Annotated in this window: 101 protein-coding genes and 3 tRNA genes (1 of these 104 cut by a window edge); 53 read left to right on the top strand and 51 right to left on the bottom strand. The window is 69.7% G+C overall.

What is annotated here, in order from left to right; genetic code table 11:
* Positions 1-560, top strand: partial view of a TetR/AcrR family transcriptional regulator gene (locus tag H4281_RS28735; protein ID WP_182894029.1) — the 3' portion only. The gene continues 13 nt to the left of window position 1, outside the view; 560 of the gene's 573 nt are visible here — the last part of the coding sequence; its start codon lies off the left edge, out of view; it ends in the stop codon at positions 558-560.
* On the opposite strand, the gene H4281_RS28730 is transcribed toward H4281_RS28735, so the two are convergent.
* On the bottom strand, positions 527-1,198 hold the full coding sequence (locus H4281_RS28730) for a TetR/AcrR family transcriptional regulator C-terminal domain-containing protein (protein ID WP_182894028.1): 672 nt from the start codon (positions 1,196-1,198) through the stop codon (positions 527-529). The two genes, H4281_RS28735 and H4281_RS28730, sit on opposite strands and share 34 nt — an antisense overlap.
* A 67-nt stretch (positions 1,199-1,265) precedes the next feature.
* Between H4281_RS28730 and H4281_RS28725 the strand changes: the two genes are divergently transcribed.
* Genes H4281_RS28725 through H4281_RS28715 form a run of 3 tightly spaced genes read left to right on the top strand, consistent with a single transcriptional unit; the run spans position 1,266 to position 3,823 of the window.
* Positions 1,266-2,225: a PDR/VanB family oxidoreductase gene (locus tag H4281_RS28725; RefSeq protein WP_182894027.1), complete on the top strand. Its 960-nt coding sequence runs from the start codon at positions 1,266-1,268 to the stop codon at positions 2,223-2,225.
* A gap of 11 nt (positions 2,226-2,236) precedes the next feature.
* Positions 2,237-2,899, top strand: a complete 663-nt coding sequence (locus H4281_RS28720; RefSeq protein WP_182894026.1) for an MSMEG_1061 family FMN-dependent PPOX-type flavoprotein — start codon at positions 2,237-2,239, stop codon at positions 2,897-2,899.
* A 45-nt stretch (positions 2,900-2,944) separates the two neighbouring features.
* Positions 2,945-3,823, top strand: a complete 879-nt coding sequence (locus tag H4281_RS28715) for an aminoglycoside phosphotransferase family protein (RefSeq protein ID WP_182894025.1) — start codon at positions 2,945-2,947, stop codon at positions 3,821-3,823.
* A 16-nt stretch (positions 3,824-3,839) separates the two neighbouring features.
* On the opposite strand, the gene H4281_RS28710 is transcribed toward H4281_RS28715, so the two are convergent.
* Complete coding sequence (locus tag H4281_RS28710) at positions 3,840-4,982, bottom strand: FAD-dependent monooxygenase (protein WP_182894024.1); 1,143 nt, start codon at positions 4,980-4,982, stop codon at positions 3,840-3,842.
* A gap of 150 nt (positions 4,983-5,132) precedes the next feature.
* Here H4281_RS28710 and H4281_RS28705 point away from each other — a divergent pair, with 150 nt between their 5' ends.
* Positions 5,133-5,453, top strand: a complete 321-nt coding sequence (locus H4281_RS28705) for an ArsR/SmtB family transcription factor (protein WP_182894023.1) — start codon at positions 5,133-5,135, stop codon at positions 5,451-5,453.
* Here the strand turns inward: H4281_RS28705 and H4281_RS28700 are convergent.
* Both H4281_RS28700 and H4281_RS28695 read right to left on the bottom strand, forming a co-directional pair.
* Positions 5,446-6,003, bottom strand: coding sequence for a hypothetical protein (locus H4281_RS28700; protein WP_182894022.1), 558 nt, complete (start codon positions 6,001-6,003; stop codon positions 5,446-5,448). The two genes, H4281_RS28705 and H4281_RS28700, sit on opposite strands and share 8 nt — an antisense overlap.
* A gap of 26 nt (positions 6,004-6,029) precedes the next feature.
* The gene (locus H4281_RS28695) at positions 6,030-7,037 is read right to left on the bottom strand and encodes a 4,5-dihydroxyphthalate decarboxylase (RefSeq protein WP_182894021.1); all 1,008 of its coding nucleotides are present in this window, start codon (positions 7,035-7,037) and stop codon (positions 6,030-6,032) included.
* A 73-nt stretch (positions 7,038-7,110) separates the two neighbouring features.
* Here H4281_RS28695 and H4281_RS28690 point away from each other — a divergent pair, with 73 nt between their 5' ends.
* Positions 7,111-7,578: a MarR family winged helix-turn-helix transcriptional regulator gene (locus tag H4281_RS28690; RefSeq protein ID WP_182894020.1), complete on the top strand. Its 468-nt coding sequence runs from the start codon at positions 7,111-7,113 to the stop codon at positions 7,576-7,578.
* A 55-nt stretch (positions 7,579-7,633) separates the two neighbouring features.
* Positions 7,634-8,494: an alpha/beta fold hydrolase gene (locus tag H4281_RS28685; protein ID WP_182894019.1), complete on the top strand. Its 861-nt coding sequence runs from the start codon at positions 7,634-7,636 to the stop codon at positions 8,492-8,494.
* Between the two features lie 2 nt (positions 8,495-8,496).
* Here the strand turns inward: H4281_RS28685 and H4281_RS28680 are convergent, their stop codons facing one another.
* Together H4281_RS28680 and H4281_RS28675 are read right to left on the bottom strand one after the other, a co-directional pair.
* The gene (locus H4281_RS28680) at positions 8,497-8,937 is read right to left on the bottom strand and encodes a nuclear transport factor 2 family protein (RefSeq protein ID WP_182894018.1); all 441 of its coding nucleotides are present in this window, start codon (positions 8,935-8,937) and stop codon (positions 8,497-8,499) included.
* Position 8,938: 1 nt separating this feature from the next.
* Entirely contained in the window at positions 8,939-9,814 is an 876-nt protein-coding gene (locus H4281_RS28675) for a TIGR03619 family F420-dependent LLM class oxidoreductase (protein ID WP_182894017.1), read from the bottom strand.
* Positions 9,815-9,956: 142 nt separating this feature from the next.
* Between H4281_RS28675 and H4281_RS28670 the strand changes: the two genes are divergently transcribed.
* Positions 9,957-10,760, top strand: a complete 804-nt coding sequence (locus tag H4281_RS28670; RefSeq protein ID WP_182894016.1) for a hypothetical protein — start codon at positions 9,957-9,959, stop codon at positions 10,758-10,760.
* A gap of 152 nt (positions 10,761-10,912) precedes the next feature.
* Here H4281_RS28670 and H4281_RS28665 read toward each other — a convergent pair whose 3' ends face one another.
* Both H4281_RS28665 and H4281_RS28660 read right to left on the bottom strand, forming a co-directional pair.
* Positions 10,913-11,722 carry an Fpg/Nei family DNA glycosylase gene (locus H4281_RS28665; RefSeq protein ID WP_182894015.1) on the bottom strand — a complete coding sequence of 270 codons (810 nt, stop codon included), beginning with the start codon at positions 11,720-11,722 and terminating at the stop codon, positions 10,913-10,915.
* Positions 11,722-12,195: a ribose-5-phosphate isomerase gene (locus H4281_RS28660; protein ID WP_037814042.1), complete on the bottom strand. Its 474-nt coding sequence runs from the start codon at positions 12,193-12,195 to the stop codon at positions 11,722-11,724. Before H4281_RS28660 ends, H4281_RS28665 begins: the two co-directional genes overlap by 1 nt.
* Positions 12,196-12,239: 44 nt before the next feature.
* On the opposite strand from H4281_RS28660, the gene H4281_RS28655 reads away from it, so the two are divergent.
* Positions 12,240-12,977 (top strand): 2-phosphosulfolactate phosphatase, encoded by a 738-nt coding sequence (locus H4281_RS28655; protein WP_182894014.1) that lies wholly within the window; start codon positions 12,240-12,242, stop codon positions 12,975-12,977.
* On the top strand, positions 12,974-13,765 hold the full coding sequence (locus tag H4281_RS28650; protein ID WP_182894013.1) for an MBL fold metallo-hydrolase: 792 nt from the start codon (positions 12,974-12,976) through the stop codon (positions 13,763-13,765). The genes H4281_RS28655 and H4281_RS28650 overlap by 4 nt, the downstream gene beginning before the upstream one ends.
* 43 nt (positions 13,766-13,808) lie before the next feature.
* On the opposite strand, the gene H4281_RS28645 is transcribed toward H4281_RS28650, so the two are convergent.
* Complete coding sequence (locus H4281_RS28645; protein ID WP_182894012.1) at positions 13,809-14,429, bottom strand: mycothiol-dependent nitroreductase Rv2466c family protein; 621 nt, start codon at positions 14,427-14,429, stop codon at positions 13,809-13,811.
* Positions 14,430-14,606: 177 nt separating this feature from the next.
* On the opposite strand from H4281_RS28645, the gene pepN reads away from it, so the two are divergent.
* Positions 14,607-17,174 (top strand): aminopeptidase N, encoded by a 2,568-nt coding sequence (pepN, locus tag H4281_RS28640; protein ID WP_182894011.1) that lies wholly within the window; start codon positions 14,607-14,609, stop codon positions 17,172-17,174.
* A gap of 491 nt (positions 17,175-17,665) precedes the next feature.
* Here pepN and H4281_RS28635 read toward each other — a convergent pair whose 3' ends face one another.
* From H4281_RS28635 to H4281_RS45765, 3 genes are all read right to left on the bottom strand, one after another.
* Positions 17,666-18,148 (bottom strand): DUF5130 family protein, encoded by a 483-nt coding sequence (locus tag H4281_RS28635; protein ID WP_182894010.1) that lies wholly within the window; start codon positions 18,146-18,148, stop codon positions 17,666-17,668.
* Positions 18,135-18,389 (bottom strand): aa3-type cytochrome oxidase subunit CtaJ, encoded by a 255-nt coding sequence (gene ctaJ, locus H4281_RS28630; RefSeq protein WP_182894009.1) that lies wholly within the window; start codon positions 18,387-18,389, stop codon positions 18,135-18,137. The genes H4281_RS28635 and ctaJ overlap by 14 nt, the downstream gene beginning before the upstream one ends.
* A gap of 309 nt (positions 18,390-18,698) precedes the next feature.
* Positions 18,699-18,854: a hypothetical protein gene (locus H4281_RS45765; protein WP_199785999.1), complete on the bottom strand. Its 156-nt coding sequence runs from the start codon at positions 18,852-18,854 to the stop codon at positions 18,699-18,701.
* A gap of 1 nt (position 18,855) precedes the next feature.
* Here H4281_RS45765 and H4281_RS45760 point away from each other — a divergent pair, with 1 nt between their 5' ends.
* Positions 18,856-19,155, top strand: a complete 300-nt coding sequence (locus H4281_RS45760) for a hypothetical protein (RefSeq protein WP_237600780.1) — start codon at positions 18,856-18,858, stop codon at positions 19,153-19,155.
* A gap of 79 nt (positions 19,156-19,234) precedes the next feature.
* On the opposite strand, the gene H4281_RS46815 is transcribed toward H4281_RS45760, so the two are convergent.
* Positions 19,235-19,726: an HNH endonuclease gene (locus tag H4281_RS46815; protein WP_009081297.1), complete on the bottom strand. Its 492-nt coding sequence runs from the start codon at positions 19,724-19,726 to the stop codon at positions 19,235-19,237.
* 372 nt (positions 19,727-20,098) lie between these two features.
* Between H4281_RS46815 and H4281_RS28615 the strand changes: the two genes are divergently transcribed.
* Genes H4281_RS28615 through H4281_RS28605 form a run of 3 tightly spaced genes read left to right on the top strand, consistent with a single transcriptional unit; the run spans position 20,099 to position 23,107 of the window.
* Positions 20,099-21,100 (top strand): mechanosensitive ion channel family protein, encoded by a 1,002-nt coding sequence (locus H4281_RS28615; protein WP_182894007.1) that lies wholly within the window; start codon positions 20,099-20,101, stop codon positions 21,098-21,100.
* Between the two features lie 28 nt (positions 21,101-21,128).
* The gene (locus H4281_RS28610; RefSeq protein WP_369806064.1) at positions 21,129-21,518 is read left to right on the top strand and encodes a globin; all 390 of its coding nucleotides are present in this window, start codon (positions 21,129-21,131) and stop codon (positions 21,516-21,518) included.
* Positions 21,518-23,107: a glycoside hydrolase family 13 protein gene (locus H4281_RS28605; protein WP_182894006.1), complete on the top strand. Its 1,590-nt coding sequence runs from the start codon at positions 21,518-21,520 to the stop codon at positions 23,105-23,107. The genes H4281_RS28610 and H4281_RS28605 overlap by 1 nt, the downstream gene beginning before the upstream one ends.
* Positions 23,108-23,174: 67 nt before the next feature.
* Here H4281_RS28605 and H4281_RS28600 read toward each other — a convergent pair whose 3' ends face one another.
* Positions 23,175-23,363, bottom strand: coding sequence for a hypothetical protein (locus H4281_RS28600; RefSeq protein ID WP_182894005.1), 189 nt, complete (start codon positions 23,361-23,363; stop codon positions 23,175-23,177).
* Positions 23,364-23,752: 389 nt separating this feature from the next.
* On the opposite strand from H4281_RS28600, the gene H4281_RS28595 reads away from it, so the two are divergent.
* Together H4281_RS28595 and H4281_RS28590 are read left to right on the top strand one after the other, a co-directional pair.
* Complete coding sequence (locus tag H4281_RS28595) at positions 23,753-23,956, top strand: cold-shock protein (RefSeq protein ID WP_037814060.1); 204 nt, start codon at positions 23,753-23,755, stop codon at positions 23,954-23,956.
* A gap of 390 nt (positions 23,957-24,346) precedes the next feature.
* The gene (locus tag H4281_RS28590; protein WP_182894004.1) at positions 24,347-25,243 is read left to right on the top strand and encodes an acyl-CoA desaturase; all 897 of its coding nucleotides are present in this window, start codon (positions 24,347-24,349) and stop codon (positions 25,241-25,243) included.
* A 94-nt stretch (positions 25,244-25,337) separates the two neighbouring features.
* Here H4281_RS28590 and H4281_RS28585 read toward each other — a convergent pair whose 3' ends face one another.
* The 8 genes from H4281_RS28585 to H4281_RS28550 all read right to left on the bottom strand — a co-directional run bounded on the left by H4281_RS28585 (position 25,338) and on the right by H4281_RS28550 (position 39,742).
* A complete protein-coding gene (locus tag H4281_RS28585) occupies positions 25,338-25,784 on the bottom strand; it encodes a DUF6292 family protein (RefSeq protein ID WP_246412393.1) in 447 nt (148 codons plus the stop codon).
* 291 nt (positions 25,785-26,075) lie between these two features.
* Positions 26,076-26,333 (bottom strand): hypothetical protein, encoded by a 258-nt coding sequence (locus H4281_RS28580; protein ID WP_182894003.1) that lies wholly within the window; start codon positions 26,331-26,333, stop codon positions 26,076-26,078.
* 45 nt (positions 26,334-26,378) lie between these two features.
* A complete protein-coding gene (locus tag H4281_RS28575) occupies positions 26,379-27,014 on the bottom strand; it encodes a DUF8010 domain-containing protein (RefSeq protein WP_134663134.1) in 636 nt (211 codons plus the stop codon).
* Complete coding sequence (locus tag H4281_RS28570; protein WP_037814068.1) at positions 27,007-27,429, bottom strand: acyl-CoA thioesterase; 423 nt, start codon at positions 27,427-27,429, stop codon at positions 27,007-27,009. Before H4281_RS28570 ends, H4281_RS28575 begins: the two co-directional genes overlap by 8 nt.
* Entirely contained in the window at positions 27,426-32,408 is a 4,983-nt protein-coding gene (locus H4281_RS28565; protein ID WP_182894002.1) for an NAD-glutamate dehydrogenase, read from the bottom strand. Before H4281_RS28565 ends, H4281_RS28570 begins: the two co-directional genes overlap by 4 nt.
* 932 nt (positions 32,409-33,340) lie before the next feature.
* A complete protein-coding gene (locus H4281_RS28560; protein WP_182894001.1) occupies positions 33,341-35,926 on the bottom strand; it encodes a hypothetical protein in 2,586 nt (861 codons plus the stop codon).
* An 18-nt stretch (positions 35,927-35,944) separates the two neighbouring features.
* The gene (gene ettA, locus H4281_RS28555) at positions 35,945-37,621 is read right to left on the bottom strand and encodes an energy-dependent translational throttle protein EttA (RefSeq protein WP_182894000.1); all 1,677 of its coding nucleotides are present in this window, start codon (positions 37,619-37,621) and stop codon (positions 35,945-35,947) included.
* 102 nt (positions 37,622-37,723) lie between these two features.
* Entirely contained in the window at positions 37,724-39,742 is a 2,019-nt protein-coding gene (locus H4281_RS28550; protein WP_182893999.1) for a bifunctional copper resistance protein CopD/cytochrome c oxidase assembly protein, read from the bottom strand.
* Between the two features lie 155 nt (positions 39,743-39,897).
* On the opposite strand from H4281_RS28550, the gene H4281_RS28545 reads away from it, so the two are divergent.
* From H4281_RS28545 to H4281_RS28535, 3 genes are all read left to right on the top strand, one after another.
* Entirely contained in the window at positions 39,898-40,944 is a 1,047-nt protein-coding gene (locus tag H4281_RS28545) for a LacI family DNA-binding transcriptional regulator (RefSeq protein ID WP_182893998.1), read from the top strand.
* A 189-nt stretch (positions 40,945-41,133) separates the two neighbouring features.
* The gene (locus H4281_RS28540) at positions 41,134-41,565 is read left to right on the top strand and encodes a peptidase inhibitor family I36 protein (RefSeq protein WP_220507991.1); all 432 of its coding nucleotides are present in this window, start codon (positions 41,134-41,136) and stop codon (positions 41,563-41,565) included.
* Between the two features lie 834 nt (positions 41,566-42,399).
* Positions 42,400-42,473, top strand: a tRNA-Arg gene (locus H4281_RS28535).
* A gap of 1,512 nt (positions 42,474-43,985) precedes the next feature.
* On the opposite strand, the gene H4281_RS28530 is transcribed toward H4281_RS28535, so the two are convergent.
* Positions 43,986-44,600 carry a DUF3558 domain-containing protein gene (locus tag H4281_RS28530; RefSeq protein ID WP_182893997.1) on the bottom strand — a complete coding sequence of 205 codons (615 nt, stop codon included), beginning with the start codon at positions 44,598-44,600 and terminating at the stop codon, positions 43,986-43,988.
* 375 nt (positions 44,601-44,975) lie between these two features.
* Between H4281_RS28530 and H4281_RS28525 the strand changes: the two genes are divergently transcribed.
* The 3 genes from H4281_RS28525 to H4281_RS28515 are packed head-to-tail and all read left to right on the top strand — an operon-like array spanning position 44,976 to position 47,660.
* A complete protein-coding gene (locus H4281_RS28525) occupies positions 44,976-45,200 on the top strand; it encodes a DUF3311 domain-containing protein (RefSeq protein ID WP_182893996.1) in 225 nt (74 codons plus the stop codon).
* A complete protein-coding gene (locus H4281_RS28520; RefSeq protein WP_182893995.1) occupies positions 45,197-46,678 on the top strand; it encodes a sodium:solute symporter family protein in 1,482 nt (493 codons plus the stop codon). The genes H4281_RS28525 and H4281_RS28520 overlap by 4 nt, the downstream gene beginning before the upstream one ends.
* Before the next feature lie 13 nt (positions 46,679-46,691).
* Positions 46,692-47,660: an ornithine cyclodeaminase family protein gene (locus H4281_RS28515; protein ID WP_220507990.1), complete on the top strand. Its 969-nt coding sequence runs from the start codon at positions 46,692-46,694 to the stop codon at positions 47,658-47,660.
* Positions 47,661-47,693: 33 nt separating this feature from the next.
* Here H4281_RS28515 and H4281_RS28510 read toward each other — a convergent pair whose 3' ends face one another.
* The 3 genes from H4281_RS28510 to H4281_RS28500 are packed head-to-tail and all read right to left on the bottom strand — an operon-like array spanning position 47,694 to position 50,156.
* Entirely contained in the window at positions 47,694-48,179 is a 486-nt protein-coding gene (locus H4281_RS28510; protein WP_182893993.1) for a hypothetical protein, read from the bottom strand.
* Positions 48,172-49,452, bottom strand: a complete 1,281-nt coding sequence (locus H4281_RS28505) for an exonuclease domain-containing protein (protein ID WP_182893992.1) — start codon at positions 49,450-49,452, stop codon at positions 48,172-48,174. The genes H4281_RS28510 and H4281_RS28505 overlap by 8 nt, the downstream gene beginning before the upstream one ends.
* The gene (locus H4281_RS28500) at positions 49,449-50,156 is read right to left on the bottom strand and encodes a DUF6218 family protein (RefSeq protein ID WP_182893991.1); all 708 of its coding nucleotides are present in this window, start codon (positions 50,154-50,156) and stop codon (positions 49,449-49,451) included. Before H4281_RS28500 ends, H4281_RS28505 begins: the two co-directional genes overlap by 4 nt.
* Before the next feature lie 139 nt (positions 50,157-50,295).
* On the opposite strand from H4281_RS28500, the gene H4281_RS28495 reads away from it, so the two are divergent.
* The 3 genes from H4281_RS28495 (at position 50,296) to H4281_RS28485 (ending at position 53,075) form a co-directional block, all read left to right on the top strand.
* Positions 50,296-50,970, top strand: coding sequence for a DUF4291 domain-containing protein (locus H4281_RS28495; protein WP_446680391.1), 675 nt, complete (start codon positions 50,296-50,298; stop codon positions 50,968-50,970).
* Between the two features lie 183 nt (positions 50,971-51,153).
* Entirely contained in the window at positions 51,154-51,960 is an 807-nt protein-coding gene (locus tag H4281_RS28490) for a hypothetical protein (protein WP_182893990.1), read from the top strand.
* Positions 51,957-53,075 carry an ImmA/IrrE family metallo-endopeptidase gene (locus tag H4281_RS28485; protein ID WP_182893989.1) on the top strand — a complete coding sequence of 373 codons (1,119 nt, stop codon included), beginning with the start codon at positions 51,957-51,959 and terminating at the stop codon, positions 53,073-53,075. The genes H4281_RS28490 and H4281_RS28485 overlap by 4 nt, the downstream gene beginning before the upstream one ends.
* A 62-nt stretch (positions 53,076-53,137) precedes the next feature.
* Here H4281_RS28485 and H4281_RS28480 read toward each other — a convergent pair whose 3' ends face one another.
* The 3 genes from H4281_RS28480 to H4281_RS28470 form a co-directional block, all read right to left on the bottom strand.
* On the bottom strand, positions 53,138-53,929 hold the full coding sequence (locus tag H4281_RS28480) for a GNAT family N-acetyltransferase (protein ID WP_182893988.1): 792 nt from the start codon (positions 53,927-53,929) through the stop codon (positions 53,138-53,140).
* A 162-nt stretch (positions 53,930-54,091) separates the two neighbouring features.
* Positions 54,092-54,709 carry a LysE family translocator gene (locus H4281_RS28475; RefSeq protein WP_182893987.1) on the bottom strand — a complete coding sequence of 206 codons (618 nt, stop codon included), beginning with the start codon at positions 54,707-54,709 and terminating at the stop codon, positions 54,092-54,094.
* Between the two features lie 187 nt (positions 54,710-54,896).
* Complete coding sequence (locus tag H4281_RS28470) at positions 54,897-55,277, bottom strand: hypothetical protein (protein ID WP_182893986.1); 381 nt, start codon at positions 55,275-55,277, stop codon at positions 54,897-54,899.
* 96 nt (positions 55,278-55,373) lie between these two features.
* Here H4281_RS28470 and H4281_RS28465 point away from each other — a divergent pair, with 96 nt between their 5' ends.
* Together H4281_RS28465 and H4281_RS28460 are read left to right on the top strand one after the other, a co-directional pair.
* Positions 55,374-57,278, top strand: coding sequence for a hypothetical protein (locus tag H4281_RS28465; protein ID WP_246412392.1), 1,905 nt, complete (start codon positions 55,374-55,376; stop codon positions 57,276-57,278).
* Positions 57,279-57,426: 148 nt separating this feature from the next.
* Entirely contained in the window at positions 57,427-58,272 is an 846-nt protein-coding gene (locus H4281_RS28460) for a G1 family glutamic endopeptidase (RefSeq protein WP_182893984.1), read from the top strand.
* Positions 58,273-58,346: 74 nt separating this feature from the next.
* Here H4281_RS28460 and H4281_RS28455 read toward each other — a convergent pair whose 3' ends face one another.
* Entirely contained in the window at positions 58,347-59,240 is an 894-nt protein-coding gene (locus H4281_RS28455; protein WP_182893983.1) for an NADP-dependent oxidoreductase, read from the bottom strand.
* Positions 59,241-59,327: 87 nt separating this feature from the next.
* Here H4281_RS28455 and H4281_RS28450 point away from each other — a divergent pair, with 87 nt between their 5' ends.
* Positions 59,328-61,025 carry a CocE/NonD family hydrolase gene (locus H4281_RS28450; RefSeq protein WP_182893982.1) on the top strand — a complete coding sequence of 566 codons (1,698 nt, stop codon included), beginning with the start codon at positions 59,328-59,330 and terminating at the stop codon, positions 61,023-61,025.
* 17 nt (positions 61,026-61,042) lie between these two features.
* The gene (locus tag H4281_RS28445; protein ID WP_182893981.1) at positions 61,043-61,384 is read left to right on the top strand and encodes a putative quinol monooxygenase; all 342 of its coding nucleotides are present in this window, start codon (positions 61,043-61,045) and stop codon (positions 61,382-61,384) included.
* Between the two features lie 65 nt (positions 61,385-61,449).
* On the opposite strand, the gene H4281_RS28440 is transcribed toward H4281_RS28445, so the two are convergent.
* From H4281_RS28440 to H4281_RS45755, 4 genes are read right to left on the bottom strand one after another with little or no spacing between them, the layout of a single operon-like run.
* A complete protein-coding gene (locus H4281_RS28440) occupies positions 61,450-62,535 on the bottom strand; it encodes an alpha/beta hydrolase (RefSeq protein ID WP_182893980.1) in 1,086 nt (361 codons plus the stop codon).
* A gap of 23 nt (positions 62,536-62,558) precedes the next feature.
* Positions 62,559-63,410 (bottom strand): hypothetical protein, encoded by an 852-nt coding sequence (locus H4281_RS28435; protein WP_182893979.1) that lies wholly within the window; start codon positions 63,408-63,410, stop codon positions 62,559-62,561.
* Positions 63,411-63,433: 23 nt separating this feature from the next.
* On the bottom strand, positions 63,434-64,594 hold the full coding sequence (locus H4281_RS28430; protein ID WP_182893978.1) for a serine hydrolase domain-containing protein: 1,161 nt from the start codon (positions 64,592-64,594) through the stop codon (positions 63,434-63,436).
* 32 nt (positions 64,595-64,626) lie between these two features.
* Positions 64,627-64,866: a hypothetical protein gene (locus tag H4281_RS45755; protein WP_237600797.1), complete on the bottom strand. Its 240-nt coding sequence runs from the start codon at positions 64,864-64,866 to the stop codon at positions 64,627-64,629.
* 144 nt (positions 64,867-65,010) lie between these two features.
* On the opposite strand from H4281_RS45755, the gene H4281_RS28420 reads away from it, so the two are divergent.
* Both H4281_RS28420 and H4281_RS28415 read left to right on the top strand, forming a co-directional pair.
* Positions 65,011-67,260 (top strand): helix-turn-helix domain-containing protein, encoded by a 2,250-nt coding sequence (locus tag H4281_RS28420; protein WP_182893976.1) that lies wholly within the window; start codon positions 65,011-65,013, stop codon positions 67,258-67,260.
* 18 nt (positions 67,261-67,278) lie between these two features.
* On the top strand, positions 67,279-68,205 hold the full coding sequence (locus H4281_RS28415) for an ankyrin repeat domain-containing protein (protein WP_220507988.1): 927 nt from the start codon (positions 67,279-67,281) through the stop codon (positions 68,203-68,205).
* On the opposite strand, the gene H4281_RS28410 is transcribed toward H4281_RS28415, so the two are convergent.
* Positions 68,202-69,122, bottom strand: a complete 921-nt coding sequence (locus H4281_RS28410; protein WP_182893974.1) for a DMT family transporter — start codon at positions 69,120-69,122, stop codon at positions 68,202-68,204. The two genes, H4281_RS28415 and H4281_RS28410, sit on opposite strands and share 4 nt — an antisense overlap.
* On the opposite strand from H4281_RS28410, the gene H4281_RS28405 reads away from it, so the two are divergent.
* The gene (locus tag H4281_RS28405; protein ID WP_182893973.1) at positions 69,121-70,530 is read left to right on the top strand and encodes an aminotransferase-like domain-containing protein; all 1,410 of its coding nucleotides are present in this window, start codon (positions 69,121-69,123) and stop codon (positions 70,528-70,530) included. The two genes, H4281_RS28410 and H4281_RS28405, sit on opposite strands and share 2 nt — an antisense overlap.
* Before the next feature lie 103 nt (positions 70,531-70,633).
* Here the strand turns inward: H4281_RS28405 and H4281_RS28400 are convergent, their stop codons facing one another.
* Entirely contained in the window at positions 70,634-72,136 is a 1,503-nt protein-coding gene (locus H4281_RS28400) for a class I adenylate-forming enzyme family protein (RefSeq protein ID WP_182893972.1), read from the bottom strand.
* 157 nt (positions 72,137-72,293) lie between these two features.
* Positions 72,294-74,111: an NAD(P)/FAD-dependent oxidoreductase gene (locus H4281_RS28395; protein ID WP_182893971.1), complete on the bottom strand. Its 1,818-nt coding sequence runs from the start codon at positions 74,109-74,111 to the stop codon at positions 72,294-72,296.
* A gap of 161 nt (positions 74,112-74,272) precedes the next feature.
* On the opposite strand from H4281_RS28395, the gene H4281_RS28390 reads away from it, so the two are divergent.
* The 3 genes from H4281_RS28390 to H4281_RS28380 all read left to right on the top strand — a co-directional run bounded on the left by H4281_RS28390 (position 74,273) and on the right by H4281_RS28380 (position 75,718).
* Positions 74,273-75,457 (top strand): sigma-54-dependent transcriptional regulator family protein, encoded by a 1,185-nt coding sequence (locus tag H4281_RS28390; RefSeq protein ID WP_182894326.1) that lies wholly within the window; start codon positions 74,273-74,275, stop codon positions 75,455-75,457.
* Positions 75,458-75,540: 83 nt separating this feature from the next.
* Positions 75,541-75,612: transfer RNA gene (locus tag H4281_RS28385), tRNA-Val, on the top strand.
* A gap of 34 nt (positions 75,613-75,646) precedes the next feature.
* Positions 75,647-75,718: transfer RNA gene (locus H4281_RS28380), tRNA-Val, on the top strand.
* Between the two features lie 197 nt (positions 75,719-75,915).
* Here H4281_RS28380 and H4281_RS28375 read toward each other — a convergent pair.
* The 5 genes from H4281_RS28375 to H4281_RS28355 all read right to left on the bottom strand — a co-directional run bounded on the left by H4281_RS28375 (position 75,916) and on the right by H4281_RS28355 (position 83,005).
* Complete coding sequence (locus H4281_RS28375; RefSeq protein ID WP_182894325.1) at positions 75,916-76,458, bottom strand: hypothetical protein; 543 nt, start codon at positions 76,456-76,458, stop codon at positions 75,916-75,918.
* 596 nt (positions 76,459-77,054) lie between these two features.
* Positions 77,055-77,654 carry a hypothetical protein gene (locus H4281_RS28370; protein ID WP_220507987.1) on the bottom strand — a complete coding sequence of 200 codons (600 nt, stop codon included), beginning with the start codon at positions 77,652-77,654 and terminating at the stop codon, positions 77,055-77,057.
* Positions 77,651-82,135, bottom strand: a complete 4,485-nt coding sequence (locus tag H4281_RS28365; protein WP_182893970.1) for a DUF6531 domain-containing protein — start codon at positions 82,133-82,135, stop codon at positions 77,651-77,653. Before H4281_RS28365 ends, H4281_RS28370 begins: the two co-directional genes overlap by 4 nt.
* Positions 82,132-82,464 (bottom strand): type VII secretion target, encoded by a 333-nt coding sequence (locus H4281_RS28360; protein WP_037814125.1) that lies wholly within the window; start codon positions 82,462-82,464, stop codon positions 82,132-82,134. The genes H4281_RS28365 and H4281_RS28360 overlap by 4 nt, the downstream gene beginning before the upstream one ends.
* 4 nt (positions 82,465-82,468) lie before the next feature.
* Positions 82,469-83,005, bottom strand: a complete 537-nt coding sequence (locus H4281_RS28355) for a YbaB/EbfC family nucleoid-associated protein (RefSeq protein WP_182893969.1) — start codon at positions 83,003-83,005, stop codon at positions 82,469-82,471.
* A 335-nt stretch (positions 83,006-83,340) separates the two neighbouring features.
* Between H4281_RS28355 and H4281_RS28350 the strand changes: the two genes are divergently transcribed.
* From H4281_RS28350 to H4281_RS28335, 4 genes are all read left to right on the top strand, one after another.
* On the top strand, positions 83,341-85,476 hold the full coding sequence (locus H4281_RS28350) for a phosphocholine-specific phospholipase C (RefSeq protein WP_182893968.1): 2,136 nt from the start codon (positions 83,341-83,343) through the stop codon (positions 85,474-85,476).
* Positions 85,477-85,620: 144 nt separating this feature from the next.
* Complete coding sequence (gene pdxR, locus H4281_RS28345; RefSeq protein WP_182893967.1) at positions 85,621-87,006, top strand: MocR-like pyridoxine biosynthesis transcription factor PdxR; 1,386 nt, start codon at positions 85,621-85,623, stop codon at positions 87,004-87,006.
* Positions 87,007-87,054: 48 nt separating this feature from the next.
* The gene (locus H4281_RS28340; protein WP_182893966.1) at positions 87,055-87,531 is read left to right on the top strand and encodes a carboxymuconolactone decarboxylase family protein; all 477 of its coding nucleotides are present in this window, start codon (positions 87,055-87,057) and stop codon (positions 87,529-87,531) included.
* The gene (locus H4281_RS28335) at positions 87,528-88,718 is read left to right on the top strand and encodes an MFS transporter (RefSeq protein WP_182893965.1); all 1,191 of its coding nucleotides are present in this window, start codon (positions 87,528-87,530) and stop codon (positions 88,716-88,718) included. The genes H4281_RS28340 and H4281_RS28335 overlap by 4 nt, the downstream gene beginning before the upstream one ends.
* On the opposite strand, the gene H4281_RS28330 is transcribed toward H4281_RS28335, so the two are convergent.
* Together H4281_RS28330 and H4281_RS28325 are read right to left on the bottom strand one after the other, a co-directional pair.
* Positions 88,685-89,875 carry an acyl-CoA dehydrogenase family protein gene (locus H4281_RS28330; protein WP_182893964.1) on the bottom strand — a complete coding sequence of 397 codons (1,191 nt, stop codon included), beginning with the start codon at positions 89,873-89,875 and terminating at the stop codon, positions 88,685-88,687. The two genes, H4281_RS28335 and H4281_RS28330, sit on opposite strands and share 34 nt — an antisense overlap.
* On the bottom strand, positions 89,872-90,993 hold the full coding sequence (locus tag H4281_RS28325) for a CaiB/BaiF CoA transferase family protein (protein ID WP_220508015.1): 1,122 nt from the start codon (positions 90,991-90,993) through the stop codon (positions 89,872-89,874). Before H4281_RS28325 ends, H4281_RS28330 begins: the two co-directional genes overlap by 4 nt.
* Positions 90,994-91,099: 106 nt before the next feature.
* Between H4281_RS28325 and H4281_RS28320 the strand changes: the two genes are divergently transcribed.
* Positions 91,100-91,846, top strand: a complete 747-nt coding sequence (locus H4281_RS28320) for a helix-turn-helix domain-containing protein (protein WP_182893962.1) — start codon at positions 91,100-91,102, stop codon at positions 91,844-91,846.
* A 56-nt stretch (positions 91,847-91,902) separates the two neighbouring features.
* Here H4281_RS28320 and H4281_RS28315 read toward each other — a convergent pair whose 3' ends face one another.
* The gene (locus tag H4281_RS28315; RefSeq protein ID WP_220507986.1) at positions 91,903-92,310 is read right to left on the bottom strand and encodes a MarR family winged helix-turn-helix transcriptional regulator; all 408 of its coding nucleotides are present in this window, start codon (positions 92,308-92,310) and stop codon (positions 91,903-91,905) included.
* A gap of 95 nt (positions 92,311-92,405) precedes the next feature.
* Here H4281_RS28315 and H4281_RS28310 point away from each other — a divergent pair, with 95 nt between their 5' ends.
* From H4281_RS28310 to H4281_RS28280, 7 genes are all read left to right on the top strand, one after another.
* Positions 92,406-93,476, top strand: a complete 1,071-nt coding sequence (locus H4281_RS28310; RefSeq protein ID WP_182893960.1) for a substrate-binding domain-containing protein — start codon at positions 92,406-92,408, stop codon at positions 93,474-93,476.
* Between the two features lie 88 nt (positions 93,477-93,564).
* Positions 93,565-94,191 (top strand): AmiS/UreI family transporter, encoded by a 627-nt coding sequence (locus H4281_RS28305; RefSeq protein WP_182893959.1) that lies wholly within the window; start codon positions 93,565-93,567, stop codon positions 94,189-94,191.
* Positions 94,192-94,215: 24 nt separating this feature from the next.
* On the top strand, positions 94,216-95,253 hold the full coding sequence (locus tag H4281_RS28300) for an aliphatic amidase (protein WP_182893958.1): 1,038 nt from the start codon (positions 94,216-94,218) through the stop codon (positions 95,251-95,253).
* A gap of 48 nt (positions 95,254-95,301) precedes the next feature.
* A complete protein-coding gene (locus H4281_RS28295) occupies positions 95,302-96,348 on the top strand; it encodes an AAA family ATPase (protein WP_182893957.1) in 1,047 nt (348 codons plus the stop codon).
* Between the two features lie 79 nt (positions 96,349-96,427).
* The gene (locus tag H4281_RS28290; protein WP_182893956.1) at positions 96,428-97,588 is read left to right on the top strand and encodes a sialidase family protein; all 1,161 of its coding nucleotides are present in this window, start codon (positions 96,428-96,430) and stop codon (positions 97,586-97,588) included.
* A gap of 26 nt (positions 97,589-97,614) precedes the next feature.
* Entirely contained in the window at positions 97,615-98,349 is a 735-nt protein-coding gene (locus H4281_RS28285) for a thioesterase II family protein (RefSeq protein WP_182893955.1), read from the top strand.
* A gap of 720 nt (positions 98,350-99,069) precedes the next feature.
* The gene (locus tag H4281_RS28280) at positions 99,070-99,549 is read left to right on the top strand and encodes a nitroreductase family deazaflavin-dependent oxidoreductase (RefSeq protein WP_182893954.1); all 480 of its coding nucleotides are present in this window, start codon (positions 99,070-99,072) and stop codon (positions 99,547-99,549) included.
* A gap of 296 nt (positions 99,550-99,845) precedes the next feature.
* Here the strand turns inward: H4281_RS28280 and H4281_RS28275 are convergent, their stop codons facing one another.
* The 3 genes from H4281_RS28275 to H4281_RS28265 are packed head-to-tail and all read right to left on the bottom strand — an operon-like array spanning position 99,846 to position 102,492.
* Entirely contained in the window at positions 99,846-101,090 is a 1,245-nt protein-coding gene (locus tag H4281_RS28275; protein ID WP_182893953.1) for an RNA polymerase sigma factor, read from the bottom strand.
* Positions 101,090-101,473, bottom strand: a complete 384-nt coding sequence (locus H4281_RS28270) for a YciI family protein (protein ID WP_182893952.1) — start codon at positions 101,471-101,473, stop codon at positions 101,090-101,092. Before H4281_RS28270 ends, H4281_RS28275 begins: the two co-directional genes overlap by 1 nt.
* 35 nt (positions 101,474-101,508) lie before the next feature.
* A complete protein-coding gene (locus H4281_RS28265) occupies positions 101,509-102,492 on the bottom strand; it encodes a TetR/AcrR family transcriptional regulator (protein WP_182893951.1) in 984 nt (327 codons plus the stop codon).
* A 44-nt stretch (positions 102,493-102,536) separates the two neighbouring features.
* Here H4281_RS28265 and H4281_RS28260 point away from each other — a divergent pair, with 44 nt between their 5' ends.
* Positions 102,537-104,135: an FAD-dependent monooxygenase gene (locus tag H4281_RS28260; protein WP_246412391.1), complete on the top strand. Its 1,599-nt coding sequence runs from the start codon at positions 102,537-102,539 to the stop codon at positions 104,133-104,135.
* An 848-nt stretch (positions 104,136-104,983) separates the two neighbouring features.
* On the opposite strand, the gene H4281_RS28255 is transcribed toward H4281_RS28260, so the two are convergent.
* Positions 104,984-105,604: an L-threonylcarbamoyladenylate synthase gene (locus H4281_RS28255; protein WP_037814148.1), complete on the bottom strand. Its 621-nt coding sequence runs from the start codon at positions 105,602-105,604 to the stop codon at positions 104,984-104,986.
* Positions 105,605-105,687: 83 nt separating this feature from the next.
* Here H4281_RS28255 and H4281_RS28250 point away from each other — a divergent pair, with 83 nt between their 5' ends.
* The 3 genes from H4281_RS28250 to H4281_RS28240 all read left to right on the top strand — a co-directional run bounded on the left by H4281_RS28250 (position 105,688) and on the right by H4281_RS28240 (position 108,156).
* Entirely contained in the window at positions 105,688-106,407 is a 720-nt protein-coding gene (locus H4281_RS28250) for an MgtC/SapB family protein (protein ID WP_134663171.1), read from the top strand.
* A gap of 118 nt (positions 106,408-106,525) precedes the next feature.
* Positions 106,526-107,344, top strand: a complete 819-nt coding sequence (locus H4281_RS28245) for a DivIVA domain-containing protein (RefSeq protein ID WP_182893950.1) — start codon at positions 106,526-106,528, stop codon at positions 107,342-107,344.
* A 530-nt stretch (positions 107,345-107,874) separates the two neighbouring features.
* Positions 107,875-108,156: a metal-sensitive transcriptional regulator gene (locus tag H4281_RS28240; protein ID WP_009081418.1), complete on the top strand. Its 282-nt coding sequence runs from the start codon at positions 107,875-107,877 to the stop codon at positions 108,154-108,156.
* An 817-nt stretch (positions 108,157-108,973) separates the two neighbouring features.
* Here H4281_RS28240 and H4281_RS28235 read toward each other — a convergent pair.
* Complete coding sequence (locus H4281_RS28235) at positions 108,974-111,205, bottom strand: heavy metal translocating P-type ATPase (RefSeq protein WP_182893949.1); 2,232 nt, start codon at positions 111,203-111,205, stop codon at positions 108,974-108,976.
* Between the two features lie 11 nt (positions 111,206-111,216).
* Positions 111,217-111,423 carry a heavy-metal-associated domain-containing protein gene (locus H4281_RS28230; protein ID WP_182893948.1) on the bottom strand — a complete coding sequence of 69 codons (207 nt, stop codon included), beginning with the start codon at positions 111,421-111,423 and terminating at the stop codon, positions 111,217-111,219.
* Between the two features lie 114 nt (positions 111,424-111,537).
* Between H4281_RS28230 and cobF the strand changes: the two genes are divergently transcribed.
* Positions 111,538-112,299: a precorrin-6A synthase (deacetylating) gene (gene cobF / locus H4281_RS28225; RefSeq protein ID WP_182893947.1), complete on the top strand. Its 762-nt coding sequence runs from the start codon at positions 111,538-111,540 to the stop codon at positions 112,297-112,299.
* Positions 112,300-112,411 lie beyond the last annotated feature (112 nt).

Genomic DNA, 112,411 nt, shown 5'->3' with positions numbered 1-112,411 from the left:
CCCGGCTGCGCGCCGACGCCAGGCGCAATTCCGAGCAGATCCGCTCCGCCGCGATCGGCGCCTTCCAGGGCCGCGGCCTGACGGTTCCGCTGGAGGAGGTCGCGCGAGCGGCGGGGGTCAGCAAGGCCACGATCTTCAACCGGTTCGGCGGCCGGATCGGACTCATCGAGGCCGTGATCGAAGAGGTCGTCGCGACGGAACTGTTCGCCGTCATCGACCGCATGCGGACCATCGACGACGTCGGCGAGCAGGTCGCGTACTACCTCGCCGCGCTGCGCGACCTCCAGTACCGCCAACCCGCCGTCAACGACGTCCTGCTGCAGATCTATCCGGATTCGCCGCAGCTCATGGAGATCTGCCGCGTCGGCGGCGAAGCCAACGAAGAACTCGTCGCGGCAGCGCGGACCGCGGGCGTGGTGCGGCCCGAGTTCACGGCAGACGACCTCCATGCGCTCGTCGTCGACAACGCCCTCGCCCTCAAACACGGGGAACTGCCCGCCCGGGACGCCTACGACCGCCGCACCGCCTACCTCCTGGACGGAATCCGCGCTCTGGACTGAGGCCGCCCAGCCCAAGCGTCGATCCCGGCGAGCAGCAACTCCAGCCCGAACTGGAACCGCTCCTCGAAATCGAGCATGGACTCCACCGGCCCCGCCTCCAGGTGCACGTACTTCCGCGCCCCCAGCACGCCCTTCAGCACCTCGACCTCGTCCCCGGTCGCGCCCTGCTCCTCGAGCGTTTCGCCGAGCACGTAGCAAAAAACCGCGCTCGTCGCCCAGATCGCCCGCTTCCGCGGCAACCCGGACGCCAGCAGACCCCCGAGCAGACTGTCCACAAAGGTCAGATTGCTGCGCTTCGCCGCGTAGTTCCCGCCGACGATCCGCGCCCCGTCCCGGTGCGCGAGCAGCGCCGTGCGCAATCCGGCGGCCATGCTCCGCACGCGGCCCTTCCAATCGCCGTCCTCCGCGGGCAGCTTCGCGACCGCGCCGGCGAGGATCGCCTCGGCCATCTCGTCGATCAGCGCGTCCTTGCCGTCGAACAGGCGGTAGATCGCGGGCAGGTGCAGCCCCATCCGGTCGGCCAGCTGGCGCATGGTGAGCGCCTCCAGCCCGCCCGCGTCGACCAGGTCCAGCGCCTCGGCCACCGCCCGCTCGGCGCGCGTCGCCGCGATTCCCGCCCGTTTCGTGCCGGTTGACATGTTAACGATGTTACCAATACTCTCGCCGAGGCGGCAAGTAACAACGTTAACAAAGGAAGGGAAGCCGATGCCCCCGAATGCCGGAACCGCCGGGCAGCTGGACGTCTTCGTCCGGCAGCTGCGCTGGGAAGCCGACGGCGTCGTCTCGCTCGACCTGGCGGCCACCGCCGGGAAACCGCTGCCGAGCTGGGAGCCCGGCGCGCACATCGATCTCGTGCTGCCGAACGGCGTCGAGCGGCAGTACTCGCTCTGCGGTCCGCCCGGCGAACGCTCGTACTACCGGATCGGCGTCCGCCGGGAACGCGCGAGCCGCGGCGGTTCGGAATACGTGCACGCGTTTCTCCGCCCCGGCCAGCGTCTCGCGATCAAAGGCCCGCGGAACAATTTCGGTTTCCACCCCGCCCAGTCGTACGTCTTCGTGGCGGGCGGCATCGGCATCACCCCGATCCTTCCGATGGTCCGCGTCGCGGCCTCCCAGGGAGCCGACTGGCAGCTGTACTTCGGCGGCCGCACCAGCACGTCGATGCCGTTCCTCGGCGAACTCCGCGGCTACGGCGAGCGCGTGCACTGCCACCCGTCGGACACCATCGGCCGGATTTCGTTGTCCGCATTGGAAAAGCCCGTCGAAGCGGGCGCGAAGGTCTACGCCTGCGGCCCGGCTTCCCTGCTGTCCGATTTGGACACCGCAGCGGAGAACTGGCCCGCCGAAGCACTGCGCTTGGAACGCTTCAAAGCCCCGCAGGCCGCCCCCGCGGAGAACAAGCCGATCGAAGTCGAATGCGCGGCCTCGAAGAAGACCGTGTCCGTCGGCGCCGGCGAAAGCATCGTGAGCGCACTCGAAAAGGCCGGCATCCGCCCGGCGACCTCATGCCGGTCCGGAATCTGCGGCTCGTGCGAGACCAAGGTGCTCGACGGCGTCCCCGACCACCGCGACGGCATCCTTTCCGCGAGCGAACAAGCGGCGGGCGACCGGATGTTCGTCTGCGTGTCCCGCGCCCGCACCCCACGCCTCGTCCTCTACCTGTGACGGGAGAGATCATGACCACCGCGGCCGACGCCTACACCCCGATCACCATGGCGCGCATCCGGGAGATCATCGGGTTCCCGGACCAGTTCATCGCGGAGAAGAAGGAACCGCGGCTCGGCGAGTTCGCCATGCGGTTCATCGCGCACAGCCCGTTCTTCTGCGCCGCCACCTTCGGCGCGGACGGCCTGATGGACGTCAGCCCGAAGGGCGACCCGCCCGGTTCGGTGCGGATCCTCGACCCGTGGACGCTCGCCATCCCCGACCGGCCCGGCAACAAACTCGCCGACACCTTCGAAAACGTCACCGCGACTTCGTCGATCGGGCTCGTCTTCTTCGTGCCCGGCCTGCGCGAGGTGATCCGGGTCAACGGCGACGCCTTCGTCACCGACGACCCGGAACTGCTGGGCATGCTCAGTGCGGACAGCAAACCCGCGGTGCTCGCGACGGTCGTCCGGGTGCGCGAAGTGTTCGGGCAATGCGGAAAAGCCGTCATCCGGGCGAAACTGTGGGAGGGCGACACGCGCGGGCTCGCCGAAGCGGCGACCCTCGGCGGCGATTTCTACACGCTCTCCATCGCCGAACAGGCGCAGAAAATCAACAACAGCCTCGGCGATCTCGTCAACGGCGGCCTCTACGACGTGGTCGAGGAAAACTACCGGACCGAGCTGTTCTAGAAACTCCGTTGCTCCCGCCACGAAGCTCTGCCTAGTATCCGTTTTGTGCGATCTCGCCCCTCTTTCCTCACCGACGAAACCATCATCCGCGCACTCGCCGAGCATTGGCAGCCCGTCTCCGAGATCGCTTACCTGCCTTGGGGTTTCGGCGCGCACCACTGGCGCGCCGGCTCCCTGTTCGTCACGCTGGACCAGCTCGAACCCCGGCACACCGCGGCGTCGCTGGAAAGCACTTACGCGAGCACCGCCGAACTGGCCGCCGCCGGGCTGGCGTTCGTCTGCGCCCCGGTGCCGACACGTTCCGGCCGGTTCACCGTCGGCACCGGAGTCGGCGCGCTCAGCGTCACCCCGATGCTGGACGGCCGCAGCCCCGCGGAAGACGAAGTCGACAAACCGGCAATCCTCGCCGCGCTCGACGCCCTGCACCGCACCCCGCCGCCCGCCGGACTGCGCGAGTGGGCACCGCAGGCCGGCCCCGGCTTCGCCGACGAGCTGCGCGCCCGCACCGCCGTGCCATGGACATCCGGCCCGCTGGCCGAAGATGCCCGCACCGCCCTCGCTTCCCGCGGCGACGCGATCAAACGCTGGAACGACCGCTACCTCGAGCTGGCCGCGCTAGCCGCCTCCCGGCGCGGCTCCTGGGTCCCGACCCACGGCGAACCCCACAACGACAACCAGGTCGTCACGCCCGACGGCCTGCGCCTGGTCGACTGGGAAACCCTCGCCGTCGCCCCGCGCGAACGCGATTACGCCGACCTGCCCGGCACCCCGGGCCTGGACCCGGAAATGACCGAACTGTTCGCCCTCGACTGGCGGCTCTCCGAACTGCGCGAGTACGCGGACTGGTTTTCCGCGCCGCACACCGGGAACGAGGACGACGTCATCGCACTCGAAGGCCTGCGCGAGGAACTAGGGCTCGGCTGACAGCGGCCTCAGCCGCTCAGACCAGGCTGTTCTCCTTGGCAGGCAAGGTGTTCCGAGTGGCGAGGCCAACAGCTCGGCCGACGGTATTGCGCAGCGCCAGCCCGTACCGAGTTCGCGGAACAAGCAGCGTGGCGACGAGGCTGACACGCCGACGCCTCGGATCCACCTGCCGCCGTTGTTTCGCCTCGTAGACCTGAAAAGCTCGCGCATGATCGCCAGGATGCGCTGCGAGCGCTTCGGCCAGCGTGTGCGCGCCTGCCATCGCCATGCTCGACCCGTCGCCGAGCAGCGCTACCGCGGACGCCGCGTCGCCGAGCAACGCCACGCGGCCGCGCCACCACTGGTCCATCCGCACGTTGGCGAGCGGATCGAAGAACGGTGTGGGGTGCTTCTGGTACGCCTCGACCAGTTCGGGGCTTCGCCAGCCGATTCCCGCGTACGCCTCGGCCACCATGCGCTTGTGCAGCGCGATGTCGTGACGGTCGTAGCCGGGCACTCGCCCGCTGCGGAAGGTGAACATCGCGAGCGGTTTTCCCTGGGACGGACGGAGGGTGAGCATCCGGCCGGGCGCAGTGAACATCACCGCCGTCTCCGGGTCGTCGAGGGCACTGGGCTCCACCGGCACCGTCGCGCTGTACAGGCCCAGGCTGGTCGTGAACTGCTCCGCAGGGCCGAAAACCATGCGGCGTACCGGGGAATGGATGCCGTCCGTGCCGACGACCAGGTCGAAACGGCGCGGCGGCGACCGGCGGAAGGTGACCGCGACGCCCGACCGGTCCTGCCGGAGGCTGGTGATCGTTTCGGCGAAGAGGAACTCCGCGTCGTCCCGCGCTGCCCGGTGCAGCACCGCGGACAGGTCAGCCCGGGTTACCTCGATCGACTGCGGAGAAGCCGTCGGGACCCGGAGAAGCTGCCGCCCGTCCGGACCGAGCAGCGAAAGGGCGCTCGCCCCGGTAGCGACCTCGCGCAACCGCGGGAGGATGCCCATGCTCCTCGCGACGGTCAACGCCGGCTGCTTGACGACGACGGCGCTCCCGCCGGACCGCAGCTCTTTGGCCTGCTCGACGACCGTCGGCCGATACCCGTGCCGGGCCAGCCAATACGCGAGAGCCGGACCGGCGATGCCGGCACCGTGGATCAGGACGCGCGAAGGCGCCATAGCCGCAACCTTTCCGAAGAGGGAAGCGACGAGCGCCGCGAGCAGGCTTCGAAGCCCGGGCGCGGGTTCTCAGGTACGCCACTCGTCGTACCTGCAAGTCAAACACGCCCTTCAGGTACGATGCAAGACGTACCTGAAAGAGGTGAGGCGATGAGCGAGTCACATCCGGCCGGAGACGCCGACCTGGGCACGGTGTTCCGCGCGCTCGCCGACGAGCACCGCCGCACCGTGATCGCCGAACTGGCGGCGGACGAGGGCGACAGCGAGCGCACCTGCAACTCGTTCGATCTCCCGGTGTCCAAGCAGACACAGACGCACCACTTCCGGGTGCTGCGCGAGGCCGGGCTGATCCACGAGATCAACTACGGCAACCGCAAGGGAATCCGGTTGCGCCGGGCCGAGATCGACCGCCGCCTCCCCGGACTGCTCGCCCTGCTGACCGCGGAACGCCGCGCCGCCAAGCTCACCTGACCCGAACTACGGCGTCCGGCTGCCGGAATCCCCGGGCGTCGACCCAGCGCCCGCCGTCGAGGCGGCCGGTGGCGGCCACCCGGTCAAGCTGGCCAGGCGAACAGAACCTGCCCCCGCCCCCGACGATCTTCCCGGTGTCCGCGAACAGATAGACGTACCGCGTGAGCGTCCATTCGCAACGCACGACCGGGCGCCGCAGAACGGCCTCGAACCAGTCCGCCGCCCGGGCCGCCAGTTCTTCCGGATCGCCGGTCGCCGCGAACGCGAGGCCGGTGGGCTCGTCCGGGAGCGTGAACAACTGGTCGTGCACCACCTGGTCGCCGCGCAGAGTCCGGCCGTCCAGATGCACCCCGAGGGTCAAGAGAACGCATCCGGCGACGGGATCGGACAGGTCCAGGGAAGCTACCAGCGGAAGCTCCGCGCCGGGCGGGTCAGCTCGGCTGTCGAGCGGACTTGCGCGCCACTGAGCCGCGCGAATCCGCAGCGCCTCGACAAAGCGGCGTTCGGTCTCGCCGAGGTCCCCGCCGTACTCGAACCATTCGTCCGCCACAGTCAGGAAGCATGCCAGCGGAACGGCTAAGTGCCCAGCAATTCCGGCACGAAAAGATCTTCCGCCTTCATCGGCCTCTTCGACAATCCCTGCTCGAAATGCCACCGCAAGAACGCTTCCAGCGACAACCGGTTCCGCTCAATCCCGTACGGCCACCAATCCTCCCCGAACAACCGGCGGTTCTCGTCGTACAGCGCACTGAACCACGGCACCATCCCGGCGTCGCCCATGTGATTGACGACGCGGCCACGCCGGTAATCCGCCATCGCGACTTCCTTCGCCTCGACGAACCCCCGATACAGCCGCTCCGCCAACCCGGGCTGCTCCGCCAGCAGATCCCGCCGGACCACCACTGTGTGCATGATCGGCCGGATCCCGGTGCGCCGGTAATACTCGCGCTCCACCTGCACGTAATCCGGGAACAACTGTGCCACCTCGGGCGAATCCTCCCGGATCCCGCGCGGCGGATCCGCGGTGATCAACGCGTCGATCTCCCCGCTTTCCAGCATCGGCCCGAGCGCTTTCCCCGCCGGGGCCTGCCGCGCCTCCACTTCCGCGGGATGCAGGCGCGGAACGAAATCGAACCACTCCATCGGCCAGTCGAATCCGCCGATCACCCACCGGCTTTGCTCCGGCCGCACGCCGTATTCGTCCGACAGCACGCCTTTCGCGACCACGCCCGCGTCGTGCCCGTAAGTCGCGAACTCGCCGATCGTCTTGCCGATCAAGTCGCGCGGCGCCCGGATCCCGCTGCGGGCGTTGACGTAGATCGCCGAATGCCGGAACTGCCGGTTCGGGAACACCGGCAGGGCGACGAACGGCGGATCCGGCAGGTCAAGGGTGCGCAGGTAGAACGTGAGCCCGAGCTCGGCGACAGCGAACTCCCTGCCCCGCACCATCCGCTCGAACAGGTCCGAGACGACGTCGGCGGTGTGCAGGGTCGCCTCGACGCCTTCGAAGCGGACCCGGCCGTCGAACAGCGGGCGGGTGTTGTCGTAGCGGTACAGGCCGACGTCCAGCCGCAGGTCAGTCATCACATGCCCCTCTCCGTCCCTTCTAATACTAAACGCGTTTACTATCTGCGGGCAACCGCTACGATGCCTCCCGATGGACAAGGACGCACTCGCCGAACTCTTCGCCACCGCCTCGCTCGGCGCCCCCGAGAACGCGGTGGGGTTCGTGATGTGGCGCGTCGTGCACCGCTACGTCCGCGAGGTCGACCAGGCCCTCGCCCCGCTCGACCTGACGCACCTGCAGTTCCAGACGCTCGCGCTCGCCGGCTGGCTGAACCGCACCGGCGGCCCGGTGACCCAATCCGGTCTCGCGACGTCCGGCGACATCCATCCGATGCAAGTGTCGCAGATCCTCAAAACGCTGGAGCGCAAGGGATTCGTCGCCCGCGCCCGCAGTGCCGACGACGTGCGCGCCAAACGCGTCGAGGTCACCGACTCCGGCGGAGCCGCCCTGCGCGCCGCGATGCCGCTCGTGATCGAGGTGCAGCACCGGATCTTCGGCGACGAGGGGCTGCCGGGCGGAAGCCTGCTGAACACCTTGCTGCGCCTGGACAATTCCTGACCAGGCCGCTCGCCGGGCTGCTACGGTGGAAGCGCACCTGTCTCGGGGAGGGACGATGCCGGGAGCTTTCACCGACCGCAAAGCACAAGAACGCTACTTCGCCGTCTACGCGGAAGTCCTGCGAAAGTGGCCGGTTCCGGCCGAGGAACTGGACATTCCCACGAAGTTCGGCCCCACGCGCGTCCGGCGCAGCGGCCCCGGACACGGCACGCCGATCGTGTTGCTGCACGGCATCATGGGCTCGTCGCTGTCCTGGTACCCGCACCTCGCCGAACTCGCCGCCCGGCACCCGGTCTACGCCGTCGATTCGATCGGCGAACCGGGCCACTCGGTCGAGACCGAGCCCGCGAGCACCGACGACGACCTCGCCGAATGGCTTTCCGAAGTCCTCGCCGCCCTCGACCAGGAGAAGGCGTACCTGGCCGGGGTTTCGCGCGGCGGCTACCTGGCGCTCAACCTCGCGACCCGTTCCACCGACCGGATCGCGGGCGTCATCGGGCTGGAACCGGCCGGATTCGCGGAGCTCAGCGTCCCGAAATTCATCCTTTGGAGCATGAAAGAGATCTTCCCCTGGCTGCTGCCCGCCGCGATCCAGCGCCGGATCATCGACGGCGACCCGGCCGTGCGGCGCACCCTGCGGCCCCTGCTGTTCGCCACCTTCAAGTACAAAGCACAGCTGCCGCCGCAGCGCGTCTTCGCCGACGACGAACTCCGCGCGATCGACGTCCCCGTCCAGTTGGTCCTCGGCGCACGCAGCCACATCCACCGCGCGCGCGAAGTCGCCGCCCGGGTCGCGAAGCTGAATCCCCGTATCCGCACGGAAATCGTACCGAGAACAACGCACGCGCTAACGCTTCAGCAACCCGAACTCGTCACCACGCACGTTCTCGACTTCGTCGAAGCAGACCGGACCTGACGTCAAACCTGCCGCGCGGTCGCCATCGCCCGCTCCGTCTCCCAGAACGCACGCATCGAAACGACCAGCCCGTCCTCGTTCACCCGGTACACGAACACCCCGTCGGTGTCGACGCGGTAGCCGCCGGGCAGGTACGTCGTGATGGTGCCGACGTTCGCGACCTCCGAGCCCGCCGCGTGCGAATCGCGGATCACGAACTCGAACTTCTCGACGTTCCCGATCGTCTTGTCCCAGAAGGCGGAAAGACCGTCGCGGCCGTGGTGGCCCTTGCCCTCCTCGTCGAACATCGACGGGCCGACCGGGTCCTCGACGACCGCGTCCGGGGCGAACAGCGCGAGCCAGCCGTCCTTGTCCCCCGCGGTCGCCGCCGTCATCGACTTGAACGCCGCTTCCCGCGCGGGCGGCTGCTTCGCCGCGGGGTCCCAGCAGACCTCGACTCCCATGTCACTCCTCGATTTTCGCGATGATCTCGTCGCCGAACTTGCGGATCGCGTCGACCTTCGGGCCGAGGTCCGCGTCGAATCCGTGGCCCTCGAACACCCACGGCATGGTGATCGCGTCGGTGACGCCCGCCTCGGCCTGTTCGCGGAACCCGTCGAGCCCGAACCGGTCGACGCACACCGCCTGGAACTCGAACGGGTCCTCAGCGCGCCCGCGCTCGGCGAGCAGGCCCTTCAGCTTGCCGATGGTCTCGCGCAGCTGGTCGAGCGTCATCATCGCCGACGACCAGCCGTCCGCCACGCGCGCGGCCCGGCGCAGCGCGACGTCGGTGTGCCCGCCGATGTAGAACGGCACCCGCGACGGCGGCGCCGGGCTCATCTTGAGCTTGTCGAAGTCGAAGAACTCGCCGTGGAACTCGACCATGTCGCCGCCGAGGATCAGCCGCAGCACCTCGATCGCCTCGTCGAACCGCTTGCCGCGGCGCGCGTACGGCGCGCCGCACCATTCGAATTCCTCCGGCGACCAGCCGATCCCCAGCCCTAGGCCGAAGCGCCCGCCGGTCAGCGCGGCGACCGAGTTGACCTGCCGGGCGAGCAGCACCGGATTGCGCGAACCGAGTTTCAGCACCGAGGTGTAGAACCGGATCCGCTCGGTCACCGCGCCCATCGAAGCGGTCGCGACCAGCGGATCGGCCCAGGGCGTGTTCTCGTCCCAGAACCGGCTGCCGTCGGGGGTGTAGGGATAGTCGGCGGACACTTTCTCGGAGTAGAAGAGCGAATCGGGCAGCACGATCGAGGAGAACCCGGCCTCCTCGGCGGCGCGGGCCAGACCGGTCAGCTGGTCGAGCGGGCTCATCGCGATCGACAAGGAGAACTTCATGCCGCGGACTATAACGTGTTCTAGTTTTGTCGGCCACCGCCCGATCGGCGGCGCCGCCGGGAACTCTCCGCGCACGGTCCGCGTTGTCCGTTTCAGGGACGGCTGCCCGGCCGTCGCGTCAGATCGAGACACGGAGTGACCCATGGGCACCGCGATCCTCCTGATCGTGCTGGTCGTCGTCATCGTCGGAGGCGGGTTGTACCTGGCCAGGAAGCAGGCCGCGACCAGGCAGAGCCAGCTCGACGACGCGAAGGCCGACGCGCGCCGCCTCGTCGAGCGCCTCGGCGGCCAGGTCCTCAACATCACCGGCACCGACACCGCCTCCCAGCAGGCGATGGCCGACGCGAGCGAGCGCTACAACGCCGCCGGTTCGCAACTGGAGCAGGCCAAGACCGTCGAACAGGCCCGGCTGGTGAAGGAAACCGCCATCGAAGGCCTGTACTACGTCCGCGCCGCGCGCACGGCGATGGGCATGGACCCCGGCCCCGCACTGCCGGACGAGGCCGAGCGCGAACGCGCGGGCAAGGTCACCGAACACCGCGAGGTGGACGTCGAAGGCCAGCGCTACGCCGCCTCGCCCGACCCCGGCCAGGACACGCCGTACTACTACCCCGGCGGCCGCGTCGCGGGACGCCCGGTGCCGCAGGGCTGGTACAGCGAACCGTGGTGGAAGCCCGCGCTCGTGGCGGGCGCGTGGGGCCTCGGCTCGATGTTCCTGTTCAGCGCCATGTTCTCCGGCATGAGCGGCATCGCCAGCGCCTCGGCCTGGGAATCCGGCTACGACGCGGGCCAGGCGGACGCCCTGGACGCCGGCGGCATGGACGGCGGCTTCGACGGCGGAGGCTTTGACGGCGGCGGTTTCGACGGAAGCCAGGACTTCGGCGGAGGTTTCGACGGAGGCGGCTTCGACGGCGGCGGGTTTGACGGCGGAGGCTTCGACTTCTGACCCGGTGATCCGGCTGAAGGCCCCGCGGCAGATTTGCCGCGGGGCCTTCGTCGTCTCCCTGTCCCGCGGCTAGAGGCTGCTGCGCGGCTGGTCATGGTTGACCGGGCAGCGCCGCGGCGTCCCGCAGCCAGCACACCGCGTCGGAAATCGCCTCAAGCGGGCTGGCAGGTGGGACACCAATAAAGATTCCGCGCAGCCAATTCCTTCTGCGCCACCGGCGTCCCGCAGATCAAACACGGCATCCCGGCCCGCCGGTACACGTAAACCTCGCCCCCGTGCCGATCCTCCCGGGGAGCGCGCCCCATCGCCGCGGGCAGATGCTCCGGCGCGACCGTGTCGATCCGCCCGACGCGGACCCCGGCGCGCATCAGCGTCACCAGATCCGCCCACATGCCCTCCCACTGCGCGCGGTCCAGCGAACGGCCCGGGATCATCGGCGAAATCCCGTGCCGGAACAGCACTTCCGCGCGATAAACGTTTCCGACCCCGGCCAGTACAGCCTGGTCCATCAGCAACGCGGCGATCGTCGTACGAGACCGGGAAATCCGCTCCCACGCGCGATCCGGCTTGGCGTCGCGGCGCAGCGGGTCCGGGCCGAGCCTGGCCTTGATCGCGTCGACCTGCGCCGGATCCAGCAGTTCGCACCGGGTCGGGCCGCGCAAATCGGTCCAGTGAGTGCGGCCGACCAGCCGCATCCGCACCTGGCCGACCGGCGCGGTCTCCGGCAACGGCGTCTCGGCAAAAGTGCCGTACAGACCTAAGTGGACATGGACTGTCCCCAACGGACCGTAGTTGTGGAACAGGTGCTTCCCGTACGCCTCGGCGGAAACGAGCACCTGCCCGTCGAGTTTCCCCGCCTCCGCGGCGAACCGGCCCTGCGGACTGCTGAGGCCGACCGGTCCGCCGGCGTAGCGGCGTTTGTGGAGACGGGCCAGCCGATGGAGCGTGTGCCCCTCGGGCATCAGGCCTCCGGCAGGGCGGGCGGAGTGCCGGTGCGCTCGTAGTCGAGCAGCTGCTGCACGCGCCGCGTGTGGCGCTCGGCCGGGTCCACCGGCGTGGCGAGGAACGCGTCGACGATCTCGGTCGCCTGCTCCTCGGTGTGCATCCGGGCGCCGACGCCCAGCACCTGGGCGTGGTTGTGCTGCCGGGTCAGCTGCGCGGTTTCGACGCTCCAGCCCAGCCCGGCGCGGATGCCCGGCACCTTGTTCGCGGCGATCTGCTCGCCGTTGCCGGACCCGCCGATGACGATCCCGAGGCTGCCCTCGTCGGCGGCCACGCGGCGCGCGGTTTCGACGCAGAACGCCGGGTAGTCGTCCGCCGCGTCGTAGACGAACGGACCGATGTCGGTCACCTCGTGCCCCTGTTCGCCGAGGTGGCGGACAAGGTGGTTCTTCAGCTCGAAACCGGCATGGTCGGATCCCAAGTAGACACGCACAGCGGGAGTGTGCCATCTCGCCGCCTGCCCGGCATGCTCCGGGGGTGGACATCGCAGCGCAGCGCGGCACGGACGTCCGGCTCGAATGGGGCGGCGAAGGCGTCGCCGTCCTCGGCCGGGAATGCGCCGTGCTGATCATCGTGGACGTGCTTTCCTTCAGCACCACAACGGATCTCGTCGTCAGCCGCGGCGGCCGCGTGCTGCCGGTGCGATGGCGCGACGAACGCGGGGTCGCCGAGGCGCGCGGAGCGGGAGCGGTGGTCGCCGGAGAAGAGGAATGGACGCTCCGGCCGTCTTCTGTGACGGAGATCCCGTCCGGCACGCTGCTCGCGCTCCCCTCCCCCAATGGTGCGACGCTCTGTGCGGCCGCGGCGAAAACCGGCGCGCACGTATTGGCCGGTTGCCTGCGGAATGCGTCGGCGACCGCGGCGAAAGCCAGGGAAATCGCCGGCGGGCGGCCGATCGGCGTCATTCCCGCCGGGGAACGGTGGGGCGTCGACCTGTTCGGGGAAGGAGCGGAATCCGGTCCGCTGCGGCCGTGCGTCGAGGACCAGCTGGGCGCGGGCGCGATCGTCAGCGCGCTGCCCGGCTCGTGGTCCGCCGAAGCCGCGCTCGCCGCCGCTGCCTACGCGGGCACCGACGTGCCAGCCGCGCTGCGCGCCTGCAGCTCCGGCCGGGAACTCGCCGCGACCGGCCACGGCAACGACGTCGTCCTCGCGGCCCAGCAGGACGTCAGCGCTAGCGTGGCGAGCCTGGCACACGGAATCCTGGAGGGGCGATGAGCTGGACCGAGGTGGCCGACCGGGTTTTCGCCCGCCGGTACGACGAACTGGACCTGACGACCGGCCTCGTGCTCGGCCAGGAGCGATGCCTGGTGATCGACACCCGCGGCGACGTCGACCAGGGCGCCGAATTCGCCGCCGCGATCCGGGAGCTGACCGAACTGCCGTGGTCGGTCGTCTACACGCACGCGCATTTCGACCACGCCTTCGGCACCACGCCGTTCCTGCCGTGCGACGTCTGGGCCCACCCCGGGTGCCTGCGAGCCATGCTGGAAAACGGCGAAGCTGACAAACAAACCTGGGCCGCGCACTACCGCGAAGAGGGCAAGCCGGAGATCGCCGACGCCATCGAACGAACCGGGCTCATGCCGCCGGACCGCCTCGTGCCCGACCGCGCCGAACTCGACCTCGGCGGCCGCACAGCCGCGCTCGTGCACCCCGGCCCCGCGCACACCGACCACGACCTGCTGGTCCACGTGCCGGACGCGGACGTCGTCTTCGCCGGAGACGTCGTGGAACACGGCCCGCACGGCTTCACCGCGTACTCGTTCGGGCCGGACGACCAACTCGACGCGTGGGCCGCAGCGATGGACGCGCTGCTCGCGCTCGAACCTCGCGTCGTCGTGCCTGGGCACGGCGACCCGGTGGATGCGGCGTTCGTGCGGACGCATCGCGACGGGCTGCTGCGGCTGCACGAACTGAAGGCGACCAAGGCGTCGCGCGAAGAGGCGCTGAAGGGCTCGCCGTATCCGGAGGACGTCACCAAGGCGGCGCTCGGGTTCTCGTGAGTGTTTATGCCGGTTAGAACCGGCATAAACACTCACGACGGCGTCAGTCGAAGTTCAGGTCCCCGGTCCGGGTGCGCTTCAGTTCGAAGAAGTCCGGGTAGCTGGCCAGCGCGACCGCGCCGTCGAACACCTTCAGCGCGTCCTCGCCCCGCGGGATCGACGACAGCACCGGGCCGAAGAACGCGCTCCCGTTGACGTGGATGGTCGGCGTGCCGACATCCATGCCGACCGGGTCCATGCCCTCGTGGTGGCTCTTGCGCAGCGCCTCGTCGTATTCGGTCGATTCGCCCGCCTCGGCGAGTTCGGCCGGGGCGCCGATCGCGGCCAGCGCCTCCTTGATGACGAGCTTGCGGTCCTCGTTGTGCTGGTTGTGGTAGCGGGTGCCGAACTCGGTGTAGAAGTCGCGCACGGCCTGCTGGCCCTGGGTCTGCGCCAGCGCGGTCGCGACGCGGACCGGGGCCCAGCCCTCGCTCAGCAGTTCCTTGTACCGCTCGGGCAGGTCTTCGCGGCCTTCGTTCAGCACCGAAAGGCTCATCACCCGGAAGGTCAGGTCCAGCTCGCGGTGCTTCTCGACTTCGAGGATCCACCGCGACGAGATCCACGCGAACGGGCAGATCGGGTCGAAGTAGAAGTCCACCGTGGTGGGCTGGGACGAGTCAGTCATTTTTTCACGGGCTCCTCGGCGAGGCTGCTCCCCGGCGCTCGCCGAGGGCGGGGCGAACCCCCGCACTGCGAGGCAACGCGGCGGCCCCTCCGCATTGTTCCCTGGTCGCCCCTTCCGGGCGCGTCATGATTGGATGCTGAACGTCGTGCCCACCGGATCCGAAGACCAGAGGTGCCCGTGCCCGCCCCCAACCTGACGCGTGACGAAGCCAAGCAGCGCTCCGGCCTGCTGGACGTGTCGTCCTACGACATCGAGCTGGACCTCACCGACGGCAACGGCCGTCCCGGGGAGAAGACCTTCCGCTCCACCACCACGGTGCGGTTCTCCAGCAGCCGTCCCGGCGAAGCGTCGTGGATCGACCTCGTCGCCGAAGGCGTCCGCTCCGCCGTGCTGAACGGCACCGAGCTCGATGTCAGCGGCTACGCCGAGGAAAAGGGCATCGCGCTGCCCGGCCTTGCCGCGGAGAACGAACTCGTCGTCACCGCGGACTGCCGCTACATGAACACCGGCGAGGGCCTGCACCGGTTCGTCGACCCGGTCGACGACGGCGTCTACCTCTACACCCAGTTCGAGACCGCCGACGCGAAGCGCATGTTCGCCTGCTTCGACCAGCCGGACCTCAAGTCCGTCTACCGGCTCGCGGTGCACGCCCCGCGCGCCTGGAAGGTCGTGTCCAACGCGCTGGTCGAAAGCGCCGAAGACACCGAGGACGGCGCGCGCCGCACGCAGTTCGCCGAATCCGAGCGCATTTCCACCTATCTGGTGGCGCTCGTCGCCGGCCCGTACGCGGAGTGGACCGACGAGTTCCGCGACGAGCACCGCACCATCCCGCTCGGCATCTACTGCCGCGCGTCGCTCGCCGAGCACATGGACGCCGAGCGGCTGTTCGTCGAAACCAAACAGGGTTTCGCCTTCTACCACGAGAAATTCGGCACCCCGTACCCGTTCTCCAAGTACGACCAGCTGTTCGTGCCGGAGTTCAACGCGGGCGCGATGGAGAACGCCGGCGCGGTCACCTTCCTCGAGGACTACGTCTTCCGCAGCCGCGTCACCCGCTACGCCTACGAGCGGCGCGCCGAGACGCTGCTGCACGAGATGGCGCACATGTGGTTCGGCGACCTGGTCACCATGCGCTGGTGGGACGACCTGTGGCTGAACGAGTCGTTCGCGACCTTCGCCAGCGTGTTCGCCCAGGCCGAGGCGACCGAGTACAAGAACGCCTGGACCAGCTTCGCGAACATCGAGAAGTCCTGGGCCTACCGCCAGGACCAGCTGCCCTCGACGCACCCGATCGCGGCCGACATCGTCGACCTGCACGCGGTCGAGGTCAACTTCGACGGCATCACCTACGCCAAGGGCGCGAGCGTGCTGAAGCAGCTGGTGTCCTACGTGGGCATCGAGCACTTCCTCGACGGCCTCAAGGTGTATTTCGGCAAGCACGCGTGGGGCAACGCCACCCTCGCCGACCTGCTGGCGGCGCTGGAAGAAGCGTCCGGCCGCGATCTGTCGTGGTGGAGCGCGGAATGGCTGGAGACCACCGGCCTCAACTCGCTCAGCCCGCGCTATGAGATCGCCGCCGACGGCACCTTCGCGTCCTTCGCCGTCGTGCAGACCGGCGCGAAGCCGGGCGCCGGCGAACTGCGCACGCATCGCGTCGCGGTCGGCGTCTACGACGAGGACCGCGACGGCAAGATCGTCCGCACCCGCCGCGTCGAACTGGACGTCACCGGCGAGCGCACCGAGGTCCCGGACCTCGTCGGCCAGGCGGCGGGCAAGCTCGTGCTGGTCAACGACGACGACCTGACCTACTGCCGGATGCGCCTCGACCCGGCGTCGCTGACCACGCTGATCGACCGGATCGGCGACATCACCGAATCGCTGCCGCGCACGCTGTGCTGGTCGGCTGCTTGGGAGATGACGCGCGAGGCCGAGTTGAAGGCTCGCGACTTCGTGACGCTCGTGGCGCGCGGGATTCACGCCGAGAGCGAGGTCGGCGTGGTGCAGCGGTTGCTGTTGCAGGCGCAGACGGCGTTGAACTCTTACGCGGACCAGAAGTGGGCTGCCGCGGAGGGGTGGCCTGCGTTGAGCGGACGGCTGCTGGAGCTGGCCCGTACCGCGGAGGCTGGGTCGGATCACCAGCTGGCGTTTGTGAATTCGCTGGCCGGGGGTGTGTTGAGCGAGGAGATCCTGTCCGCGATCGCTGGCTGGCTCGACGGCTCCGCGCCGCTGCCGGGCCTCACTGTGGACACGGATCTTCGGTGGCGGTTGCTGCAGGCGTTGGTCGCGCACGGGAAGGCCGGCGCGGACGAGATCAATGCCGAGCAGGAGCGGGATGACACCGCTGCTGGCCGGCGGCACGCTGAGCGGTCGCGGGCGTTGCAGCCTACGGCTGAGGCCAAGGCTGATACTTGGCAGCGGGCGATCTACGACGACGAGATTCCGAACGCGGTGAGTGATGCGTTGATTTCCGGGTTCTCGCACCCGGGGCAGAAGCATCTGCTCGGGGAGTACATCGAGCGGTACTTCGAGGTTATCGACGATGTGTGGGCTCGGCGGTCCAGTGAGCGGGCTCAGCCGACGGCGATCGGGTTGTATCCGTCTTGGGCGGTTGAGCCTGCGACGGTGAATGCTTCGGACGAGTGGCTCGAAGGGGATCATCCGGCGGCGTTGCGGCGGCTGGTTTCCGAGGGGCGGGCTGGGATTGTCCGGGCGTTGGCTGCTCGGGACTTTGACAGTCAGGCCTGAGGCTGTTCGGCTGTTCGGCTCGTCGCCTGGCGGCGACATTGCGCCCGGTCTTGGGTTGCGTGGGGCACCCCGAAGGTTGATTGTGCTGACGGTTCGGGGGTGCTTGTCAAGGCGGGAAAGATGCCTTGACAAGCACCCCCGAACCGCAGGGAGGCTTCGTATCGGGGTTGGGGAGGGGCTGGGTGCCTCGATGGTCGGGTGCACCGGCTGCGGTGTCGTAGGCGGCGGGGCTAGCGCCCCAATGTGGCATTGGGTGCGTCCCACGCACCCAATGTGGCGTTCGGTGCGTCGCATGCACCCAATGCGGCGTTGGGGCGCAACCCTCGCGGCGGCGGGTGAGCCGTGAAAGGCCCCTCGAGGACCAGCGGCTGGTCGTGAGGGGAACCCTGACGGAATCAGGGTCAATGAGGGTGGCCCGCACGAACGGCGGTGGCAGAACGTAAAAGAGCCGTCCCGCTGGGTGCGGGACGGCTCTGGCGTTTGCGGGAGTATCAGTGCTTCGGGGCGGGGCCTGCCTGGTCGCTCAGCATGCGCAGGGCGTTGACCAAGCCGCCGGTCAGGTCGCCTTCCTTGAAGGAGGCCACCATGCTCGCCACGGCCAGGTTCGCGCCTCGGTCGGGCAGGCGGGAGTGGGCGCGCTCGCCGGTGACGATCTCGATGGCGCGCTGGGCGGGGGAAACGCCGAGCAGCACCGCGTTCGAGGGGTCGTCGGTGGCGGCGTGCAGCTTTTCCGCGCCGGCGCGGGTGTCTTCGCCGAGGTCGCCCAGGTAGATGCTGAAGCCGAGACCGGTTTCGCGCGTCGCGAAGGTCAGGGCCTCGTCGAGGCGGGCCAGCTGCTGCACCGTGAACGGGCTCGTCGGCGCGGCGGGCTCGTACATTTTCGCCGCGGACAGCCTGCCGCTGTTGGTGATGACCTCGCCGAAGGCCAGGTCCTTTTCCGCGACCGCGGTCTGGGTCACTTCACCACTTGCCACGAGCGCCTCCTGCGGCCGTCGAAGCGCCCGCGGGCGCCGCATTCACGTCAACCGCCGGGCCGTGGGCGGCTCCCACGCCGTCCGGGTTGGCGGTCCACCACATCGCGGGGTATTCCCACGGCTGCCCCGGCCGGTACCGCGGCGTCCCCGAGAACTTCTTCCGCAAGGTCGCGGCGCCGACCACGAAGTAAATGGCCCCGGGGATGACCGCGTAGACCAGGATCGTCTCGACAACGTTCACGCCGGTGAGCGTATCGGATGCCTCCCGGAGCCACCGCGCGACACCGGCGTCCGGGGGCGACCGTTCGTCGCCGCTGAGGCGCCGTCCGCCGCTTGGCCCGCCCCCGCTGGAACGTTGGGGCGAAGGGCTGCGGGCCGAAAGATGGCAACTCGCCGTACAGGCGGCCGTACCGGGCGATACCGGCTTGTCCGAACCTTGAAATCCTCGTAGCTTTTTCACCTGTACGGGCCTTGCGCCCGCCTCCCCAGCCCCAGCCCGTCACGCACCGGTCCCAGGAGGACACCTCATGCAGAGCGTCCAGACCCCCGCTCAGGCGATCACCGAGACCATTTCGTCACCCAGCGAGACCGGATTCGTGCCCGGAACGCGGGTCACGTCCGGCACCAGGGTTACGCGGGGCACTCGGGTCACCCGCGGAACCCGGGTCACCGCGGGCACGCGCGTGACGATGGGTACCCGGGTCACCATGGGAACTCGAGTCACCAGGGGAACCCGCGTTACCCGCGGGACCCGCGTCACGATGGGCACCCGCGTCACGCGCGGCACCCGGGTCACGGCAGGCACCCGCGTCACCTGCGGCACGCGGGTCACGATGGGCACGCGGGTCACGATGGGCACGCGCGTCACCCGCGGCACCAGGGTCACCGCCGGAACCCGCGTCACGATGGGCACCCGTGTCACCCGCGGCACGCGCGTCACGCGCGGCACCCGGGTCACGATGGGCACGCGCGTCACCTGCCAGGCCGACTACAGCCTCGCCGCCTGAGCGAAAGCGCCACGTCGAGCAGGTCCACCGGCTCGCCCCGGCCGCCGTACTGGCAGCCGGGGCGCCGACGTGTGCGGGGCTAGGCCGCCGACCCGAGATACGGCCGCCACAGCGGATCGGCCTCTTTGGAATGCGCCAGCAGCCGCCAGTGCGGGCCGTGCGGGGCGCGGGGCACCACGCGCAGCCTCCAGCCGATCTCCGACAGGAGCCGGTCGGCCTTGCGGTGGTTGCACTTCGCGCAGCAGGCGACGCAATTGGTCCAGCTGTGCGGACCGCCCTTGCTGCGCGGGACGACGTGGTCGATGGTTTCCGCGCGCCCGCCGCAGTACGCGCAGCGGTGCCGGTCGCGGTGCATCAGCCCGGCCCTGGTCAACGGCACCTGCGCCCGGTAGGGCACCCGCACGTACGTGCTGAGCCGGATCACCGAGGGCACGGGCAGCGACACCGTCGCGGCGTGCAGTTCGACGCCGCCCGGATCGCCGTGGACGACCTCCGCCTTGCCGCACATGACGAGCACCACCGCGCGCCGCATGGGCACCGCGGTCAGCGGCTCGAAAGTGGCGTTGAGCAGGAGGACCCGGCGCCGCCCCCACGCCGGGGCGACCGGATCGCGGGCTCTACGCTGTCCGGGCGGACGGGATGCTCCCCCTGGACGGGTCCCCGGCCCGGACGGGACGGAGCCGCCGGATGCGGACCCTCCCGGGCAGGCACGCAGGATCGCCTCCGGCGGCAGCTCGGCCATGGCTTGGCCGGCGCCGCCGAGGGGGACGGGTTGTCGGTCTGGCACTCGACCACCTCCACCGGTGCAGGCATAGTCGACCACACATCAGGGCCCCCGCGCACGCGTGTTCTGTGACGTGTCACATACCCGCGACCCGGCGGCCACCCCGCGGCCGCTTGCGCGTCGCGGGGCCAGCAAAGCGAGAAGGGACTTTCCCAGCCAGTGAATGCCGTGCTCAGCGCTCCGCCCAGCTGCATCTCCGAGACCGGGTCGTGGTGCGCCCAGGTCTACTCGGTCACGCACAACGAGTGGCTCGCCGCGTCGGCGGGCTGGCTCGTCACCAAGCCGCTGAAGATCATCATGATCCTCGTCATCGCGTTCGTGGTGCGCTATCTCACCAAGCGGCTGATCGAGCGGGTCACCACGCTCCCGGCCTCGGGCAGCAACGGCAAGATCCCGTCGCTGTTGAGACCGCTGCGCGAACGCGCGCCGGAGATGCTCGGCAGCGCCGTGGTGGAACGCCGCAGGCAGCGCGCCAAGACGATCGGCTCGGTGCTGAAGTCGATGGCGACGTTCCTGATCTACGGCCTCGCGTTCATCCTCGTGCTGGGCGAACTGGGCATCGACCTGGCCCCGATCATCGCCTCGGCCGGGATCGTCGGCGTCGCGCTCGGGTTCGGCGCGCAGAATCTGGTCAAGGACTTCCTTTCCGGGATGTTCATGATGATCGAGGACCAGTACGGCGTCGGCGACGTCGTGGACATCGGCGAGGCCACCGGGACCGTCGAGGCGGTCGGCCTGCGCATCACCACGCTGCGCGACCTGAAGGGCACCGTCTGGTACGTCCGCAACGGCGAGGTGCTGCGCGTCGGCAACTCGAGCCAGGGCTTCGCCTACGCCGTGGTGGACGTCCCGCTGAGCTACTCCGCGGACGTCGACAAGGCCACCGAGGTGCTCAGCGGCGCGGCCACGAAGGCGGTCGAAACGGACGCGCTCTCGGCGAACGTGCTGGAGCCGCCGGAAATGCTCGGCGTCGAACAGGTCACGCCGGAGGGCATCGTGTTGCGCCTGACGGTCAAGGTGCGACCGGGCAAGCAGTGGGCGGTGCAGCGGAAGCTGCGCGGGCAGCTGCTCGGCGCGCTCGAGGAGGCCGGTTTCGAACCGCCGCTCGGCCGGTTGCTGTCGTCCATGCAGGACAAGCAGTCGGGCGCGCAGCGCAGCTGAGGCAGGGCAAGATGGAGGTGTGTCGACTGTGAGCGAGCCGGAACCGGCGAACCTGTACGAGGCGGTGGGCGGCGAACCGACCTTCCGCCGGATCATCAAGCGGTTCTACGAGGAAGTGGCCCGCGACGAGGTGCTGCGCCCGCTCTACCCGGAGGAGGACCTCGGCCCGGCGGAGGAGCGGTTCCGGCTGTTTCTCATCCAGTACTGGGGCGGTCCGCACACCTACTCCGACCAGCGCGGCCACCCCCGGCTGCGGATGCGGCACGCGCCGTTCAAGATCGGCCCGATCGAACGCGACGCGTGGCTGCGCTGCATCCGGATCGCGATCGACGAGGAGAACCTGCCCGAGCCGTACCTCAGCCAGCTGTGGGCGTACCTGGAAATGGCCGCGCACAGCATGATGAACAGCTTCGTCTGATGAGACGCAGGGCCGGCCGGCGGCGGCCGGACCGCCTTCCGCGGCCGTCGTGGTGGTCGGACGCGGTGTTCTACGAGATCTACGTGCGGTCCTTCGCCGATTCGGGCGAGGACGGCATCGGCGATCTGGAGGGCATCCGCAGCAAGCTCGGCTACCTGGAGCTGCTGGGCGTCGACGCGCTGTGGCTGACGCCGTTCTACCCGTCGCCGATGGCCGACCACGGCTACGACGTCGCGGATCCGCGCGGCGTCGACCCGATGTTCGGCACCCTCGGCGACTTCGACGTGCTGCTCACCGAGGCGCACCGGCGCGGCATCCGGGTCACCGTGGACGTCGTGCCGAACCACACGAGCAACCGGCACGCGTGGTTCAAGTCCGCGCTGGCCGCCGGGCCGGGCAGCCCGGAACGGGAGCGCTACCACTTCCGCGACGGCCGCGGCCCGGGCGGAGCGGAGCCGCCCAACAACTGGGTCAGCGTGTTCGGCGGCCCGGCGTGGACGCGGGTGCCGGACGGGCAGTGGTACCTGCACCTGTTCGCGCCGCAGCAGCCGGACCTGAACTGGGCCAATCCGGACGTCCGCGCCGATCTCGAGCGCACCCTGCGGTTCTGGCTCGACCGGGGCGTGGACGGCTTCCGGATCGACGTCGCGCACGGAATGGCCAAACCCGCCGGGCTGCCCGACATGGACCCGGACACGCCCGCGCACGGCGGCGGCGCGCCCGGCGATCCGCGCTTCGACGACGACGGCGTGCACGAGGTGCACCAGTTGATCCGCAAGGTGCTCGACGAGTACCCGGACGCGATGGCCGTCGGCGAGATCTGGGTGCAGGACGAGGAGCGGCTGGCCCGCTACCTGCGGCCGGACGAACTTCATCTGGCGTTCAACTTCCGACTGGTGCTCACCCATTTCGACGCGGACGCGATGCGCACGTCGATCGAGCGTTCGCTGGCCGTGCCGCGTTCGGCGGCCGCTCCGGCGGCCTGGACGCTGTCCAACCACGACGTCTGGCGCGCGGCGAGCCGCTACGGCGGCGGCGAGACCGGGGTCCGCCGGGCACGCGCGATGGCGCTGGTGGAGCTCGCCCTGCCCGGCGCGGTCTACCTGTACCAGGGCGAAGAGCTGGGCCTGCCGAACGCCGACCTGCCGCTTGAGGCGATGACCGACCCGCGCGCCCGTTCGCAGGGCCCGGAGTTCAGCCGCGACGGCGAGCGCGTGCCGCTGCCCTGGGAGGGCACGCTCCCGCCGTACGGGTTTTCGCGCACCGCGCAGACCTGGCTGCCGATGCCCGCGGACTGGGCGTCGCTGACCGTGGAGCGGCAGCTTGAGGAGCCGGAATCGACGCTGTCGCTGTACCGGCGCGCGATAGAGCTGCGGAAACAGCATCCGGCGTTCCGCGGCGGCGACGAGTTGCAGTGGTTCGGCGCGCCCGCGGGCTGCTTCGCGTTCCGCCGCGGCCGGGGCGGCCTGATCTGCGCGCTGAACACCTCGGCCAGCTCGATCGCCCTGCCGCCGGGAGAGGTGCTGCTCACCAGCAGCCCGCTGGTGGACGGCAGGCTCGCCCCGGACTCGGCCGCCTGGCTCGGGTAGCGCATTCGCGGCCTGCCTGAGCGAGCCGGGCCGTCAGCGCCGAGGCCGGCGGCCCGGCCCGGCCGGGTCAGACGCGGGCACCCGCCTCCAGCCCGAGCATCGCGAGCAGTCCCCGCAGGTCATCGGCGTCGCGCGCGTGCTCGGCGACGGTGCGGGCGGCATGCTCCTGCTGGACGCGCAGGTCTTGTTCGGCGGACACCCGGGCACGGGCGAATTCACTGGTTTCGGCGGACAGCGGACGTCGTTCCGAGCGCATGTCGCTCCTCGTCGAGGTGGAAGGGGCCACCGGCGGCTCCCGCATGAGGCAGACCCGCCGGGGACGACGCCGGCTCGAGCGCCGGCGCACGATGGGACTTCTCGACGGTGCTGACGCTACTCCCCGCCCCCGACCTGCCCGCTCGCGCGTCCCGCCGTGCGCGTCGCGGCGTCCACAGTGGACCGTTCGGGCGGCAGCCCTGGTGAGACCGGCCCGGGCGTGCTTTACTGACGACGGTCGTGTTTTGTGTTCGTGCGGTGGGTACGTCCCGCAGCCACGCTCGCAAGATGTAGCGGGCGTGGTGTTTCTCTTTTCGGAAGGCACACCGTCGGTTGCCAGGCCCGGATGCCGAGGTGGCATCTGTTGTGAGTCCGATGGAGATCGTTTTTATGACGCAAGGCACCGTGAAGTGGTTCAACGCCGAAAAGGGCTTCGGGTTCATCAGCCCGGACGACGGCAGCGCCGACGTCTTCGTGCACTACTCCGAGATCCAGGGCAACGGGTTCCGCAGCCTTGAGGAGAACGCGCGCGTCGAGTTCGAGGTCGGCCAGGGCCAGAAGGGCCCGCAGGCCACCGGCGTTCGCGCCATCTGAGTTTCCCCGGTGTTTCCCCTGGTGCGAAAAGCTTTTCGCACCAGGGGACCCGCGCCGAAGCGGACTTTTCCGCCCACGGCAGCCGAAACGGCTCGGCACCCCGGTGCGGCCCGGTGAATTTTCCCGGCCGCACAAGGTCTTCCGCGTCCCGGGAACCCGGACGCGAGATCACCCGTTGACCAGAGCAGGTCGCGACTGGCCTTGAGGCCCTCCCCTGCCTGGCCAGTACGCAACGCACGGCGCATCCCCCGAGGCGGCCCCCTCCGCCTTGCCCGCGCCGCGGCATCGGCCTCGGCCCCGCAGAGCGCGGCGGCCGGACCAGCTCGAGTAGGAGCGTTACCCATCGACACCCAGAGCACCGTCCAGCGTCCCCCGAAATCGCCGCAGCCCATGCTCGCCGGCCGCAAGACCGGCACCGAGGCCTTCCTGGTGAAGCTCTTCGCCGTCGTCCCCCTCCTCGCGGTCGCCGTCGCGGTGCCGCTGGCCTGGGGCTGGGGCCTGAGCTGGCTGGACGTCGGCCTCGCCGCCGCGTTCTACTGCGTCAGCGGCCTCGGCATCACCGTCGGCTTCCACCGGTACTTCACCCACGGCGCCTTCCGCGCCCGCCGCGGGCTGCGGATCGCGCTCGCCGTCGCGGGCAGCATGGCCATGCAGGGACCGGTGATCGACTGGGTCGCCGACCACCGCCGCCACCACGCGTACTCCGACCGCGACGGCGACCCGCATTCGCCGTGGCGCTTCGGCACGTCGCCCGCCGCGCTCGCGAAGGGTTTCTGGCACGCGCACATGGGCTGGCTGTTCGGCCGCGACCGCACCAACCCGCGCCGGTTCGCCCCCGACCTGCTCGACGACGCCGACCTGAAGCGGATCGACCGGCTCTTCCCGGTGCTGACCCTCGTGACGCTGCTCGGTCCCGCGCTGCTGGGCGGGCTCATCACGATGACCTGGTGGGGTGCGCTGACCGCGTTCTTCTGGGCCGGGCTGGTCCGGGTCGCCGCGCTGCACCACGTGACCTGGTCGGTCAACTCGCTGTGCCACCTGATCGGCGAGCGCCCGTTCGAGGCGCGCGACCGTTCGGCGAACTTCTGGCCGCTGGCGATCGCGTCGTTCGGCGAGTCCTGGCACAACTCGCACCACGCCGACCCGACCGGAGCCCGGCACGGCGTCGGCCGCGGCCAGCTCGACATCTCCGCGCGGCTGATCTGGATGTTCGAGAAGTTCCGCTGGGCCTCGCACGTGCGCTGGCCCCGGCCGGAACGCCTCGCCCGCAAGCTCAAGGCCGCCTGAGCCCCGTTCGCCGTCCGTGAGGGCCACCTTGAGGGACTCTGCGTCCCTCAAGGTGGCCCTCACGGGCGTCAAGACCGGGTCAGCCGGCGACGCCTCAGGCTCTGCGGACCCGCTCCTCGAGCCGGGTCCGCAGGTCGCCGTGGCTGGACACCGCCAGCACCGGCCCCGGGTTCGCGGCCGTCTCGGCCGAACTCACGACGTCCGCGACGAACCGCCGCACCCGTTCCGGCGCGGGCGTCACGTCGCCGCCCAGCTGGGCCACCGGCTGCGGGGATTCGGCGGGCGTCGTCTCCACCGCCACCGACCAGCCCTGCCGCATGGTCCACAACAGCATCAGATCCCGGCCGGGAAACCGCGGGGACCGGCCGCTCAGCGCGACGTACGCGGTGATCGTGTCGGTGACCTCGCACGACGTGCACTCCACCGACACCCCGACCGCGGCGGCGACCTCGCGCACGTACGCGGCCAGCGCCTGCCGCAGCACCTGCGGATCGTCGGCGGTGGGCAGGGACATCGGGCGTTCCGGACCGGACAGGAGCATGGGTCTCCTCTTCCGCCGCCGCGTCCGCTTCGCGCGGAAACCGGGGTCGTCGAGGCACGCGAAGGCCGGCGGTCGCGATGATCGGGGTCGCACCGGATCGGGCATCCGGCAGCTGGACCGGACTCCGACTCTACCCGCTGGGACAAGCCCGCAGCCGAGATCAACCCGTCTGGCCGCCGCCGAAATCGCTCGATCGGCCGCCTCCGTCAGCGAAATCGGCGCTCGACGTGCCGATCCGCCCGGCAAAGAATCCTATGAGGACAGCCGCGGAAACCGCAGCCGGCACCACGCTCACCCCGATTGGCCGCCGAAATCGCCACCGTCCCCCGACTCCGCGATCGACGTCGCCACCCACGCGGCGAACAACCCCGCCTGCACATACGGCGCGGCCTCGCCCACCGCACGCACCACCGACCGCGCGCGTCCCGGGGCGGGTTCGGCTTCCGGAGCGGGTTCGGCGTCCGCGGGCCGGTCGGTGCGCCACGGCGTCTCCTCGGCCCGGACCTCGGCGAGGAAGTCCGCGGTCGGGTCGCCGTCGGGTTCGGTCATCCGTTCACGATGACACCAGCGGAGCGCTCCCGCCAGCAGATCGGCTCAGAACAGCAGCGGCAGCAACGCTTGGCGCCGCTTCAGCACCGCGCCGTAACGGGCGTCGAGGCGCAGCCACGAATCGGTGGCGGTCACGCGCACCACGTCGCCGTCGATCGACGAGTCGAACAACCCCATCCCGGACAGCGCGAACAGGCACCGCATCTGGACCTTGACCTCGAGGTCTCCCCCGGTGACGGTCAGCACCGCCTGGTCCATCAGCGAGGCGGGCGGCGTGCCGTGCGGCCCGGCGTTGTCGCGGGCGAGCGCGACGCCGCGGTCAGCGAGATCCGACACCACGCCGACCGGCAGCTCGTCGACCTTCTGCCACCGGTCGGACACCGGCAGCTCGGCGTGCCACAGCAGATCGCGCGCCGGACCCGGGTCCATCACCTCGCCGCCCGCGACGGCGAGCGCCGCGAGCAGTTCGTTGCCGGACACCGTGACGTCCGCCGGGGTCACCGTCCCCGCGACCGCGCGGGTCGCGAGGACCTCGAACGGCGTGGCCGTCCACGCCTCGACGACGTCGTCGCCCCGGCGGCGCAGCCGGACGGCGGTCGTGCCGTCCAGCCGCACCGCGCGGGCCACGAACGCGCTGAGCGTCTCCCGGTCGCCCGGATCGGGAATCCGCAGCTCAGGCATCGGCCAGCACCCGCTTGAGGAATTCGGATTCCTCGTCGCTGAGCCGGCGCGGCCGGAGGTTGGCCGTGTCGTACGGGGCCAGCACGGTCTCGGCGGTGACCGCGACCGGATCGGTCGCGTCCGGACCGGTCCGCACGACGTACCCGAGCGTCACCGTCGAGGCCTTCAGCTCGGTGAGCGTGATCTCCACGCGCACCGAGCGGCCGGGCGCCGCGACGATCGGCGCGCGGTAATGCACGCCGAGCTTCACGACCACGACGCCTTTCGGCAGCTCGGTGAGCCCCGCGCGCTCGGCTTCGCCGAACAGCACGGGCACTCGGGCCTCTTCGAGCAGCGTCACCACGTTCGCGTGGTTGACGTGCCCGTACACGTCCATGTCCGACCATCGCGGCTGGACGTGGGAAACGAATGTCACCGCACCGTGCTCCGGATCTGGCGCGCGGCCACGGACAGCGTCGCGAGGTCGAGCCGCCCGGAACGGGTGATCTCGTCCAGCGCCACGCGCGCCCGCGAAAGCCGCGACGCGTTGGCCTTCTCCCATTGCTCGATCTGCTCGTCGACGGACAGGTCCTGGTCGCTGTGCCGCAGTGCGTCGAGCGCGATCGCGCGCAGGGAACCGTACACGTCGTCGCGCAGCGAGAGCCGGGCGAGGGCGTGCCAGCGGTTGCCGCGTTCCAGCGCGCTGATCTCGGTGAGCATCTTGTCGATGTCCAGGTGGTCCGACAGCGCGTAGTACAGCTCGGCGGTGTCGGCCGGGGTGTGCGTCGCGTCGAGCCCGACCTGCTGCTCGGCCAGCTCCGCCACCTCGACCACGTCGAGCAGGCCGTAGCTGTGCAGCAGCAGCGCCACCTGGCGGGCGAGTTCGGCGGGCACGCCTTCCTCGACCATCCCGGCCGCGTCCTGCTCCACCGACTCCAGTTCGCGTCCGCGCAGCAGCTCGCCCAGCTTCGGGCCGAGTTCCGCGAGCACCGGGCCGAACCGGTTGATCTCGGCCAGCGGCGCGAGCGGCTGCGGGCGGTTGGTGAGGAACCAGCGCGCGGCCCGGTCGAGCAGCCGGCGCGTCTCCAGCACCATCCGGTCCGCGACCGCGGTCGGCACCACGTTGTCCAGCGCGTCGATCTCGGCCCACAGCTTCGGCAGGTCGTAGACGTGCGTGACCACCGCGTACGCGCGCACCGCGTCGGTGGCGGTCGCGTTCATCTCCTCCATCAGGCGGTAGACGAACGAGATGCCGCCGCCGTCGACCAGCTCGTTGGTGATGAGCGTGGTGATGATCTGACGGCGCAGCGGGTGCTGCGCGATCGCCGCGGCGAAGCGCTCCCGCAACGGGGCCGGGAAGTACTCCGGCAGCCTCCGGGTGAACACCTCGGACTCGGGCAGGTCGGAGGCGAGCAGCTCGTCCTTGAGGTCGAGCTTCACGTGCGCGAGCAGCGTCGCCAGCTCCGGCGAGGTCAGGCCCTCGCCCGCCTTCTCCAGCGCGCGGAACTGCGACGGGGTCGGCAGCGCCTCCAGCTTGCGGTCGAACGCGCCCTTCGCGACCAGCGCGGACACCTGCCGCGCGTGCACCGACACCATCGGCCCGGCGTGCGCCCGGCTGACGCCGAGCACCGCGTTCTGCCGGTAGTTGTCCGCGAGCACGAGCGAGCCGACCTCGTCGGTCATCTCGCCGAGCAGCTCGTTGCGCCGCGCGTGCTCCAGTTCGCCGCCGGCCACCAGGTGATCCAGCAGGATCTTGATGTTGACCTCGTGGTCGGAGCAGTCGACGCCCGCGGAGTTGTCGAGCGCGTCGGTGTTGATCTTGCCGCCGGCGCGGGCGAATTCGATGCGGCCGAGCTGGGTCAGGCCCAGGTTGCCGCCCTCGCCGACGACCTTCACGCGCAGCTGGTTGCCGTTGACGCGGATCGCGTCGTTGGCCTTGTCGCCCGCCGCGGCCTGGCTTTCGCTCTCGGCCTTGACGTAGGTGCCGATGCCGCCGTTCCACAGCAGTTCGACCGGGGCCAGCAGGATCGCCTGGATCAGGTCCATCGGCGCGAGCTTCGTGACGCCCTCTTCGAGGCCGAGCGCCTCGCGGACCTGCGGGGTGATCGGGATGGTCTTGGCCGAGCGCGGGTAGATCCCGCCGCCCTCGCTGATCAGCGAACGGTCGTAGTCGTCCCACGAGCTGCGCGGCAGGTCGAACAGCCGCCGCCGTTCCGCGTACGACGACGCGGCGTCCGGGTTCGGGTCGAGGAAGACGTGCATGTGGTTGAACGCCGCGACCAGCCGGATGTGCTCGGACAGCAGCATGCCGTTGCCGAAGACGTCGCCCATCATGTCGCCGATGCCGACGACGGTGAAGTCCTCGGTCTGGGTGTCCTTGCCCAGCTCGCGGAAGTGCCGCTTCACGCTCTCCCAGGCGCCCTTGGCGGTGATGCCCATGGCCTTGTGGTCGTAGCCGACCGAACCGCCGGAGGCGAACGCGTCGCCGAGCCAGAAGCCGTACTGCGCCGAGACTTCGTTGGCGATGTCGGAGAACTTCGCGGTGCCCTTGTCCGCCGCGACGACCAGGTAGCTGTCGTCGGCGTCGTGGCGCACCACGTTCGGCGCGGGCACGGTTTCGCCCTCGACGCGGTTGTCGGTGAGGTCCAGCAGGCCGGAGATGAACATCCGGTAGCAGGAAATGCCTTCGGTGAGCTGGGCGTCGCGGTCGACCCCGGCGTCGCCGGTGGGCGCCGGCGGACGCTTCACCACGAAGCCGCCCTTCGCGCCGACCGGCACGATCACCGCGTTCTTCACCGCCTGCGCCTTGACCAGGCCCAGGATCTCGGTGCGGAAGTCCTCCCGCCGGTCCGACCAGCGCAGGCCGCCTCGGGCGACCTCGCCGAACCGCAGGTGCACGCCCTCCACCCGCGGCGAGTACACGAAGATCTCGTACTTCGGGTGCGGCTCGGGCAGCTCCGGCACGCCGCTCGGGTCGAGTTTGAGCGCCAGGTACGGCCGCGGGTTCCCGTCGGCGTCGCGCACGTGGTAGTTCGTGCGCAGGGTCGCGTTGATGACCGCGAGCAGCCTGCGCAGGATCCGGTCCTCGTCGAGGCTGGTGACCTCGTCGACCATCGAGGAGATCTCGGCGGTCAGCGATTCCGCGTGCGTCTTGCGGTCCACATCGGACAGTTGCGGATCGCAGCGGGTTTCGAAGAGCCGCACCAGTTTCGTCGCGACCTCGGTGTGCTTGACGACCGTGTTCTGGATGTAGGACTGGGAGAACGGGCTGCGCGCCTGCTGCAGGTAGCGCGAGTAGGCCCGCAGCACGGCGGCCTGGCGCCAGGTGAGCCCGGCGCGCAGGACGAGCCCGTTGAGGCCGTCGACCTCCGCGTCGCCGTGCCACGCCGCGTGGAAGGCGTCCTGGAACCGCTCGCGCACCTCGACCGCCGCGGCCTCGTCGGCTTCTTCGAGGCCCTTCTTGTCGACGCGCAGGCCGAAGTCGTAGATCCAGCTGGCCCCGCCGTCCTCGCGGAACAGCTCGTACGGCCGCTCGTCCACCACCTCGACGCCCATCGCCTGCAGCACCGGCAGCACCTTGGACAGGGTGACGCCCTCGCCGCGCAGGTAGAGCTTGAACCGCCGCTCGCCGGGTTCGGCGTCGGCGGGCAGGTAGAACGACAGCGCGAGGTCGCCCTCGTCCGCGAGGGTGTCGAGCTTGGCCAGGTCGGCCAGCGCGTCCTCGGCGGTGAAGTCCTCTTTGTAGGCCTCGGGGAACACCGCGCCGAAGCGCTGTCCCCGGTCGACCACGGACTCCTCGCCCATCATGCCGATCGGACCGCCGTCGCCGACGCGCTCGCGGCGTTCGGCGATGATCGCCTCGACAAGCCGGTCGTCCCAGCTGCGCACGACAGTGTTCAGGCGTTCCTGGATCCGCAGCGTGTCCGGTTCGACCGCGTTCGACGGGTCGGTGTGCACCATGAAGTGCACCTGCGCCAGCAGCGTTTCGCCGACGCGCGCGCTGTACTCCAGCTGTGTGCCTTCGAGTTCTTCCAGCAGCACTTCCTGCATCGCCAGCCGCGAACGCGTGGTGTAGCGGTCGCGCGGGAGGTAGACGAGGCAGGAGTAGAAGCGGCCGTACGGGTCGCGGCGGAGGAACAGCCGCAGCCGGCGGCGGTCGGACAGCGTGATCGCGCCAGTGGTGGTGTAGAAGAGCGAATCGGTGTCCGCGGAGAACAGGTCCGCGCGCGGCCAGTTCTGCAGGACCTCCAGCATCCGCTGCCCGGAGAACGACTCCATCGGGAACCCGGCGCGGTGGATCACCTCGCGCACGCGCTGGCCGACCACCGGGATGTCGAGCACGTTCTCGTGCAGCGCGGTGGTGGTGAACATGCCGAGGAACCGGTGCTCGCCGGTCACCTTGCCGTTCTCGTCGAACGTCTTCACGCCGACGTAATACGGATAAACCGGACGGTGCACCGTGCTCGGCGCGCTGGCCTGGGTGAGCACGAGCAGCGACGGCGCGAGCGCGTCGACCGAACTGTCCGGCCCCGCGGTGAGGCTGCGCGCGGCGAGGCTGTCCTGGCGCAGCACGCCGAGCCCGGACGCGAGAACCGCGCGCAGGGCGGGCTCGTCGCTGTCCGGCTGCGGGCTGTCGACCAGCTCGTACTTGCGGTAGCCGAGGAAGGTGAAGTGGCCGTCGGCGAGCCAGCGCAGCAGGCGCGCGCCCTCGGTGACCTCGTCGGTGCTGGGCAGCTTCGGCGGGTGCTGCTCCAGCGTTTCCGCGAGCGAGCAGGCCGTCTGCGCCATCTTCTCGGCGTCCTCGACGACCTCGCGCACGTCGCCGAGCACCGACGTCAGCCGGTTGTCCAGCTCGCGCGCCCGCTGCGGGTCGGTGACGAGGTCGATTTCCACCAGCATCCACGATTCCGCGGACGCGCCGGCGGGCGGATCGGCCGGGTCGGCGTCGAGGTGCAGGCCCTCCAGCTCGCCGGTCAGGCCGCGGCTCACCACGACGATCGGGTGCACGATGCGCTGCACCTGCACGCCGTCGCGGGCGAATTCCGCGGTGACGCTGTCCACGAGGTAAGGCATGTCGTCAGTGACGACCTGCACGACGGTCGCGTCGCGCGTCCAGCCGTCCTCGGCGGTGGTCGGGTTCAGCAGCCGGACCGCCGGGCGTCCGGGCATGCGCTGCTCCGCCAGCTGCAGGTGCGAGCGCACCGCGCCGACGAGCGCGGCCGGATCGTCGCCGACGATCTCGTCGGCCGGGATGTGCCGGTAGTACAAGCGGATCAGGTCCGCGATCTCCGGCGCCTGCGCCGCGGCGGTGTCGATCAGCTCGTCCCGGATCTGCTCCGGGCTGGCCGTCGTGCGGCGGGCGGCGCCGGCTTCGGTGCCGACATCGGGCGGGGACGAGACTCCCGTCGAGCTCATTGAGCAACTCTCCAGTGTGCGAGACCGAGATGCGTCCGTCACCACAACGTGCCGGACTTCCCTCACCCTAATCCGCTCTCGACGGCCCCTGTGCGCGGCTGGGAAAGACTTAAGGTTCGTTTCCGGGGTCCCTGACGACGCGCTCGCGCGGGATCGGTTCAGCTACCGGCGGGTTCGACGCGGGCGGTTCCCGGCAAAAGGCTTGGCACGAGGCCGGAGCGCCGGTTTCCCGGATGCGGCGGCCGCTTCGGGATCGGTTCAGCGTCTGTATCGCCCGCGGCGAGAACGGAAAAGGTTGCCTCCCTCCCCTGCGAGAATTCCCACCCGTACGGGCTAATTCTTCCGTTGCGGCGGAGGGAGCCGGGTGCGCCGGGCGGAGCAGCCTGGGTTTCAGGATGGGGCAAGCGAGGGGTGCGCGCAGATCGGCGGGCCGGGTGGTTTCTTGCTGCATGATCTCGGCGCGTTCTGCCAGTGACTGGGAAAATCGCTTGGGGCGGCGGGAAAACGGGGGGATCGGCTGGAGTTGCTTCCGCTCCGCTACCGCGGAAGTCCGTGAAGGGCCTCTGAGGGAATCAGATTCCGTGAGGGTTCCCCTCACGGACCACTCGGAGCCGAAGCCGCAGGACTCTCCCCGTCGACGAGGCTCCCGCACAAGCAGCGCAGGCCGCGCCGGTGCACTTCCGCAAAAGTCCGTGAGGGAAACCCTCATAAACCTCTGGGGGACAAAGCCGCAGGCCCCCGCGCCGACGAGGTTTCCCGCCAGCAGCGCGAACCGCGTGGCCGCACTCCCGCAGTGGCCCGTGAAGGGCCCTTCACCGACCACTCGAGCCCAAAGCCGAGTCCGAATCGATGCGCGATCCCCTGCCCCCGCCGCGGAATCTGCCCGGTACAGCCAGCATTTCCCCTGCGGCGCAAGAACTTTCCGGCGCGCGTCAGTCGCCGTTGTTGTGGTGGCGGTCGGCGGTCGCGCGGCCGTTGATCGGCTTCGGTTCGTCGTTCGGGCCGAGGCGTTTCACCAGCGCGGCCGCGCTCGCGGTGCCCGCCTGGTGTTCGGCGAGGGCGCGGGCGAGCAGTTCGGCGAGACCGGCGTCCGGCGGCGGTTCGTCCTCCGCGATGGCTCGCGCGTAGCCCTCCGGGAACGGCTGCTCCGACGGCGTCCACGCGTCGACGTCGGACAGCGGGTCCAGGGCGGGCGGCATCCGCAAGCGCGGCAGCCAGGGCTCCTCGGCCGGCTCCGGTTCCTCCGGCCGCGGCGCGGGAGCCAGCTCCGGCTTGTCCTTGGCGGCGGTTTCCGGTGCGGCGGTTTCGGAACGTCCGGGCTCGTCGGCCCGGCGCCGTCCGCCGCCTCCGCCGCTGGCGGTGATGCCCAGCCGGTCCAGCACGGACTTCGCGGCGACCGACCCGTGTTCGGCGTCGTGCCGGGTCTTGCGTCCGCGGGCGTCGCGGCGGGCCGCTTCCTCCTGCGCCCACTCGGCGCTTTCCCACAACGGCGCGGCGGGCTCGTCCGCGGGAGCCGGGGCGAGCGGGAGCTCCGGCAGGATGTCCGACAGATCCGGCATCCGCAGCGAGAACCGCGGCGCCTCCTCGGCCGGGGCCTGCGCTTCGTCAGCCGCCCGCGACGGACGGACCGGCGTCTCCTCAGGCTTCGTCTTCTCTTCCCGACGGGCGGGCGCGTCCTCAGCCGACCGCCGCGCGGCCGGCGGCTTCTCCGGCCAGCGGACCGACGTTTCCTCAGCAGGCTGCGCCCGGCGACGACCCGGCGCGGCCTCAGCGACCGGGCTCGGCACCGAAACGTCCTTGGCGGCCCGCGCCCCGGCAGCGCTCTCCGCAGCCTCCGTCCGACGCACCGCCGCAACGCTCTCCGCGTCGTTCGTTCGCTGCACCGCAGCACTCTCCGCGACCGGTGCCGGACGTTCCGACGCGGCCCGCGAGGCCTCCGTCCGGCTGACCGGCTCCACAGCCGCCCGCTTCCGCGGCGCAGGCGCGTCGGCGCTCTTCCGCCCGAACGGCCGCGCCCATCCCGGCAGCACCGGCGGCTTGCGGTCCTCAGCCCGCCGCCGTCCGCCGGTCCGCGGAGTCTCCTCGGCCTCTTCCCGGATCGCCGGAAGCACTGAGGTCTGCTCGACCTCCGCCTCCGCCGCGGCCCGCCGGAACGACCACGCGGGCTTCTTGTCCGCCGTCTCGATCAAGGCCGCGGCCGAAACCGGCGCCGCAGGCACCTCTACCTGCGCCGGGACGACCGGCAGCGGAGCCGCGACCGGGTCCGGCCGCTCGGCGGGGACGTCGCGGATCGCCGGCATCACCGAGGTCTCCTCGGCCGCGACCCGCGGCTCGACCTCCATCGACACCGGGCGCCCGTCGCGCGGGGCGGACGCGGCGAGGACGTCGTCGAGGTCCATCGACGCGACCGACTCGGCGCCCAGTTCGCCCGCGATCAGCCCGCAGGCCTGGCGCCGGGCCCGCGCGTGCACGTGTTCGGCGGCCCGCGCCCGGTGCAGGCATCCGATGGCCTCTTCCGCGCTGCCGAACCGTTCCTCGATCTGCGCCAGCTCCAGCCACAACCGCGCGGTGACCGCCGCGAGCCCGTGCCGGTCGGTGGCCGCGACGGCCTCCCCCACCAGCTCGGCAGCGGCGTCGCCGGCGCCGGAGGGCAAGTGGATGCGCGTCGCCACCGCCAGCCGCAGCCACGCCGCGGGCGCGACCCCGGCGGCACGGACCGGTTCCCGCAGCACGGGCTCGGCGATGTCGTAAGCCATGTCCGCGTCGCCGCGGTCGAGCAGCGTGCTGACCAGTTGCAGCACGAGCCGGATCCGGACGAGACCGCCGTCGTCGCCGGGACGGTCCATCTTCTCCAGGAACCCGAGTCCGGTGCGCGCGGCGTCCGCGGCCGCGGTGAGGTCGCCGTGCCTGCGCCGGTGCGCCGCGGTTCCGTTGCGCAGCAGCGCCCGCATCAGCAGCCGGTCGTCCGCGTCGAGCGAATCGTCGGCCACCAGCAGCCGGTCCGCCTCGACGAGCACCCGGTCCAGTTCCGCCTTCCGGCCGAACTGGGCGAGGCATCCGACGAGATGGCACAGCGCTTCCGCGCGCAGCGACGGCGGCACGTCCTCCGACAGCACCGGCCGCAGCGCGGCCAGCCCCATCAGCGGAACGCCGAGACTGCGCGCGCAGATCGCCAGGTCGACGCGCAGCCGCGCCGCCGTCGTGGCGTACCCGGCGTGCTCAGCCGCGCGCAAGGCCGCGACCGCGCGGCCGACCGTGGACGTCCGCGCCCCGGTCCGCACGCGAGCGGACACCACGAGCGCTTCCGCCCGGATCCAGTGCCCGTCCGCGCCCGCCGTCTCCGCGAGCGCGGCCGAGCGTTCGCCGAGGACCAGCGACAGCTCGGGCGCGCGGAAGCGCAGCGATTCCGCCCGGTCGATGAGCCGACCGAGGTCGGCGAGGGTCCCGCCACTGGCAACGGCGGGCCGCCCGTCCGCGGTCGCGGACGGGCTGGGCCGGTTGTGCCTGCTGGTTTCCACTCGGGACCCCCGCGCCGGTCAGTCGCGCTTCAGCTTGCGGTGGGTGACCCGGTGCGGACGAGCCGCTTCGGCGCCGAGGCGCTCGACCTTGTTCTTCTCGTAGCCCTCGAAGTTGCCCTCGAACCAGAACCACTTCGCCGGGTCCTCGTCGGTGCCTTCCCAGGCGAGGATGTGCGTCGCGACCCGGTCGAGGAACCACCGGTCGTGGGAGATCACGACGGCGCAGCCGGGGAACTGCTCGAGCGCGTTCTCCAGCGAGCCCAGCGTTTCGACGTCCAGGTCGTTCGTCGGCTCGTCCAGCAGGATCAGGTTCCCGCCCTCTTTGAGCGTCAGCGCGAGATTGAGCCGGTTGCGCTCGCCGCCGGAGAGCACGCCCGCCGGCTTCTGCTGGTCCGGGCCCTTGAAGCCGAACGCGCTCACGTAAGCGCGCGAGGGCATTTCGGTCTGCCCGACGTGGATGTAGTCGAGCTTGTCCGAGACGACCTCCCACACGGTCTTCTTCGGGTCGATCCCGCCGCGGCTCTGGTCCACATAGGACAGTTTGACCGTCTCGCCGATCTTGACCGAGCCGCCGTCCGGCTCCTCGAGCCCGACGATGGTCTTGAACAGCGTGGTCTTGCCGACGCCGTTCGGGCCGATCACGCCGACGATGCCGTTGCGCGGCAGGTCGAACGAGAGCCCGTCGATCAGCACGCGGTCGTCGAAGCCCTTGCGCAGCTTCTCGACCTCGACCACGACGCTGCCCAGGCGCGGGCCCGGCGGGATCTGGATCTCCTCGAAGTCGAGCTTGCGGTGCTTGTCCGCCTCCGCGGCCATCTCCTCGTAGCGGTCGAGCCGCGAACGGGACTTGGTCTGGCGCGCCTTGGCGTTGGACCGCACCCATTCCAGCTCGCTCTTGAGCCGCTTGGCCAGCTTGGCGTCCTTCTTGCCCTGGACCTCGAGCCGCTCGCGCTTCTTCTCCAGGTACGTGGAGTAGTTGCCCTCGTAGCCGACGACGCGGCCGCGGTCGAGCTCCATGATCCACTCGGCGACGTTGTCCAGGAAGTACCGGTCGTGCGTGACGGCGAGGACGGCGCCCTTGTAGGTGGCCAGGAACTGCTCCAGCCACAGCACGCTTTCGGCGTCCAGGTGGTTGGTGGGCTCGTCGAGCAGCAGCAGGTCGGGCGCGGACAGCAGCAGCTTGCACAGCGCGACGCGGCGGCGCTCGCCGCCGGAGAGGTGGGTGACCGGCTCGTCCGGCGGCGGGCAGCGCAGGGCGTCCATCGCCTGCTCGACGGTCGAGTCGAGCTCCCAGGCGTCGGCGTGGTCCAGCTCCTCCTGAAGCTGGCCCATCTCCTCCATCAGCGCGTCGCTGTAGTCGGTCGCCATCTGCTCGGCGATCTCGTTGTAGCGGTCGAGCTTCTTCTTGGTGTCGCCGAGCCCCTCCTCGACGTTCTGCCGGACGGTCTTGGTCTCGTCCAGCTCCGGCTCCTGCATGAGGATGCCGACGCTCGCGCCCGGCTGCAGGAAAGCCTCGCCGTTGCTGGCCTGCTCGATCCCCGCCATGATCTTGAGAACGGTCGACTTGCCGGCGCCGTTCGGGCCCACGACGCCGATCTTGGCTCCGGGGTAGAACGCGGTGCTCACGTCGTCGAGGATCACCTTGTCCCCGACGGTCTTGCGCACCTTCTTCATGGTGTAGATGAACTCGGCCATGCCATCGATCGTAGAGTGGCTCCTCCGGCGGCCTGACGGCGGTCACCACCGCGCTACCGAGGGTCAGGTCGTCCTCACTCCGGCGATATCAAATCCGGGCAGTCACTCCGCCCGTTTGCCCTCGGCGAGATTCTTCAGCATCGCGTTGTAGGCGGCGAGTTCCTCGCCGCCGGTGGTCTCCTCGCGCCGGTCGCGCCGCTTCGCCTCGCGCTCGTCCTGGCGCGCCCACTGCACCAGCAGCGCGATCAGCACGAGCAGCACCGGCACCTCGCCCGAGGCCCACGCGATGCCGCCGCCGAGGCGCTGGTCGGTCAGCAGGTCGCCGACCCACGGCAGCTTCAGCGACGTGTAGAACTCGCGGCCGATCACGGTCTGCATGTTCATCAGGATCACGCCGAAGAACGCGTGGAACGGCATGGCGCCGAACATCATCCCGAGCTTCCCGACCGGAGGCAGCCGCCGCGGCGCCGGGTCGACGCCGATCACCGGCCAGTAGAAGACATAGCCGACGAGCAGGAAGTGCGCGTTCATCGCCAGGTGCGCCCAGTGGTAGTTGAGCGCGTTGTCGAAGAGGCCGGAGAAGTACAGCGCGTAGAAGGATCCGACGAACAGCAGCAGCGCGACGATCGGGTTCGTCAGGAACCGCGAAACCGGCGAGTGCACGGCGGCCAGCAGCCATTCGCGCGGGCCGGGAGGGGCGTCGCGGCCGGCGGGCGGGAGCGCGCGCAGGGCGAGCGTGACCGGGCCGCCGAGCACCAGCAGGACCGGCGCGACCATCGACATCAGCATGTGGGTGCCCATGTGCACGCTGAACATCGCGGGCGCGTACCGGCCGATGCCCGACGAGGTGGCCAGCAGGATCACCAGGCAGCCGGCGAGCCACGCGACGGTCCGGCCGACCGGCCAGGCGTCGCCGCGCTTGCGCAGCCGCCGCACGCCGAGCAGGTAGAGGCCGGCGAGAACGATCGCGAGGGTGCCGTAGATCAGGTCGAACCGCCAGTCGGTGAGCAGCCGCCAGAACGTCGGCGGGCCCTGGAGGTCGTAGCCGATGAGGAGTTCGACGGTGCCCGGCTGGGTGACCGCGTCCGGCGGCGGCGGCGTGCGGGCGAGGCCGGACGCGATGCCGATGGTGACGAACATGATCAGCACCTCGACCGCGGCGAGCCGCAGCAATTGGCTGCCGCCCTTGCCGTCCACGAGGTTCGCGACGCCGCGGCTGCGCTGCTGCTGGCCGAAGACGCCGAGCAGCAGCAGCGCGACGATCTTGGCGACGACGAGCAGGCCGTAGTCGGTGGTGAAGAGGTCGCCGAGGTTGATCCGGACCAGCGCGTTGACGATGCCGGACACCGCCATCACGACCCAGCACACCAGCGCGAGCTTGGAGAACCGCTGCGCGGCGAGGCTGAGGTTCTTGCCCCGGCGCCAGCCGAGCGCGAGCACGGCCAGCAGGCCGCCGACCCACAGCGCGGCCGCGACGAGGTGGAACAGCAGGCTGTTGGTGGCGAGGTCGTGCGAACCGCCGCTGGCCGAGTGCCCGGTGACCGCGACCGGGACGAGCCCGGCGACGGACAGGAAGAACAGCACCGCCGTCCAGCCCCAGCTGAGCACCAGGCGGCAGCCGAGGGCGAGCAGGATCGCGATCAGCGCCGTCCACAGCCACGCCTTGGGCTGTTCGATCGCGCCGACGAGGCTCAGCAGGGTGTCCGGGGAAAGGACGTCGCCGAACGGTTTGCCCGCGCTGTCCGCGGCGGTGAAGGCGACGGACAGGATCGAGGCGGCGAACCACACCCACGCGGCGATTCCCGCAGTGCGGACCGCGGCGTACCCCTCGGGGGCGAGCGTGCCGGATTTCTGGGGCGGCACGAGGAAAGCGGCCAGCAGCAAGCCACCGACGCACACGACCGACGCCGCTTCGGCGAGCACGCGGACCACCGTGACGCCGTAACGCGTGACGAGCCCGGGGTCCGGCAGCCCGGCGATGACGTAGCCCGCGCCGCCGGTGAGCGCGACGAGCCCGACCGCGACGACTGCGCCGAGCACCACTCCGACCGAAAGCAGCGGGAGCACACTCGTCTTGCGTCCGCGGTTCGGGGCGGGTTTCGTCACAGGTTCCGAGCTCACGGTACGAGACTAGGCCGGTCGCGCGGGCGGCGGCACGGGGGTCGGCCGCCCGCCGGGTTTCGCGACGGATCGCTCGCTTGCGATGTTTGCGCTGGTCGAGCCGGGTTCCTGGACGGAATCCGGTGCACGGCAAGGCTTTCCTCTATGCTCCGCCGATGACCAGCAGCCGTCGCCGCCGCCCGACGCTGGACGACGTCGCGGAGGCGGTCGGGGTGTCGCGCGCCACTGTGTCGAACGCCTACAACCGGCCTGACCAGCTGTCCGCGCAGCTGCGGGAACAGATTCTGCGCGTGGCGGGTGAACTCGGTTACCCCGGTCCGAACCCGACCGCCCGCAGCCTCGCCACGAGCCGCACCGGCGCGATCGCTTTCCTGCTCGATTCGTCGCTGTCGGCGGCCTTCTCCGATCCCGCGCTGTCGATCACCCTCGACGCGCTCGCGAAAACCGTGGAACCCACCGGCAACGCGCTGTTGCTGCTGCCCGGCCGCGAAGCCCAGGAAGGCCCGCCGGCGTCGCGAGTCCTGGCCGCACAAGCGGATATCGCCGTGGCGTACTCCCTCGCCGACGGCACTCCCGCGCTGGAAGCCGTGCGGGCACGGGGTTTGCCGCTCGTAGTCATCGACCAGCCGCCCCTCCCGGACACGGCCCGAGTCGGCTGCGACGACCGCGGCGGCGCCTCGTTGGCCGCACGCCATTTAGTCGAGCTTGGCCATCGCCGCTTCGGAATCCTCGCCGCCCCGCGCCTTTCCGGCGCCGCGGTTTCCAGCGCCTTCCACGGCACCCGCGAACGCCTCGCCGGATACCTCGACACGCTGGCCGCCGCCGGGATCAGCGACATCACCATCACCGAAGCCCCCTGGCTGTCGGCTTCGACCGCCCGCGCCGCCGCGACGGACCTGCTCACCGCTTCCGTGCGTCCGACGGCCTTGCTGTGCATGTCCGACCAGCTGGCCTTCGCCGCGATCGCCGCCGCCCATCGGCTGGGCCTGCGGGTTCCCGCCGACGTTTCGATCGTCGGCTTCGACGACACCCCGCAGGCCGCGTGGTCTGAACCACCGCTCACCACCGTGCGGCAGGACCTGGCGGGCAAGGGCCGCGTCGCGGGGGAACTGGTGATGGACCTGCTGGCGGGGGAACCGGTCCCGCCGCCGGTCGAACTCCCGGTGTCGCTCGCCGTCCGCGAAAGCACCGCGGCGATTTAGCAAGACCGTTCGGCGATCTGTGGACAACTAGGTCTCGTCCGGGTGACGGGAAACTACTTGTCCACAGACGTAGGAATGCGGGCAGACAAATCGCACGGAACCCGCCAAGGTGGAGATCACACCGGGTTTCCCGGGATACCCGCCGGCCTCTTCGCCCGGCATCGCTTCGATTGAGGGGGAGTTCCCACGATGTTCCGCCGTCTTCTGCCGTCCCTGCCTTTCCCCGGCCGCCGCTCGTGGCCCGCCTCCGCCCCGGCCCGCCTGCCCGGCGTACTGCTGCTGGTCACCGCCGGTCTGCTGACCGCCTCCGGCCTGGCCCAAGCCGCGCCGTCCGTTCCGCCCGCTCCCGCCTGCGGTGCGGGCGAGTTCTGCCTGTGGGACACCGAAACCTATTCCGGCGGCGTGCAGAGTTATGACCTGCGCACGGCGAATCCGGGTGATTGCATTCCCCTGCCCGAGGGATTCCAAGGCCATTCCTTCGTCAACCGGATGACGCGTGACGTCACCATCTACCAAGGAGCGGACTGTTCCACCGAGGGCGATTTCATCACCTATCCGGGCGGTGGCACGTACGTTCCGCAGTCCCCGTTCGCGGTGCGTGCCCTGAAAGTGTGGGAATAGCCCCTGCCCCTGAGACCGGGCCAGGCGAACGAGGCAGCTCCGGCCGAGTCGACTCGCCGCCCCAGTTCGCCAGCCCGGGGGCCGCACCCCCGAGCGGCCCCTAGGCCCGTGGGCGCGCAGCCCGGAAGATCCGCGCCCACGGGCCCCTGCCCCTCGCTTCCCGTTCCCGGCCCCGCCCCGGGAGCGGGAGGCGAGGCCCGGGTTTGCGCTCCACCGCAGCTCAGGCGGTTCGGCGCCATTCGGGTGCGGTCTGCTCTGACGTGGCCGCCGCGGACCGGCACCTGGCTCGCGGCAGGTGCGCCCCGGCCACGGCTGCGAGCCGGCAGCCTCGGGGCGAGCCCGACTGTCCGCAGGCCCGGCCCCTGCGGCGCGACTGGCTCGGGGCGGGCTCCCAGTCCGCGTCCGCTTAGTCACACCGGCATCGCGCCAGGCTTGAGCGCGGGTCCGATGCCGGCGGGCCACCGGCGGTCCGGCCTGACACCTTTCCGCCGTACCGCAACCGCCGAACCGACCAACTGTCATCGCCAGGCCAGAAGCCTTACATCACAAGATCGCCACAGTCTTTCCAGCAGAACAGCCTCGAACCCCGTCCCGCCCACCGCCCCAGCCAGGAGATCCAGGTGCCCAAGCTGCACAAACCGTCGCCCGCCAGCCAGGCCAGGCCGCTTTCCCGCGCAGTGCGTACCGGAACCGTCGCGCGCTGTGGCATTCCGCCTCCGGGCACCCGCAAATCCGACGAACGGAAGCTGAAACGATTCGACGGTGTCGAACGATCGAGAGATTGGCGATGACTAAGCTGCCCATGCTGGAGGTCAGCAGCTGTCAGCCACCCGGGCCCTCGTAGCTCAGCTGGATAGAGCAAGAGCCTTCTAATCTCTAGGTCGCAGGTTCGAGTCCTGCCGGGGGCACAAACGGCCTGGTCAGGGGAACCCCTGGCCAGGCCCGGCCGAGGGCCGGAAGCCGGCCGGCGCACACTGTTGCCGGACTCGGCCGAGCCGCACCCGGCATCCCCCTTGCAAGGCATTGCCCCGAGTCGGCACGCGTGCCGTCCAGAAGCACGCCGCCATCACGACGCCTCAACCAGGCCGAAACGCATTCGTGATCTTGCCCTCAGCCAGCTCGACCACGCCAGGAACCCCTATGTCCGACCGTCCCAGTCCCAGCCGACGGACCCGAAACGAGGCTGCCCGAGTTCTCTTCGAGCAAGCACGCCGCGCCGGGCTCGTCCAGCGGCATCTCCGCAGACTCCACTACCTCGCCCGGCACCCGCGCTCACCGACAGCGAGCGCGCCGCGACCAACCGCGAACCTGCCCGGCACCGGCGTGGTGACCCAGCCGACCAGAGCCTGCCGGTCGCCCGGGCAGCTCAGCCTTGGCATCGAACTCGCCCACCGGCCCGCAACGCCGCCGCGCCGACCGTCCACAAAGACCACCGCATCGGAGGAAGCTGCCTAGCCGCCAACCACATTGGTCGATCGCGCTCCGGCGACAAGAGCCAGTGCGCCATAGCCTTGCCCGCGCTCGCGTCAGCAGCGGGGAAAGGAGGTGTCCGCGCTCCTCGTATGCGAAGCCGCCTAGCGCATTCACGGCGGCGGAAGCGTCCGGCGGCATCGCTTAGCACGACAGGATTTCGGTTATCGGGCCGGTGTTTTCGTCGAACGTGATCCATTCCGTCGCCGCGGGGGGCGGCCAGCGCGTGGCGGGCTCGTTGAGATGAGTCCTCGCAACCTTTCCGTACCTGCGATTGAGTGCGCGTCGGCAGGCGGGGCGGGGCGACGGTTGGCCGCGTGAAATGGCGACGCCGGCACCGCCGGAGTGGATGCACTGTCGCGTAGGTCGCGTGTCGCAAGCTCTCAACAAATGAATCTTCCGCAATCCGGTGCTCTATCCAGAGCTGAACGTGCGCTGGCCGCTATCGCGTTAGTGCCGAGCAACGCGACGCGATGCAGGATCTGGCGCGACACCGTTGGCACTCGAGGTCGCAATTCGATTCCTCACGATTGCGGTTGCCGCGCTGGCTAGCGTCTCGCCGGACTAGTTGGCTGTGTATTTGCCGAGAGCGACAGTGCTCGTCGGGCTGACGATCGGACTGCCTGTGGTCGCCAGCACCCGATATCGCGCGACCGCCCCTGGCTGCCTCTGTGACCGGAGCCCGGTTCGATCGACGGATCAGCTGAGCGTCGGACAGCCACCCGCAGGCAGCCGCCCAGCTCAGGCACGGCGGCAGAAGCGTGCGGCGGCACCGCGTAATGGGGCTAAATTGACAATCGGGCCGGTGTTTTCGTCGAACGCGGATCAGCGAACCGGGGCGACCAGAAGGCGCACGCCGCCGAGCGGGAGGCGGAGCCGTTCGGACCTCTTCGGCCCGGGCAAGACACGCTGAGCTTCCCGCTTGAGCCCGCGCGGAGGTCGGGTGACGATCACGACGCCCCCTGGAGATGTCCGATCATCGCGGTGGCGAACTTCTTCGCGATGCCGCAGGGGTCCTTCTTGTTCGACCCCATGCTGATGTTCGGGAGGACCGAGACGGCGAGCTGGTCGGTGACGCCGACCCAGAGGGTGCAGATGCCGTTCGCGCGGCTGTCCTCGGCGCCCGCGAAAACGGCCGGGTAGCCGTTGACCGCGGTGGGCTCGAAGTAAGCCTGCTTGGCCTTCTGGTCGTAGATGTCGCTGATTCCGCGCTTGTTCTGCTCGATCGGCGTGTCGTTGACGAAGTTCAGGTTGCTTCCGGAGGAGGTCCACCGGCACCCGTTCAGCACGCCGGTGCTTTTCTCGCCGGGGTACTTGAGGCCGACCTGCTCCGCTTCCGAGGCGTTGAGCACGCTGCACGGGTTGGCGATCAAGTCCTTGGTGGGCAGCGGGGACGGAACCTTGGGTCCCGAGCCGCTGCCGTCGGCCGGCGCGCTTGAGCCCGCGCTGCCCGGCGGCTGAGCAGTTCCTCCGGTCCCGTCGATGTCACCGCCGCAGGCGGAGGCGGCGAGCAAGCCGATGGCGGCGACGGCAGCGGTGGCGAGTCGGACGGTGCGGTGCGGCATCTGGTGCTCAGACTCCCTTTGCCTGCTGGTTCATCTGGTCGCGGCTATCTTGCTCCGCCCAGCTCCGGTGCTGCGCGGCTGGGGCCCGGGCTCCTTTGCGGCGAGGGACAATCTCCGTGATCACCAGCGATATCGTGCCCGCCCTTGTTTCCGGCCAGGAGACCCGCGAGGGACAGTCGCCTGCCCCGAACGCTCAGCCAGGCCGACCAACTGGCACTGAGATCTGGCTCACAACTGGACCTGTCGGAAAACCGCGCCGGCCTCCTACCGTAGTTCTGGTATACCAAAATGCCGCCGGAGTATCGCGCCGGTGCCGGGAAACTGGCCCGGCCACCGTCGCCCCGGCAGCCGCCTTTCCAGGCTTCAGGAGGTCCCATGCTCGGAAGTCGCTGGTCCGTCTTGATCGCACTCGGCCTGCCCGGCTTGGCGATCTTCGTCGGCGTGCCGCTCTGCAGTCAGAGCACCGCCACCGTGTTCGGCATACCACTGGTGTTCGCGTGGCTGTTCGCTTGGCTCCCGCTGACCACGCTCTGCCTGTGGGCGTCGTGGCGGTTCTTCGATCGTGCGCAGTACCGGCGAGTGGAAGGCGGCGAAGAATGATCGCAACGGTATTCGCCGTCGTCATGGCTTTGTCGATCGGAGTGGCGCTGGCCGCTCGCCGGGGCGGAACCGGCAAGGGCGCGGTCGCCACGCTGGTCGCCGGGCGGGCGCTGCCGAGCCGCTTGATCTTCTTCCTCGCCGTGGGAGAGATCTACAGCATCGGCACCATGCTCGGCTTCCCGGGCGGCATCTACGCCAAAGGCGCCTCCTACGGGATCTGGTTCATCGGCTACATCCTGGCGGGCTACGTCCTCGGCTATTTCCTCGCGCCGCTCGTGTGGCGCGCGGGCAAGGCGTACGACGCGGTCACCGTCGCCGACGTCATGTACGGCCACTACCGCAACCGGCTGCTGGAACGGCTCACCGCGGTCTCGTTCGTGCTGGCATTGGTGCCGTGGGCGATCTTCCAGTTCATCGGACTGCAGACAGTCCTCACCGGACTCGGCATCCCGGTCACCCGGCTGGAGGCGATCGTCGGGGCCGGAGTCATCGCGTTCGTCTACGTCGCCGCGTCGGGCATGCGCTCGACCGCTTTCGTCGCGATCGTCAAAGACGTGTTCATGCTGCTGGGCATCATGCTCGCCGGCATCGCGGCGGTGATCGCGGCGAAGGGTGTTCCCGGTGTTTTCGCCGTGGTCGAAACGACGCCGCGCCTGGCCACCGTCAGCGGAGCCGGGCTGGTCTTCGCGATGACCACGATTTTCCTGCAGTCCTTGCAGTTCTACCTCACGCTGCCCGCACAGTTCCTGTTCTCCGCGCGGTCCGAGGCCGGGGTGAAGAAGTCCGTGATCTGGATGCCGCTCTACATGCTGATGTACCCGCTGCTGGTCTTCGCCGCCTACTACGGCCTGCAGACCAGGCCAGGCCTGCACAACGCCGATTCGGTCTTTCTCGAGGTGACCCGCGAACTCGCGCCGGACTGGATCGTGGGTCTCGTGGCGGCGGGCGCGGGGCTGGCCGGAGTCCTGGTCCTGGCAGGCAACGCGCTGATGTTCAGCGGCGTGCTCACCCGCAACATCCTGCCGAAGCGCTCGCAAGCGGCCGCGCAGAGCAGGCTCAAGCCGATCATGGCGGCGTTCCTGGTCGGCACCGCGGCGCTGACGACGTTCGCGTCCTCGATCATGCTGACGTTCCTCAACCTGGCGCTGTCGCTGACGGCTCAACTGGTGCCGGCCTGGCTCGGCGTGCTGTTCTTCCGCAAGCTGCGAGCAGTCCCGCTGGCCGTCGGGCTGATCGCGGGTTGCACCACCGTGGCGTTCTTGTACTTCAGCCATGCCGCGGTCGGCGGAGTGGTCAACAGCGGTCTGATCGCGGCCGCGGTGAACGCGGCGGTCGCGGCGGGCATGTCCGCCCTGTATGCGGGCAAACCGGTCGACCACGAGATCCCGATCGTCCGCCGGGCCCGCGAAATCCTTTCGCCGGCCAGGAAGACAGTCCAGCCGGAGAGCGTCCCGGCGACCGGCGAAGGGCGAAGCTGACATGGTTCGCATCGTGACGCGTTCGGAGGTCGAGGAAGTCCTCGACCTCCGCGAGGTGATCGACGCCGTCGAGCACGCACACCGGCAGCTCGTGCTCGGCGGAGCCACCCAGCCCGGCCGCGCCTGCGCGCCGATCCCCGGCAACGACGGGCTTCTCGTTCCGATGACCGCCACAGTGGACGGTGCCGGAGGCGTCAAGCTGCTGGCCGACCTGCCGGGAAATCCGGAGGCAGGCAGGCCGCGCCAGCAGTCGACGATCACTCTGGTCGACAGCGCGACCGGCCGTGCCGAAGCCCTGGTGGACGGTGCGGTCATCACCCGTTACCGCACAGCGGCGGCATCCGCGGTGGCGACCAGAGCACTGTCCAATCCGGACAGCTCGGTGCTCGGCCTGATCGGGGCCGGTGCGCTGGCGCGGGCGCACCTGGCGGCTGTCTCCTGTGTCCGTCCGATCAGGACGGCAGTGGTCTGGAGCCGCAATCCCGCGACAGCACAGGCGTTCCGGGAAGAGGCAGCCGGCTCCGGGTGCGAAATCCGTTTGGCGGACACTCCTGCCGAAGCAGTCCAGGCCGCCGACGTGGTGTGCACGCTCACCCCGGCGGTGGATCCGATCGTGCACGGAACATGGCTGCGAGCAGGCCAGCATCTGAACGTGGTCGGCGCGCCGCCCCGTCCCCGCCACCGCGAAATCGACGCGGAATGCCTGCGACGCGCCCGCGTCGTCGTGGACAGCAGGCATACCGCGCTGACCGAGTCCGGCGCCACGCTCTCCGCACTGCACGAGGGTGTGATCAGCGAGCAGCACCTGGCGACCGAACTGGGCGAAGTTCTCGCGGGAATCTGCCCCGGGCGCACCGGCGAAAGCGAGATCACCCTGTTCAACTCGGTCGGAGTGGCGGTCCAGGACATCGCGACGGCGGCGCTGGTGCTGCGGCGTGCGGTGAGCAAGGGGCTCGGCGTCGAAATCGCACTGGACCGATGACCTCGCCCTTCGGACAATATGGCAATACCGGATTCAGTCGCGTGCGCGAGCCAGCGCCTCCCGCCTGATTCGTTTCGTGGCACCGGAGGACGCTAAATACTCGAGCACTTGCCGATGCGAAGAGAGTTTCGCGGCGCGCAACTGCAGCCATTGCGACCAGCCTGCCATCGAAGTCGCTCCGGGAGGCTCGCTCGGCCGCGAAGCGAGAGCGTCGAGAACCGAGAGATCCGCCATTCTCGCCCTTGCGAGGTCCTGTGAACCACCGGCAGGAAGCGCATTTACCACACTTGCCCGGAGCGGCTCTGGGACTTCCTCCAGGCACTGCAAGGCAACCGAAGCAGCAATCGTCAGGTCCGGCTCACAGCTCAGCAACGGGATCAGCCGATCAATCCCGACCGATACCCGAATCGCCCTGGAATAGAGGTGCCAGCGCACGTGCCCGCTTTCGAATGAATCAACCTTTATCTCCAGCTCGCGCGCCAAGTTTCGCAGATCGCGCACAAATCCCTCTTCAAGCATCAGCAGCCCGTCGCAGAACCCCGTAAGACAGGTCCGCCAACCGGTCGAGGACCGCCAGGAAAGCATCTTCCGACACCACCGGGACCCCGAGCTCACGTGCCTTGCGGGCCTTGCCTGACAGCGAATCCGGGTCCGCGGCCACCACCACGCGAGTCTGCCCGCTGACGCTCCCGGTCACCCGGACACCGGCGGACGCTGCCTGCTCGACGATCTCTTCGCGTCCCCGCGCCATGCTCCCGGTCAGCACCACCTTGTCGCCTGGTCTCAGCGCGAGCCCGCCGAGTTTGCCACCGGAAGGCGCTGCGGGAGAGGCCGCCGTGCGTTCCTCGTCGAGGATTTGGTCCACCACCGCGTGATCGAGCGCCAGAAGCTTCGCGACGGTGAGCAAGTCGTGTCGTTCCTCGTCGGTGACGACCTCGTCGGCCCATGCCTCGCGGGCAAGATCGCGCACATAGCTCAAATGCAGCGCGGTCAATTCGTTCCGGCCCAGGCCGAGATCATGCGCGAGGTCGACGAGCAGGTCCCCCTCGGTCGACGAGATGTCCCGGTCGAGCAGCGCCGCGTCGAGCATGGCCAGATACGCGTCGGCGACAGGTTCCTCGTCACGCGGCATCCGTTCGACCAGCCGGGCGAGAAAATGCGGTTCCGCTCGTCCTGGTTCGCTGCGCCGCACGGCCGTTGCGGTGCCGGCTGGAATCCGCGGCCAGTCCCAGAACGCGGCACCCACCTGTGCTTCGGTGAGCGTCACCGCCTCCGGCGCGTTGCGAATGAAGTACGCCAGCAGTTCGGCCGCCGCCAGCGCGTCGTCCCGCGCGCTGTGCCAGGAACGTTCGGGCACGCCTGCCGCCGCGCAGCAGTCGGCCAGAGAACGTCGCGAACCCAGGTGGATCCGGCCTGCCGCGCGCATCGTGCACACGCCCGACGAAGCGTCGAACGGCGTCTCGATGCCGAGGCGTTCGAACTCGGATCGGAGGTGCCTGGCGTCGAACGACCAGTTGTGCGCGACCGGCACTCGTCCGCGCAACCGCGCGACGAGGTCGCCGGCCAGTTCGCCGAACAACGGGGCTCGCCGCGCGTCGACGGCGCGGATGCCGTGCACGTTCTGCGGCCCCAGATCACGCTCCGGATTGACCAAGGTCGACCACTCGCCGGTGATCGTGCCGTCCGGGCTGACGTGGACGACGGCGATCTCCGCGATCCGGTGCCGCCATCCGCCGGTGAGGATTCCGGTGGTCTCGGTGTCGATGACGGCGTAACCGTGCACGGCCTTCACAGCGGCAACCTCGTCTCGCTGGCGACCTGCACCGCACTCAGCCAGCTCGGCGGCAAGGGTTCCGCCTCGCCGTGCGCTTCCCGCACGTAACGACGGCGGTTCTTGACCTTCTCAGTCTCGGCCCACACAGACACCACCCACCTCAACGTCCGCGCGATCGTCAGCGCCTCCGACACGACCGGGTTCCCCACCGCGGGACGAACCCCGGCGACCCGCCGCAGATCCTCGAAGCAGCCGATCTCAACGCTGTCCGAGAGTTCGTGCACCCACTCCAGCTCGGTGATCGCCTTGTTCCGCGCGCGTTCCTCTTCGACGGTGTCCGCGTACCGCCGCCGGCGCTCGACGATCTCCCCGAACGCTTCGGCCGGCGAGAACTCCTGGCGTTTCCACCAGCCATTCCGCTCCGGAAGGTCCGCTGCCCCGGTCAACTGCTCCAGCCAGCCCGGCACCTTCTCCGGGTACACGGCGGCGACAGCGCGGCGTTCGAGAAACGCCAGAACACGCCGCGCCGCCGCGCGAGCCCCGAACACCTCCGCGACCGGCGTGACCCAAGCTCCCGTCAGCGCACCCGCCACGCTGACATGCCACACGGCAAGCGACTCCGCACCGTCGTCTCCCCCGCCCATGGCGAGCACCGCAGTTCCGGGAACTTGGAACGCCGCAGCATCACTCGCCGCGGCTTCGTCAGTCACCGCATCCGTCATCGAACCTCCTCTTCCGACAACAACAGGTCGTCGCCGCGGAGAATCCGTTACACACAGCAGTGCGCTCCGGAGCCGAAAAGCAAGCGACACAACCATTGCGAGCAGGCACAATCAGCTTCACAAGCATGGAGGAAACCACGTGTCCGACCAGCTCGCCCCCAACCTGCCCCCGGCGAACCGCCCCGGCGCCCGGCCAAACGCCCCGCGCCGTGACGTGCGGGCCGGCTTCACCGACCAGACCATCACCGTCTATCAGGCGTACTCACGGGAAATAGCCGATGCGGCAGTCGAATCCCAGACGTTCGCGGCTCCGTTCAAGCGGGAGCGGATGACCTGGATCAAACCCTCGTTCCTGTGGATGATGTACCGGTCTGGATGGGCGGCCAAACCCGGCCAGGAACGCGTCCTGGAAATCCAGCTCACCCGAGACGGCTTCGAATGGGCCCTCGCGCACGCCGCCCTCAGCAGCTACGAGCCGGGCACCTACGCGAGCGAGCGGCACTGGGCTGAACGCAAGAACGCCAGCCCGGTCCGCATCCAGTGGGATCCCGACCGGTCGCCGACCCTCGCGCCGCTCAACCGCCGTGCGATCCAGATCGGCCTCTCCGGCGAGGCGGTCGATCGTTATCTCGACCAGTGGATCACGCGGATCACGGACATCACCACGTTCGCCACGCGGATCCACGGGCTGGTCAGTTCCGGCCGTGTCGATGCCGCGCAGGAAGAGCTGCCGATTGAGCGGGTTTATCCGGTGCCTGCGCCTGTTCTGGGGCTCATCGGGGCGAGTGAGCCGCAGCCCGGCGAGGTGCGTTAGTTCGCTGCACCAACCAGTCCGGAGCATCTAGACCCGTTGGCCAGCACGGGATCTCGCCGGTCCCGCCTAAAGTGCCGCGCTGCTCCGCCCAGCAGCCCGCGCGGACTGGTGCCCGGCAGTTCACGACACACCACAGGTTCATTTTTCAGCACTCTTTACTGCGATCGGGTATACTCCGATCTCATGGCCGAAGAAGACGACGTCATGTCGAATCTGCGGGCCCGGGGCATACTTGCCGGGATCAGCTGGGCACACCGCTCGGCCTACGAGCAAGTCCGCCAGGACTACAACCCCGCGGGCGGGCACACTCAAGGGTGGATCGGGTACAACGCGCACATCTACCTCCGCGACCGGCTCGACCGCGTTTTCCAGTGCGAGACCTACGCTGTCCCGCCTGGCCACGACTCGGCCGGACGCGACGTCCTCGCCGAAGGCATCTCCGACCGGGATTCGCGGAGCATGCCGCTCCTGCCCGCAGGCACCGTCGTTCGTTCGGATCTCAACGGATCACCCGGGTGGTCCGCCGCCGGGTGGCGCTGGCTGCTCGCCTCCTACGAGTACGGCCAGGTCGCCAAGATCCGCTGGACAGAACGCAGCGAGACCAAGCAACTCGTCGCGAGGCAGCCGCACGCGGTAGACGACGGCGGGCTCTTCCCCCTCGCGACGCTGCCCGGGCTGCCGCCCGTCAACAGCCTGCCCGACCACGAACGCGAACTGCGCCAGACGCTCGTCCTCGCCCACGCGATGGATTCGACGACAACCGACTTCGAGGTGTTCTTCGGCCGCATTCGCTGGAACGTCGACCACGGAGACGCATGGGCATGGCGCGTGGACTTGCAGGACAACGGTTACTCGAGCCCGCACAAAGCACAGCCCGGCCCGACGCAGAACCTTGCCCGCACGGCCGGCGACACCGTGGAAGACGCGGATGTGCGCATGCGTCGCCCAGCGCGCGGCGAGAACGGTCCTCGTGCTATTGGTGAGGCATGAATTCCCGGCTGCCGGACATCGCCACCTTCTTCGACGGTGGCCGCCTGACCTTGGCGCGCCAGTTGGCCGGTCTCCGGAAGAACGCGCTGGCCAGCCGCATCGAGAAGACGCCGACAGCGGTGGCCGCCTACGAAAGCGGCCTCAAACGCCCGGCCTCCGCGACGGTCGCGGCACTCGCGCTGGCTCTCGACGTGGCCCCGGACTTCTTCCTCCCCCGGCAGAACCAGCTGCCCACCGCCACGACCGCACCGCACTTCCGGTCGCTGCGGTCCACCAGCCAGATATCCCGGGACCAAGCCCACGCCTACGGCTGCATAGCTGTCGACGTCTCGACCACGATCGAGCGTCACGTCGAATTCCCGGAACGCAACCTGGCGAGCTATCCGGTGTCGAGCGAGGCCACGGCAGACCACGCCCCGGAGGAAGCCGCACGCCTGCTGCGCAAGCAGTGGGACCTGCGACCCGGTCCGGTCGGCCATCTGGTCAGGCTGGCGGAGAATCACGGGTGTCTCGTGGTGTTCAGCCCGCCTGCCAACGCCAGCGTCGACGCGTACTCCTTCGACACCCCCCTGCGACCCATCGTTCTGCTCAACCCGTTGAAGAACGACTACTACCGGCAGCGGTTCGACGTCGCGCACGAACTAGGCCACCTAGTGATGCATGTGGACGCGGAGCCAGGCGGCCGCACCGTCGAGGACCAAGCGCATCGGTTCGCCGCCGAATTCCTCATGCCAGCTGAGGAAATCGCCGACCAGCTTCCCGCGAAGGCAGACTGGCACCGGCTGGGGCTGCTTAAGCAGCAGTGGAATGTCAGCCTGCAAGCCTTGCTGTACCGCGCTCGCAGTCTCAAAGTGATGAGCGACGTCACCTACCGAAACGCCATGACCACGGTGTCGAACCGCGGATGGCGCCGCCGCGAGCCAGGCCCGATGCCCCTGCTTGAGCAGCCGTCGCTCCTTCCCCGCGCGGTCGAACTGCTGCAAGTGGAAGCGAAAGTCGACGAAGCGGCACTGGCAACGGAATGCCAGACACCGCTCAATCTCTTCAGGACGATTACCTCCCGGATACCAGGCACCCTCTCGCTGCCTGACGGAGAACCAGCGGCTCCGCAATAGCATCCATCCGCGCGAAAGCCTCGCGGGCAAAGGACTATCGGCGATTGCGCTTCCGAGCCGGGCTAGGACGACTCCGCCGCAGGTGCCGAGATGAGGTAAAGCCAGTTGTGCCACGGATCGGCGTCGGAATCCGCACCAGAGCGGAGCATCGCCGCCGTCATCGGGTGGTTTGCCACATCGACCAGGGACTGCACCTCCGCGAAGCCGCGCGTCCGGGCGGCTCGGTAGGCCGCCAGCAGGAGTCGGTCCACGTGGCGGCGGCCTCGCTGTTCCGGGAGGACGCCGATCAGCACGATCGTGCCCACCGCTGGATCGCTTTCCCGTTGGGCCAGGCCCACGAACCCGACCGGCACACCGGCGGGCGTTTCGGCGTACAGCCACGACTGGGCGTCCGCGCCCGATGCGTGGTGGTCCAGGAATGTGGCGACCCACTGCTCGGGCTGGCGCCGACCGAACACCAGGGCGTCGGTTCGGTCGAGGGTCTGGGCCACGCACTGCGCGATCACGTGGGCGAACGGTTCCCGGCCGATCCGCGACATCGGCTCCAGCCGCAGTCCGACGGGATCGGGGATCGCTTGGCCGGTGTCAGCCCACCAGAAGCCCTCTTTTTCCTGGAACAGCGCGAAACCGCACGCTTGCGCGACGTCGCGGCGCTCGGCGTGGTCAGCACTCACTGAGGCGCTGACGGGCAGGTAAACCGAACCGCCGGCCGGAGCAGCGGCTACGGCTGCGGTCACCGCGGCCCGGGCGGCGTCCAGCCGGCCGTCTCGCCAGGAAAGCCGAGCCACCACGTGATCGAGGGGTTCGCGTTCGAAGATCTCCGCTCGGCCCAACACCGCCGAGGCCAGTTCCACGCCGCCCCGCTCCACGGCAAAACGCGCGACCGGCCTCAGTGTCGAACCTGGCGTGATCTGCGAAGGATCTAGCGCGGACCGGCGAACCTCATCCACTGGGCACACCCCCGCGTCGCGGTCGGCAAGTCAAGAGCAGGCTATGCCAGCTTCCGGGACGAGGACTCACGGCTGGCTGGCGGCCACTTTGACGCCGAACCCGATCAGGACGACGCCGGTGATGCGGTGCATGGTTCGGCGCACGGCGGGCCTTTCGAAGAACGCGCGTGCTTTCGCGAGCAACAGCACGTAACTGCCGAGCCAGACGAGGGTGAGGACGGCATGCAGCAGGACCAGCAACGCCATCCCGGCTTGCGGGGCGAGCCCGGCGGGCGCGAGCGTCGGAAGCAGGCCGGTGTAGAAGACCGCGATCTTCGGGTTGAAGAGGTTGCTGATCAGACCGGTCCGCCACGGGTTCCCGCCGGGCGACGATGCTTTCGGGCCGGACTGTGCCGAGCGCTTTCGGCTGTGGAGCAGTGCTTGAATGCCGAGCACCAGCAGAAAAGCCGCTCCGGCCAGTTTGACGATGGTGTAGGCCGTGGCGGACGCGGCGAGAAGGGCAGCCAGGCCGACCACGGTGAGCAGGCCCCACACCAGCAATCCCGCGGTGATGCCGCCGACCGTTCGCAGGCCGTCCTGCCAGCCGGAGGCGATGGACCGCTTCGTCACTACCGCCATGTCGGGGCCCGGAACGACGGTCAGCACGGCGAGAACGCCTGCCGCCGCGAGAAACTGGATCAACATGGGTCCCACTGTCGCATCATCAACCGGTGGCGCCTACCTCATTACGCCGCTGTGCCTGTCCGGCGACGGTGCCGGGTCTCCTCCCCCGCGGATCGCGAAGCGGCAACCACAGCAACGGTTTCCGCGTCCGGGTCCGGGTCCGGCAAGGCGACCGCAATCGTCGCGCGGCCCAGCCAGCCTGGGCCGGCTACTCCGAATGGGGCATCGAGAACTTCCTCGAGGCGGCCACCCGGATGCCGGGCCCGCCGATCAGGAACCGATTCCGGCGGAAGCGAGGCCCGGCAGCCAGGAACGCACCGTCGCGGGCGTCGTCCGCGCCGCGGCCGCTCGCAGCGGGCTCGGACGCCTGGCAGTCGATGACCGGTGCGCGGCGAGAGCGACTGGCGGAAGTGGAAGTCCAGCGCGAAAACGCCGCCACCGCCGACGCCTGCGGATAAGCAGCCTTAATCAATTTCGCCGCACCATTGATCCGACCTGTCGCTCCCCGGATCAGAAATACGGTGCAGCCGACCGGGAAACAGCGGGCAAGCAGCCGACTGCCGCGCGTCCGATCAGCGGTTTTCGCCACGACTCCAGTCGAGCCATAATTCCCTCATGAGCGCATTCAGCGCGCATCGGGAGGGGTTCTGGCATGCGACTAAGACATTTCCTGCCGGGTACTTTCTTGTCCATTCTTTTACTCGCCGCCGCCGTCGTCACGGGCGGGAATCAGACGGCGGCAGCCGCGACGGCTCCGGTTGTCGATCTCGGCGCGTTTCCCGGCGAGACCACGAGCGAGATCGCCGGGATCACCGACAGCGGCCTCGCGGTCGGCTCCTACAACACCGGGGCCGAGGCCTCGGTCGCGGCGCGCTGGAATCCGGACGGCTCGGTGGCCCGGCTTCCGGTTCCCGCCCCTTACCGCACGACGGCGGCGCGGGCGATCAATGCCCGCGGAGTCGTCACCGGATCCGCCAACGACCGCAACGGCACCCGGAAACCGGTGCGCTGGCAGCCGGACGGCTCGTTCGCCGAGTTGCGTTCGGCGAGCGATTACGGTTACGGCGAGGCCGTCGCGGTCAATTCCGCGGGTGTCGCCGTCGGCATGACCACGCCCGCCAACGCTTCCCGTCTGGCGGCGCGGTGGGACACCGACGGGACCCTGAAGATGCTCGCGATGCCGCCGGGCGCCGCGGAGTCGGAGGCCTTCGCGATCAACGACCGCGGGACGATCGCCGGAATCATCGGAAACCGTGCGGCCCGGTGGAATCCGGACGGCACGTTCAGCCTGCTCGCTCTCCTTCCCGGCACGAGCGACAGCAAGGCGAACGGCATCAGCGACGCCGGGGTCGTTGTCGGCAGCTCCGGCGGCCAGCCGGTGCGCTGGGATGCGAACGGGACTGTCCGGCAACTGCCGGGCCTTCGCCAGAAAGACCCGGCGGGCAGCGGAAACGCGATCAACAAATTCGGTGTCGTCACCGGCACTTCTACCGCTGAGGACGGAGTGAACCACGCTGTGCGCTGGGATTCCCGCGGCGGCGTCACCGATCTCGCCGCGCTGCCGGGGCACCGCGAGAGCGGCGGTTCCGCGATCGACTCCCGCGGCACGGTGGCCGGTTACTCCGTGCCGAGTTCCAGCGTTGCCCGGCACGCGGTGCGCTGGTCGCCTTCGGGCCAGTCCGCCGATCTGAGCCGCGCGCTGCCGCGGTACGAGTCGGCGGAAGCGGTCGCGATCAATGCCAGAGGAGAGGCCGTCGGCAGTTCCCGGACCGTCGACGGCGGGGTCCGTCCAGTGCTCTGGTCTCGCGACGGCGGCATGACCGACCTCGACCCGGAAGGGAAGTCCCGGCGGGCGAACGCGATCAACGCCAGCGGCGTCATCGCAGGAGAAGAAGGCTCCTGGGCGATCCGCTGGAACCCGGACCGGACCGTCACCCGGCTCGCGACTCCGAGCGACCGCGTCCGGTCCCTGGCCTCGGCGATCAACGACAGCGGAGTGATCGTCGGCAGGACAGCGAAGCGGTTCAGGTCGCTGGCGCCGGTCCGGTGGAACTCGGACGGGAGCACGACCGACCTGCCCATCCCCGACCACGACGCGCTGGGCGCCGCGCTGGCGATCAACAACCGGGGCGTGATCGCCGGGTACTCCGGCCGCCGGAACGACACCTCCCGGAACGCGCTCCGCTGGGCGGCGGACGGGACCGTGACCCAGTTGCCCGCCCTGCCGGGCGGCTACTCCGCGGCCCTCGCCGTCAACGACCGCGGCGAAGCGGCCGGCTATTCCCGCGGCCTCCCCGTGCGCTGGAGCGCCGAGGGCAAGCTCACCGTCCTCGCCGTGCCCGCCGGGGCGACCCACAGCGAGGCAACGGGAATCACCGCCGCCGGAGAGACGGTCGGCTGGGCCCACTTCAACTCCGGCGTTCCGGACCGGGCGCTGCGGTGGAGCGCCGACGGAACCCTGACCCTCTTGCCGCCGTTGCCCGGCGGAGCCTCGAACCAGGCACTCGGCGTCAACGCGCGCGGGGACGTCGTGGGCAAGTCCGACACTCGCGATCACCAGGTGCACGCGGTGCGCTGGCCCGCGCATTGACCGGCGGAAAGCGTTGGGAGGCAGTGGTTCCGGCCTTTGGCCGCTGGCCGGCGCCGAACCGCGGTGAAACAATGTCCTGATCCCAGAAGCAGGCCGCGATCTCCATTTCCCGCCTGGCCGAGATCGTTTCCGGACAAGGACGGATTCCATGGCAGCAACACGAAGACGTTCGCCGGTGCTGGCAGCCGTGCTGACCGGCCTCCTCGCCCTCGCACCCGGAGCAGCAAAACCTTTTCCCGCCAACGTATCCGCAGCGGCGGCGCAAGACCAGGCACAAGCCGGCCCGGCGGCTCCCCTGCGCGGAGCCGCCACGGTCACCAACTACACCTCCCGGAACTGGGCGGGCTATTTCACCACCAACGCGGCGCACACGACCGATTTCCGGTCCGTGCACGCACGCTGGATCCAGCCCAAAATCGTCTGCCCGGCCGCGAAAGACGCCTGGGTCGTCTCCTGGGTGGGCATGGACGGCTGGTGGAACGACATCGTCGAGCAAGGCGGTTCTTCGGCACGCTGCGCGAACGGCGTCCCGCAGTACGCGCTCTGGTGGGAAATGTTCCCGCACAACGACATCCAAATCGCGAACCCGACCAAACCGGGCGATCTGATCGACGCCACCGTCACCTACGAACCCGTGCCGAAGAAGTTCCGCATCGTCGTCAAGGACCTCACGACCGGGCAGACACTGGTGCGGGTCCAGCCCTGCTACCCGGACATGGGCGGATGCCCTCGCGTCAACGCCGAGGCGATCACCGAGACCCCGCTCGGCGGGAACGCGGGCGACGGCGTGTTCTTCCTGCCCGACTACGGAGCCGTGCGATACGACCACGTGTCCGTGACCGACACCGCCGGGCACGTCGGCACCCTCGCCGACGCCCATTGGGACCTCGGACACGTCAACCAGGTGAGCCCGTCGAGCGGCGTCCGCAAGCAGACCGCGTTGCCGCTCGGGCCGAACGGCGCGTCTTTCACCACGGTGTGGGTCCACGAGTGATCTCGACGGCCTGATCGCGGACTCGAAGGGGCGTCGCCGGTCCCATCCGGCGCCGCCCCTTCGTTTCGCGATGCTCAGACCAGCAAAACCCGCCGCCCGCGAGCGTGTCCCGCCTGGCTGTCCGCGTGCGCCGCCGAGGCTTCGGCCAGCGGGTAGGACTTGTCGACCGGGATGCGGAGTTTTCCGCGTTCGATCAGGTCTGCCGTCTCGGCAAGGGCTTCCTTCATGTTCCCGCCCGTCCCGGCGAACCGGATGCCCAGCATCGGGGCCTCCAGATCGGCGATCGTGATCACCTTGTCCGGGTCCCCGGTCAGGTCCAGCAGGCCGCGGATCACCCCGGTGCCGTTGAGGTCGAGGGCGGCGTCGACCTGGCCGAGCTGGCGCACCCGGTCGACCCAGCCGTCGCCGTAGGTGGTCGCGATGGCGTCCAGGCTTCGCACGTAGTCCTGATTCGCGGCGCTGGCGGTGCCGATCACTTTGATCCCCCGGTCGCGGGCGACCTGCAGCACCGCCGATCCGACTCCGCCCGCGGCTCCGCTCACCAGCAGCGTCTGTCCGGTTTGGACGCCCACCAGCCGGATGACGCGGAGCGCGGTCTCGACCACCGACGGGTACCCGGCCGCTTCGGCGAAGGTCAGCCCGGACGGCAACGGCGCCCAGGAATTCAGCACGGCGAACTCGGCGTAGGTATTCGCACCTCGGCCCAGCACCGGGTCTCCCACCGCGATGCCGGTGACGCCCTCGCCGACCTCGTCGACCACGCCGGAGGCGTCCTGGCCGACCCCGGAGGGCAGTTCGATCGGGCGGATCCGCTGGAACTGGCCCTCGCGAGTGCGCCAATCGTGCGGGTTCACGCCCGCCGCCCGCACGGCGACGCGGATCTGGCCGGGTCCGGCGTGGGGTTCGGGGACTTCGGCCAGTTCAAGGACTTCGGGGCCGCCATAGGCGGCGAAGCGCACTGCTTTCATGCCGCCAACTTAACAACAACGGTTAGTGTTTTGCAACGGTTAGTGTTACGGTCGGTCGCCTCAGCTCCTCTCCGAACGGGAGTAACCGTGCATCCACCTCGCATCGACGCCGGCGTCGAAATGAAGACCCGCGACGGCGTCACCCTGGCCGGCGACCTGTACCGGCCGGCCACCGAAGGCCGCTGGCCCGTGCTGCTGCACCGGACCCCTTACGACCGCACCGGCGTTTTCCGCGTTTCGGGACTCGTCGCAGATCCGGTGTGGCTGGCCCGCCAGGGCTTCGCCGTCCTGGTGCAGGACGTCCGCGGGCGGTTCGGGTCCGGCGGCGAGTTCGGCTTCATCGCGCAGGAGTCCCACGATTCCTCCGACGCGATCGACTGGGCCGCGGCGCAGCCCTGGAGCGACGGCAACGTCGGGATCTACGGCTCGTCCTACCTGGGCATGACCGTGCTGCAAGCGGTCGCCGCGCGGAACCCGCGGCTCAAGGCGGCCGTCGCGCTGATCGGGACCGCCGACATGCGCCACACCGCGCGTCCGGGCGGGCCGTTCGAACTGGGTTTTCTGACGCTGTACGCCCTCGGGATGGTGCAGGAAGGCCTGGACCACACCTCGTTGAGCGCGGCCGAGCAGGAACGGGTGCGCGAACTGCTGGACGAAGCCTTCGCCGATCGTCGTGCCGCGGTGGGCCAGTTGCCGTTGACCAGCCTCGCCCCGCTCGACGACAGCCGCGTCGCGCCGTTCTGGACGGATTGGCTGCGGTCGCCGCACGACGAGTTCTGGGATCGGCCGACGCTGCTCACCGAGCCCGAGCGGATCGACATTCCGTTCCTGCAGATCAGCGGCTACCGGGATTTCACCAGTCCTACCCAGTTCCGGCTCGCGACCCGGTTGGCCGGCAACGAAAAAGCCGGTCTGATCGCGGGGCCGTGGACGCACGCGGGCACCTACAGCGCGTTCGGCGACGTCGGGGCCCGGGTGTTGCCGAACGCGGCGGCCGGGGTGCCGACGTGGAGTCCGGTGCTCGCCGCGTTCTTCGATCGGCATCTGCGCGGCGGCGACGGTTCGGATTACCCTTCGGCAGCACCATATCTGTCCGGGCGGGTCAGCTTTTTCGTTGGCGGATCGAATGCCTGGGCAACCGCACCGGCGTGGCCGCCCGCATCGACGGTCGAAGAATGGGCGCTTTCCTCAGGCGGTGAGCTGACGCGCGGGAAAGGCGACGGTTCGGACACCTTCACCGCCGATCCGCACGATCCCTTTCCCACCCACGGCGGGGTAATCGCGTTCGAAGGCGATCCAGCCGCGGCACCGGGCGGCATTCAGGACCAGCGCGCGGTCGACGGGCGCGAAGACGTGCTCCGCTACACGAGCGCGCCGTTGACCGAGGAAGTGACGATCGCCGGACAGGCTGAGCTGATCGCGGATGTCACCAGTACCGCGCCGGATGCCGACATCTGCGTCACGTTGGTGGACGTCGAGCCCGATGGTTTCGCGCTCAATGTCGCCGAGGGCGCGCAACGGGCGCGGTATCGCACCGGCGGCGACACCGACTGGCTCGACCCCGAAGAACCCAGCCGGGTAGCAGTAACGTTGCACGACGTCGCGCACCGATTCGGTCGAGGACACCGGATCCGGGTGCAGATCGCCGGGTTCAGTTTTCCGCGCTACAGCCGCAATCTGCACACTCGCACGGTGCCGGAATTCGGCACTCTCGACGAGGCGGTCGTCGCGCAGCACACCGTGCACCACACCTCAGCGCTGCGCCTTCCGGTGCTCAGCGCGTAAGAAAGCAGGAGAATTCCATGTCCGAGATCGTGGTTGTCGCCCGCCTTCAGGCCAAATTGGGCCGCGGAGCCGAACTGCTCGCGCTGTTTTCCGAACTGGTCCCCGAAGTGCTGCGCGATGAGCCGGACACGCTGCGGTACGCCTTTTACGTCGAGCCGGGCTCCGAGCCGTTGCGGGTGACGGTGGTCGAGAAGTATCCCTCGCGCACGGCCCTCGACGCGCACAACACCGGCGTGCTGACCAAATACCTGCCCCGGCTGCTCGAATTGCTCGACGGCGCACCCGAACCTGTCGAACTGCGACCGGCGGAGCTGGCATTTTCGGCCAGCGCGGCCGACGCGGCCCGGCTGAGCCTCTAGCGTCGCCGGGGCAAAGCAAGCACCCCGGACGGAGCGGATCCGTCCGGGGTACCCCCAGCATTTCCTTACGCGGCAGCGAAAGCCTGCTCCAGCCGCGGCAGGTAGTCGACCAGATCCTGTCCCCAGCATCCGGCCGTGTGCTTGCCCTGGCAATTCGGTCCCCAGGTCTTGCCGTTGCCGTAATCCACGGCGTAGTAGGGATGTCCGGTCTTGTCCAGCGCCGCCTTCAGGTTCTGCTGGGCGGCCTCGGTGACCGACTCGGCGAACGCCGGTTCGTCGAGCAGGACGTTGACCGGGTTGCCGTTGCCGGAGCCGGTGTAGAGCGAAACACCGACCTCGGCGAGTTTTCCGGCGTTCACGACCGGACCGCGGGCCAGCGCCGCGGACATGTCGCCCGCCTCGTTGAGCGGCCCGAACGCGGAGTCCGTCGGCACGGCCGGGCCGAACCCGCTGCCGCCGGTTCCCTCTCCGGAGCCGGACGTGCCGGACATGGCGAACCCGGCGTTGGACAACGTGCCCCGGATCGCCGTGCGGACCCAGTACAGGTTGAAGTCGATCGCGCCGGACAGCGAAACGGCCTGCGTGAACAACTCCGGACGGTCCTCGGCGTAGTGCAGCGCACCGAATCCGCCCATCGACAGCCCGCCGACGGCCCGTCCCGATTTGGCGGCGACGGTGCGGAAGTTCGCGTCGATGAACGGGATCACCTGGTTGAGATGGAAGGTTTCCCAGTTCTGCGCCCCGGCCGCGGTGTCCTGGCGGACCCAGTCGGTGTACCAGCCGCGGAGCCCGCCGTCCGGGATCACGGTGATCATCTTCTGTCCGGCCAGCATCGCGGGGTAGGCCAGGTGCGGGTTGCCCGGATCGTCGCCGACGCCGTGCAGGAAGTAGAACACCGGGTAGCGCGTGGCGGTGTCGGCGTAATAGCTGCTCGGGACGATGACGCGGATGTGGTGCTGTCCCGCGACCGCCGGGGTCGTCACGGTGAAGACGAAGTTGGTCGCGGTGCCCTGAGCGGTCCCGACCTGGGTGAGGCCGTAGCCGTCGGTCAAGGTCGGCAGGGCTGGGGTGTCGGCGTGGGCGGCGGGACCGGTGAAGGCCAGCATCGCGGCGGCAGCGGACACCAGCGCGCGGGTAAGCAACCGTCTCATTGTCACTCTCTCGGTAGCGAGGGTCACGGGTTCTGGGTCACGTGGAAACCGGCGCCGTAGGTGCCGGGGTGCGCGGCGTCGCGGGCGCGCAGGTCGGCGAGGATGTTCGCCGAGCTGGTGTAAACGTACTGCGGGACGCCGAGGATGATCGCCTTGGTGATGCCCGCCCATGGGCCGGCGGCCTGGAAGTTGTTGCCCTGTCCGGGATATTCGGTGCCGGGGACGTGCCAGATCGCCGGGCCGCCGGAGTCGTTCGCCTGGTGCTTGGCCCAGCACTGGTAGACGCCGTTGGCGTTGTTGGTGACGCGGCCGTACCAGACGCCGAGCTGACCGGACACCACGAGCTCGTTGTTGTTGTTCAGCGCGGCGCCGAGGAGGCGTTCGTTGTTCAGCGACGGGTTGAGCGCGTTGGGGCTGGGCTGCCCGTCGGGGACTTCCAGCTCGCCGGTCTGCTTCAGGTACGGCCCCTGCGAGGAGAGCGTCACCGACGGAACCAGCTCGATGATCATGTAGTCCTTGGTCGGGTGGCCCGTCATCGAGCCTTCCCGGTTCTTGAAGTACCGGACGTAGCCGATCGGGCCGAACCCGGTGTCGTTGCGGTCGTAGACCGGTGCGATGTCCTCCGGGATGTCCCGGTCGGAGTAGTGCTGCCCGGGTCCGTCCATCAGGCAGTGCCCCGCCGAGACGGCGATCTTCCGGTCGTACTTGTCGGTCCCGACCGCCCCGATCGTGCAGAAATGATCGGGAGTGCTCAGGTTGAACAGGATCTGCATCGAGTTGAAGACCCGTTTCGCGGGTTCGGCCGAGGCGCTGGCCGCCCCGGTGACCACGAGGACGATCGCCGCGATCGCGGCGAGGAAACGTCGGGTGCGCACGCACGCTCCTTGATTCGTAGGGTTCACTGCCTGCTGCCGCAGAGAGCGGAGTCGATCACGTCGAGAGGCGAGGGGCGGATGCTCGTCTCCTCCCACGCGTTGGTCATCATCGAGGCATACCGGCCGTCGTCGGTCGCCGCGGTCCACGAGGTGTAGCCGGACGCCGCGATGCCGTTGTGGAACCAGGCCTCGCCGCCGCAGGACAGCGTGACGGCCTGCAGCCCGAGGCCCAGACCGACGTAACTCGGGACGTGCTCGGGGACCTGGACCGTCCGGCGCATCTCGGCCAGCGCGGCAGGCGAAACGACCTTGCCGGCAAGCAGTGCGCGGTAGAACGCCGACATATCCGCCAGCGTCGAGACGATCGCTCCGGCCGAGCTTTCGATCGACGGTTCGGAGACGACCGGGGCCGAGGTCGTCTCGGTCCAGAAGAAGAACGGGCCCGCCCGGACCCCGCGGTACCCGGGGAGGTACGGCGCGGGCAGCGATCGGTCGCCCGCGCGCGGGAAGCTGGTCTGAGTCAAGCCGAGCCGGTCGATGATCCGGGCGGTGATCGCGTCGCCGACGGACCTCCCGGTGACCTGCTCGATCAGCAGTCCGTTGATCAGATAGCCCAGATTGGAGTAGAGCACGCCCGTGCCGGGCGCGGACGCGGGCGGGAAGTTCCGCAGCCCGACCTGGACCAGATCGCGCAGGCCGATGCTGCCGTCCGGGTTGACCAGGCCGGCGGCTTTCCGCGCCCACGCCACCACATCCGGGGCGGGGATTCCGGCGGTGTGCTGGAGGAGCTGCCGGACGGTGATCCGGTTGCCGTCGTAGCCGTTGCCGTCGACGAGACCGGGCAGGTAGCGCTCGATCGGCGCGTCGAGCGCGACCTTGCCTTCGTCGACCAGTTGCAGGACGACCGCGGCGGTGAAGGTCTTGGTCTGGCTGGCGACGCGGAAATGCTCGTCCGGCTGAAGGGGACGCGCGGGGCCGGTGATCGTGGCGCTGCCGGTCGACAGATGCCACGACCCGGACGCGTTGCCCGCGTAGACGGCCGCGCCCGGTCCGGCGTGGGATTGGTAGCCGTTGAGGACAGCCTGGGTGTCGGCGTGGGCGTCGGCCGCGGACGCCGGTGCGGCCAGCGCCACAGCGACGGCCGCGCTCGCCAGGATCGGGACTGCCCGTCTCAGTCTGCGCACGAATTCTCTCTTTCGTTCGAAGGGTTCCGGAGCTACCGGGCCTGGTACCGCCAGACGGCCACCGCCACGACGATCAGCAGCAGCACACCCACCAGCACCAGGCAGCCGGCCCCGCCGCTGTCCGACCGGCGGCGCTCCGCCTGCCCCCTTGGCGGAACGCCGGGATGGCACCGGGCGTAGTGCCGCGCTCGCTGTTCGGCGCTCTGCGGCCTCGTGAGCCAAGGTGTCCGGTAGCCGCATTCGCCGCACCAGTACCGAAAGTCGGCGGCCATATCTCTCCGATGCCGAGGTGACCCGATGCCGATCATCGTGGGTTCGCGCAGGTCACCGCACCAGAGCACAAGCCGGTCAGGCGTGACCGGTCGCGCGGTAAGCTCGGTTCGGGGTAAGCGGGCGCATAGTGAGGGGTCTCCGCGGTGACGAGCCGGGCCGGCGTTCTGCTGCGCGAGATGCGGCGCCAGACGGGGTTGACGCAGGAGCAGCTGGCGGAGCGTTCCGGGGTCAGCGTCAGCACCATCCGGCGGCTCGAAAACGGCAGACCCATCGATCCGCGGATGGGCACCGTCAAACTTCTGGCCGACGCGCTGGGCACCACGGCGGCCGAGCGGCGCGCGCTGCTGGCCGAGTTCGGCGCCGCCGCCGAGCCGGCGGAAGCCGAGCCGCCGCGGATCCGGAGCGCGCTGTCCGACGCCGCGGACCAATTCGCGCAAGTGGTCGCTTCTCGCTGGCAACGCGAGGAAGAGCAGCGCCGGGTCCACGATCCTTACCCGCTGCCGGTGCGCTGGCAGCAGGCTTCGCCGAACCTGACCGACCGCTGGGACAACATCCGCGGCGTCCGGCCGGGCGGATCCGCGGAGCCGCTGGACCTGAACGGCGAACTGGACGACATCGCGGACGTCTACCGGCGGATCCCGTCCGGACGCCTGGCGGTGCTCGGCCGGGCCGGGTCGGGAAAGACGATCCTGACACTGCGGTTCGTGCTGGGCTTTCTCCGCACGCGCACCCCCGCCGAACCGGTGCCGGCGATCTTCACCCTCAGCTCGTGGGACCCGACGGCCAGCACGCTGCGGGATTGGCTGATCGAACGCCTGCCGCAGGACTACCCCGACTGCCCCGGCCTGACCGGCCCGCTGGCCGCCGAACTGGTCGAAACCGGGTGCCTCCTCCCGGTTCTGGACGGATTCGACGAACTCGCCACCGGATTGCACGCCGCCGCGCTGGCCGCGCTCAGCGCCACGTCGCTGCCGTTCCTGCTGACCAGCCGTCCCGCCGAGTACGCGACCGCGGTCGCCGCGACGGACGTGCCGACCTCGACCGCGGGCGTGGAACTGCTCGACCTCACCCCGGCCGACGTCTCCGGCTACCTGCCCCGCACGAGTTCCCGCGCCGGAGACCGATGGGACCCGGTGCTCGCCGAACTGCGCGCCTGTCCCGGCGGGTCCCTGTCGACCGCGCTGAGAACGCCGTTGATGGTGGCGCTCGCCCGAACCGTCTACAGCGCCGGCCGGGAACCGGCGGTTTTGCTGGACACCGCCCGGTTCCCGACCTCGCACGCGCTGGAAGACCACCTGCTCGCCAGCTTCGTGCCCACCGTCTACGAGCATCGGCCGCCGCACGCGGCCCGCCCGCTCCGGAGCTGGGATCCCGAACGCGCCCAGCGGTGGCTGGGCTATCTGGCCCAGCACGTCGGTCAGCTCGACGAGCACGATCTGGCGTGGTGGCAGCTGGGCGCTTCGCTGCGCCGGTCGTCGCGAATCCTCGCTGTCGTCCTGGCCTCGACACTCGCCATCGCCGTGCTGAACTGGCTCGTCTTCGTTCCGCTCGACCTCGTCGGCCGCGGCACCGCGTTCACCTTCCGCGCGGGCCTGATGGACGGGCTCCTGATCGGCCCGATGGTCGGTCTGGCGTTCGGGCTGGTCCACGGCCTGATGATCGTGTGCGGCGGCCGGGGAATCGAACCGTCGCGCGTCCAGATCCGGCTGCGCGGACGACATCGGACCGGACGGCAGTTCTTCCGCGCTTACGCCTCCCGGCTCGGCGCCGCGTTGCTGGGCGGGTTCGTGATCGGACTCGGCTACGGCCCGGTCAACACGGCTTTGCACGGCCTGCTCTTCGGATTCCCGCCGGACGGCAAGTCGCTTGCCGAGAAGATGCTCGTCCCGACGCTCGTCTACGGACTCATCTTCGGGCTCGCCGCCGGACTGGTGTTCGGGCTGATGGCCGCGCTGGAGATCCCGCTGGACGTCGGCACGGCCGCCACCCCGCTCGGTCTGCTGGCAACGAATCGCGCGACAGCTTTGCGGCAGTTGCTCATCCTGGTGCCGGCAGTCGCCCTCGCGATCGCTTTCGGCGGTTCGCTGCTGGTCGAGCTTCTCCAAGGCCCGCTGGGCCCGCTTCGGTGGCCGCTGTCGTCCGGCCTGCTGATCGGAGCTGTCGGCGGTCTGGGCGGCGGGCTCTCGTATGTCCTGGCGTTCACGGCTTGGGGACAGTGGGTGCTGCTGGCGCGCATCTGGCTGCCGTTGACCGGCCGCCTGCCTTGGGCGGTGCCAGCGTTTCTCGACGACGCGTACCGGCGCGGGGTGCTGCGGCAGGCTGGGGCGGTTTACCAGTTTCGCCATGCGCGGCTTCAGGATCATCTCGGCCGCGGGTACCGGGCGCATCGCTGATCCGGCATGCTGGCCGGCATGCGTGACGAGGGGTGGAGAGGCTTCGGCTGGCGAAGCTGGACGGATCTCGGCGAGGTGCGGGCGCGGCTGGACGAAGGCGCCGACCCGAACGTCGGCTTTCTTTACGATCCTCCGCTGTACGCCGCAGCGGAGCACGGCTCCGCTGAGGTCGTGGCCGAACTGGCGCGGCGGGTGAACGACGTGGACGCGCTGTCGTACGGGCGGACCGCGCTGTGGCGGGCAGTGGCCGCGCACCGGCCGGACAATGTCCGCGCCCTGGTCGCCGCGGGCGCGGATCCGTTGCTGGACATGATGTCGGGCTGGTCACCGGCACGGTTGAGCCTCACGAGCCCCGTCCCGGAACTGCCCGATGCGGGCCTTTCGCTGACGCAGGAGGAAATCGCGACCGTCGAGGAAAGCCGCCGGCTCATCGCCGCGCTCGGCGATCCGTACTACGAGGGGTTGGGCATCGCCTGCGTCTCGGGCATCGACGTCGCGGAAGCGGTGCGCAGGCTCGACGCCGAGGTGGTCGAAGGCGACTACGAGGAAATGCTCGACAATCCCTTCGATCCCGCCGTCGTCCACACCATGTGGGCCACCGATGTGCCCGGCGGGTGCGTGCTCGCGCAGCCCTGGGGCTACTCGCCGCAGATGTCCGGCGTCACCAAGGCTTTGTCCGCGGGGACGACCTGCTACGGCATGTACGCCAACCCCAAGAGCGGCAACCAGGGCAGCATCATCCGCGACGGCGAGATCATCGGCTGGGACTTGCACCCCGGCGGCGAGCCCGACGAAGACGGCGACGTGCTCCTGGCTTCGCTCTATACGGGCCACGCACTCGCCTACTGCTTCGCGTACGCGGGGCTGCGGCCCGCTGACAACCGCTCGGTCACCGGGCCGCCCGACGTCTGGATCCGGATTCCTGACCGCGACTACCGGAACTAACCGCGAGCAGTCCGCACCCGCACCGCGCTCCCCGCGCAGCCGAGCACGGCCAGTCCGCCCAGAATGGTCTGCCAGGTCAGTTCCTCGCCGAGGAACACCGTTGCCCACAGCAGATTCAGCACCGGCTGCACCAACTGCACCTGGCTGACCTGAGTCATCGGCCCGAGTCCCAGCCCGCGGTACCACGCGAAGAAGCCCAGATACATGCTCACCACCGCCAAATAGGCGAAAGCGGCCCACTCGCCCGCTGTCGCATGTGGAGGGTGGCTCGACACCGACACGACGGTCAACGCGACCATCAACGGCGAAGCCACCACCAGCGCCCACGAAACCGTTTGCCAGGCACCCAATTCCCGCGCGAGCAGCCCGCCCTCCGCGTAGCCGACCGCGGCGGCCAGTACTGCGCCGAAGAACAGCGCGTCCGACCATTGCAGTCCACTGAAGCCACCGCCTTGCAGGACGGCGAAGCCGATCGCCGCGACGGCACCGACGGCGGCGAGGGCCCAGAAAGTCGCGGGTGGCCGTTCGCGGGTGCGGAGCACCGCTACGACCGCTGTCGCGGCGGGGAGCAGCGCGATGACGACGGCGCCGTGGCTGGCGGAGGCTGTGGTGAGCGCGTACGAGGTCAGCATCGGAAACCCGATCACCACTCCGCCGGCGACGACGGCGAGACGGAACCACTGGGTGCCGCGCGGAAGTCGTTGTCTGGTGGCGATCAGCGCGACGCTCGCGAGCACCGCGGCGACCGCTGCTCGCGCGGAGCCGATGAACATCGGCGAGAGGCCGCCGTTTTCCACCGCGACCCGGGTGAACGGCACGGTGAACGAGAAAGCCACGACACCGACCAGGCCCCACCAGAGCCCGGCCCGGGGTAGCGCCGGTGCCGCCTGGAGAGTAGCGCTATCCTTCAGTTTCATGTCCGACGATAGCAGCTCCCGGATCGCTTCGACACTGCGCGAGTGGATCGCCACCGCCCCGGCGGGAGCGAAGCTGCCCTCGTCGCGGGAGCTGGTAGCGCGTTATTCGGCCAGTCCGGTGACTGTCCAGAAAGCACTGCGCAGCCTGTCTTCCCAAGGCCTGGTGGAGAGTCTGCCGGGAGTCGGCACATTCGTCCGCGCCGCGCCCGCCACCGGGTCCGGCGACTACGGCTGGCAGACCGCGGCGCTGGGCACCCCCGGGCGCGGACCGCTCAAACAGCCCGCGTCGCTGCAGTCGGTCTCCACTGGCTCAGTAGCGCTTCATTCCGGCTATCCTGACCCGGAGCTGCTTCCGGAGCGTCTCGTCCGGAGCGCGTTCTCCCGGGCCGCGCGCACAGCCGCGCTGGTCGGACGGCCGCCGACCGCGGGCGTTCCCGAACTGCAGGCCTGGTTCGCCGCGGAACTGCGCGCGACGACCCCGGCCGGAATCGCCCCGGTGACCCCGCGGGACGTCGTGATCACCCCGGGCAGCCAGAGCGGCCTGGTCACCGCGTTCCGCGCGCTGGTCGGCCCGGGACAGCCGCTGCTGCTGGAGTCTCCGACGTACTGGGGCGCGATCCTCGCGGCGACGAAAGCGGGCGTCGCGGTGGTTCCGGTGCCGAGCGGCCCGAACGGACCGGATCCCGGCGCACTGGCCAGGACGTTCGAGCAGACCGGCGCGCGGGCCTTCTACGCGCAGCCCAGTTTCGCCAGCCCGACCGGCGCGCTGTGGCAGCCCGACCTGGCCGGCCGCGTCCTCGACACCGTCCGCCGGCACGGCGCTTTCCTGATCGAGGACGATTCCGCGCACGATTTCGGCATCACCGCGGAACCGCAGCCGCTCGCGGGCCGCGACGACGACGGCCACGTGGTCTACCTCCGCTCCCTCACCAAGAGCGTCTCCCCCGCGATCCGCGTCGCCGCGCTGATCGCCCGCGGCCCGGCGCGCGACCGGATTCTCGTCGACACACTGGCGGAATCGATGTACGTCAGCACCGTGCTGCAAACCGTCGCGCTCGACGTCGTGACCCAGCCTGCCTGGCGCACCCACCTGCGCCGGGTCCGGCAGCAGCTCAAGACCCGCCGCGACCTGCTGCTCGCCGGCCTCCGCGAACACGCGCCCGCGGTGCGGGCGGAATCCGTGCCGCAGGGCGGGCTGAACCTCTGGGCGCGCCTGCCCGGAACGGTCGACCTGGCGCGCGTGGTCCGCGATTGCGAGTCCGCCGGAGTCGTCATCGGCCCTGGCGACGAATGGTTCCCCGCCGAGCCGACCGGACGGTTCATCCGGCTCAACTACGCCGGACCGAACCCGGACGCGTTCGCCGACGCCGCCCGGGTGATCCAGGAGGCGGTCCTGGCGAACGCCTGATCAAGGTTTCTCAGCAGCGCGGGTGGACTCAGCGGCTCCGAGGCCGTCTCTGCTCCGATTGGCCCGGCGCGCGATGCCGACAGCGGCCCGTTTCGTCAGGCCACTAGCCGTTTTCCGCGCGCAGGGCCGCTTTCTGCACCTTCCCGGACGGCGTCAGCGGCAGGCTGTCCCGCACCACGATCTGCCGAGGAACCTTGTAATCAGCCACCTGCGCCGCGCAGAACTCCCTCAGCTCCGCCTCGGTGACCGCCGAACCCGGCGCCGGGACCACGTAATACCGGCCGATCTCCCCCAGCACCGGATCGGGCACGCCGACCCCGGCGGCCAGCAGCACCCCGGGATGCGCGGCGAGGACGTTCTCCACCTCGACCGGATAAATGTTGAATCCGCCTTGGACGAACATGTCCTTGGCGCGGCCGTGCAGCGTCAGGTAGCCGTCCTCGTCCGCGCGGGCCATGTCGCCGGTGTGCAGCCAGCCGTCCGCGTCGAGCGCCGCGGCGGTTTCGGCCGGCAGATTGTGATAACCAGCCATGATCGACGGAGTCCGGAACAGCAGTTCGCCGGTTTCGCCTGCTGGCAGCGCTTCTCCGGACGGAGACGCGATTTTCGCTTCCACCCCGGGGAAAGGGACGCCGATCGAGCGTTCAGTCGCTTCTGTACTGGCATTCCACGGCGTCATCACGACAGCACCGGATACCTCGCTCAGCCCGTACAGATTCATCACTGTCGCCTTCGGGAACGCGGCCGTAAGGCGTTGCAGCAAAGCAGGTTCCGCGTTCGCGCCACCGGTGACGACTACGCGGATCGCGGAAGTGTCGATACCGGCGAAACGCTCGTGGTTCAGCAGCAGCGTATGCATCGTCGGCACGCCGACCCACATCGTCAGACCGGCCGTCCGGAACAGGTCAGCGGCGGCACCGGCGTCGAAGGACGGCAACAGCACCGTCCGGCTGCGCGCGACCAACGCGGACAGGACGCAGCAGGTGATGCCGCTGACGTGGTTCAGCGGAACGGCCACCGGCAGCACGTCGTCGGCGCTCAACTGCAGGTGATCGGCTTCCGCGGCGGCGGACGCCAGCTGGCCGCGATGAGTCAGCGTCGCGCCTTTGGGACGGCCGGTGGTGCCGGAGGTGTAAATGATCATCACCGGGTCGTCCTTCTCGACCGCCGCCGAAGCCGCGGCCAACGCCTCGGTGTCCGGCTCCGCTGTGCCCACTTCGGCGAAAGTCGCCACGGAAACGCCCGGCAGCGCGAGGTTTCCCAGCAGGGCAAGGAAATCGACGTCGCCCGCCGAAGGTTCGGTGACCACGAGACGCGCGCCGGAATCGCCGAGGATGTGCGCGAATTCGGTTTCCCGGTACCGGGGACTCAATCCGACGACCGCCGCGCCGATCTTCGCGGCCGCGAAGTACACCGCCAGCCACTCCGGCGTCGTGCGCCCGTTGACCGCGATCCGGTCGCCGCGCCGCACGCCCCGCCGCAGGAAATCGGCGGCGATCCGGTCCGACCAGGCGTCCATCTCGGCGAACCGGAGATCCCGGGAACCGGCCGTCCAGCCGACGGCGCCCGCCGGGGCGGTGCGGAGCAGGTCGTGAATACGCGTCATCGCTCGTCCTCACTGGGTCAGGTGGACGGCGAGGAAGCCGAGCTGATCCGCGACGACCTTTCCGGCCACAGGCCGGATGGTAGACCGTGAAACGCTCCGGGTCGCGGGCGGGAAATCCGGTGACCGCCCGGGACGGCCACCGGATTTCCCGCGATGCTCAAGACAGGTGATGCACCTCCTGCAGCCCGTACACCGGCGTCTCAAGGCCCTCGAAGCGCGCCTTGAGCTGCAAAGCGAGATACAGCGAGTAGTGCCGCGACTGGTGCAGATTCCCGCCGTGGAACCACAATCCCTCCTGCTGGGTGGGCTTCCACATGTTGCGCTGCTCGCCCTCCCACGGACCGGGGTCCTTCGTCGTCTCCGAGCCGAGGCCCCAGCATTTGCCGACCTTGTCCGCGGTCTCCTGGCCGACCAGGTCGGCGACCCAGCCGTTCATCGAGCCGTAGCCGGTCGCGTAGACGACCACGTCGGCTTCCAGTTCGGCGCCGTTCGAAAGCACCACCGAGTTCGCGGTCAGGTGGTCGACCTGGCCGTGCGCGAGCTTGATGCTGCCGTTCGCGACGAGTTCCGACGCGCCCACGTCGATGTAGTAGCCGGAACCGCGGCGCAGGTACTTCAGGAACAGGCCGGAACCGTCGTCGCCCCAGTCGTGCTCGAAGCCCGCCGCTTCGAGCCGGGCGTAGAAGTCCGCGTCGCGTTCGCGGATCGCTTGGTACACCGGGATCTGGAACTCCGGCATGATCCGGTACGGGATCGACGCGAAGATCAGGTCGGCCTTCTCGGTGGTGACGCCCGCGGCGAGCGCGCGCTCCGAGTACAGGTCGCCGAGGCCGAGGTCCATCAGCGAATCCGACTTCACGATGTGCGTGGACGAGCGCTGCACCATCGTCACGTCCGCGCCGTGCTCCCACAGCGCCGCGCAGATGTCGTGCGCCGAGTTGTTCGACCCGACGACGACCGCCTTCTTGCCCGCGTACGCGTCCGGGCCGGGGTGCTGCGACGAGTGGTGCTGGTCGCCCTCGAACTCGTCCATGCCGGGGAACGACGGCAGATTCGGCTTTCCGGACATCCCGGTCGCGAACACGACGTGCCGCGGCGTGAGGATTACCTGCTCGCCGTCGCGGTCCACCGTGACGTGCCACTGCTTCGCGTCGTCGTCCCACACCGCCGAGGTGACCGCCGACCGCGTCCAGTAGGGCACCTCCATCAGCCGCGTGTACATCTCGAGCCAGTCGGCGATCTTGTCCTTCGGCGCGAACACCGGCCAGTTCTCCGGGAACGGCAGGTAAGGCAGGTGGTCGTACCAGACCGGGTCGTGCAGGCAGAGGTTCTTGTACCGCTTGCGCCACGAATCGCCGGGCCGGTCGTTGCGCTCCACCACCAGCGACGGCACGCCGAGCTGGCGCAGCCGGGCGCCGAGCGCGATCCCGCCCTGCCCGCCGCCGATCACGACGACGTAGGGCTGCCGGCCGTAGCCGAGCGTCTCCTGCTCCTCGGCCCGTTTCTCCGCCCACGACCGGCGGCCGCGGACCACGCCGTGCTCGACGCCCTTGGGCCGCCGTTCCCGCTGCGACTCCTCGAAGCCCTTCAGCTCGCGCAGGCTGGTGAGCAGCGTCCACGCGCCTTCGTCCTTCAGCCGCAGATGCCCTTTCGCGCGTCCGGCGGCGGTCTCGAACTCGATCCACGCCTCGGTGACGCCGTCGGCCTCGGTGGCCGGTTCACTGGTGCGGAAGCCGCTTGGATCGGTCGTCTCCAGGCAGCCGCCGAGCAGACCCGCGACCCCGTCCCGGCCCTCGACGGTCTTGAGGTTCCAGGTGAACGAAACCAAGTCGCGCCAATAGGAATCGACGGCGAACAACGCCGAGGCAGCCTCGATGTCGCGGGCGGCCAGCGCGGCCTCGAACCGGGCCAGCCAGTCCTCGACCCGGGCCTGCGGCGTACTCGCCTCCGCGATCCGGTCGACTGTCTGTGTCATCGCTACTCCTCGGACGTCGCTGTCGTGGGTGTAGCGCCGATCACACTCCCCGGCGCAGGCGCCCGGCAAGGGTTGCAGCGAGTTGCACGCGCCTGGAGCGTGGAAACATCGGTGCAGGTCACCTATGCTGGGCGGCTGACGCGACGGTGCGGGAGGTGACTGTGGTGGTGCACAGTGCGGTGCCTCCGGGCCGCAACCTGCCCACTCACGCCCGCGACCTGGTCCGCATGCACGAGGCGGTCATCGGCGGCAGCCGTCCCGCGGTGCCGCCGCGTCCGCTGGTCTCGCGTTCCTGGTCCCGCGTGCTGAGCCTCGGCCTCACCGCCGACGGGATGAACGCCCGCGATTCGGTGCCCGGCGACGAGGTCGAACGCCGCAGGCACGGCTCCCCGCTGCGGCACGTCATCGAAGACCTCCGCCAGGTCGTCGGCGCGACCTCCGATTCCGCGCACATGCTGCTGGTAGTCACCGACGCCGACGGCATCATCCTGTGGCGCGAAGGCTCGTCCGCCGTCCGGCGCAAGGCGGACACGCTGGGCTTCGTCGAAGGCTCCGAATGGACCGAATCCCGCGTCGGCACGAACGCGATCGGCACCGCGCTCGCCGAAGCCGCCCCGATCGAACTGCTCGCCGGCGAACACTTCGAACAGAACCAGCACCCGTGGTACTGCACCGCCTCGCCGATCCACGACCCGCGCACCGGCGAACTCCTCGGCGTCATCGACGTCAGCGGCCCCGCGCTCACCCTGCACCCCGCCATCGGCGCCCTGGTCGAAACCGGCAAGCGCCTTGCCGAATCCGAACTGTGGCGCACCCACCGCCAGCGCCTCGAACGACTGCGCCAAATGGCTGAACCTGTCCTCGCCTCCGGCCCCGCCCTGGTCGTGGACGAGGACGGCTGGGTCGCGCACAGCGTGGGCGTCTCCGCGGGCGAACGCATCGCCGCCCCCCAAGCAGGCCAGGTAGTCGCCGTCCCCGGCCTGGGAGCCTGCCTCCCCGAACCCATCGCCGACGGCTGGCTCGTCCGCCCCGCCGACACCGCCCGCACCGTCCGGCTCGACCTGGACCTCACGCCCGCTCCCCTGCTGAGCCTCCGAGCAGGCGACACCGGCTGGCGCCGCCCGATCACCAGACGACACGCGGAAATCCTGGTCCGCCTGGAAAAGGCCGGCCGCGACGGACTGTCCGCGGTCGCGCTGAGCCACGCCCTCTACGGAGACGCCGAACACCTCGTGACCGTCCGCGCCGAGGTGTCCCGCCTGCGCCGCCTCCTGGGAGCCATCGTCGACACCCGCCCCTACCGCCTGGCCGAAGGCGTGCGCATGACTGTCCACGCAGGACAGTGACCAGCGAAGTCCGGTAAACCGGGCCCCCCGTGCGGCGTCGCCGAGGCGTCCGCTAATGTTTACGACACGTTGCACAGCAGCAAGCGCGATTAGCTCAGCGGGAGAGCGCTTCCCTGACACGGAAGAGGTCACTGGTTCAATCCCAGTATCGCGCACTCCAGTCCACCCCAGGCTGGTGCGTTGCACAACGGGCGATTAGCTCAGGGGGAGAGCGCTTCGTTCACACCGAAGAGGTCACTGGTTCGATCCCAGTATCGCCCACGCTCGGATCTCGAGGCGAGGTATGCCCGCACAATGCGCGGGCCTTCCTCGCCTCGCGGTGTTTTCTGGGGGTGCAACCCCCAGGCCCCGCCCGGAGGGGCCTTCGCCCCCCGGACCCCCCACAGTGCGTGGTTCCGTCGGTCTTGTCGGTGCCGGTAGTGCGTGGTCTTGTCGGTGCCGGGTTTGGGGTGCTGGGGTCAGGGGTTGCGGGGGTTTGTTTTGGTTGCGGCGGTGTGGCGGGTTTTCTTCGTGCGGGCGTGGCCGGCTAGCAGGGCGAGGGTCTGAGGCGACGCGGAGAAATCGGCTAGGCGTCGCTGCATCCAGTCGCTCGCGGCGGACAGGGCGGCGGCGTCCGGGGGCTGGCCGTTTTCGGTGTCCAGCCACAGTTGCCAGTCTCGTATTCGTTGGCGGACGAAGTCGCGGTCGGTTGACGCTGCTAGGCGGTCTGCTTCGGTGACGATGTCTGCCGCCTGCTGCTGGAATTTGGCCGGGTCTGCGGTTTTTTCTGCGATGTGGTCGAGCAGGTTCACCATTGCGGTCTTGGCTGTCAGCGGTTCCGGGTCCCGTGCCAGCACTGCGGCCAGCTCTCGAGGGTCGGTGCTGTCCGCCGCGATGACCCGGCGGTAGGCGGCGGAACGGACGTGCTCGTCCGCGATCGCGGCGTCGACTTCCACGTCGGTCAACTCGGCGGCCGCGAACAAGGCGGTCAGGTCGGCTCGCAGTGTCGTCACTTCGTACATCCTTTGGCCGGGCGCGCTGCTCGGCGACCTGGTCAGCGATCCGGCCGGGCCGTCCGGACGGTTTCCCCGGCCCGCCGCGGCAAAACCGAAACTCCATGTTGCGCAGGGCGAGCGGCGACCCTGGACCGCAGGCAGCCGAGACGGGAGGCGGGGCCAGTGGTCCGTGAAGGGCTCCTTCACGGACCGCTGCTGCCAATGCCCGGGACTTACAATAAGCCGCGTGGCCGCAGTCTCGCCGACCGTCCACACGAGGCGCCACCGCCACCGAAATGCCTGATTCATCCCCTCCTGACGGTGCCTTGACCGCACATCCCGCGTACCAGGCCAGCGGCACCTTCGGCCTGAGCGGACACGGCTCGAACGCACCCGCAACACCGCCCCGAGTCCCCGGCCTTGAAATCCAAGTCCGCACAGGAGTCCTTCACGGACCTCAAGCATCAGTCAGCTGGCCATCAATCAGGCATTTCGGCACCGCTGACGTCTCTTGTGGACGGTCGCCGGCGGCATCGGCGTGGCGCAAGCCCCTGGCATTGCCGGCATGGGGTGGGGCGGACGTTTCCGTTCCGGCCTCGGTTGAGCCGGGTGTTTCTGGCTGGTCAGAAGCTCCAGGGGTCGGGGTGCGGGGTTCTGGTGGGGTCCGCCGACCAGATGAGGCGGGTTTCCACGTCGGGAGCGGCCAGGGTCCGCAGGCGGTCGGCCGCCCATTCGTTCCAGTAGAGCTTGGTCGACTGCGGAACCCGGAAAACCGGGAGGCCGGAGGGCACCGCGTCGGGGCGGAACACCGATTTCCGGATCACCCCGTCCCATTCCGGCTCGGACGACTCGCCGAGATCCAGGCAGTCGACGACCTGCTCGACGAGAAAGAGGAACCACTCGTCGCTTTCCTTGCCGTCGACAATGAGCGGCAGCAAGCTTCCGGAAGCCTCGAAATCGGCGCGGAACTCGTCGGCGACGCCGCGGCCGACGATCGGGGCCTCGTCCGCGCCCGGCGAGAACTCGACCGGCCGCCAGCCCGGGTCGCCGACCCACTCCGCGACGATCCCGCGCGGATAATCGTCCGGAGAGCCCGACAGCATCCAGCGGACGACCTTCGTCAGTTCGCCCCCGATGGTCAGCGCGCGATACTCCCCGCGGGCTTCGCTCACGCTCGGCAGCAGGCGGCACACCGCCCGGCCACGTGGGATGTCGGCCATCACGCCGTCCAGTATGCCCCAGGCCCCGGCGCTCCGCTGGAAAGCTCGCCCAGCACCGATTTCCCGATGCCGCGCAACTCGTTCCGCAGCAGCCCGCCGATCGCGGTCTGGCTGAGGCCGCGCGCCTGGCCCTGTGCGACGACGCCCTGCAGCCGGTTGTAGACCTTCTCGTGGAACCCGCCGCGGTGCGTGTAGTTGTGCGGCGTCGGATGCCCCAGCGGAATGCCGTTCGCCGGGTCGTTGATGTCGACCTTGTGCGCGTCCAGCAGATCCCGGCTCTTCGCGCCCCACGCCCACTGGTTCTTGGTCCCGCCCGACGGGACGATGTGCGCCGCCGCCTCCCCCGGCGCGGGCGCGCGCCCCTCGGCCGCCATGTTGTTGCGCAGGATCGCGGCGTTCTGCTTGCACGTCAGCAATCCGAGATAGTCCAGCCACGCCATCGGGTTGATCGCGTACGAACGCTGGTTCGGACCGCCGGCGAGGCCGAGCGGGTCGGCGCTGGTGTACTCCGCGGTGGCCGGGTCGTAATGCCGGAAGTAGTTGTAGTGCCAGCCGGTTTCGGGATCGAAGTACTGCCCGGGGAACCGCAGCGGCGTGTCCGTGGTCGAGTCCGGGGCCCGGCTGGTGACGCCCCACACGGTGCGCCGCGCGTGCCACGCGACGGCGCCGCTCTCGTCGACCAGTTCGGTGGGAGTGCCGAGCAAATCGGTGACGATCGCGAAAAACCGTTCGTCCACCACATGTTGCGGAGCGTCCGCCGCCGTCCGGCGTTCGACCTGGCTCACCGGACGCACCCCGTCGCGGTCCCAGGTCGTGGTCGTCACGTCCGGACGGTCGACGGCACGAGTGCTCTGTTCGACGAGATGCACGCCGTCCCAGGCGAAAACGGTTTCTTCGGCCACGCTCACGCCGTCCGGGCCGAGCCGTTCCTTGGCGATCCGCCGCCCGAGCGGGTCGTGCCGGTAGCGCCACCTGGTCCCGTCCGGGGTCGTCACGCCGGTCAGCCGGTCGTCGGAATCCCAGGTGTAGCTCCACACCCGCCGCTGCCCGGACAGCGTGCGGCTGGAACGTTCGACGATCCGGCCCTGCGCGTCGTGCCGGTAATGCACGGCGCCGCCGCGGCGAAGGACGACGCCCGCGTATTCGCGACCGCCCTGCGGGGCAGGGTCCTGATCCGGCCACTCGGCGCTGCTGACATCGCCGAATTCGTTGTAGGCGTAGCGTTCCGTCCATCCGGCCCCGCGCACCGCGGTGACGCGTCCCCAACGGTCCAGGTCGTACTGCCGGGTGCCGGCGAGCTGGTCCTGAATACTGGTGACGACGCTGTCCGCGCGGTAGTGGTAGGCGCGCCGCTGACGCGACCGGGCGGAGGCGTCGGTCACCTGCTGCCCGACGAGGCGATGGTTCGCATCCCAGCTCTGGTTCACCATCGCGCCGCCGCCGAGCTGACGGCGGACCTCGCGACCGGCCGCGTCGTAGCTGAGCCGGACCGTGTGGCCGTCGGTGCGGACCACCACCGGCTGGTCGTTCCCGTTGTACTCGCAGCCAGTCCGCACCCCGGCCGGGGTCACGCGCAGGATCCGCCTGCCGAGCAGGTCGTACACCGATTCGACGGCCCGGCCGTTGCAGCTTTCCCTGAGCACCCGGCCGAGCGCGTCCCGCTCGAGGACCAGTTCGGCATCCGGCCCGGCCGCCCGGATCAGCTGATCGGCCGCGTCGAACTCATACGTCGTGACTCGGCCGCCGACGCTCTTCTCGATGACGTTCCCCCGCGCGTCGTGGCGGAACGTCATGACTTCGCCCGCTCCGTTCGTCCGCGCGATCAGCTGGCGGGCCGGATCGTACGCATAGGACGACGTCCGCCCGCCGAAGTCGGTCTCCGAAACCAGGTTGCCCGCCGCGTCGTAGTCGTACCGCCACACCCGGCCGCCGGCGCCGGTGACCGACCGCAGGCGCAGTTCGGTGTCGTACGCGAATTCCAGCCGGGACCCGTCGACGTCGATCTTCGCGGACGGCGAGTCGAAAAAGGTGTACTCGGTGCGGATGGTCTGGCCGAGCGCGTCGACGTAAGCAATCTCGTTGCCCTCGCCGTCGTACCGCCAGTGTTCGGTGGTCCCGTCCGGCTGCGTGCACGACAGCAGTTTGCCTTCGACCGTCCAGGAGAACCGGGTGATCCCGCCGAGCGGATCGGTGACCGTGCTGATCCGGCCGAACACGTCCCGGGTGTAGCGGGTGGTCGCACCGAGAAAATCCGTGACCGCGACCGGTTGGCCCGCCGCGTCGGATTCGACGCGGCGGGTCTGGCCGAGCGCGTCGGTCAGCCCGGCCGGATGCCCGCGGCTGTCGAGGTGGTACCGGGTGAGCGCTCCCGCGGGATCGGTGACGGCGGCGAGATTGCCGCGTTCGTCGTACTCGTTGCGCCACACCGCCCCGTCCGGCCCAGTCAGCACGACCGGCTGGCCGTCGCTGTCGTACTCGGCGGTCGTGGTCCGGCCGTCCGGGTCGGTGACGGCGATCAGCCTGCCGTCCTCGTCGTAGCGGAACCGCGTCGTCTGCCCGAGCGGATCGGTGCGCGACAGCAGCCGGTCGTACCGGTCCCGCTCGGTGACGACGGTGTGGCCCAAGGGATCGACCGCGCGGACGAGCTGCCACGCGTCGTTGAAGTGGTAGGTGGTGACCTGTCCCAGCGAATCGGTGTAGGTCGTCGTCCGGGACGCCGAGTCGTAGCCGATGGAACAGGCCAGCGCGCCGCCGGTGCCGTCGGTGCGGACGCAGCGGCCGAGTTCGTCGAAAACGTAGGCGTACCAACGGTCGTTGCGGTCGGTCCACTTGACCACCCGCCCGTGGCTGTCGTACTCGAACCGGACCGGAAGGCCGGAGGAGTTGAGGATCTCGGCCAGCCGGCCCGCGTCGTCGTAGCGGTAGCGCACCAGGTCGATCCCGGCCCCGGCGTCCGGGCCGAGCAGGCGAAGCCCGGTCACCAGCCCGTTGCCGCTGTCCACCGCGATCCGGTACCCGCCCGAATGCCGCAGCAGAGTCGGGACGCCGTTCTCGTCGCGGTCGACGTCGATCCGGTCGCCGTTGCGGTCGGCGATCGACGCGAGCGGCAGCACGGTGATCGCGCCGGCCTGGTGCGAGGGCGAGAAACTCAGCGTGCGGCGGAGTTCCGGGCAGGTGATCGCGTAGCCGCCGTCCGGCGTGCGCGCCAGCGGCCACCGCGCGCCTTCCTCCGGCAGCACCGGCGAACCGTCCTCGGGCGGGACCGGGTACGCCAGCAGCACGCCGTCCGGGGCGGCGTACCAGATCCGCGTGCCGTCCGACTCGAGCCGCTCGTCCAGCGTCGAGGCCCAGGACGGACCGAAGAACCGGCCGGCGCGGTAGGAGGACAGGTGCGCCCTGGTCACCACGAGCGGCAGCGCGCCGGGCAGTTCGACGTCGGTCTGCACCATCAGCATGTCGCCGGTGGCCAGGTCGATCGGGTCGCCGCCCTCGCATTTCCCGTCGTTGGAGCGGCCGTCCTTGCGCGGCTCGCCGTTCTCGTGCACCGAGCCTTCGCCGTCCGGGTTGCCGGGGCGCGCCTCGCTCGGCGAGGTGTGCCCGTCCGGCGCGGCAGCGGGATCGTCGGCGTGCGCGGCCTGCGTTCCGTCGGCGCCGGGTTCCTTGCCGTGCGGGGAGGTGTGCGGATCCTCGGCCGACGACACATGGGTCGCGTCGCCGGCTTCGCCCCGTCCGCCGTGGAGTTCGGCCAGCACCTTCTTGATCGACGCGAAGATCTCTTCGAGCTTCGACATCAGCGGCCGCAGCTTCTCGACCGAGTTGATCAGCTTCTTGATCAGCGCGCCGATCTTCTCCAGCCACGCCGACACCTGCTCGACCACCTGCGCCACCACGACCGGCGTGCCGAGCCCGAGCGAGCACACCTCCTCCAGCGCGTCCTGGATGAAGTCGCCGACCGCCTGGGTGATCATGTCGCGGACCAGGCAGCGCACCGCGGCGGTGATCACGCCGACGACCTCCACCACCGTGCTGATCGTGTTCGCGCACGTCGCGGCGGCGTTGATGTGGTCGATCTTCTTCCCGATATTGGCCCGGTACGCGTCGGCCGCCGCGCCCTTCCAGTTCGCGGTGTCCTTCTGCACGGTCGCGGCGAGGTCCTTCGCCGCCTGCTGCGTGGCCTGGCCGACGTTCTTCCACGTCTGCGAGTACGCCGAGATCTGGTCGCCGTCGCCGGCCAGCTGGTTCAGCGCGTCCTGCAACGGTTTGACGTGCTCGATCAGCCAGTTCAGCCCGTAGGAGATCAGCGTGCCGACCGGGTTCATCGCGATGGTCAGCATGTCCAGTCCGGTGCCGAGGGCGGCGATCCCGCCTTCGATCCACGAACCGGACTGCACCCCGTCGTACACGCCCGCGGCGTCGTCGAGGACGTTGATCCCGCTGTGCCAGGTGGTCGAGTCCTGCCGCTGCGCCACCAACGGGTTGCTCACGAGAGCTTCTTCCCGAGGCCGTTGATGGTCTGCGTGTGGTTCTGCTCAGCGGTCTGATACGTCGTCACGGCCTGGTTCACCGTGTGCGCCACCTGGCCCATCGCTTGCTGCGCCAACGCCAGCGTCGCCAGCCCCGGCGCGCTCACCGCGAGCACGATCGGCACGAACAACGGCCCGGTGATCAGGCCGTACGCCTGCACCCCCACCGTCACCTGCTCCGCCGCCGCCAACGCCTGCCCCAGCGTTTTGCCGACCTGCTCCACCGCTTGCGCGTGCTTGGCGAGATCGTCCGGATGGACCTCGTAGCCGCCGGAACCGTCACCTGCCATCGGATCATCCCCGTGTCATGAAGGACTGGCCGAAGCCGTCGTCGCCGTCGTCGGAGTCGCCGGGCGGCCTGCGCACCGGAGACGGCTTCGGCGCGGATTCTTCTTCGATGCCGCCGAGATTCCGGACGTTGCGGTCCTCCCCGGGGTCCGGTTCCTCCGGCTCCGGCTCGGGAAACCTGGCCCGGTAGTTGCCGACGATCGTGTCCATCGTCTGCCGGTCGTCGCCGATCGTCTCCGCCATGACCTCGCCGAGCCGGTCCGGCAACCGCGCCTGCGCGCGCCGCAAAGTCGTCAGCACCGCCGCGGCGACCTGTGCGCCGGAGCACTCCCGGACCTGATCGGTGATCCGCAGATCGGTCACGTTCCCCGCGGAGTCGACCGTGACCGTGACCAGACCGTCCTTGCCTGTCTCGGTCACCGAGACCTGCCCGACCGCCGCCTGCATCGCTTGATACCGCTGGGCTTTCTGCTTCGCCTCAGCCACCATCCGGTCCACGCGCGCCGCCGCGTCGCCGGCGTCACCGGACAGCGGATCGCTCATCCCCGCATCCCCCGTTCCCCCGTTTTCGGACCCACCAGAGGAAACCACCGGCGTTCGAGGCACACGGTTCGCGCAAGGCAAGTTAGCTCGAATAGCCGAGCCGTTATGAGCGGTTAACTCGCCGTTTGCCCGGAATGCCCGGCAACCGGCCCCTCGGCATGACGGGCGGGCGGCGTCCGGATTGCCGGGATCCGGCGCGGTCGCGGCGAACCGGAAGTATTCACCCGCGCGCCAGATCCGGGACACTCGGCTCGTTCATGCTCTCCCCCGGGCGAGCGGCGGCCGGTAACTCCGGGCGACCGCTGTCTCGCCGTGAACACGTGGAGGAACGCACCATGGCGGGTACGAGTCGCCGGAACTTTCTGGGCATGGCGGGCGCATCGCTCGCCGGAGCGGCGGCAGGCGGGCTGCTGCCCGGGTCGATCGGAAAGGCGCTCGCGGTCGAACCGGCCCGCCGGTCGGGGACCATCGAGGACGTCGAGCACGTCGTCGTCCTCATGCAGGAGAACCGGTCCTTCGACCACTACTTCGGCACCATGCGCGGCGTGCGCGGCTACGGCGACCCGCGGCCGCACCTGCTGCCCAACGGGCGGCCGGTGTTCTACCAGCCGCCGGCGAAGACGCGCACCTCCCGCTACAACGGCCGGGGCCTTCCCGACGACGCCGAGTACGTGCTGCCGTTCCCGCTCGACGCCCTGCGCACCAGCGAGCACATCGCCGGCACCGACCACAGCTGGGGCAGCGGCGAGCCGCTCTGGAACGGCGGACGCTATGACGGCTGGGTGAACGAGAAGCAGGACGTGTTCACCATGTGCTACCAGCAGCGTTCCGAGCTGCCTTACCACTACGCGCTGGCCGAGGCGTTCACCATCTGCGACGCCTACCACTGCTCGGTTCCCGCCGACACCGCGCCAAACCGGATCATGCTCTGGTCGGGCACCATCGACACGCAGAACCGGCTCGGCGCCAAGCCGAACGGCCCCGGTCTGGACGAGCGCGCGAACACCAACGGCTACACCTGGACCACCTACCCCGAGCGGCTGCAGAAGGCCGGCGTCACCTGGAAGCTTTACCAGGGCGGCAGCGGCATCCCGGGCGAGCCGACGGACAACTACACGGACAACTCCCTCGAGTTTTTCGCGCAGTACCACCCGCAGGAGGGCGCTTCCGGCCCGCTGGTCGAGCAGGGCGTCTCGACGCACACGCTCAAGGAGTTCCGCGCCGACGTGCAGGCCGGGAAGCTGCCGCAGGTCACCTGGATCGTCCCGCCGTACAAGTACAGCGAGCACGCGGCGGCGTCCGCCAGCGACGGCGCGTACTACCTGAACCTCGTCCTCGACGCGCTGGTCTCGAACCCCGAGGTGTGGAGCAAGACCGTCTTCTTCGTCAACTACGACGAGAACGACGGCCTGTTCGACCACGTCGTCCCGCCGATGCCGCCGCTGCTGAACCAGCCGGGCACGGACGGCCTCGTGTCGCGGACGCTCTCGGCCAGCCTCGCCGACGAGTTCCTCGACTTCGACAAGCTGCGCCCGAGCACCGGAACCGGCCCGAGCGGCCACCGGCTGGCCGGCAAGCACCCGGCCGGACTCGGTTCCCGGGTGCCGATGTTCGTCGTGTCGCCGTGGTCGCGCGGCGGCTGGGTCTGCTCGGAAACCTTCGACCACACGTCGGTGCTGCGCTTCCTGGAAGCCCGGTTCGGCGTGGCGGAGCCGAACATCAGCGCCTGGCGCCGGTCCGTCTGCGGCGACCTCACCTCGGCGTTCGACTTCTCCCGCCCGCAGACCAAACCGGTCGTCACCCCCACGCCCGCCCCGCTGCCGAGCAAGAACCAGCCGTTCTCGGTGAAGCTGCCGCAGGCGATGCCGAAGCAGGAGCCGGGCGTCCGTCCCGCGCGGGCGCTGCCGTACCGGTTCACCACCGCGCTCGCCGGGAACCGTGACGGGCACTCGGTTTCGGTGCGGTTCACCAACGACGGCACCGTGGGCGCGCACTTCTACGTCTACGCGCACGGCGACTCGCCCCGCCGCTACACGGTCGCCGCGCACGACACCCTCACCGACACTTGGGAAGGCGCGCCAGGCACCGACGAGCACGGCAACTACGACCTGCGCGTGACCGGCGCGAACGGTTACCTAGCGCAGTTCACTGGCACTACCGCGGACACCACCGAACCCGAGGTGTCGGTGTCCACGAACAATTACGGTGCCCCGCTGCTGACCCTGACCGTCACGAACCCGGGCCGACAGCGTCGGAAAGTGAAGCTGCGCAACGATTACAGCCGTGGTGCCGCCCGCACGATCGTGCTCGGCCCGGGCGAAACCCGCCGGGTGCCGTGCGAAACGGCGTCCGCGTTCGGCTGGTTCGACATCTCGCTGACCGACCCCGCCGCGCCGGGCTACCTGCGCCGGTTCGCCGGGCACAACGAGACCGGCCGACCGAGCTTCAGCGACCCGGGTCCGCGGCGATGATCACTGCGGAACACGTTCGCGCATAACGGAAACGCCCGGCCGGGCAGTCCTGGCCGGGCGTTTCCGCGTCCCGATTGTTACGTCGATAGCGGCGCGGGCGGATCGCGCAGGCTCTCCGCTGACGAAGCGGCTAAAGTCCGGCGCATGAAGCGCGCATCGGCGGCCGACGGGCTCGACCTCTACCTGCCCGTGTCCACCACCCGCCCAGCGCACGCGCTCGAAACGGCTTTGCGCGCCGCGGTCGTCGACGGCCGTCTCCCGGTGGGCACCCGGCTGCCCGCCTCGCGCGCACTCGCCACCGACCTCGGCATCGCCCGCAGCACCGTCTCCGAGGTCTACTCGCGACTCGCCGCCGAAGGCTGGCTGGAAAGCCGCGTCGGCGCCGGAACGTGGATCGCCGGCTTCCCGCGGCAGGCGCAACCAGCTGCCAAGCAACAACAATCGCCGCCGGAATACGAATTGCGCGGCGGCCTCGCCGACGCCGGAGACTTCCCGCGCAGCCAATGGAGCGCGCAAACCCGGCGGGCGCTGTCGGAAATGCCGGTCTCCGCGTTCGCCTACGCACCGCCCGAGGGAGTGCCCGAACTCCGCGACACCCTCGCCGGATACCTGGCCCGCACGCGCGGCGTCACCGCGGGGGACATCGTGATCGGCAGCGGCTTCGGCGACCTGCTTTCGTTGACCTGCCGCAGTATTCGCGCCCGCGGCGGCAAGCGGATCGCCGTCGAGGAGTACGGGCACGAGCGGCACCGGCGCATCATCGCCGAGTCCGGGTTGGACATCGTCGCGATCCCTGTCGACGCGGAAGGCGCGGACCTCGCCGGCACGAAGGCCGACGCGGTCTTCCTCACTCCAGCCCACCAATTCCCGACCGGGGTCCCGCTCTCCCCGGAACGCCGCCGAGCCGCCGTCGAATGGGCGAACGCCCGCGACGCGCTGATCCTGGAAGACGACTACGACGGCGAATTCCGCTACGACCGCCGCAGTATCGGCGCGCTCCAAGCCCTCGCGCCGGATCGAGTCGTGTACCTGGGCACGTCGAGCAAAGCGCTCGCCCCGGCCGTCGGCGTCGCCTGGGCCGTGGCCCCGCCCGATCTCCTCCCCGAACTGCTCCGGCAGCGGAACCTCAGCGGCGTCACGCCCAGCGGCCTGCACCAGCAGGTCCTCGCCCGTTTCCTCGATTCCCACGAGTACGACCGCGCCGTCCGCCGACGCCGGGCCACGTTCCGGACGCGTCGCGAACTGTTCGCCCGGCTCCTCGCCGAACGCACCCCGGACCTGCGGCCCGGCGGTCTCGCCGCGGGTCTGCAATGCCTGGTCGAACTCCCGGACACCGCCGCCGAAGAACGCACCCTCGCCGCCGCCCGCCAGTTCGGCGTCGCCCTCGAAGGACTCGCCGGCTACCGCGCACCCGGCGGCGACCCGGACCGCGCCGGGGTCGTCATCGGATACGGCGCGGTGTCGTCCGCCCGCGCCGCCCGCGCCCTCTCCTTGGCCGCCGACGCGCTGGCAAATGGTCTGAGTTACTAGCGTCAGATTGGCCGGGAACCCGGTCCATTCGCGACCTAATCTAGGTCCATGACCACGACGATCCCCATCCCCCAGCGCCTCGATTTCGACGCTCTGGCCCCGATTTTCTCCCGTGCGATGAGCACTTTGGACGACGCCGCCACCCAGCAGCTCGACCACGCCGGCATCGACCCGGCCCTGCGCGAACTGGTCCGCCTCCGCGCGTCCCAGATCAACGGCTGCGCGTACTGCGTCGACATGCACTCGCAGGCCGCGCGCAAGGAAGGCGTCACGGCTCAGCGGGTCGACGCGCTCGCCGTCTGGGCGGAATCCGGCCTGTTCACCGCAGCCGAGCGGGCCGCGTTCGCGCTCACCGAGGACGTCACGCGCCTGTCCGAAACGCATGTGCCCGAGTCGACCGTTTCCGAGGCGGTCAAGGCACTCGGCGAGGAAGGCGCGGCGGCGGTGATCGCGCTCATCACCGCGATCAACATGTGGAACACGGTCGGCGTGACGACCCGCTGCTGGTCGGTCAGCCCGGCATGACCAGCGCGCGCACGGCGATCCGGCGGCTCGCCACCGCACAAGCCCTGACCTCGGCGGGCGACGGCGCGGTGCTGGCCGTGTCCGCCGTCCACTTCACCATCAGGGTCGGCCTGCCGGCGGGAATCGTGGCGCTCGGGCTGTCGCTCGGCGCCGCGACGAGCCTGACCACCACCGTTCCGTTCGGGACGCTGCTGGACCGGATCGGCGCCCGCCGCGCACTCGCCGCGGCAACCGCCGCTGCGGTCGCGGGCCTGCTGCTGTTCGCCGTCGCGCACACTGTTCCGCTGTACATCGCCGCGTGCGCGCTCTTCGCCTGCGGGCAGAGCGCGCTCGCGGCGGGCCGCCAAGCCGTCGTCGCGACCGTGGTGGCTCCCGAAGGCCGTGTCCGGGCCCGCGCGCTGCTGCACACCGCCGTCAACATCGGCATCGGCGCGGGCTCCGGCATCGGCGCACTCGTCCTGGCCGCCGGAACCAACGCGGTCACCGTTTTCCTCGTCGACGCCGGATTGTTCGTTTTCGCCACCGCGCTGTACCTGCACGCCGGGCCGGACGCACCCGCCGAACGCCAAACCGGCTGGCCAGCCCTGCGTGACCGCCGCTACGTCACCCTGACGGTGCTAGCCGCGGTCACCCAGCTGACCATGCCGATCCTCAGCGTCACGCTTCCACTGTGGATAGTCACCCGCAGTTCTGCTCCACAATGGACATCCGCGGTGGTGCTGCTGGCCAACACCGTCCTCGTCGTACTCCTCCAGCTGCCGATCAGCCGACAGGTCCGCGACGCCCGTACAGCACGCCGATCCCTTGCGATAGCCGGAATCTTCCTGATCGCCGCCTGCTCTGTCTTCGGCTCGCTCGGCGCTTCCGCACACCCGGTGGTTCTGGCGCTAGTCGGCGCGCTTCTGCTCACCCTCGCCGAAACGACCGCCTCCGCCGGTGCCTGGCACCTCGCGTTCAGCCTTGCCCCCGAAGGACATCAGGGCCAATACCAGGCACTGTTCGCCACCAGCACCGCGCTCGCCCGCATCACCGGACCGATCGTGCTGGTCCCGCTCGTGCTGACATTCGGCTTCCTCGGCTGGACGCTCGCCGGGCTCGGAATGCTGGCCGCGGCCGCCGCGCTGGCGGCCATGGCCGTCCCTCGGCGGAAACCTCAGCGGAAAGCCGACTGCCCGGTGATCGCCTGACCCACCACGAGCGTGTGCATCTCGACGGTGCCCTCGTAGGTCAGCACCGATTCGAGGTTGTTCATGTGCCGGATCACCGGGTACTCCAGCGAAATCCCGTTCGCACCGAGGATCGTACGGGCGGTGCGGCAGATCTCGATCGCCTCGCGGACGTTGTTCAGCTTGCCCATGCTGACCTGCTCCGGCCGCAGCACCCCGGCGTCCTTGCGCCGTCCCAAGTGGATCGCGAGCAGCAACGCCTTCGTGTACTCGAGCGTCATGTCGACAAGTTTCTGCTGCGTCAGCTGGAACGCGGAGATCGGCTTCCCGAACTGCGTGCGGTCCTCGGCGTAGGACATCGCCGCCTGCAAGCACGAACGCGCCGCGCCGACCGAACCCCACACGATGCCGAAGCGGGCTTCGTTAAGACAGCTCAACGGTCCCTTCAGCCCGGTGACCTCCGGCAGCACCGCGTCCGCGGGCAGCCGCACGCCGTCCAGAACGAGTTCGCTGGTGATCGAAGCGCGCAACGACAGCTTGTGTTTGATCTCCGGCGCCGAGAAGCCCGGCGTGTCGGTGGGCACTACGAAACCGCGCACGCCCTTGTCGGTCTGCGCCCACACTACGGCGACGTCGGCGACGCTTCCGTTGGTGATCCACATCTTCCGGCCGTCGAGGACCCAGTCGTCGCCGTCGCGCCGCGCGCGGGTGCGCATGCTGGCCGGGTCCGAGCCCGCGTCCGGTTCGGTCAGCCCGAAGCAGCCGATCGCCTCGCCAGCCGCCATCGACGGCAGCCATTGCTGCTTCTGCTCCTCCGAACCCCACTTCCAGATCGCGAACATCGCGAGCGATCCCTGCACCGACACCAGCGAGCGGATGCCCGAGTCGCTCGCCTCCAGTTCCAAGCAGGCGAGCCCGTACTCGGTCGCCGACATCCCGGCGCAGCCGTAGCCCTCCAGGTGCATGCCGAGCACCCCGAGCGAGCCGAGGTCCTTGGCGAGGCCGCGGACGTCGGGCAGTTCGCCGCGCTCGAACCAGTCGCCGACGTACGGGTCGATCCGGTCGGCGCAGACCCGGCGGACCGCGTCCGCGATCGCCTTCTCGTCTTCGGTGAACAGGTCGCCGAGCCCGGCGGGGTCGCGCGGATCCAGCGGCGGCAGGGACTTCGTGGCGCTCATTTCTTCTCCTCTGCGAGCCAGCGGCGAATCTCGTCGCTGTGCTGCCCCAGCCGGGGCGGGGCGGTGTAGCGGGCGACCGGCGTCTCCGAATAGCCGATCGGGTGACGGACCTGGGGCGGCGAGTCGCCGACCGGCACGGTGGGCGCGAGACCGAGCGATTCCGCGAGCTTGAACCCGTCCGCGAGATCGCCGACCGGACCGGCGGGCACGCCCGCCTCGGTCAACCGAGCCGCCCACGCCTCCACGGTGTCGGCGCCGAGCCGCTGTTCGAGCGCGGCTCGCAGCTCCGGACGGTTGTGCACGCGTTCGGCATTGGTCGCGAACCGCTCGTCGTCGGCCAGTTCCGGAACGCCCAGCACCTCGGCGAGCCGGCGGAACTGGCCGTCGTTGCCGCAGGCCAACGCGAGCACGTCGTCCTTGCAGCGCAACGTTTCGTACGGCGCGATCGACGGATGCGAGTTGCCCATCCGGCGCGGCGCGCGTCCGGTCGTGAGATACGAGGACGCTTGGTTGGCCATCGAACCGAGCAAACTGGACAGCAGATTCACCTCGACCCGCTGCCCGCGTCCGCTCTGCTCGCGGGCCCGCAACGCGGCGAGAATGCCGATGGTGGCGTCCTTCGCGGCGAGCACGTCGACGAGCGCGACGCCGACCTTCGCCGGTTCGTCGGTGCCGGTGACGCTCATCAGGCCGCCCATCGCCTGCACGAGGAAGTCGTAGCCGGGCAGGTCCGCGTCGCCGCCGAAGCCGGAAACCGAGCAGTACACGATGCCGGGATTACCCACGCGGACGGATTCGTAGTCGAGCCCGCGCCGCCGCAGGGCGCCGGAGCGGAAGTTCTCCACGAGCACGTCGGCGCGTTGGGCGAGTTCGCGCGCCAGCACCAGGTCGCCCGGATCGCCGAGGTCGAGCACCACCGACTGCTTGGACCGGTTGGCGCATTCGAAGTACGAGCTGGAGTGCGCGGTCCACGGCGGTCCCCAGCCGCGGGTGTCGTCCCCGGAGCCGGGCCGTTCGACCTTGATCACCGTGGCACCGAGGTCGGCCAGGTTCACGCACGCCAGCGGACCGGCCAGCACCCGGCTGAAGTCCGCGACGACGACACCGTCCAGTGGCATGCTCACGAGCGCACCTCCTCGCTACGCATACTGGCATCAAAATACGTATTTACGCAACCCGCAGGTCCGGGTAGAGTTCCCGATCACCCGAGGAGAGAAAGCACCGATGCCGACGCACCCCACGCCGGACGGCCGCCCGAGGCCGCACCACCGGATGATCGACCGGGTGTCGACCATCCTGGAGCGGGCCGCGCGCTCCCGGAACGGGGTCACGCTCACCGAGTTCGCCCGCGAGCTCGACGCGCCGATGAGCTCGATCCAGGGCCTGGTCAACGGCCTCGTCGCCACCGGTTACCTCGACGAGCACGACCGCCGCTACTCCCTCGGCCCGGCCCCGTTCCTGCTCGTCCGGCTGGTCGGGCGCCCCACCGTCACCACGGTGTCGCACGAGGATCTCGAAGCGCTGCACACCGAAACCGGGATGACCGCGGTGCTGGCGATCATGGTCGGCAGCGACCTCTATTACGTCGACTACGCCTCGCACGACCCGCGGTACGCCTACCTCGCCGAAGGGTTCGTGCGCCGGTCGCCGATCCGCACGTCGACCGGCTGGATCTTGCTGGCCGCCATGGAAAACCGCGATCTGTGGCCGCAGATCGGCGCGCTGCCGCCCGCGGACGCGGAACTGGTCGAGCGCTTCGTGCAGGACCTGACGCGCATCCGCGCCGAGGGTTTGGTCGCCGCGCCGAATGCTTCCACCGAAGCCGACGGCGTGTCCGTCGCCGTGGTCGAGGACGGCCGGACCGTCGCCGCCGTCGGGATCATGGGCAGCCACACCGAAGTGGCCAACCGCAAAGCCGAACTGATCGAGGTGCTGGGGCGGCACCGTCGTGAGTGGCGAAGCCGGTTCTGACCGGCGCGAGCACGCACGACCCCAGCCCACCGACGTCGTGCGCGGCAATCACGGTTCTAACCGGGATCAACACTCACGAGCTTCGCCAGCACCTCGCCGCCCGGATCCAGCTCCTCCTCCAGTTCGGCCAGCTTCGCCGAGGCCCGCTGATACGCACTGCGCCCGCGCGGCGCGAGATACACCCGCACCCGCCGCCGGTCCTCCGCGTCCACCTCGCGATACGCCGCCGCGGTGGTGACCAGCCGGTCCACCACCCGAGTCAACGTCGGCCCGGTGACCAGCGTGCGCCCGGCCAGCTCAGTCATCGTCAGTCCGTCGCCAGCCACGAGCGCGTCCAGCACCAGCCAGCCGTCGAGGGTGAGCCCCTCCGTTTTGAGCAGCGGCTCGATCCGCAGCGTGACCGCCCGTGCGGTGCGGGTGAGCGCGCGGATCAACGACGCCTCGGCCGCCTGTGCCTGCCTCATCGCACCCGCCCTCGTTCCGCCCTTGCGCAAATGCCTCCGCATTGTAAGACTTTCAAATGGAAGCAAGTCAACCGGCAAAGAAGCCCGGAGCCGGCATGGGACTCGGAGTCGCCAGCCGCGCGAGCGCGTTGCGCGTCGCGCTGGTTGTCCCGCTGCAGGGACCGGCGGGCCTTTTCGGGCCTTCGTGCGAGGCGATCAGCGAACTCGCGGTCCGGGAACTCAACGACGCGGGCGGAATCCTCGGGCGCGAGGTGACCCTGGAAGTCGTCGACGGCGGCGCTCCCCCGGCCCAGGTCGCGTCGGCCGTGCGCCGGCTGGTCGACGCGGGCGAGGTCGACGCGGTCACCGGGTGGCACATTTCCTCAGTCCGCAACGCGCTCGCGCCAGTGCTCGCCGATCGCGTTCCGTACGTGTACACGTCGCTCTACGAAGGCGGCGAAAGCCGTTCTGGCATCTACTGTTCCGGCGAGGTTCCGCGCGTGCAGATCCAGCCCGCCCTGCGGTGGCTGCGCGACAACTGCGGCGCTCGGACCTGGTTCGTGGCAGGCGACGATTACGTATGGCCGCGCGGTTCCGCGGACGCGATCCGGCGCTACGCAAGGGAACTCGATCTCCAGATCGCCGGAGAAGCCTTCGTCGGACTGGGTTCGGGCGACATGGCACGGCTCGTCCGGCGGGTCGAAACCTCGGCGTGCGACGGAGTTCTGATGCTGTTCGTCGGACAGGACGCGGTCCGGTTCAACCGCCGGTTCGCCGCGCGCGGCCTCCACGAGCAGATGCTGCGCTTCAGTCCGCTGATGGAAGAAAACATGCTGCTGGCCAGCGGAGCCGAGGCGACCCGAAACCTCTTCGCGTCCGCCGCGTACTTCCGTTCCCTCGTCACCGCGGACGCGATGGACCTGCTCGGCCGCTACGTCCGCCTGCACGGCCCGGCCGCGCCGCCGCTCAACAACGCGGCCGAATCCTGTTACGAGGGCTTGCACACGCTCGCCGAACTCGCCCGCCGGGCAGGCACTCCGGACATGCGCGCCTTCAACGCCGCCATCGACGGCGTCGCCTACGACGGACCGCGCGGCACGGTCGAATTCCACGGCCAGCAAGCCGCCCAGCACGTGCACCTCGCCGCCGCGCAAGGCTGCGACTTCGATCCGATCACCCGGCTCTGACCCGTCCCGCTCCGCTCTTGACGACCGCCGTCCGCCCATTTATTTTCACCTGACAGTATTTCATCTGGTACCAACTGAGGAGCGTGCGATGAACAACGTCGGCCTGCTCTACGTCGGGGCGGTACTGCTGGTCAACGGGCTGATGCTGCTCGGGCGCGTGCCCGCGCGGTCGGCCGCCGCGCTGAACCTGTTCGTGGGCGCGCTGCAGTGCGTGACGCCGACGGTGCTGATCATCCAGGCGCACGGGGATTCCGAGGCGATCCTCGGCGCGTCCGGGCTGTTCCTGTTCGGCTTCACCTATCTGTACGTCGGGATCGCGAACCTCGCCGGGCTCGAACCCGAGGGCATCGGCTGGTTCTCGCTGTTCGTCGCCGGCGCCGCGATCGTGTACGCCGGTTTGGCGTTCTGGCGGCAGGACGATCCGGTGTTCGGCGTCATCTGGCTGTCCTGGGCTCTGTTGTGGGGCCTGTTCTTCCTCGTGCTCGGGCTCGGCCGCGAGGAACTGACCCGGTTCACCGGCTGGACGACCGTCCTGCTGAGCCAGCCGACCTGCACGCTGCCCGCGTTCCTCGCGCTCACCGGCGGCTACCGCTCCACCGCGACCGCCGCTCTCATCGCGGCGGCGGCCGCCGTCCTGCTCGTCGCCCTCGCCGCGGTGCTCGGGTTCCGCGGCCAGCCCCGCTCCGTCCACGACCGCGCCGCGGCCGCGGCCTGACCCTCCATCTGAAGGAGAAATCCCATGCGACACGGTGACATTTCCTCGAGCCCGGACACGGTCGGCGTCGCGGTCGTGAACTACAAGATGCCGCGGCTGCATTCGAAGGCCGAGGTGCTCGACAACGCGCGCAAGATCGCCGACATGGTGGTCGGCATGAAGGGCGGCCTGCCCGGAATGGACCTCGTCGTGTTCCCCGAATACTCGACGCAGGGGATCATGTACGACGAGCAGGAAATGTACGACACCGCGGCCACCGTCCCCGGCGAGGAGACCGCGATCTTCTCCGCCGCCTGCCGCGAAGCCGACACCTGGGGCGTTTTCTCGATCACCGGCGAACAGCACGAGGACCACCCGGACAAACCGCCGTACAACACTTTGGTGCTGATCGACAACCACGGCGAGATCGTGCAGAAGTACCGGAAAATCCTGCCGTGGTGCCCGATCGAAGGCTGGTACCCGGGCGATCAGACGTACGTCACGGACGGCCCGAAGGGCCTGAAGATCTCGCTGATCATCTGCGACGACGGCAATTACCCGGAAATCTGGCGGGATTGCGCGATGAAGGGCGCCGAGCTGATCGTCCGCTGCCAGGGCTACATGTATCCGGCGAAGGACCAGCAGGTGCTGATGGCGAAAGCCATGGCGTGGGCCAACAACTGCTACGTCGCGGTCGCCAACGCGGCCGGATTCGACGGCGTGTACTCGTATTTCGGCCACTCCTCGATCATCGGTTTCGACGGCCGGACGCTCGGCGAAACCGGCGAGGAGGAATACGGCATCCAGTTCGCCCAGCTGTCGCTTTCGGCGATCCGGGACGCGCGCGAGTACGACCAGTCGCAGAACCACCTGTTCAAGCTGCTGCACCGCGGTTACTCGGGCGTGCACGCGGCCGGCGACGGCGACAAGGGCGTCGCGGACTGCCCGTTCGAGTTCTACCGCACGTGGGTCACCGACGCGCAGAAGGCACAGGAGAACGTCGAGGCCATCACGCGCAGCACGATCGGCGTGGCCGAGTGCCCGGTCGGCCAGCTGCCCGCGGAAAAGACCAAGCAGGCCTGATCCTCCGCCGGCCGCCGGTTCCGGTTTTCGGTTCAGGGAAAGGACACCATGCCGTTCATCACCGACAGGTACCACGACCAGAACCGGAACCGGCGGCCAGCCGCTCCGGCCGCCGCCCCCGTCGCGTCCGCCCCGGACACCCCCGATGCTCTGGCGCAACGCCTGCGCAGCCGCGTCCTGGGCCAAGACCCAGCCATCGACGCCGTCGTCCGGGCCATCACCCTGGCCCGCGCGGGGGCGACCGAACCCGACCGTCCACCCGCGACAGTCCTTCTCCTCGGCCCCACCGGCGTAGGCAAAACCGAGCTGGTCCGCCAGGTAGCCGCCGCCTTGCGGTCCGGCCCGGACGACCTGTGCCGAGTGGACATGAACTCCCTCGCCCAAGAACACTATGCCGCCTCCTTCAACGGAGCCCCACCCGGTTACGCGGGCAGCAAGGAAGCCTTCACCGTCTTCGACCGGTCCACTGTGGAGGGTGACCCGTACACTCCGGGCATCGTCCTCTTCGACGAGGTGGAAAAAGCCCACCCCACCGTCTTGCGCGCCCTCCTGGGCGTCCTGGACAACGGAATGCTGCGTCTCGCGAACGGCCAGGAAAAGATCTCCTTCCGCAACAGCTTCGTCTTCCTCACCTCGAACCTGGGCTCGAAAGAACTCGCCCGCCGCCGCGGTTCCCGCTGGCGCACCCTCTTGGACCGCGGCCACACCCGCCGCACCGTCGTCGACAGGGCCTTGCAGTCGTTCTTCGACCCGGAGTTCCTGAACCGCATCGACGAAACAGTGATCTTCGACGAACTCAGCCGCTCCACCGTCGAACAAGTCGCCCGCCTCGAAACCGACCTCCTGCGCGCGAGACTCCGCCGCCGCGGCGTCGATCTCCAGGTAGCCGAATCCGCTGTCCTGTTTTTGGCCGATCAAGGCTTCGACCCGGTCTACGGCGCCCGCGGCCTGCGCCGAACCCTCCGCACCCACCTGGCCGCCCCAGTAGCCGCGGAAATCATGCGCGTGCGCCCGACCGGCACCGCCCCACTGCGGATCACCGCGACCGCCGAGGCCGGAACCGTCCGCGCGACCGCCGCCGATCCGGAGTCTTGACGCCGCGCGGCCGCCTCTCTAAGTTCTTCGGACATAGGACGTCGGACATCCCACGTCCGGAGCGAGAGGCGGTCCCCCAGTGCTCCCGAGAACAGTCACGCTTGCGCTCGCCGCAACGATCTTGAGCGTCATCCCGGCCCCGCAGGCCAGCGCACGCGGCGGCTGCACGTCGTCGACCCCGTTCGTCTCGGGCACCGAGGGCTACCACACCTTCCGCATCCCCGCGGCGGTCCGCGCGGCGGACAACTCCCTGATCGCCTTCGCCGAAGGCCGCCGCGACTCCCCCGGTGATTCCGGCGCGATCCAGACCGTGGCCAAAACCTCCCGCGACGGCGGCTGCACCTGGGGCGACCTGCGCGTAGTCGACAGCAACGGCGAAGCCACCGCGGGCAACCCGACCCCCGTCGCAGCCCGCAACGGCGACCTGGTGCTGCTGACTGTCCACAACGGACCCGTCAGCGAGAAAGCCATCATGTCCGGCACCGTGTCCCCTCAGGACACCCGCCGGGTTTTCGTCCAACGCAGCCCCGACAACGGCCGCACCTGGACCCAGGCCCGTGACATCACCGCCACGACAAAACTGTCAACTTGGCGCTGGTACGCCACCGCCCCCGGCCACGCCACCCTCCTCCGCCACGGCCGCCACGCCGGGCGAATCATCGTCCCCGCCAACCACTCCAGCGCCCCGCCCGCAGGTTCCGCCGATGCGGGAACCGAAGCCAAGTACTACGGCGGCCACGACCTCTACAGCGACGACAACGGCCGCACCTGGCACATCGGCTTCACCGACGACCCGACCGACGGCGTCCTCGCCCCCAACGAAACCACCGCCACCGAACTACCCGACGGCACGGTGTATTTCTCGAGCCGCAACCAAGGCTCAGCCCCCGAACATCGCCTGGACGCCTACAGCACCGACGGCGGCCGCACCCTGACCCGCCCCTACCAAGCGCAGCCGGCCCTGTCCGGCCCGAAGGTAGAAGGCAGCGTCCTGCAAACGACCGACCGCCGCGTCCTGCTCTACTCCGGCCCCTCTGATCCGTCGGTCCGCCGCACGATGCAACTCAGGACCAGCTCCGACCGCGGCAAAACCTGGCAACCGTCCACCGTTCTCGCCGACGCCCCCGCCGGCTACTCCGACCTGGTACAACCGGACCGCTTCACCGTCGGAGTCCTGTTCGAAACCGGCGTCACCAGCGCGTACGAGAAGATCGAATTCCGCCGCTTGCCCCTTTCCTGACGGGCTTCCCCGGTAAAATCGCCCGCATGACGGACCCGTGGCTACGCCGCTTCCATCCCGCCGACGACGCCCCCGCCCGCGTGGTGTGCCTCCCGCACGCAGGCGGCGCAGCCCCGTTCTTCCACCCGCTGTCGAAATCGCTGTCCCCGGCCGTCGACGTCCTGGCAGTGCAATACCCCGGCCGCCAGGACCGAATGTCCGAACCGCCTCTGCGCACCATCGAAGAACTGGCAGACGGCGTCACCCAAGCCCTCCTGGCGTGGCTGGACCTCCCGGTAGTCCTGTTCGGCCACAGCATGGGCGCGACCCTTGCCTACGAGGTAGGGCTGCGCCTGGAGTCAAGAGGCACTCCCGCGGAAGCAGTGGTCGTCTCCGGCCGCCGAGCCCCGTCCCGCCTGGTCAACGAACAAGTCCACCTCCAAGACGACGACGGTTTGCTGTCCGAGATCGAAGGCTTGGCCGGCACTGACCCGAAGGTGCTGCGAGATCCCGAGTTGAGAGAACTGTTCCTCCCAGCCCTGCGCGCGGACTACACGGCCGTCGAGACGTACCGCCCGAGCCCAGGCCCGCTAGCCGCACCCATCCACGCCCACACCGGAGACGCCGACCCGCACGCCCCGGTGGACGACGTCCAAGCCTGGTCGTCCCACACAAGCGGCGATTTCACCCTGACCACTTACTCGGGCGGCCATTTCTACCTGGTGGACCACGCCGCCGCGCTGACCGACGCCCTCCTGAAACTGACCACGAGCGGACGCTGACTCCTCGACTCGTTCCGGCCCTCCCCGCTGTGCGATTCCTTACCGGACAGCCTGCTGTGCGACTCAGCCGAACTGCTGACGTTCCTCCCGCCGCCGCCCAACCATCAGCGCCTCCGAGGTCTGTCCGCCATAGACGTTGATCGGCGCGCGAACCGACGGCATTCCATCGGCCCCCACCGCCCGGCTTCGGCACACTTCCGCCCGCTCCACTTGCCATATCGCCGCCCGAACTCCCGTCCGCTCGCCAACCGGTCCCGCCCGGCCACGCCCGCACGACTGCCGCCCCGCCTGCACCGTCCATTCAAGCCGCTGCCTCGCCAGCCTCCCCCCTCGCCATATCCCGCGCCGTCCCCTCAAGCTGCTGCCTCGCCGCATCCCCGCGCCCTCCCCACAAGCTGCCACCTCGCCATATCCCCGCGCCCTCCCCACAAGCTGCCACCTCGCCATATCCCCGCGCCCTCCCCACAAGCTGCCACCTCGCCATATCCCCGCGCCCTCCCCACAAGCTGCCGCCTCGCACCCTCACCGCCTCGCCCGCTCAAGCCGCCGCCCCGCCAGCGTCACGTCGCCGCACCGTCCGCTCAAGCTGCCGCCCCGCTAGCCCTCGCCCCTCGTCACATCCCCGCGCCGTCCCCTCAAGCTGTCGCCTGGCCCCCTCGCCGCCTCGTCCGCCCAAGCCGCCGCCCAACCGGCCCCTTGCCGCCCCGTAGGCTGCGCCCCATGGAATTGCGCAGGATGTTCGCCGGGGTGGGCCGCAGCAAGGCATTCGCCGCGTTCGGCCAAGCGATGATGCCCGCCGACCGCCTGCTCCTCCGCATCAGCGGCGGCCGCCTGGGCGTAGGCGCGGCAGTCGGATTGCGCACCCTCCTGCTCACCACGATCGGCCGCACCTCCGGCGAGCCACGCCAGGTCCCGCTGCTGTACGTCGAACGCTCCGGCGGATACGTAGTGATCGGCTCCAACTGGGGCGGCGAACACCACCCCGCCTGGACCGCAAACCTCCTGTCCCGCCCCGACGCGACAGTCTCCGTCCACGGCCGCACGGTGCCAGTCCGAGGCCGCCTCCTGAAAGACGCCGAACGACAGGAAATGTGGGACGCCGTCGCCTCCTACTGGCCGGCCTACGACCGCTACGCCGAACGCGCCGCCCACCGCGAAATCCGGGTCTTCCTCCTGGAACGCACCAACCCTGCTGCTTGACCCGGCCTGTTCCGTTCCGGAATCCCCGAGTCCTCCGGCACGCTCCGCCCCTCTCTGCAAGGCTCGCCCAGCCAACCCTCCCCGGCCGGATCGACCGCCCACGGCCCACGCGCGAGAGGCATTGGCAGGGGCGGTTTCCGTCACCTCAGCCGGTCAATCCGCTCCTCACCGAACTAACCGTCCGTCTGAGGCTCCACCCGCCAACTGGCCAGGCAACCCGCCAGACCGGCCAGCCGACCACTCCACCAGCCCGACCGACCCGCGAGCCGGCCAACCCGCCAGACCGGCCAACCCGCTTACTTTCCGCGCGGAAGGAACTTCGCCGCCTTCGCCTGGAGATATCGGCGTTCGGGCATGCTGCTCGTCCGTTTCGCCGCACGCAGGTAGTGCTCGTGCGCACCTGCGGGATCGCCGGCGAGTTCGAGCAGATGCGCACGAACCGCGTCGAGCCGGTGGCCCTGTTTCAGGCGCGCGTCGTCCTCAAGGGTGGCGAGCAGCGCCAGCGCTTTCTCCGGGCCGTGAACCATCGCGACCGCGATCGCCCGGTTGAGCGTCGTCACAGGGCCGGGCGCGAGTTGTTCGAGCAGGCCGTACAACTCCAGGATCTGCGCCCAGTCAGTGGAATCGGTTCCTGCCGCCTGGTCGTGCAGCGCCGCGATGGCAGCTTGCACCTGGTACGGCCCCACCGGACCTTGCCCCAGCACCCGGTTCACCAATTCCAGGCCCTCGACGATCAACGGCACCGTCCACTGTCGACGGTCCTGTTCGGCGAGCGGCGTCAACGCCCCGTCGGGCCCGGTGCGCGCCGGCCGTCGCGCGTCGGTGAGCAGCATGAGCGCGAGCAGTCCAGCGACCTCGCCGTCGTCCGGAAGCAACCCATGGACGGCACGGGTCAGCCGGATCGCTTCCTCGGACAACTCTGCCCGGTGCAATTCCTCGCCTGACGTCGCGGTGTATCCCTCGTTGAAAATCAGGTACAGCACATGCAAGACAACCTGCAGCCGAGCCGGCCAATCCTCGGCGGACGGAGGTGTGAAGGCCGACCCGGCCGCCGCGACGCTTTCCTTCGCCCGCGTGATCCGACGCGCCATGGTGCCTTCCGGCACGAGGAACGCGCGCGCTATCTCGGCCGTCGTCAGCCCGCCGACCGCGCGCAGCGTCAACGCGACCTGCGAGCTGGGCGTAACCGCCGGATGGCAGCACAGGAACAGCAACGTCAGCGTGTCGTCCTGTTCCGGCACCTGCTCGTCCTCAGGCCCGGGCACGACCGCGGTCAGCGCGACGTCCTGCACCGCAACGGTTTCTTCGCGCCGCCGCCGAGCGCTCTCGCTGCGCCATAGGTCGGTTAGCCGCCGCGTCGCCACCGTGAGCAGCCACGCGCGCGGGTTGTCCGGCACCTCGCCTGCCGACCACTGCTCGACCGCCGCGACCAGCGCCTCCTGGACCGCGTCCTCGCACGCCTCGAACTGCCCGTACCGCCGCACGAGAGTCCCGAGCACCTGCGGCACGAGCGGCCGGAGCAGCTCGCCGACGTCCGCCATCAGCCGAGGCCGGACTCGGTTTCCGCGTCAGCGAAGAACACGACCGGCCGGACCTCGATGCCGAGCCCGTCGATCCCCGCGTCGGGAATCATCGCGGCGACCTCCAGCGCGCGGTCGCGGCTCGCGCAGTCGACCAGGTAGAACCCGGCGAGGAACTCCTTCGACTCCGCGTACGGGCCGTCGGTGACCGCAGGCACCCCGCCGCGCACCCGCACGACCGCGCTGTCCTCCGGCCCGCCGAGCGCCTGCGTGTTGATCATCTCGCCGGACGCGCGGATCTTGGCGATGAAGTCAGCGTGCCCGTCCATCACCTCCTGTCGGGTCTCCTCGCTCAGTCCCTCCCATACCTCGGGGTTCATGTGCATCGTCAGCAGAAACTTCACGTCGACCTCCCCGGCAGCCGGTCCAGGCGACCAACCTAGCGGAGCCGCGCGGCGATGCCGTCCAGCAGACATTCGAGGCCGAGCTCGAACTGCGCGTCCTCAGCCGCGGCCTCAGCCACGTTCCGCGCGTCAGCGACAGCGTGCGCGTCCGGTGCCCGGCCCGAGACCGCCTGGTCTGACCCGACCGCCCGACCAGCCGCGGCACTCTCGCGGTCCGCCTCGGCGACCCGCCCGGCGCCGACCGCTTCCGCACCCGGCCGAGCGCCCTGCATGCCAGCCACCCGGCCAGATGAGTCCGGCTCGGCGTCCGGTCCACCACCGTCCGCACTGACCTCACCAGTCTCATCGGTCTCGCCCGCCGCGTCGTGCCGCTCCGCCAGAAAGCTCTCCAGCACCCGGACGAGCAACGGATACGGCCCGTCCTCCGACACGACGTCGCCGAACCAAGCCCGCGCCTGCCGCTGCACGTCCACCACGTCGACGAACGCGTTGCGCTGCCACATCGCCCGCTCTTCCGCCCACTGCAGCGCCTGACCGGTGACGTACCCGTCGAGCAGCCGCGCGTACCCGAGCGCCGACGCGAGGTCCTGGCCCAGCCGGTCGAACGTCGCCAGCACGAACTCGGTCCGCCGGCTCGCGTTCGGCCCCGCCGGAGGTCGCTGGTGCACGAGCCGCGCGTACCACGGATGCCGTTTCGTCATCGCCCACGTGTCGACCGCGACGGCCGTCAGTTCGCCCCGCCAGTCCTCGCCCGGGACTTCCGGGGTGCGCACCTCGGCGTTCGCCAGGTCCAGCATCAGGTCCACCAGACCGTCTTTGCTGTGCACGTAGCGGTACAGCGACATCGGTGTGGACGCGCCCAGCTCCTTCGCCACTGCCCGCATCGTGAGCGCCTCCGCGCCGCCGTGGTCGGCCAGCCGCACGGCCGCGTTGACGATGTCGACTCGTCCGAGACCCCATCCGCGTTCCGGCGGCTCAGGCAACAGCCAAATCGGCGGTGTCGGCCCTTGATCTCCCATTCATCTCCCTGTCTCCAGCCCGCTTGCGTACACAGTACATCGTCATGTACAACGTACACAAGATGTACGACGTACACGACCCTGGGGGTTATGAGATGACTGCCCGAATTCCTGTTCTGATCTGCGGCGGAGGGATCGCCGGACTCACCGCGGCACTGCTGCTGCACCGCGAGGGAGTAGCGCCGGTGCTCGTCGAGAAGCACGCCGGCACGTCCCCGCAGCCGAAAGCACGCCGGTTCAACCCGCGCAGCACCGAGGTGTTCCGCTGGCTCGGCATCATGGACCAGGTCGAGCAAGCCAGCGCACCGCTCGCGTCGTTCACCGGAATGCTCTCCGGCACCACACTGGCCGACGCGACCTGGCCGGAGGTCACCGAAACCCTGCGCGAACGGCTCGTCCAACACGGCAAAATGCCCGACCTCAGCCCAGCGCCAAGCGTGTTGTGCCCGCAGGACGTGCTGGAACCGGTGCTGCGGCAGGCCGCGATCGAGCGGGGCGTGTCGGTTCGCTTCGGCACCGAGCTGGTGTCGTTCGAACAGGACGATGCTGGGATCACCGCCCACCTGCGCCCGGCCGACGGCGAGCCGTACCAGGTCAGCGCCGACTATCTGATCGCGGCGGACGGCGCGCGCAGTCCGATCCGCACCGCGCTCGGGATTCCGCGCAGCGGGCACGGGCACCTGGCCGACAACCTCGACGTCTGCTTCCGCGCCGACCTCGCCGAGCTCGTCCGGGACAAACCGTTCAACCTGTGCCGGATCGAAAACCCGGCCGCCTCCGGCGCGTTCGTGTCGGTCAACGGCACCGACCGGTGGCTCTTCTCCACCTCCGACTTCCCCGGTTCGGATTCCCTGGGCGAGGACGGCTGGCGGGAATTGCTGCGCACCGTCGTCGGCGTGCCGGACCTCGAGGTCGAAGTGCTCAGCCGGATGCACTGGGAGTCGGGGATGTACGTCGCCGACCGGTTCTCCTCCGGGCGGGTCTTCCTGGCCGGCGACGCCGCGCACGCGATGCCGCCGATGGCCGCCGCCGGCGCGAATACCGCGATCGCGGACGTTGCCAACCTCGCCTGGAAGCTCGCCGCGGTATTGGCCGGCACGGCGACGCCCGCCCTGCTCGACACCTATCACGCCGAGCGGTACCCGATCGGGTACGCGACAGCGGAGTTCTCCAGCATGGCCAGCGGCCATCTCGGCACCATGCTCGCCTCGATCACCAGCGACGACGCGCCGCGCATCGACCCGCTCGCCGCGTTGTTCGGCGTGCAGTACGAACGCGGCGCCTTCGTCCCGGACGGACGCGGTCCCGCCCCGGAGGACCGGTACGACCCAGCCGGCCGCCCGGGCACCCGGGTGCCGCACGCTTGGCTCGACGCCTCGACGTCCACAGTGGACTTGGCGGTACCTGGCTTCGTATTGCTTTGCGGACCGGACAGCACCCGGTGGGCAGCCGAAGCCGGCCGGCTGGGCCTCCGCCTCGTTTCCGTCTCGGACGAGGCGTGGCTGGCCGAGACGGAACTGCCTGCGGACGGTGCGCTGCTGCTTCGGCCGGACGCCATCGTCGGCTGGCATTCCTCGTCGGAGGTCCCGCTCGCGGATGCCCTGCCGCGCCTGCTCAACACCTCCGCGGAGGCGCCCGTGTGACCTCTTCGACGGTGCTCGGGTTCGCCCGCCCCGCGCACTGGATCTGCCACACCTTCGACGCAAGAAAGGAGCATTGACCGGACACACCTGAGCGCACGGACCCCCGGTGCCGGTACCTGCCAGCCCGCTTCGGCACCTGACCGGATGCGATCCGCCGCTGCTTCTCCTGACCAGGTCGAACCGCGCCACCGTGCCAGCCCGCACCTACCGCGGCTCGTACCGGAAGAAGACTGCAGCTGCTGCCGCCGATGACAGCGAGGATCGCTGCGGCCCGCGCCAACGGCACGCTCCGCGTGCGAGAGAAATCCAGGGCGCTACGGCCAGCGCTGACGGAGACGCTGGAGTGGCTGCCGGCCGCCTTGAACGCTGGGTCTGCGAGCAGGTCGTGATGGCCGCTGTCGGCGGTGCTCGGCGTCTCGGGCGATGACGACCATCGGCAGCATGCACGAGGAGGAGGTCCACCAGCGCCCTGCGCCGTCGTCCGCCGACCTGACGCAGTCGGCACTTCGAGTGGCGTGCGCCAGCGTGTGCGCTCGTGTCCGCCAGCAGGTCGGAGCAGCGATCGACCGGCGCATGACATGCGCTCGCGCCCTCGCCGACGAGCCTCCCGAGCCGAGCGGCTCGCTCCGCGCACGGAGCGGTCGATCCAAGCGGCCCTCGCCAGTTCGGGCAGCTCATGTCCGCAGCTGTCGAGACGAGAACCGTCACGTCAAGAAGCTGTCTGAGGCAGCCGTCGAATCGAGCAAAACCGCATCAACAGCCGTCGCGCCGAGCGACCCGGAACCGCCGCCCGCACCAGAATCGAACACAACCCGGTCAGGAGGAGACAAAACCGATGACGACCCCGCTCACTCGAACCGGGACGGGTCTCCCGCCCCGTGCCGCACGACCTCCGCCTCGCCGGAGGAGAAGTCGATCACCGTGGTGGGCTCGACGCCGCAGTCGCCGGAGTCGATGACGGCGTCCAGCACGTGGTCGAGTTCTTCCTTGATCTCCCAGCCCTGGGTGAGGGGCTCGCCGGAATCGGGCAGCAGCAGCGTGCTCGACAGGATCGGCTCGCCCAGTTCGCCGAGCAGTTCCTGGGTCACCACGTGATCGGGGATCCGCACGCCGACGGTCTTCTTCTTGGCGTGCAGCAGCCGACGCGGGACTTCCTTCGTCGCCGGGAGGATGAACGTGTACGCGCCAGGTGTGCTGGCCTTGATGGCCCGGAACACCGCGTTGTCGATGTGCACGAACTGGCCGAGCTGCGCGAAGTCCTGGCAGACGAGCGTGAAGTGGTGCCGGTGGTCGAGCTTGCGGATGGTGCGGATCCGTTCCATGCCCTGCTGGTTGCCGATGCGGCAGCCAAGCGCGAAGCACGAGTCGGTCGGGTAGGCGATGAGCCCGTCGTCGCGCAGCAGGTCGACCACCTGGGAGAGCGCGCGGCGCTGCGGGTTCTGCGGGTGCACGTCGAAGTAGCGGGCCATTGCCCGAGCTTAGGCGTGCTCGCCGGGCCGGGCGCGCGGGCTCTCCGCGGGCCGGGCACAGTGACGGGCGAGGAGGTACGTCCGTGCATGCTCTCTGGTCCACCGGCGAACAGTGGGAACTGCTGCCGCCGGTGCTGCTCGCCCTGCTGCTGAGCACGGTGATCGGCATCGAGCGCGAGGTCGGCAACAAACAAGCCGGCCTGCGCACGCACACGCTGGTCGGCGTCGGGTCGGCGGTCTTCATGCTGGTGTCGAAATACGGTTTCGCCGATTTGCTCGGCATCGAGCACGTGGCGCTCGACCCGTCGCGGATCGCCGCGCAGATCGTGTCCGGCATCGGGTTCGTCGGCGGCGGGCTGATCTTCGTGCGCCGCGACGCGGTGCGCGGCCTCACGACCGCGGCGACCGTCTGGCTCGCGGCGGCCGTCGGAGTCGCGTGCGGCGCCGGGCTGCCGGTGCTGGCCGTCGCGACCACTGCCGGGCTCGTCGTGATCACTCGCGGATTCCCGCCGCTTTCCCGGTTCGTCGCACGCCATCGGCGGCAGCCGCCGATCCTCCGGTTGAGCTATAACGACGGGCACGGCGTACTGCGGGCCGTGCTCGCGGCTTGCACCGATCGGGGCTGGGCCGTCCACCGGGTGGCGGTCGATCGCGAGACAGTTTCCGAAGAGGGGCAACGGATCGCGGTCGTCACATTGCTGTTGCAGGGGCGCGGCGATCTTGCCGACCTCACCGCGGAACTGGCCGAATTGCCCGGCGTGCGAAGCACTGCGACGGGCACCGAAGATCCGCTCGAAGATTGACCCGCCCCAGGCTCCCACGGATCGCCGGACTTCAGGCACACTGGAGGCAGTGCGGAAACCCCGGCGCGGCAAGAAAAACGAGCGCCGAGGAGAAACCATCCAAATGGGAGGTGAGAGCATGGCCCCCGGCGGTGGCGAGGACCTCTTGGCCGTCCGGCCGTCCTTCGACTCGGCTTGGCGCGGCTATCAGCGCGGCCAGGTCGAAGAATTCGTCACGTGGGTCGAGGCGGAATTCCAGCGCCTCGCCGCGGAACGCGACGCCGCGGCACGCCAAGCGGCCGAACTCGCCGAGCGCAACCGCGAACTGCGCGCGACGGTCGACCGGATCAGCCGCACCCCCATCGAGCCGGACGCATTGCAGGAACGCTCGCGCCGGATGGTCGAGCTGACGCGCGAGGAAGCCGCGGAGATCACCGCCCGCGCCGAGGACACCGCCGCGCGGATCATCGCTGACGCCAAGGCAGAAGCCGTCCGCCTCACCGAAAAGGAACGCGCGCTCGTCGAAGCTGTCGCCGCGGATCGCGAGCAACAGCGGCGAGAACACGAAGATCTGCTGCGCCGCGCAGTCGAAGAACGCCAAGCCGCGGACGAAGCGGCGGCGAAGGAACGCCGCCGGCTCGAAGAACACCTCACCCGCACCTTGGCCGACCGCCGCACCGACGCACTCCGCGAAATCGCCGACCGCACCGCCGCCGCCCGCGCCGAAGCCGACGCGCACATCCGCCAAGCCACGGACCACGCCACCCGCATCGTCGCCGACGCCGAACAGCGGGTCGCCGAACTCACAGCCGTCCAGCAACGGGTGAAGGCCGCACTGCGCGGAGCCCGCGAACTGCTGGCGACCGCGAACGCCGACCTCGCCCCGGACGGCACGCCGGTGCCGAATCAGCGACGAACCTCCGCGCTCACCGAAGCTTCCCCCACCCCGACTGGCTGAACACCGGCCCTGGAGGCGGCAGGCACGTCTGCTCCGCGGGCAACCACCGCGAACGCCGAGCTCATGCCGAACCGGCGTGACCTCGGCCGCCCACTGCCCCCGGCACGGGCGCGTCAACTCGGCAATCGCCCGCGAACGCCGAGTTGCTGCCGAACCGAAGCCGCCCCCTACCGCCTGACCGACCGGCCCCGAGGCGCAGCTGGTACCGAACCGAACGCTGGACCTCCGCACTCACCGAGGCCACCGACGTCGTCCCGACCGGTTGAAGACCAGCGCCGCGTACGGTGGGCAGTCTGCGCAGCGGGCAACCGCCGCGAAGCGCAGACCTCCCGACCGCGACCGCCTCGATGTCCGCGCTGGTGGCTGTCGATGGAGGAAGCCGTCAACCCATGCCGAACCAACGCCGGACCTCGGTGCTGAGCGAAGTCGCTGAGGTCGCCGCCACTGGCCGAACACCGGCCCCAGATACGCCGGGCGGGTATACTGGGCAATGAACCAACGGGGACGCCGAGAAAAAGGACCGATGTGCGATGACCGGCTACGGCAGTGAACGAGAGGCCTACCTCAAGCGCCTTCGCCGGATCGAGGGGCAGATCCGCGGCCTGCAGCGCATGGTCGAGGAGGACAAGTACTGCATCGACATCCTGACGCAGGTGTCCGCGGCGACGAAGGCGCTGCAGTCCTTCTCGCTGGAGTTGCTCGACGAGCACCTGGCGACTTGCGTCGTCCAGGCAGCGGCCGCGGGCGGGGAGGAAGCGGACCTGAAAGTGCGCGAGGCCTCGGACGCGATTGCCCGGCTAGTGCGTTCGTAACGTAGTTTCCCCTGTGCGCGGCCCCAGCACGGTGTTTCTTCCCGTGCGGGGAGCATCGAAACGCTTCGCCGCCGGCGGAATCCCGGTGCGCAGAAGTATGGGCGAGAGATCCACGCGAAGGGACGCGAGGGGATCCGCCACGCGGTTGCCCGATGAGGGTCGTTTCTGAGGTAGTTCCCGGCTGGTGCCGCAGCCCGAGCCAGCGATGCTGCCGCGCCGGGCCGATCATCTCGGATATCCAAGCAGGCCAGCACCAAGGGCAGACCGCGAAAACGGGCCAGCAGCGGGAACTTCCGCCGCTGGCCCGTCGCCGTTAGAGCGAGCCGACCGGAACCGTCGCGGCCGCTGACCGATCCCTCGGCGAATGAAGCGCCCAGGACCTCCGCATTCGCTGGCCCGTCCTCGCATCTCCAACCGCCCGGGACCGTCACAACCGCTTGCCGGTTCCGGGCAGATCAAGCGGCCCGGAACCGCGGGAACCCTCGCCGGTCCCAGGCATAACGAGCCGCGCGGGACCGTCGCGGCCGCTGGCCCGCCCCTGGACAGGGTCAGCGGCCGCAACCGCGGAAACCACTGGCTGGTCCCAGGCAAATCAAGCCGATCGGAGCTGCCACAGTCGCTGGCCCGGCTTCAAGCACATCGCGCGGCGCGGAACCGCCGTAGCCGAAGGCCCCGTCCCCAGCCACATCGCGCGGCGCAGGACCGCCGTAGCCGACAGCCCGTCCCCAGACACATCACGCGGCACAGGACCGTAGAACCGGCTGGCGGGCCCGGTCGCATCCAGCCGACCGGGACCGCCAGCCCTATCCAGGGCACATCAGGCTGCCCGGAACCGCCTCAGTCGAAGGCTGTTCGACACCACGAACACGGACGAGAAGGCCATCGCCGCGCCTGCGATCATGGGGTTGAGCAGGCCGAACGCTGCCAGCGGCAGTGCTGCGACGTTGTAGGCGAACGCCCAGAACAGGTTTCCCTTGATCGTGCCCAGCGTGCGCCGAGCCAGGCGGATCGCGTCTACCGCGGCGCGCAGGTCCCCTCGGACGAGGGTCAGGTCGCCCGCCTCGATAGCTGCGTCCGTTCCGGTGCCCATGGCCAGGCCGAGGTCGGCTTGGGCGAGTGCGGCCGCGTCGTTGACTCCGTCGCCGACCATCGCCACCACTCGGCCTTCGGATTGCAGGCGCTTCACCACGGCCACCTTTTCCTCGGGCAGCACCTCGGCGACCACCTCGGTGATGCCCGCGGCGTCGGCGATCGCTCGCGCGGCGCCTGCGTTGTCGCCGGTCAGCAGCACCGGCTTCAGGCCCAGCGACCGGAGTTCGGCGACGGCTTGTGCGGACGTCGGCTTGATCGTGTCCGCGACTACCAGCACACCTCGTGCGACGCCGTCCCAGGCGACGAAGACCGCAGTCGCACCTCGTTCTTCTGCTGCGGTTTTGGCCGAGGAGAGTTGGTCGTCGATCTTGACGCTCCAGTCGGCCAGGAAGGCCGCGCGGCCGGCCAGGACGGCCGCGCCTTCTACCAGGCCGGAGACGCCCAGGCCCTCGGTGTTCCGGAACTCCGTCGCCGACGGGAGGTCGCTGACTCGCTCGCGGGCGCCGTCTGCGATTGCCTTCGCGATCGGGTGCTCTGAAGCATGCTCGACGGCCCCGGCGTAGCGCAGCAGCTCGCGCTCCGTGACGCCCTCCCCGACGTGGACGTCCACCAGGCTCATTCGCCCGGTCGTGACGGTTCCGGTCTTGTCGAGCACCACGGTGTCGACCCGGCGAGTGGATTCGAGCACCTCCGGGCCCTTGATGAGGATCCCGAGTTGCGCGCCGCGGCCGGTGCCGACCAGCAGGGCGGTCGGGGTCGCGAGGCCCAGCGCACACGGGCAGGCGATGATCAGCACGGCTACCGCCGCGGTGAACGCCTCGGTAGCGTTTCCGCTGGTCAGCAACCAGGTGATGAGCGTGCCCAGGGCCAGCACCAGCACGATCGGCACGAACACTGCCGAGACGCGGTCGGCCAGCCGCTGGACCGCGGCCTTGCCGTTCTGCGCTTCCTCGACGAGCCGGGCCATCTGCGCGAGCTGCGTGTCCGCGCCGACCCGGGTCGCGCGCACTGTGATCCGGCCGCCGACGTTCACCGTCGCGCCCGTCACGCCGTCGCCCACTGCGACCTCGACCGGGACGGATTCCCCGGTAATCATGCTGACGTCGACCGCGGAGCCACCGTCGGTAACCACGCCGTCCGTGGCGATCTTCTCGCCAGGGCGCACCACGAACGTGTCCCCGACCCGGAGCTGGTCGACCGGGATCCGCTGCTCGCGACCGTCGCGCAGGACTGTGACGTCCTTCGCGCCGAGTTCGAGCAGAGCCCGCAGCGCGGCGCCGGAGCGACGCTTGGACCTTGCTTCGAAGTAGCGGCCGGCGAGGATGAACGTGGTGACGCCCGCCGCGACCTCGAGGTAGATGTTGTCGGTTCCCGATCCCGCGGACACGCTGAACTCGAAGCCGTGCCGCAGGCCCGGCATGCCCGCCATGCCGAAGAACAGCGCGTACAGCGACCACAGTGTGGCGGCCGAAACGCCGAGCGAAATCAGTGTGTCCATCGTCGCGGCGCCGTGCCGGAGGTTGGTCCAGGCGGCGCGGTGGAACGGCCATGCGCCCCAGACCACGACCGGCGCGGCGAGCGTGAGCGACAGCCACTGCCAGTTCGTGAACTGCAGTGCGGGGACCATCGCCAGCACGATGACCGGGACGGTGAGGATCGCCGAGTACAGCAGCCGGTCCCGCAGCGGCCGCGTCTCGTCCTGCTCGGGTTCTTCCGGCTTCTCCGGTTCCGGCGCTTGCGCGGTGTAACCGGTCGCTTCGACGACGCCCACCAGTTCGTCGACCGAAACGGTGGAGGGGTATTCGACGTGCGCCTTCTCGGTCGCGTAGTTGACGCTCGCGGTGACGCCGTCGACCTTGTTGAGCTTCCGTTCGACCCGAGCAGCGCACGACGCGCAGGTCATCCCGCCGATGGCGAGCTCGACTGACTGCACGGGGGCTGGTGTCGTGGTGCTCATGTCACTCCTTTTTACGCGACGACCTGGTAACCGGCCTCGGCGACGGCGGCCTCGACGGCCTCGCGCGAGATCGGCTCCGCACTGGTGACCTTCACGGCGCCGGTGGCGAGGTCGACGTCGACCGTCTGCACCCCGGCCAGGCCGCCTACCTCCTCTTTCACCGATCCGACGCAGTGCCCGCACGTCATGCCCTTGACGGTGTAAGTCGTTTCGGTCATCGCCACACTCCCTATCGTGCTCTCTGCTTCCGTCTCCTTTATACCCCTAGGGGGTAGCGGCATGCCAGGGGACCCTGTCGTGAACCCGGTTACCCGCCGGGAGAGACTGCACGGATGCGGAAGATCTACGCGATCGGAATCGGCGCCGGCGACCCGGAACACCTCACGGTGCAGGCTGTCGACCGGCTCAATCGCGTCGACGTGTTCTTCGTGCTCGACAAGGGCAGCGCGAAGGCCGACCTGGTGCAGCTGCGGCAGGAGATACTGGAGAGGTTCGTGAGCCGACCGGGGTATCGCGTGGTGAGCGCGAAGGACCCGGACCGCGACCGGAAGCCCGCCGACTACCGCACCGCGGTCGCCGACTGGCATCAGCTCCGCACCGACGTCTACGAGCGGCTGATCCGCGACGAGCTGGCGGACGGCGAGACCGGGGCGTTCCTCGTCTGGGGCGATCCGGCGCTGTACGACAGCACCATCGCGTTGATCGAGGCCGTGCTGGCGCGCGGGAACGTGGCGTTCGATTACGAGGTCGTGCCGGGGATCAGCAGCATCTCGGCGTTGGTGGCTCGGCATCGCACGACAATGAATCAGATCGGCCGTGCCGTGCAGCTCACGACCGGTCGCCGGTTGGCCGAGGGTTGGCCCAGTGACGCTGACGACGTCTTCGTGTTGCTCGACGCGCACATGACATTCGATCAGTACGCGAACCAGGGGCTGTGGATCTATTGGGGTGCGTACGTGGGGACTCCGGACGAGATTTTGCTGTCCGGACCGTTGGACGATGCGTTGGCGGCCAAGATCCGGGAGACGCGGGCCGCGGCTCGGGAGCGGCACGGGTGGATCATGGACACGTATTTGCTGCGCCGGCCGGAATGAGAGCGGCGGGCCGTCTTCACGGCCTGCCGTTTTTGGGCATGAAAAAAGGGCGGGGCTCCGGGAAAACCTTCTCAGGTTCTCAACCGGGGCCCCGCCCCCTTTTCTAAGGTAA

The sequence above is a fragment of the Amycolatopsis dendrobii genome (assembly GCF_014145675.1).
In the GTDB taxonomy this organism is placed as follows: domain Bacteria; phylum Actinomycetota; class Actinomycetes; order Mycobacteriales; family Pseudonocardiaceae; genus Amycolatopsis; species Amycolatopsis dendrobii.
The sequence above is the reverse complement of the archived record's forward strand: the minus strand, read 5'-3'. Positions and strand labels throughout refer to the sequence as shown.

Bases quoted from the DNA above. Each gene is read 5' to 3' on its own strand.
- H4281_RS28255 (WP_037814148.1), bottom strand. From the start codon at position 105,604: ATGGCCCGCTACTTCGACGTGCACCCGCAGAACCCGCAGCGCCGCGCG.
- H4281_RS28300 (WP_182893958.1), top strand. From the start codon at position 94,216: ATGCGACACGGTGACATTTCCTCGAGCCCGGACACGGTCGGCGTCGCG.
- H4281_RS28400 (WP_182893972.1), bottom strand. From the start codon at position 72,136: ATGACGCGTATTCACGACCTGCTCCGCACCGCCCCGGCGGGCGCCGTC.
- H4281_RS28455 (WP_182893983.1), bottom strand. From the start codon at position 59,240: ATGAAAGCAGTGCGCTTCGCCGCCTATGGCGGCCCCGAAGTCCTTGAA.
- H4281_RS28605 (WP_182894006.1), top strand. From the start codon at position 21,518: ATGAGACGCAGGGCCGGCCGGCGGCGGCCGGACCGCCTTCCGCGGCCG.
- H4281_RS28710 (WP_182894024.1), bottom strand. From the start codon at position 4,982: ATGGCGCCTTCGCGCGTCCTGATCCACGGTGCCGGCATCGCCGGTCCG.
- H4281_RS28265 (WP_182893951.1), bottom strand. From the start codon at position 102,492: ATGGGAGATCAAGGGCCGACACCGCCGATTTGGCTGTTGCCTGAGCCG.
- H4281_RS28545 (WP_182893998.1), top strand. From the start codon at position 39,898: ATGACCAGCAGCCGTCGCCGCCGCCCGACGCTGGACGACGTCGCGGAG.
- H4281_RS45760 (WP_237600780.1), top strand. From the start codon at position 18,856: ATGGGAACTCGAGTCACCAGGGGAACCCGCGTTACCCGCGGGACCCGC.
- H4281_RS28415 (WP_220507988.1), top strand. From the start codon at position 67,279: ATGCGTGACGAGGGGTGGAGAGGCTTCGGCTGGCGAAGCTGGACGGAT.
- H4281_RS28280 (WP_182893954.1), top strand. From the start codon at position 99,070: ATGGAATTGCGCAGGATGTTCGCCGGGGTGGGCCGCAGCAAGGCATTC.
- H4281_RS28575 (WP_134663134.1), bottom strand. From the start codon at position 27,014: ATGCCTGAGCTGCGGATTCCCGATCCGGGCGACCGGGAGACGCTCAGC.
- H4281_RS28240 (WP_009081418.1), top strand. From the start codon at position 107,875: ATGACCGGCTACGGCAGTGAACGAGAGGCCTACCTCAAGCGCCTTCGC.
- H4281_RS28600 (WP_182894005.1), bottom strand. From the start codon at position 23,363: ATGCGCTCGGAACGACGTCCGCTGTCCGCCGAAACCAGTGAATTCGCC.
- H4281_RS28705 (WP_182894023.1), top strand. From the start codon at position 5,133: ATGAGCGAGTCACATCCGGCCGGAGACGCCGACCTGGGCACGGTGTTC.
- H4281_RS28695 (WP_182894021.1), bottom strand. From the start codon at position 7,037: ATGACTGACCTGCGGCTGGACGTCGGCCTGTACCGCTACGACAACACC.
- H4281_RS28395 (WP_182893971.1), bottom strand. From the start codon at position 74,111: ATGACACAGACAGTCGACCGGATCGCGGAGGCGAGTACGCCGCAGGCC.
- H4281_RS28675 (WP_182894017.1), bottom strand. From the start codon at position 9,814: ATGAAGTTCTCCTTGTCGATCGCGATGAGCCCGCTCGACCAGCTGACC.
- H4281_RS28335 (WP_182893965.1), top strand. From the start codon at position 87,528: ATGACCAGCGCGCGCACGGCGATCCGGCGGCTCGCCACCGCACAAGCC.
- H4281_RS28295 (WP_182893957.1), top strand. From the start codon at position 95,302: ATGCCGTTCATCACCGACAGGTACCACGACCAGAACCGGAACCGGCGG.
- H4281_RS28325 (WP_220508015.1), bottom strand. From the start codon at position 90,993: ATGCCACTGGACGGTGTCGTCGTCGCGGACTTCAGCCGGGTGCTGGCC.
- H4281_RS28230 (WP_182893948.1), bottom strand. From the start codon at position 111,423: ATGACCGAAACGACTTACACCGTCAAGGGCATGACGTGCGGGCACTGC.
- H4281_RS28350 (WP_182893968.1), top strand. From the start codon at position 83,341: ATGGCGGGTACGAGTCGCCGGAACTTTCTGGGCATGGCGGGCGCATCG.
- H4281_RS28475 (WP_182893987.1), bottom strand. From the start codon at position 54,709: ATGTTGATCCAGTTTCTCGCGGCGGCAGGCGTTCTCGCCGTGCTGACC.
- H4281_RS28340 (WP_182893966.1), top strand. From the start codon at position 87,055: ATGACCACGACGATCCCCATCCCCCAGCGCCTCGATTTCGACGCTCTG.
- H4281_RS28485 (WP_182893989.1), top strand. From the start codon at position 51,957: ATGAATTCCCGGCTGCCGGACATCGCCACCTTCTTCGACGGTGGCCGC.
- H4281_RS28260 (WP_246412391.1), top strand. From the start codon at position 102,537: ATGTACAACGTACACAAGATGTACGACGTACACGACCCTGGGGGTTAT.
- H4281_RS28330 (WP_182893964.1), bottom strand. From the start codon at position 89,875: ATGAGCGCCACGAAGTCCCTGCCGCCGCTGGATCCGCGCGACCCCGCC.
- H4281_RS28315 (WP_220507986.1), bottom strand. From the start codon at position 92,310: ATGAGGCAGGCACAGGCGGCCGAGGCGTCGTTGATCCGCGCGCTCACC.
- H4281_RS28245 (WP_182893950.1), top strand. From the start codon at position 106,526: ATGGCCCCCGGCGGTGGCGAGGACCTCTTGGCCGTCCGGCCGTCCTTC.
- H4281_RS45755 (WP_237600797.1), bottom strand. From the start codon at position 64,866: ATGGCCGCCGACTTTCGGTACTGGTGCGGCGAATGCGGCTACCGGACA.
- H4281_RS28510 (WP_182893993.1), bottom strand. From the start codon at position 48,179: ATGCTTGAAGAGGGATTTGTGCGCGATCTGCGAAACTTGGCGCGCGAG.
- H4281_RS28730 (WP_182894028.1), bottom strand. From the start codon at position 1,198: ATGTCAACCGGCACGAAACGGGCGGGAATCGCGGCGACGCGCGCCGAG.
- H4281_RS28670 (WP_182894016.1), top strand. From the start codon at position 9,957: ATGGGCACCGCGATCCTCCTGATCGTGCTGGTCGTCGTCATCGTCGGA.
- H4281_RS28585 (WP_246412393.1), bottom strand. From the start codon at position 25,784: ATGCTCCTGTCCGGTCCGGAACGCCCGATGTCCCTGCCCACCGCCGAC.
- H4281_RS28445 (WP_182893981.1), top strand. From the start codon at position 61,043: ATGTCCGAGATCGTGGTTGTCGCCCGCCTTCAGGCCAAATTGGGCCGC.
- H4281_RS28440 (WP_182893980.1), bottom strand. From the start codon at position 62,535: ATGAGACGGTTGCTTACCCGCGCGCTGGTGTCCGCTGCCGCCGCGATG.
- H4281_RS28720 (WP_182894026.1), top strand. From the start codon at position 2,237: ATGACCACCGCGGCCGACGCCTACACCCCGATCACCATGGCGCGCATC.
- cobF (WP_182893947.1), top strand. From the start codon at position 111,538: ATGCGGAAGATCTACGCGATCGGAATCGGCGCCGGCGACCCGGAACAC.
- H4281_RS28275 (WP_182893953.1), bottom strand. From the start codon at position 101,090: ATGGCGGACGTCGGCGAGCTGCTCCGGCCGCTCGTGCCGCAGGTGCTC.
- H4281_RS28680 (WP_182894018.1), bottom strand. From the start codon at position 8,937: ATGGGAGTCGAGGTCTGCTGGGACCCCGCGGCGAAGCAGCCGCCCGCG.
- H4281_RS28565 (WP_182894002.1), bottom strand. From the start codon at position 32,408: ATGAGCTCGACGGGAGTCTCGTCCCCGCCCGATGTCGGCACCGAAGCC.
- H4281_RS28540 (WP_220507991.1), top strand. From the start codon at position 41,134: ATGTTCCGCCGTCTTCTGCCGTCCCTGCCTTTCCCCGGCCGCCGCTCG.
- H4281_RS28235 (WP_182893949.1), bottom strand. From the start codon at position 111,205: ATGAGCACCACGACACCAGCCCCCGTGCAGTCAGTCGAGCTCGCCATC.
- H4281_RS28665 (WP_182894015.1), bottom strand. From the start codon at position 11,722: ATGCCCGAGGGGCACACGCTCCATCGGCTGGCCCGTCTCCACAAACGC.
- H4281_RS28645 (WP_182894012.1), bottom strand. From the start codon at position 14,429: ATGACTGACTCGTCCCAGCCCACCACGGTGGACTTCTACTTCGACCCG.
- H4281_RS28305 (WP_182893959.1), top strand. From the start codon at position 93,565: ATGAACAACGTCGGCCTGCTCTACGTCGGGGCGGTACTGCTGGTCAAC.
- H4281_RS28460 (WP_182893984.1), top strand. From the start codon at position 57,427: ATGGCAGCAACACGAAGACGTTCGCCGGTGCTGGCAGCCGTGCTGACC.
- H4281_RS28355 (WP_182893969.1), bottom strand. From the start codon at position 83,005: ATGAGCGATCCGCTGTCCGGTGACGCCGGCGACGCGGCGGCGCGCGTG.
- H4281_RS28520 (WP_182893995.1), top strand. From the start codon at position 45,197: ATGATCGCAACGGTATTCGCCGTCGTCATGGCTTTGTCGATCGGAGTG.
- H4281_RS28595 (WP_037814060.1), top strand. From the start codon at position 23,753: ATGACGCAAGGCACCGTGAAGTGGTTCAACGCCGAAAAGGGCTTCGGG.
- H4281_RS28490 (WP_182893990.1), top strand. From the start codon at position 51,154: ATGGCCGAAGAAGACGACGTCATGTCGAATCTGCGGGCCCGGGGCATA.
- H4281_RS28650 (WP_182894013.1), top strand. From the start codon at position 12,974: ATGAGCTGGACCGAGGTGGCCGACCGGGTTTTCGCCCGCCGGTACGAC.
- H4281_RS28525 (WP_182893996.1), top strand. From the start codon at position 44,976: ATGCTCGGAAGTCGCTGGTCCGTCTTGATCGCACTCGGCCTGCCCGGC.
- H4281_RS28590 (WP_182894004.1), top strand. From the start codon at position 24,347: ATGCTCGCCGGCCGCAAGACCGGCACCGAGGCCTTCCTGGTGAAGCTC.
- H4281_RS28320 (WP_182893962.1), top strand. From the start codon at position 91,100: ATGCCGACGCACCCCACGCCGGACGGCCGCCCGAGGCCGCACCACCGG.
- H4281_RS28685 (WP_182894019.1), top strand. From the start codon at position 7,634: ATGCCGGGAGCTTTCACCGACCGCAAAGCACAAGAACGCTACTTCGCC.
- ettA (WP_182894000.1), bottom strand. From the start codon at position 37,621: ATGGCCGAGTTCATCTACACCATGAAGAAGGTGCGCAAGACCGTCGGG.
- H4281_RS28375 (WP_182894325.1), bottom strand. From the start codon at position 76,458: ATGTACGAAGTGACGACACTGCGAGCCGACCTGACCGCCTTGTTCGCG.
- H4281_RS28360 (WP_037814125.1), bottom strand. From the start codon at position 82,464: ATGGCAGGTGACGGTTCCGGCGGCTACGAGGTCCATCCGGACGATCTC.
- H4281_RS28580 (WP_182894003.1), bottom strand. From the start codon at position 26,333: ATGACCGAACCCGACGGCGACCCGACCGCGGACTTCCTCGCCGAGGTC.
- pdxR (WP_182893967.1), top strand. From the start codon at position 85,621: ATGAAGCGCGCATCGGCGGCCGACGGGCTCGACCTCTACCTGCCCGTG.
- H4281_RS28405 (WP_182893973.1), top strand. From the start codon at position 69,121: ATGTCCGACGATAGCAGCTCCCGGATCGCTTCGACACTGCGCGAGTGG.
- H4281_RS28530 (WP_182893997.1), bottom strand. From the start codon at position 44,600: ATGCCGCACCGCACCGTCCGACTCGCCACCGCTGCCGTCGCCGCCATC.
- H4281_RS28410 (WP_182893974.1), bottom strand. From the start codon at position 69,122: ATGAAACTGAAGGATAGCGCTACTCTCCAGGCGGCACCGGCGCTACCC.
- H4281_RS28500 (WP_182893991.1), bottom strand. From the start codon at position 50,156: ATGACGGATGCGGTGACTGACGAAGCCGCGGCGAGTGATGCTGCGGCG.
- H4281_RS28690 (WP_182894020.1), top strand. From the start codon at position 7,111: ATGGACAAGGACGCACTCGCCGAACTCTTCGCCACCGCCTCGCTCGGC.
- H4281_RS28285 (WP_182893955.1), top strand. From the start codon at position 97,615: ATGACGGACCCGTGGCTACGCCGCTTCCATCCCGCCGACGACGCCCCC.
- H4281_RS28725 (WP_182894027.1), top strand. From the start codon at position 1,266: ATGCCCCCGAATGCCGGAACCGCCGGGCAGCTGGACGTCTTCGTCCGG.
- H4281_RS28310 (WP_182893960.1), top strand. From the start codon at position 92,406: ATGGGACTCGGAGTCGCCAGCCGCGCGAGCGCGTTGCGCGTCGCGCTG.